General features: G+C 72.7%; 84 protein-coding genes, 1 tRNA gene and 2 pseudogenes. 38 read left to right on the top strand and 49 right to left on the bottom strand.

Annotation, left to right across the window (positions count from 1 at the left end):
* The first annotated feature begins 63 nt into the window (after positions 1–63).
* Both I3F58_RS12275 and I3F58_RS12270 read left to right on the top strand, forming a co-directional pair.
* Positions 64–1,656, top strand: coding sequence for a hypothetical protein (locus I3F58_RS12275; RefSeq protein ID WP_240108373.1), 1,593 nt, complete (start codon positions 64–66; stop codon positions 1,654–1,656).
* Positions 1,653–2,996 carry an AAA domain-containing protein gene (locus I3F58_RS12270; protein WP_240108372.1) on the top strand — a complete coding sequence of 448 codons (1,344 nt, stop codon included), beginning with the start codon at positions 1,653–1,655 and terminating at the stop codon, positions 2,994–2,996. Before I3F58_RS12275 ends, I3F58_RS12270 begins: the two co-directional genes overlap by 4 nt.
* Positions 2,997–3,187: 191 nt before the next feature.
* On the opposite strand, the gene I3F58_RS12265 is transcribed toward I3F58_RS12270, so the two are convergent.
* Complete coding sequence (locus tag I3F58_RS12265; protein WP_240108371.1) at positions 3,188–3,388, bottom strand: hypothetical protein; 201 nt, start codon at positions 3,386–3,388, stop codon at positions 3,188–3,190.
* Between the two features lie 61 nt (positions 3,389–3,449).
* Positions 3,450–4,664 carry a helix-turn-helix domain-containing protein gene (locus I3F58_RS12260; protein WP_240108370.1) on the bottom strand — a complete coding sequence of 405 codons (1,215 nt, stop codon included), beginning with the start codon at positions 4,662–4,664 and terminating at the stop codon, positions 3,450–3,452.
* Between the two features lie 71 nt (positions 4,665–4,735).
* Between I3F58_RS12260 and I3F58_RS12255 the strand changes: the two are divergent.
* A pseudogene (locus tag I3F58_RS12255) lies at positions 4,736–5,137 on the top strand (NUDIX domain-containing protein); the annotation flags it as partial.
* A gap of 159 nt (positions 5,138–5,296) precedes the next feature.
* Positions 5,297–6,118 carry a fused MFS/spermidine synthase gene (locus I3F58_RS12250; RefSeq protein ID WP_275678441.1) on the top strand — a complete coding sequence of 274 codons (822 nt, stop codon included), beginning with the start codon at positions 5,297–5,299 and terminating at the stop codon, positions 6,116–6,118.
* Here I3F58_RS12250 and I3F58_RS12245 read toward each other — a convergent pair whose 3' ends face one another.
* Positions 6,119–6,697, bottom strand: coding sequence for a hypothetical protein (locus I3F58_RS12245; protein ID WP_240108369.1), 579 nt, complete (start codon positions 6,695–6,697; stop codon positions 6,119–6,121). It lies immediately after the preceding gene.
* A gap of 86 nt (positions 6,698–6,783) precedes the next feature.
* Here I3F58_RS12245 and I3F58_RS12240 point away from each other — a divergent pair, with 86 nt between their 5' ends.
* The 4 genes from I3F58_RS12240 (at position 6,784) to I3F58_RS12225 (ending at position 11,991) form a co-directional block, all read left to right on the top strand.
* Positions 6,784–7,491: a response regulator transcription factor gene (locus I3F58_RS12240; protein WP_240108368.1), complete on the top strand. Its 708-nt coding sequence runs from the start codon at positions 6,784–6,786 to the stop codon at positions 7,489–7,491.
* Positions 7,488–8,903, top strand: a complete 1,416-nt coding sequence (locus I3F58_RS12235) for a HAMP domain-containing sensor histidine kinase (RefSeq protein WP_240108367.1) — start codon at positions 7,488–7,490, stop codon at positions 8,901–8,903. The genes I3F58_RS12240 and I3F58_RS12235 overlap by 4 nt, the downstream gene beginning before the upstream one ends.
* Positions 8,904–9,033: 130 nt before the next feature.
* Positions 9,034–10,503, top strand: a complete 1,470-nt coding sequence (locus I3F58_RS12230; protein WP_240108366.1) for a cellulose binding domain-containing protein — start codon at positions 9,034–9,036, stop codon at positions 10,501–10,503.
* Between the two features lie 441 nt (positions 10,504–10,944).
* Positions 10,945–11,991 (top strand): LacI family DNA-binding transcriptional regulator, encoded by a 1,047-nt coding sequence (locus I3F58_RS12225; RefSeq protein WP_240108365.1) that lies wholly within the window; start codon positions 10,945–10,947, stop codon positions 11,989–11,991.
* A gap of 168 nt (positions 11,992–12,159) precedes the next feature.
* Here the strand turns inward: I3F58_RS12225 and I3F58_RS12220 are convergent, their stop codons facing one another.
* On the bottom strand, positions 12,160–12,546 hold the full coding sequence (locus I3F58_RS12220) for a GNAT family N-acetyltransferase (RefSeq protein ID WP_308354995.1): 387 nt from the start codon (positions 12,544–12,546) through the stop codon (positions 12,160–12,162).
* A gap of 287 nt (positions 12,547–12,833) precedes the next feature.
* Between I3F58_RS12220 and I3F58_RS12215 the strand changes: the two genes are divergently transcribed.
* Complete coding sequence (locus I3F58_RS12215) at positions 12,834–13,634, top strand: response regulator transcription factor (RefSeq protein WP_240108364.1); 801 nt, start codon at positions 12,834–12,836, stop codon at positions 13,632–13,634.
* On the opposite strand, the gene I3F58_RS12210 is transcribed toward I3F58_RS12215, so the two are convergent.
* The 10 genes from I3F58_RS12210 to I3F58_RS12165 all read right to left on the bottom strand — a co-directional run bounded on the left by I3F58_RS12210 (position 13,623) and on the right by I3F58_RS12165 (position 24,025).
* Positions 13,623–14,783 (bottom strand): hydrolase, encoded by a 1,161-nt coding sequence (locus tag I3F58_RS12210; RefSeq protein WP_240108363.1) that lies wholly within the window; start codon positions 14,781–14,783, stop codon positions 13,623–13,625. The genes I3F58_RS12215 and I3F58_RS12210 overlap by 12 nt on opposite strands.
* A gap of 151 nt (positions 14,784–14,934) precedes the next feature.
* Positions 14,935–16,212 (bottom strand): DUF6365 family protein, encoded by a 1,278-nt coding sequence (locus tag I3F58_RS12205; protein ID WP_240108362.1) that lies wholly within the window; start codon positions 16,210–16,212, stop codon positions 14,935–14,937.
* A gap of 90 nt (positions 16,213–16,302) precedes the next feature.
* Positions 16,303–16,743, bottom strand: coding sequence for a nuclear transport factor 2 family protein (locus I3F58_RS12200; protein ID WP_240108361.1), 441 nt, complete (start codon positions 16,741–16,743; stop codon positions 16,303–16,305).
* 186 nt (positions 16,744–16,929) lie between these two features.
* Complete coding sequence (locus I3F58_RS12195; protein WP_240108360.1) at positions 16,930–18,156, bottom strand: ketosynthase chain-length factor; 1,227 nt, start codon at positions 18,154–18,156, stop codon at positions 16,930–16,932.
* Positions 18,156–19,421 carry a beta-ketoacyl synthase gene (locus I3F58_RS12190; protein ID WP_240108359.1) on the bottom strand — a complete coding sequence of 422 codons (1,266 nt, stop codon included), beginning with the start codon at positions 19,419–19,421 and terminating at the stop codon, positions 18,156–18,158. Before I3F58_RS12190 ends, I3F58_RS12195 begins: the two co-directional genes overlap by 1 nt.
* Before the next feature lie 88 nt (positions 19,422–19,509).
* Entirely contained in the window at positions 19,510–20,295 is a 786-nt protein-coding gene (gene fabG / locus I3F58_RS12185; RefSeq protein ID WP_240108358.1) for a 3-oxoacyl-ACP reductase FabG, read from the bottom strand.
* A 118-nt stretch (positions 20,296–20,413) separates the two neighbouring features.
* Positions 20,414–21,265 carry an AfsR/SARP family transcriptional regulator gene (locus tag I3F58_RS12180; RefSeq protein ID WP_240108357.1) on the bottom strand — a complete coding sequence of 284 codons (852 nt, stop codon included), beginning with the start codon at positions 21,263–21,265 and terminating at the stop codon, positions 20,414–20,416.
* A gap of 63 nt (positions 21,266–21,328) precedes the next feature.
* Complete coding sequence (locus tag I3F58_RS12175) at positions 21,329–22,252, bottom strand: MBL fold metallo-hydrolase (RefSeq protein ID WP_240108356.1); 924 nt, start codon at positions 22,250–22,252, stop codon at positions 21,329–21,331.
* Complete coding sequence (locus I3F58_RS12170) at positions 22,246–23,268, bottom strand: LLM class flavin-dependent oxidoreductase (protein ID WP_240108355.1); 1,023 nt, start codon at positions 23,266–23,268, stop codon at positions 22,246–22,248. Before I3F58_RS12170 ends, I3F58_RS12175 begins: the two co-directional genes overlap by 7 nt.
* Before the next feature lie 13 nt (positions 23,269–23,281).
* Positions 23,282–24,025: an SDR family NAD(P)-dependent oxidoreductase gene (locus I3F58_RS12165; protein WP_240108354.1), complete on the bottom strand. Its 744-nt coding sequence runs from the start codon at positions 24,023–24,025 to the stop codon at positions 23,282–23,284.
* A 521-nt stretch (positions 24,026–24,546) separates the two neighbouring features.
* Here I3F58_RS12165 and I3F58_RS12160 point away from each other — a divergent pair.
* The 3 genes from I3F58_RS12160 to I3F58_RS12150 all read left to right on the top strand — a co-directional run bounded on the left by I3F58_RS12160 (position 24,547) and on the right by I3F58_RS12150 (position 27,956).
* Complete coding sequence (locus I3F58_RS12160; RefSeq protein WP_240108353.1) at positions 24,547–25,734, top strand: MFS transporter; 1,188 nt, start codon at positions 24,547–24,549, stop codon at positions 25,732–25,734.
* Positions 25,735–25,823: 89 nt separating this feature from the next.
* The gene (locus I3F58_RS12155) at positions 25,824–26,987 is read left to right on the top strand and encodes a glycosyltransferase (RefSeq protein ID WP_240108352.1); all 1,164 of its coding nucleotides are present in this window, start codon (positions 25,824–25,826) and stop codon (positions 26,985–26,987) included.
* A gap of 57 nt (positions 26,988–27,044) precedes the next feature.
* Positions 27,045–27,956, top strand: coding sequence for an NADP-dependent oxidoreductase (locus tag I3F58_RS12150; RefSeq protein WP_240108351.1), 912 nt, complete (start codon positions 27,045–27,047; stop codon positions 27,954–27,956).
* Positions 27,957–28,062: 106 nt separating this feature from the next.
* Here the strand turns inward: I3F58_RS12150 and I3F58_RS12145 are convergent, their stop codons facing one another.
* A complete protein-coding gene (locus tag I3F58_RS12145; RefSeq protein ID WP_240108350.1) occupies positions 28,063–28,722 on the bottom strand; it encodes a DsbA family oxidoreductase in 660 nt (219 codons plus the stop codon).
* Positions 28,723–28,995: 273 nt separating this feature from the next.
* Here I3F58_RS12145 and I3F58_RS12140 point away from each other — a divergent pair, with 273 nt between their 5' ends.
* The 3 genes from I3F58_RS12140 (at position 28,996) to I3F58_RS12130 (ending at position 31,186) form a co-directional block, all read left to right on the top strand.
* Complete coding sequence (locus I3F58_RS12140; RefSeq protein WP_240108349.1) at positions 28,996–29,634, top strand: hypothetical protein; 639 nt, start codon at positions 28,996–28,998, stop codon at positions 29,632–29,634.
* 118 nt (positions 29,635–29,752) lie between these two features.
* Entirely contained in the window at positions 29,753–30,322 is a 570-nt protein-coding gene (locus I3F58_RS12135; protein ID WP_240108348.1) for an NADPH-dependent FMN reductase, read from the top strand.
* Positions 30,323–30,688: 366 nt separating this feature from the next.
* Positions 30,689–31,186, top strand: coding sequence for a GNAT family N-acetyltransferase (locus I3F58_RS12130; RefSeq protein ID WP_240108347.1), 498 nt, complete (start codon positions 30,689–30,691; stop codon positions 31,184–31,186).
* A gap of 281 nt (positions 31,187–31,467) precedes the next feature.
* Here the strand turns inward: I3F58_RS12130 and I3F58_RS12125 are convergent, their stop codons facing one another.
* The 5 genes from I3F58_RS12125 to I3F58_RS12105 form a co-directional block, all read right to left on the bottom strand.
* Positions 31,468–33,630, bottom strand: a complete 2,163-nt coding sequence (locus tag I3F58_RS12125) for a SpoIIE family protein phosphatase (RefSeq protein WP_240108346.1) — start codon at positions 33,628–33,630, stop codon at positions 31,468–31,470.
* Positions 33,631–34,412: 782 nt separating this feature from the next.
* Positions 34,413–34,485: transfer RNA gene (locus I3F58_RS12120), tRNA-His, on the bottom strand.
* Between the two features lie 106 nt (positions 34,486–34,591).
* Positions 34,592–35,194, bottom strand: a complete 603-nt coding sequence (orn, locus tag I3F58_RS12115; RefSeq protein ID WP_240108345.1) for an oligoribonuclease — start codon at positions 35,192–35,194, stop codon at positions 34,592–34,594.
* Positions 35,195–35,293: 99 nt separating this feature from the next.
* Complete coding sequence (locus tag I3F58_RS12110; RefSeq protein ID WP_240108344.1) at positions 35,294–36,508, bottom strand: helix-turn-helix domain-containing protein; 1,215 nt, start codon at positions 36,506–36,508, stop codon at positions 35,294–35,296.
* Between the two features lie 493 nt (positions 36,509–37,001).
* Complete coding sequence (locus I3F58_RS12105; protein WP_308354992.1) at positions 37,002–37,415, bottom strand: hypothetical protein; 414 nt, start codon at positions 37,413–37,415, stop codon at positions 37,002–37,004.
* A 392-nt stretch (positions 37,416–37,807) separates the two neighbouring features.
* Between I3F58_RS12105 and I3F58_RS12100 the strand changes: the two genes are divergently transcribed.
* From I3F58_RS12100 to I3F58_RS12080, 5 genes are all read left to right on the top strand, one after another.
* Positions 37,808–38,332 (top strand): universal stress protein, encoded by a 525-nt coding sequence (locus I3F58_RS12100; protein ID WP_240108343.1) that lies wholly within the window; start codon positions 37,808–37,810, stop codon positions 38,330–38,332.
* Positions 38,333–38,477: 145 nt separating this feature from the next.
* Positions 38,478–39,047 carry a GPR1/FUN34/YaaH family transporter gene (locus tag I3F58_RS12095; protein ID WP_240108342.1) on the top strand — a complete coding sequence of 190 codons (570 nt, stop codon included), beginning with the start codon at positions 38,478–38,480 and terminating at the stop codon, positions 39,045–39,047.
* A 127-nt stretch (positions 39,048–39,174) separates the two neighbouring features.
* Positions 39,175–40,500, top strand: coding sequence for an alpha/beta hydrolase (locus I3F58_RS12090; RefSeq protein WP_240108341.1), 1,326 nt, complete (start codon positions 39,175–39,177; stop codon positions 40,498–40,500).
* Between the two features lie 133 nt (positions 40,501–40,633).
* Positions 40,634–41,149, top strand: coding sequence for a DinB family protein (locus tag I3F58_RS12085; RefSeq protein ID WP_240108340.1), 516 nt, complete (start codon positions 40,634–40,636; stop codon positions 41,147–41,149).
* A 263-nt stretch (positions 41,150–41,412) separates the two neighbouring features.
* Positions 41,413–42,009, top strand: a complete 597-nt coding sequence (locus I3F58_RS12080) for a hypothetical protein (protein ID WP_240108339.1) — start codon at positions 41,413–41,415, stop codon at positions 42,007–42,009.
* Positions 42,010–42,057: 48 nt separating this feature from the next.
* Here the strand turns inward: I3F58_RS12080 and glmS are convergent, their stop codons facing one another.
* From glmS to I3F58_RS12055, 5 genes are all read right to left on the bottom strand, one after another.
* Positions 42,058–43,875, bottom strand: a complete 1,818-nt coding sequence (gene glmS, locus I3F58_RS12075) for a glutamine--fructose-6-phosphate transaminase (isomerizing) (protein WP_240108338.1) — start codon at positions 43,873–43,875, stop codon at positions 42,058–42,060.
* A gap of 55 nt (positions 43,876–43,930) precedes the next feature.
* Positions 43,931–44,206 carry a hypothetical protein gene (locus I3F58_RS12070; RefSeq protein WP_240108337.1) on the bottom strand — a complete coding sequence of 92 codons (276 nt, stop codon included), beginning with the start codon at positions 44,204–44,206 and terminating at the stop codon, positions 43,931–43,933.
* Between the two features lie 84 nt (positions 44,207–44,290).
* Positions 44,291–45,571, bottom strand: a complete 1,281-nt coding sequence (locus I3F58_RS12065) for a lysine N(6)-hydroxylase/L-ornithine N(5)-oxygenase family protein (RefSeq protein WP_240108336.1) — start codon at positions 45,569–45,571, stop codon at positions 44,291–44,293.
* Between the two features lie 24 nt (positions 45,572–45,595).
* The gene (locus I3F58_RS12060; protein ID WP_374207956.1) at positions 45,596–46,447 is read right to left on the bottom strand and encodes a siderophore-interacting protein; all 852 of its coding nucleotides are present in this window, start codon (positions 46,445–46,447) and stop codon (positions 45,596–45,598) included.
* A 5-nt stretch (positions 46,448–46,452) separates the two neighbouring features.
* Positions 46,453–47,502 (bottom strand): ABC transporter substrate-binding protein, encoded by a 1,050-nt coding sequence (locus I3F58_RS12055; RefSeq protein ID WP_240108335.1) that lies wholly within the window; start codon positions 47,500–47,502, stop codon positions 46,453–46,455.
* A gap of 132 nt (positions 47,503–47,634) precedes the next feature.
* On the opposite strand from I3F58_RS12055, the gene I3F58_RS12050 reads away from it, so the two are divergent.
* Positions 47,635–48,099, top strand: a complete 465-nt coding sequence (locus I3F58_RS12050; RefSeq protein ID WP_240108334.1) for a hypothetical protein — start codon at positions 47,635–47,637, stop codon at positions 48,097–48,099.
* Positions 48,100–48,305: 206 nt separating this feature from the next.
* Here I3F58_RS12050 and I3F58_RS12045 read toward each other — a convergent pair whose 3' ends face one another.
* The 4 genes from I3F58_RS12045 to I3F58_RS12030 are packed head-to-tail and all read right to left on the bottom strand — an operon-like array spanning position 48,306 to position 54,032.
* Positions 48,306–49,466: an acyl-CoA dehydrogenase family protein gene (locus tag I3F58_RS12045; protein WP_240108333.1), complete on the bottom strand. Its 1,161-nt coding sequence runs from the start codon at positions 49,464–49,466 to the stop codon at positions 48,306–48,308.
* Between the two features lie 5 nt (positions 49,467–49,471).
* Positions 49,472–50,410 (bottom strand): hydroxymethylglutaryl-CoA lyase, encoded by a 939-nt coding sequence (locus I3F58_RS12040; protein WP_240108332.1) that lies wholly within the window; start codon positions 50,408–50,410, stop codon positions 49,472–49,474.
* A complete protein-coding gene (locus I3F58_RS12035) occupies positions 50,407–52,392 on the bottom strand; it encodes a biotin carboxylase N-terminal domain-containing protein (protein ID WP_240108331.1) in 1,986 nt (661 codons plus the stop codon). Before I3F58_RS12035 ends, I3F58_RS12040 begins: the two co-directional genes overlap by 4 nt.
* 23 nt (positions 52,393–52,415) lie before the next feature.
* Positions 52,416–54,032, bottom strand: a complete 1,617-nt coding sequence (locus tag I3F58_RS12030; RefSeq protein ID WP_240108330.1) for a carboxyl transferase domain-containing protein — start codon at positions 54,030–54,032, stop codon at positions 52,416–52,418.
* A gap of 105 nt (positions 54,033–54,137) precedes the next feature.
* Here I3F58_RS12030 and I3F58_RS12025 point away from each other — a divergent pair, with 105 nt between their 5' ends.
* A complete protein-coding gene (locus tag I3F58_RS12025; RefSeq protein ID WP_240108329.1) occupies positions 54,138–54,758 on the top strand; it encodes a TetR/AcrR family transcriptional regulator in 621 nt (206 codons plus the stop codon).
* A gap of 37 nt (positions 54,759–54,795) precedes the next feature.
* Complete coding sequence (locus I3F58_RS12020; RefSeq protein ID WP_240108328.1) at positions 54,796–55,578, top strand: phosphatase; 783 nt, start codon at positions 54,796–54,798, stop codon at positions 55,576–55,578.
* Between the two features lie 442 nt (positions 55,579–56,020).
* Here the strand turns inward: I3F58_RS12020 and tesB are convergent, their stop codons facing one another.
* The 3 genes from tesB to I3F58_RS12005 all read right to left on the bottom strand — a co-directional run bounded on the left by tesB (position 56,021) and on the right by I3F58_RS12005 (position 59,633).
* Positions 56,021–56,899, bottom strand: a complete 879-nt coding sequence (gene tesB, locus I3F58_RS12015; RefSeq protein WP_240108327.1) for an acyl-CoA thioesterase II — start codon at positions 56,897–56,899, stop codon at positions 56,021–56,023.
* Between the two features lie 6 nt (positions 56,900–56,905).
* Positions 56,906–58,063, bottom strand: a complete 1,158-nt coding sequence (locus I3F58_RS12010) for an acyl-CoA dehydrogenase family protein (protein ID WP_240108326.1) — start codon at positions 58,061–58,063, stop codon at positions 56,906–56,908.
* A gap of 118 nt (positions 58,064–58,181) precedes the next feature.
* A complete protein-coding gene (locus I3F58_RS12005; protein ID WP_240108325.1) occupies positions 58,182–59,633 on the bottom strand; it encodes a PucR family transcriptional regulator in 1,452 nt (483 codons plus the stop codon).
* A gap of 81 nt (positions 59,634–59,714) precedes the next feature.
* On the opposite strand from I3F58_RS12005, the gene speB reads away from it, so the two are divergent.
* Together speB and I3F58_RS11995 are read left to right on the top strand one after the other, a co-directional pair.
* Positions 59,715–60,677, top strand: a complete 963-nt coding sequence (speB, locus tag I3F58_RS12000) for an agmatinase (RefSeq protein ID WP_240108324.1) — start codon at positions 59,715–59,717, stop codon at positions 60,675–60,677.
* Between the two features lie 141 nt (positions 60,678–60,818).
* On the top strand, positions 60,819–62,534 hold the full coding sequence (locus I3F58_RS11995) for a thiamine pyrophosphate-binding protein (protein ID WP_240108323.1): 1,716 nt from the start codon (positions 60,819–60,821) through the stop codon (positions 62,532–62,534).
* Between the two features lie 76 nt (positions 62,535–62,610).
* Here I3F58_RS11995 and I3F58_RS11990 read toward each other — a convergent pair whose 3' ends face one another.
* Both I3F58_RS11990 and I3F58_RS11985 read right to left on the bottom strand, forming a co-directional pair.
* Complete coding sequence (locus I3F58_RS11990) at positions 62,611–63,423, bottom strand: endonuclease I family protein (protein WP_240108322.1); 813 nt, start codon at positions 63,421–63,423, stop codon at positions 62,611–62,613.
* Positions 63,424–63,614: 191 nt separating this feature from the next.
* The gene (locus tag I3F58_RS11985; RefSeq protein ID WP_240108321.1) at positions 63,615–63,899 is read right to left on the bottom strand and encodes a helix-turn-helix domain-containing protein; all 285 of its coding nucleotides are present in this window, start codon (positions 63,897–63,899) and stop codon (positions 63,615–63,617) included.
* Between the two features lie 52 nt (positions 63,900–63,951).
* Between I3F58_RS11985 and map the strand changes: the two genes are divergently transcribed.
* The 5 genes from map (at position 63,952) to I3F58_RS11960 (ending at position 71,150) form a co-directional block, all read left to right on the top strand.
* Entirely contained in the window at positions 63,952–64,719 is a 768-nt protein-coding gene (gene map, locus I3F58_RS11980; RefSeq protein WP_240108320.1) for a type I methionyl aminopeptidase, read from the top strand.
* A 382-nt stretch (positions 64,720–65,101) separates the two neighbouring features.
* Complete coding sequence (locus tag I3F58_RS11975; RefSeq protein WP_374207955.1) at positions 65,102–68,734, top strand: ABC transporter ATP-binding protein; 3,633 nt, start codon at positions 65,102–65,104, stop codon at positions 68,732–68,734.
* A gap of 109 nt (positions 68,735–68,843) precedes the next feature.
* The gene (locus I3F58_RS11970; RefSeq protein ID WP_240108318.1) at positions 68,844–69,194 is read left to right on the top strand and encodes a hypothetical protein; all 351 of its coding nucleotides are present in this window, start codon (positions 68,844–68,846) and stop codon (positions 69,192–69,194) included.
* Between the two features lie 104 nt (positions 69,195–69,298).
* The gene (locus tag I3F58_RS11965) at positions 69,299–69,631 is read left to right on the top strand and encodes a hypothetical protein (RefSeq protein ID WP_275678436.1); all 333 of its coding nucleotides are present in this window, start codon (positions 69,299–69,301) and stop codon (positions 69,629–69,631) included.
* A gap of 97 nt (positions 69,632–69,728) precedes the next feature.
* On the top strand, positions 69,729–71,150 hold the full coding sequence (locus I3F58_RS11960; RefSeq protein ID WP_240108316.1) for a S28 family serine protease: 1,422 nt from the start codon (positions 69,729–69,731) through the stop codon (positions 71,148–71,150).
* 49 nt (positions 71,151–71,199) lie between these two features.
* On the opposite strand, the gene I3F58_RS11955 is transcribed toward I3F58_RS11960, so the two are convergent.
* A complete protein-coding gene (locus I3F58_RS11955) occupies positions 71,200–73,053 on the bottom strand; it encodes a glycoside hydrolase family 3 protein (protein ID WP_240108315.1) in 1,854 nt (617 codons plus the stop codon).
* A gap of 717 nt (positions 73,054–73,770) precedes the next feature.
* Between I3F58_RS11955 and I3F58_RS11950 the strand changes: the two genes are divergently transcribed.
* Together I3F58_RS11950 and I3F58_RS11945 are read left to right on the top strand one after the other, a co-directional pair.
* On the top strand, positions 73,771–74,556 hold the full coding sequence (locus I3F58_RS11950) for an SDR family NAD(P)-dependent oxidoreductase (protein WP_240108314.1): 786 nt from the start codon (positions 73,771–73,773) through the stop codon (positions 74,554–74,556).
* Positions 74,557–74,697: 141 nt separating this feature from the next.
* Positions 74,698–75,081, top strand: a complete 384-nt coding sequence (locus I3F58_RS11945) for a VOC family protein (RefSeq protein ID WP_240108313.1) — start codon at positions 74,698–74,700, stop codon at positions 75,079–75,081.
* A gap of 151 nt (positions 75,082–75,232) precedes the next feature.
* Here I3F58_RS11945 and I3F58_RS11940 read toward each other — a convergent pair whose 3' ends face one another.
* Entirely contained in the window at positions 75,233–75,418 is a 186-nt protein-coding gene (locus I3F58_RS11940; protein ID WP_240108312.1) for a hypothetical protein, read from the bottom strand.
* Between the two features lie 292 nt (positions 75,419–75,710).
* The gene (locus I3F58_RS11935; protein ID WP_240108311.1) at positions 75,711–76,739 is read right to left on the bottom strand and encodes a hypothetical protein; all 1,029 of its coding nucleotides are present in this window, start codon (positions 76,737–76,739) and stop codon (positions 75,711–75,713) included.
* 236 nt (positions 76,740–76,975) lie between these two features.
* Here I3F58_RS11935 and I3F58_RS11930 point away from each other — a divergent pair.
* A pseudogene (locus I3F58_RS11930) lies at positions 76,976–77,926 on the top strand (aminoglycoside phosphotransferase family protein).
* 439 nt (positions 77,927–78,365) lie between these two features.
* On the opposite strand, the gene I3F58_RS11925 reads toward I3F58_RS11930, so the two are convergent.
* Positions 78,366–78,782: an SH3 domain-containing protein gene (locus I3F58_RS11925; RefSeq protein ID WP_240108310.1), complete on the bottom strand. Its 417-nt coding sequence runs from the start codon at positions 78,780–78,782 to the stop codon at positions 78,366–78,368.
* A gap of 184 nt (positions 78,783–78,966) precedes the next feature.
* On the opposite strand from I3F58_RS11925, the gene I3F58_RS11920 reads away from it, so the two are divergent.
* Both I3F58_RS11920 and I3F58_RS11915 read left to right on the top strand, forming a co-directional pair.
* Complete coding sequence (locus tag I3F58_RS11920; protein ID WP_240108309.1) at positions 78,967–79,407, top strand: GNAT family N-acetyltransferase; 441 nt, start codon at positions 78,967–78,969, stop codon at positions 79,405–79,407.
* Between the two features lie 19 nt (positions 79,408–79,426).
* Positions 79,427–80,617, top strand: a complete 1,191-nt coding sequence (locus I3F58_RS11915; protein ID WP_240108308.1) for a hypothetical protein — start codon at positions 79,427–79,429, stop codon at positions 80,615–80,617.
* Here I3F58_RS11915 and I3F58_RS29625 read toward each other — a convergent pair.
* Complete coding sequence (locus I3F58_RS29625; RefSeq protein ID WP_308354990.1) at positions 80,547–81,590, bottom strand: helix-turn-helix domain-containing protein; 1,044 nt, start codon at positions 81,588–81,590, stop codon at positions 80,547–80,549. The two genes, I3F58_RS11915 and I3F58_RS29625, sit on opposite strands and share 71 nt — an antisense overlap.
* Before the next feature lie 248 nt (positions 81,591–81,838).
* On the opposite strand from I3F58_RS29625, the gene I3F58_RS11905 reads away from it, so the two are divergent.
* Genes I3F58_RS11905 through I3F58_RS11895 form a run of 3 tightly spaced genes read left to right on the top strand, consistent with a single transcriptional unit; the run spans position 81,839 to position 85,409 of the window.
* On the top strand, positions 81,839–82,978 hold the full coding sequence (locus tag I3F58_RS11905; RefSeq protein ID WP_240108307.1) for an alpha/beta hydrolase family protein: 1,140 nt from the start codon (positions 81,839–81,841) through the stop codon (positions 82,976–82,978).
* 14 nt (positions 82,979–82,992) lie between these two features.
* Positions 82,993–84,219 (top strand): DUF4185 domain-containing protein, encoded by a 1,227-nt coding sequence (locus tag I3F58_RS11900; protein WP_240108306.1) that lies wholly within the window; start codon positions 82,993–82,995, stop codon positions 84,217–84,219.
* Between the two features lie 35 nt (positions 84,220–84,254).
* Complete coding sequence (locus I3F58_RS11895) at positions 84,255–85,409, top strand: serine hydrolase (RefSeq protein ID WP_240108305.1); 1,155 nt, start codon at positions 84,255–84,257, stop codon at positions 85,407–85,409.
* Between the two features lie 193 nt (positions 85,410–85,602).
* Here the strand turns inward: I3F58_RS11895 and I3F58_RS11890 are convergent, their stop codons facing one another.
* The 10 genes from I3F58_RS11890 to I3F58_RS11845 form a co-directional block, all read right to left on the bottom strand.
* Entirely contained in the window at positions 85,603–85,851 is a 249-nt protein-coding gene (locus I3F58_RS11890; protein ID WP_240108304.1) for a LapA family protein, read from the bottom strand.
* Positions 85,852–85,898: 47 nt separating this feature from the next.
* Positions 85,899–87,005, bottom strand: coding sequence for an amidase (locus I3F58_RS11885; protein WP_240108375.1), 1,107 nt, complete (start codon positions 87,003–87,005; stop codon positions 85,899–85,901).
* Positions 87,006–87,035: 30 nt separating this feature from the next.
* Positions 87,036–87,959, bottom strand: coding sequence for a hypothetical protein (locus I3F58_RS11880; protein ID WP_240108303.1), 924 nt, complete (start codon positions 87,957–87,959; stop codon positions 87,036–87,038).
* 142 nt (positions 87,960–88,101) lie between these two features.
* Positions 88,102–88,602 (bottom strand): hypothetical protein, encoded by a 501-nt coding sequence (locus I3F58_RS11875; RefSeq protein WP_240108302.1) that lies wholly within the window; start codon positions 88,600–88,602, stop codon positions 88,102–88,104.
* Positions 88,603–88,660: 58 nt separating this feature from the next.
* The gene (locus I3F58_RS11870; protein ID WP_240108374.1) at positions 88,661–89,041 is read right to left on the bottom strand and encodes a DUF4913 domain-containing protein; all 381 of its coding nucleotides are present in this window, start codon (positions 89,039–89,041) and stop codon (positions 88,661–88,663) included.
* A gap of 443 nt (positions 89,042–89,484) precedes the next feature.
* Entirely contained in the window at positions 89,485–89,727 is a 243-nt protein-coding gene (locus tag I3F58_RS11865) for a hypothetical protein (RefSeq protein WP_240108301.1), read from the bottom strand.
* 13 nt (positions 89,728–89,740) lie between these two features.
* Positions 89,741–90,976 (bottom strand): WhiB family transcriptional regulator, encoded by a 1,236-nt coding sequence (locus I3F58_RS11860; protein ID WP_240108300.1) that lies wholly within the window; start codon positions 90,974–90,976, stop codon positions 89,741–89,743.
* Positions 90,977–91,202: 226 nt separating this feature from the next.
* Complete coding sequence (locus tag I3F58_RS11855; RefSeq protein WP_240108299.1) at positions 91,203–91,808, bottom strand: hypothetical protein; 606 nt, start codon at positions 91,806–91,808, stop codon at positions 91,203–91,205.
* A 20-nt stretch (positions 91,809–91,828) separates the two neighbouring features.
* Positions 91,829–94,171: a hypothetical protein gene (locus I3F58_RS11850; RefSeq protein WP_240108298.1), complete on the bottom strand. Its 2,343-nt coding sequence runs from the start codon at positions 94,169–94,171 to the stop codon at positions 91,829–91,831.
* Between the two features lie 124 nt (positions 94,172–94,295).
* Positions 94,296–94,856 (bottom strand): hypothetical protein, encoded by a 561-nt coding sequence (locus I3F58_RS11845; protein WP_240108297.1) that lies wholly within the window; start codon positions 94,854–94,856, stop codon positions 94,296–94,298.
* Positions 94,857–94,929: the final 73 nt, after the last annotated feature.

Genomic DNA, 94,929 nt, shown 5'->3' with positions numbered 1-94,929 from the left:
CCCCGCAGGCGCGGGCCGGGCGGCGGGCCGTCGGGGCCCGGCCGGGGCGGAGGAGGCCGGGGCATGTCGCTGATCTCGACGCTCGCGCGCCTGGAGGCCGTGGAGGCGGGGCGGGCGCGGCCGCTGGCCACGGTGCGGCACCGGCATGTGGCGGAGCGTCCCCTGGTTCTGGTGCCGCTGACGACGGCGGGCGAGGCGGGCGCGCCGCTCGGCGCCCTGGTGGGGACGGACCCGGAGGAGCCGCGGCTCCTCGCCGTACCGCAGCCGCGCGACCGTGACCTGCGGTTCACGTTCCTGGCGGAGCTGGCGGAGGCGGTGCTTCCGTACATCGACGCGTACACGGACAGGGTCGAGGAGGCCGAGCGGTCGGAGACCGACCCGGAGACCGGCAAGAAGGTGAAGGTCGCCGTCGACCTGTGCGCGGACGCGCCGCAGATCGTCGTGCCGAACCGGGCGGGTGTGGAGTACGTACGGCTCCTGGGACGGTCGACGCGGTTCCGGCGGACCGCCGAGCAGGACCCGGAGACCCCGTTCCCCGCTCCGCCGCGCGTGCCGCTGCTGGGCAGGTGGCTGACCCACTACGGGGAGCGGGCCCGGGTCCCGGGCGCGTCGCTGCTGGTCGCGGCGACGGACCTGCTGAACCGGCACTGGGCGACCGGCCAGTCCTCGCTGGAGGACCAGCACCTGGGCGCGCTCCTGGCGTGGGTCGACCCGCCGCTCGGAGAGGCGGGCGAGGCTGCGGCGCTGCGGGCGGAGCTGGGCCGGGACCGGGACGGGCAGCTGCTGTGCCCGCCCGCGGGTCCCGCGACGGACCCGGCGTTCGACAACCGGCTGCTGGCTCCGGCGATCGAGCGGTACGACCGGGCCCGCCAGGCGCTGGCCGCCGCCGAGGACGGGGAGGCGGCGGACCTGCGACTGGGCGAGCTGCACCGCGCGGAGGGCGAGATCCGCCGTCTGCTGCTGACCCAGATGAGGCCGACCTGGGACGCGGTCTGGCAGGCGCTCCGTCTCGTGGGGGACCTGCCGTCCGGTGCGCGGGTCGCGGACCGCTGGACGCGCGACCGCTGGTCGTTCACCGGGCACCGCGACCGCGTGCGTGCGGGCGAGCCCCCGCAGCCCCGCCGGGACGACGCGGTCACCGCCGCGCAGAAGCTGGCGGCGCGCGAGACCGCGCAGGCCCAGCTGGAGGCGCAGGAGGCCCTGGACGACCCGCTGGTGATGGCCGGGCGGCGGCTCGCGGGCGAGGCGTTCCTGGCGGAGGTGCTGGACGTGGAGATGACCTGGACGGAGACGAAGCGCCCGTCGCCGCGCCCCCTGCTGACCGTACGGACGGACGACGCGCCGCACCTGGGCGAGGGCGTGAAGGCGTACCGGTCGCTGGAAGGCAGGCCGCAGAGCGCGGAGTTCGTCCGGTACGAGGAAGAAGGCGGCGTGCTGGTACTTCGGGTGCTGGACCGGATGGGCCGTTCGCGGGAGCCGGCGGAGGGGTCCGTGCCGCAGAAGGGCGACCGGATCGCCTGGACGCTGTTCGAACACGACCAGCGGACGGGCCCGAAGCTGCCGGACCCGGAGGAGACCCCGTGGACCCACGGCGGTCCACCGCGCGCGGACGAGGCCGCGACCCCCGACCCGGTCACCCCGGAGGACTTCCTGTGACGGCGACGACGGCTTTCGACCCGGCGGCGGAGGCGGCCCGCGCCACGGCCCGGATCCTGGAGAGCACCCTGCACGGGGACGCCCGGGGCGTGGTCGTGGACTCCCCGCCCGGCGCGGGCAAGTCGACACTGGTGGTCCGCGCGGCCCTGGAGCTGGCGGCGGCCGGGCGCCCCCTGATGGTGGTGGCGCAGACGAACGCGCAGGTCGACGACCTGGTGCTGCGGCTCGCGGAGAAGCAGCCGGATCTGGAGGTGGGCCGCCTGCACTCCAGCGACAGCGACCCGTACGACAAGGCGCTCGACGCGCTGGACGCGGTACGGAAGTCGACGAAGGCGGCGGACCTGGCGGGCCTTCCGGTCGTGCTGTCGACGGCCAAGAAGTGGGCGTATGTGAAGGGCGCCGAGCCCTGGCGGCACGCGATCGTGGACGAGGCGTACCAGATGCGCTCGGACGCGCTGCTGGCGGTGGCGGGCCTGTTCGAGCGGGCGCTGTTCGTGGGCGACCCGGGGCAGCTGGACCCGTTCTCCGTGGTGACGGCCGACCAGTGGGCGGGCGTGTCCTACGACCCTTCGGCCAGCGCGGTGTCGACGCTGCTCGCCCACAACCCCGAGCTGCCGCAGCACCGGCTGCCGGTGTCGTGGCGGCTGCCCGCGTCGGCGGCGCGGCTGGTGTCGGACGCCTTCTACCCGTACACGCCGTTCCGCGCGGGTACCGGCCCTCAGGACCGGCGGCTGTCCTTCGGTGCCGCCTCCGACGGCTCGGCACCGGACCGGGTGCTGGACGAGGCGGCGGCCTCCGGCTGGGGCCTGCTGGAACTGCCGGCCCGCCGCACGCCCCGTACGGACCCCGAGGCGGTACACGCGTGTGCGCTGGTGGTGCGCAGGCTGCTGGACAGGGGAGCGGCTGCGGTGAGCGAGCGGTCGGAGCGGCCGGTGCCGCTGGGCCCAGACCGGGTGGCCGTCGGCACGGCACACCGCGACCAGGCGGCGGCGGTGCGGGCGGCGCTGCACGAACTGGGCGTCCCGCCCGGCGTGACCGTGGACACGGCGAACCGGCTGCAGGGCCGCGAGTACGACGTGACGGTCGTCCTGCATCCCCTGTCGGGCCGCCCGGACGCGACGGCCTTCCACCTGGAGACGGGCCGCCTGTGCGTGCTCGCCTCCCGGCACCGCCACGCGTGCGTCGTCGTCTGCCGCGAGGGCGTGACGGATCTGCTGGACGAACACCCCTCGACCGAGCCGGTCCAGCTGGGCGTGACCGTGAAGTTCCCGGACGGCTGGGAGGCGAACCACACGGTGCTGTCCCACCTGGAGGAACACCGGGTGCGATGGCGGCCGTGAGGCGCGCTACGCGTGCTTGCCGCACTTCGGGCACCGGCAGAGGGGCCAGGCCGAGGACAGCATCGGCGCCAGGTCCTCAGTGCTGCGGATGACCTTCTGAGGGCCCCACGTACGCCCGCTGTCCCGTGACACCCGCAGCGTCAGCAACGGCCGCCCGGTGTCCCCAGCGGTGCGCCCGCCGTCGCGGGGGATCACCGGTGCGCCTCCGGGTGCCGCCGCAGCAGGACGTTGCAGTCGGAGACCGTCGTGAAGTCGCCCCCGACACGGGCACGGTCCCGGACGGCGGCGAGTTCGGTGCAGCCGGGGCATCCTGCGACCGGGGTCGGTTCCAGGCCCAGTCGCAGCGGCAGTTCAACCGGGGGTGCGCTGTAGCGCGTGGGTTCCGTGGTCATACATGGATCGTGCTGCCGTACGACGGAGGGCTACAGGGACGGAACGTCCTAGTCTGGCGCGCTAATGGGCGCCCCCCAGGAACTCCGCGAGTTTGCGCAGTCCCGGCGGGCGCGTGGGGCCGTTCCACAGGTCGCTGACGATGGCAACCGCGAGCGTGTGGTGGCGCATCCAGCCCGGGGCGACGCGGCGCAGGCTCTGGAGGGCTCGTACGGCTCCGGGCGCGTCCCCCATGTCGGTGTGGGCGCGTGCCACGTCCAGCAGCAGCCAGGTGCGCCACGAGGGCGGGGTGTCCCTGCTGAGCCTTATGCCCTTGGCCAGCGCCAGGGCCTCCTCGGGGCGCTCGTGCTGGACCGCGAGCCGCACCCGCTCGATCCGTACCGACGACCGGCTGAACACCGACACCAGTCGGCCCTCGGCGGGCGGCGGCAGCGTGGCCAGACGGCCGGCGGCCTTCTCCGCCTCCACCATCATGACGTTGGCCGTCTCGTAGTCGTCGCTGCGCGCGTAGGAGGTGGCGGCGGACATCAGCAGACCGCCCCACACCCTGACCCCCTCCGCCGTCCCGGTGCACTCCCGTTCCACCCCGTCCGCGGCGTGTACGGCCAGGTTGCGGGCATCGTCCAGGCGGGCCTGCCGCTGGTACGCCCAGGCGACCGAGTTCGACACCATCGGGGCCAGCAGCGGGTCCGAGGACTGCCCGGCCGCCGCGTACGCGCGCTCCAGGGCCGACAGCGCGAGGTCGGTCTTGCCGAGGCGGATGGCGAGGTGCCCGCCCAGTTGCAGCGCCTTGCCGAGTGCGGCCTGCCCCGCCGCACGCTGCTCCGCGTCGCCCACCGCCGCGAGCAGACGGGCGTCGGTGATGATGCCGGGCAGCGCCTCCATGAGACGGCCGAAGCCCGCCGAGTGGTACAGCGTCCACCCGTCGGCCAGTTCGGCGCGCAGAAGGGGCAGGGACAGGTGTTCCACGCCCGTGGGCTCGGCAGGAGGTGCGAACAGCGGCGGCATGATCGCCCGTCGCACAGCGACCAGTTGAGGCGGTTCGGTCTCACCGCTGGACGGCACACCCGGCGGATCCCCCAGGAGGGCCGTCAGTTCCGCCCCGAGCCCCTTGGCCAGCGCGTGCAGGGTCGGCAGCCGGGCACTGTGCTTCCGGTGCTGCTCCAGCTTCCGGATCACGTCCACGGAGACGCCGGAGCGTTCGGCCAGTCCCTCCTGCGTGAGACCCGCAAGGCGCCGCAGCCTTCCCATGCGATCGCCAAGGTGCTCGGTAGCCATGCCCAAGACGCTACGCCCACGCCGACCACGGCGACAGCGACTTGACTGTGGCCCCGTGGAAGAGTGAGCGCATGGCCCGAACCGAGTACTACGACGACCCGAACGCCCCGGAGCCGAACAGCCTGGTCGTGGCGGCGTCCGCCGTGGTCACCTACGAGAGCGGCCGCATCCTCCTCCAGCGGCGTAGGGACAACGACCTGTGGGCACTGCCCGGTGGTGCGATGGACATGGGGGACTCCCTGCCGGGTACGGCCGTGCGGGAGGTCAAGGAGGAGACCGGGCTCGACGTCGAGATCACGGGGCTCGTCGGCACGTACACCGACCCGCGCCACATCATCGCGTACAGCGACGGTGAGGTACGTCGGCAGTTAAACGTCTGCTTCACCGCCCGCGTCGTCGATGGCAACCTGGCCATCTCGGAGGAGAGCACGGAACTCCGTTTCGTGGAGGCCGGGGAGCTCGACTCACTGCCCATGCACCACACCCAGCGGCTACGGATCCGCCACTTCCTGGAGCACCGCCCGACGCCCTATCTGGGCTGGGGTCGGAGCCCCCAGGTTCGGGAAGCCGCGGATAATGACCCCGTGGCAAAGGGCAAGCAGAAGCGCAGCCGGGGCGCGGGCCCGGAGACACTGGCCGCGACCGTCGACGGCGGGGTCGCGGAGCTGGTTCCTGACCGGGACCGGTCCAACGCCTGGACCCTGCTCATCGACCGCGCCCCGCAGTCGCACGTCGACCTCGACGACCCCACGCACCTGGACTTCGCCTACCAGCGCCGCCTCGGCCACGTCATCGACCTCGCCGCGCCCGCCGGGCGCCCCGTGCACGCCCTGCACCTCGGTGGCGGCGCGCTCACCCTCGCCCGGTACGTCGCCGCGACCCGCCCTCGCTCCACGCAGCAGGTGGTCGAGATCGACACCCCACTGGTGCAGTTCGTCCGCCAGGCCCTGCCCCTCGACCCCGGCGCCCGCATCCGCGTCCGCGGCGGCGACGCCCGCGCCGGGCTCGGCAAGCTGCCCGACGCCTGGGCCGACCTCGTCATCGCGGACGTGTTCACCGGCGCCCGCACCCCCGCCCACCTCACCAGCACCGAGTTCCTCACCGAGGTACGCCGCGTCCTGAAGCCCGGCGGGACGTACGCCGCGAACCTCACCGACGGCCCCCCGCTCGTCTTCCTGCGCGGTCAGATCGCCACCGCCGCCCCCGTCTTCCCCGAGCTGGCCCTCGCCGCCGACCCCGCCGTCCTGCGCGGCCGCCGCTTCGGCAACGCCGTCCTCGTCGGCTCCGACACCCCGCTCCCCGTGGCCGAACTGACCCGTCGGGTCGCCACCGACCCGCACCCCGGGCGGGTCGAACACGGCCGGGGGCTCACCGACTTCGCCGGCGGGGCGGCGCCCGTCACCGACGCGAACGCCGCGGACTCTCCCCTACCGCCGCCGTCGACGTTCGACTGACTAGGTGTCCCGCTCGTCGATCTCCACGCGCGGGGCCGTGTCGTGCCAGACGCAGAACACCGAGACCTCGCGGCCGGTCCGGGTGAACGTCACCCGGATCCAGGTCTCCTGGGTCCACACCTGCATCTGCCAGCCCGACGCGGGCGTGGCCGAGACCAGTTCCGCCGAGTCGTCCCTGATGTCGAAGGCGACCCGGCCGCCGTCCACGACGTAACTCTTGACCGAACCGGCGGGGGGCGGGGCGGACGGGGCGGGGGAGGGGGGTGCCGAAGGGGACGGGGACGTGCGGGGGCCGCCCGAACCTGAGCCCGCGCCCGGGCCCGGCGCCGACGTGGACGGCTCCGGAGAAGAGGGCGACGCGGAGAGCGACGGTACCGGCGTCCTCGGCCTCGGGCGCCACGTCGACGAAGCCACCGGCGCCGGGCTCTCCGTCACCCTCGCCAGCGGGACCGCCGCGGGGCGGTCGTACACCGTCCCGGCCATCACCGTGTGCACGCCCCACCACGACAGAGTGACCGCCGCGCCCGTGGCGAGCGACCACGCCAGGGCATGGACGAGTCCTCTGTGCATCCGGGCCATAGTGCACCACCGGTATCCCGTACACCAGCCGCCCCGGCGTCAACACCGGTCCCCCTCATTCCGCCTCATGGCGTACGGTGCCGCCCATGGCAAGTGTGCTCGTGGTCGAGGACGACCAGTTCGTGCGCTCCGCCCTGATCCGGCACCTGACCGAGGCCTCCCACACCGTACGGAGCGTCGGCACGGCCCTGGAGGCGCTGCGCGAGGTGGCCCATCTCCGCTTCGACGTCGTCATCCTGGACCTCGGTCTGCCCGATCTCGACGGGGCGGAGGCGCTCAAGATGCTGCGCGGCATCACCGACGTACCGGTGATCATCGCCACCGCCCGGGACGACGAGGCCGAGATCGTACGGCTCCTCAACGAGGGCGCCGACGACTACCTCACCAAGCCGTTCTCCGTGGAACACCTGTCGGCCCGCATCGCCGCCGTCCTGCGCCGGGCGCGAGCCGCCGGTTCGGCCGGGGAACTGCCGTACAGCACGGTGCTCCGGGTCGGCGGGCTCGCCATCGACCCGCTGCGCCGCCAGGCCGAACTCGACGCCAGACCGCTGGATCTGACTCGCCGTGAGTTCGATCTGCTCGCCTACCTCGCCGGCCGTCCCGGTGTCGTCGTGCCGCGCCGGGAGCTTCTCGCGGAGGTGTGGCAGCAGGCGTACGGCGACGACCAGACCATCGACGTCCATCTGTCCTGGCTGCGCCGCAAACTGGGCGAGACGGCCGCCAAGCCGCGCTATCTGCACACGCTGAGGGGTGTGGGTGTGAAGCTGGAGCCGCCTCAGGAGCCCCGCCCATGAGATGGGCGCTCGTCAAGGTCGCGCTGGCCGTCACCGTCATGGTCGTGCTCGCCTTCGCCGTGCCGCTGGGACTGGTCATCAAGGAACTGGCCCGCGACCGGGCCTTCGGCAACGCCGAGCGGCAGGCCGCCGCCATCGGCCCGACCCTCTCCATCACCACCGACCGCGCCGCCCTCGAACGGGCCGTCGCCTCCACCCAGTCGGGCGCCGACGGGCGCATGGCCGTCCACATCCCCGCGCCGCCGGGGCGGCCGGAGCCACTGGAGATCGGCACCGGGCGCGCCCCCGACGCAGACCTGGAGACCGTACGGCGCGTCCCGCGTGCCGCCATCACCGAAGTCGACGGCGGCTCCGTGCTGCTCCAGCCGACCGCTCTCGGCACCGGCCAGATCGCCATCGTCGAGGTGTACGTCCCCGAGGGCGAGCTGACCAACGGCCTCGCGACCGCGTGGCTGACCCTGGCCGCCGTCGCCGCCGCCCTGATCGTCGGCTCCGTCGCCGTGGCCGACCGGCTGGGCGTCCGGATGGTGCTGCCCGCCCAGCGCCTCGCCCGTGCCGCCCGCGACCTGGGCGACGGAAAGCTCGGCGCCCGGGTGCGGGAAGAGGGCCCCGCCGAACTCAGGTCCGCCGCCGTCGCGTTCAACTCCATGGCCGACCAGGTCGTCCAGCTCCTCGCCAACGAGCGCGAACTGGCCGCCGACCTCTCCCACCGCCTGCGCACCCCGCTCACCGTCCTGCGTCTCAACGCCGCCTCGCTCGGGGAGGGCCCGGCCGCCGACCAGACCCGTGCCGCCGTCGAGCAGCTCGAACGGGAGGTCGACACCATCATCCGGACGGCCCGCGAGGCGAAGCCCCAGACGCAGGCGGTGGGGCCGGGGTCCGGGTGCGACGTCTCGGAGGTCGTACGGGAGCGCATGGCGTTCTGGTCGGCGCTCGCGGAGGACGAGGACCGCAAGGTGCGGCTCGCCGGGGTCGACCGCCCGGTCCGCATCCCGGTGGCCCGCCCCGAACTCGTCGCCGCGCTCGACGCGTTGCTCGGCAACGTGTTCCGGCACACTCCGGAGGGCACCGCCTTCTCGGTGGACGTCCACAACGGCGAGGACGCCGTCATCGTGCTCGTCTCGGACGCCGGTCCCGGCATCGAGGACCCCGAGGCCGCCCTCACCCGGGGCAACGGCGGGGAGCGCACCGGCTCCACCGGCCTCGGCCTGGACATCGTGCGCCGCGTCGCGGAGTCCACGGGCGGGGACGTACGGCTCGGCCGCTCCGTGCTGGGCGGCACGGAGGTTCGGGTCTGGCTCGGCCTCGACGACGGGCGCCGGTCCGGTGGTACGGGTGTGGGGCGCCGCTCCGGCAGGGGCGCCCGCCGCGTGGGCCGCCGGGGGCGGCAGGTGGTGCGGGAGACTTCTTAACGGCTGCCGATGCGTTCCTTAAGGGCGCCCTAAGATCGACAACGGCCGTCCGGATGGGGCGGTTTGCCTGATTCCGGCGCGCTAGCGTCCTGCCTCACCACCCCCCACCCCACACGAGGCAGGCACACCCATGGGCACAGCAACGCACCGCCGCCGCGCGAGCGGCCGGGCCAAGGCGATCGGCGCGCTGGTCGCGGCGGCGGTCGCCGGAGGCGCGGCCTTCGCGTTCACCGGCACCGCTCAGGCCGCGGCTGTGAGCGCCGCGTACACCAGGGCCAGCTCCTGGGACGGCGGTTACACCGGTCAGTACGTAATCACCAACACGACCGGCGCCGCACGCTCCGGCTGGACCCTGGAGTTCGACCTCCCCGCCGGGACCCGGATCGCGTCCCTCTGGAACGGCGAGCACACGGTGGACGGCCGGCACGTCACCGTGAAGCCCGCGAACTGGAACAGGGAGCTGGCGCCGGGCGCGTCGGTGACGGTCGGCTTCGTCACGTCCGGCGGTGCGGGCGACCCGGCCGGGTGCCTGGTGAACCAGGTCAGGTGCTCCGCCGAGGGCGGCGCGACCCCGCGGCCGACCGGCCGCCCCACGGAGCCCACGCCCCCGAGCCCGACCGTGAGCGGGGCGCCGTCGCCCTCGCAGACCGTCACGGCCACCCCGACGCCGAGCGTGACGAAGCCCGCCCCGACCGGGACGCCGTCGGCGGGCGGGCGTTTCGCCCCGTACGTCGACACCTCCCTCTACCCCGCCTACGACCTGCTCGACACCGCTGCCAGGACCGGGGTGAAGGACTTCAACCTGGCCTTCGTCACGGCGGGCGGCGGCTGCGAGCCTCGCTGGGGCGGCGTCACCGACCTGGCGAGCGACAGGGTGGCCGCCCAGATCGGCGCCCTGCGCGCCGAGGGCGGCGACGTTCGGGTGTCGTTCGGCGGGGCCGCCGGACGCGAGCTGGCGCTCAACTGCGCGACACCCGAGGCGCTCACGGCCGCGTACGGGAGGGTCGTCGACCAGTACGAGCTGACCAGGGTCGACTTCGACATCGAGGGCGCCGCCCTCCCCGACACCGCCGCCAACTCACGCCGCGCCCAGGCCGTCGCCGCGCTCCAGAAGGCCCACCCCGGCCTGGACGTGTCCTTCACGCTTCCGGTGATGCCCGAGGGGCTCACCCAGGCGGGGGTCGACCTGCTGGCCGACGCCAAGCGGAACGGCGTCCGGATCGATGCCGTCAACATCATGGCGATGGACTACGGACCCGCCTACAGCGGTGACATGGGCACCTACGCGATCCAGGCTGCGACCGCGACGCAGGCGCAGATCAAGGGCGTGCTCGGACTGTCCGACGCGGACGCGTGGAAGGCCGTCGCGGTCACACCGATGATCGGTGTCAACGACGTCACGGTCGAGGTCTTCCGGGCGGACGACGCCAGCCGGCTCGTCGACTTCGCGAAGCGGAAGAACCTGGGGTGGCTGTCCATGTGGTCGTCCACCCGTGACAAGCAGTGCGCCGACGGGGCGGTGAACCGGGCCGACGCGACGTGCAGTTCGATCCTGCAGGAGCCGCTGGCGTTCACGCGGGCCTTCGCGGCGTACAGGTAGGCGCACAGGCAGGCCGGCCGGGGGCGAGCGGGCAGGCGCATTCCCGCCTCACCCGCTCCTCGGAGGCCGGAGCGGCTGAAGGCCGGCCCGCCTGCCGGCCGGCCTTCAGCCGCGACGCGGCGTCCGGGGGCGGGCCCCTCCGGCTCCGGGAAGGGACGCGCGCCGCCCGTCGGACGGTCCGGGGTGGAGCCCCCCGCCCCGCGTCGCCCGGCCGACTTCGCCGTCCGGACCCTGCTCCCGCAGCCCGGCGGCACCGCCCCGGACCGCCTCCCGTCCCCGCAGGTCCGCGCGAAGTGGTCCCCTCAGGCCCCAGGAGTTCCGCCGCGGCCGGCCCTCGCTCACGGGGGCCCCGGCCCGTCGCTCCGAGCGTTCTGGGAGCGCTCCCAGGGCAGGCGCCGAAGTTGTAGGTTGAACGGGAACAGGCCGGGGAGGCGATGCGGCATGGCGGTGAACGGACGGCAGACGAACGGGCGGCGCACAGGCAGGCCCACGCTGGAGGAGGTCGCCGCGCGCGCGGGGGTGGGCCGGGGCACGGTGTCCCGGGTCGTCAACGGCTCGCCCCGGGTGAGCGCCCGCGCCAAGGCCGCCGTCGTGCGGGCGGTCGCCGAGCTGGGGTACGTCCCGGACCGCGCCGCCCGTGCGCTGGCCGGAGCCCGGACGGACGCGGTGGCGCTGGTGATCCCGGAGACGGGGGCCCGGCTGTCCGCCGAGTCGTACCTCCTGGACCTGATCCGCGGCGTGAGCGCGGAACTGGCCGACTCCGACAAGCAGTTGCTGCTCACGCTGATCCGGTCGCAGCAGCAGCGGCAGCTCTTCGAACAGCAGCTGGCGGCGCAGCGGGTGGACGGTGTGCTGCTGGCCTTCGTCCACGCGGACGATCCGCTGCCGGAGGCGGTACGGGACCTGGGCATCCCGGTGATCCTGCACGGGCGCCGTTCGGAGGCGGAGCCGGTGGCGTACGTGGACTCGGACAACGTGGGCGCGGGCCGCTCGGCGGTGGACCACCTGGCGGGCCGTGGGCGGCGCGGTATCGCCACGATCGCGGGGCCGCAGGACATGTATGTGGCGCGCTGCCGCCTGGACGGCTACCGGCAGGGCCTGGCGGCGGCGGGGCTTCCGGCGGACGAGGATCTGATCGTGTCGGCCGACTCCACGGAGGAGGGCGGTCGCGCCGCGATGCGCACGCTGCTGGTGCGCCGCCCGGGCCTGGACGCGGTGTTCGCCGCGTCGGACGTGATGGCGGCGGGCGCGCGGTCCGCGCTGCGGGAGGCGGGGCGCCGGGTGCCGGAGGACGTGGCACTGGTCGGGGTGGACGACTCGGTGGTGGCCCGCCACATGGAGCCGCCGCTGACGAGCGTGCGGCAGCCGGTCGAGGAGATGGGCCGCGTCATGGCCCGGGCGCTGCTCCAGGAGATCGCGGCCACGACGCCCCAGGACCCGAGCCAACTGGTGCTGCCGACCTCACTGGTGGTCCGCGGGTCAAGCTGACCCGAACCGGAGCGCGCGCCCGCCCGCGCGACACGGCCGCCCGGCACGCCATCGGCGCGGCGCGGTTCGTGCGGCGCTGCTGAGCACCCGCCGGGCTGCAACCGCCCTTCCGCGGGGGCTGTGCGTCGGACAGGGAGGGCCGGGCCGGCGGTCAGTCGACGTGGGCGGCTAGGTCGCCGCCATGGCGCCACGGCAGGGCCGTTCCCGCCGGGCGAGAAGTGGATACCGGCGAGGTCGGGGCGACGGGGGCAGGCCCATCTCACCCGCCGGCTCGTCGTCGCTCGTCCCGCCCGTCGGCTCGAAGCCCGGTTCGCGGTAGAAGTCCTCGGGGCCGCCCTCGCCCTGCTGCCAGGTGACCGTGACGCGGGTGCCGCCGCGGCGGCGGATCTCGTCGCCGACCGCCTCCACGGCGAACCGGCCGTACCCCTTGCCCTGGTGGGCTTCCGTGATGTCGAGGCGCCACAGGCCGTCGCGCGGGCGGTCGTGGTGGCTGTTCTCGGTGAACGGCACGTCGAAGAAGGCCATGACGAAGCCGACCAGTGCGTCGCCGTCCATGATGACGCGGGGCCGGGCGATGTCCCGTGGACGTACGCCTCCGCGAGGGACGTGGCCACCGGCGAGGCGAACTTCTGCTGGTGGGAGGCCACTTGGACGGCGCATGCCTTCAGGAGGTTGTCCGGGGTGACCTTCTCCGGACGGGGGTGCTCTTCGGCACGGGCGGATCCCGGTGCGGCTGTCTCCTGCTGTCGCGGGGTTCTCCCGTGGTGCCGGACTGTTAAATGTTGACAAACCGACTGTGCGGTTTCATTCTTGCTCTATACGCCTGCTCCCAGGGGGGAACCATGAAGGGTGCGACCGACTTACTCCACCGGCCTGATCAGCCGCAGTCGACCTACTCGCTCAAGCGCCATCAGCAGGACGGGCCACGGTCGCGCGTCGTTCCGGTGCCGCCGCGGCGTGACGGTCCGCGGGTGCTCGTGGTGGACGGCGGCGGGGCGCGTGCCGCAGGATCCCTGGTGCAGGGGCTGCGCCGGCACGGCTACACCGCGGAGAGCGTGGCGACCGGCGCGGAGGCTCTCCGGGCGCACCGGGGAGCCGACCTGGTCCTGCTGGACCTCGACCTGCCCGATCTGGACGGCCTTGAAGTCTGCCGTGGCATCCGGGCCACCTGCCAGACACCTGTCATCGCTGTCTCCGCCCAGGACTCCGAACTCGACCGGGTCCTCTGTCTCCAGGCCGGCGCCGACGACTGCGTCACCAGGACGTGCGGATTCCGTGAGCTGACGGCCCGCATGGAGGCGATCCTGCGGCGCGCCAGGCCGCGGCAGCCGCGCGCCCGGGTCGTCACCCGCGGCCCGCTGCGTATCGACGCCGGGTCCAGAGAGGTGGTGCTGGACGGCCGCCCCGTCGAGATGACCCGCAAGGAGTTCGACCTGCTGTACCTGCTCGCGGCGCAGCCGGACAGAGTCGTCTCCCGCAGGCAGCTGATCTCCCAGGTGTGGGACGGCTCGGTGTCGCGGCCGGGGCGGACCATCGACACCCACGTCAGCAACGTGCGCGGCAAGCTCGGGTCGAGCGCCTGGATCGTCACGGTCCGCGGGGTCGGCTTCCGGCTGGGGCAGCCCCAGCCGTCACCCTCCTAGCACGGTGCGGGCGTGCAGCTGGGCCGCCGGGGAGAACTGCAGAGCGTTGTGCCCCGCGCCGCAGGTCACGTCGCGCCAGCGGCGCTGCAGCTCCTCCTGCTCGGCGTGCGCGCGCGTCCCCGCGCTCCGCAGCAGGCGGTCCACGGCCGTGGCGAGGATCTCGGCGGCGAGGGCGCAGTCCCGCACGGCGCGCGCCGTGCCGGCCTCGGTGACCGAGCCGGAGTCGGCCGCGCGGGCCACCCGGTCCAGCGCCAGGGCGGCCAGTTCGACCTCGCCGTCCGACCGCGCGAGGATCTGCTCGTACGTCCCCTGGTCGGTGGCACCGGACACCCCGGCGGGCGCGCCCGACAGCCTGGCTCCGGCCAGTTCCGTCCAGCGGCGCACCGCGCCCCTGGCCGTTCCGAGGAGCGGGGCCGTCAGGGACAGGCCGTTGACCGCCTTGAGCGGCAGCCGGTGGCACGGCGCCGCGGAGGCCTCGACGGGCCGGCCCGTCACCGCTGCGGCGAGCGGCACCGAGCGCTCCTGCGGGACCATGACTCCGTCCACCGCCGCGGTGTTGCTGCCCGTGCCCCGCATGCCCAGGGTGAACCAGGTGTCCTCGACCGCGACATCCGTCGTGGGCACGGCGAACAGCCGGATCTCCGTCCCGCCCGCCGTCTCCGTACGGGCCGCGAGCAGGACCCAGTGGGCGAAGCCGACGCCGCTGACGTAGGGCCAGCTGCCCGACACGGTCCAGCCGCCCGGCACCGGGGTGGCGGTCCCGGCCGGGATGAGCCCGGCGGCGACGACGGTCCCGGCGCCCTTCGCCCACACCTCCTCCTGCCCTGCCCGGGGCAGGAAGCCGGTCAGCCGGCCTGCGGCGGCCGTCACCGAGGCCACCCACGCGGCGGAGGCGCAGCCCTCGCCCAGGGCGGCGGTGGCCTGCGTGATCTCGGCGAAGCCGGCGTCGGCCGTGCGGGACGCGCCGCCCGGGCTCAGGGGGGAGAAGTGGCGGGTGAAGCCCGCGTCGACGATCGCGGCGATCACCTCGGGGTGCAGGTCGCGGCTGGTGTCCGCCGCGGCGGCGTGCCGGGCCACGAGGGGCACGGCCGCACGGGCGGCGGCGACCAGGGGCGATGTGGATGTTGTCTCTGCTGCGACGACGGTCACGGAGAACTCCTGCGTACGTATACGTATGGGTCAGGCTGGTCCGGGGGCGCCTCCCGGCCTGCCGGCTCGGGGGCGCTCTCTCGGGGTGGCTCCGGTGGTCCGGCCTCGCGGACGTCGCCGTGGCGGGCGGCACGGGCGGGGCCGCGAGGGGTCAGCCTCGTGCGCCCGCCCTCTCGGCGGCCGTCATGAAGACCTCCGCGGTCGGCGGCAGGCGGTCCAGCGCGTCCCGGAAGGCGGCCCGGCCCGCGGCCAGCGTGTCCCGGACCACCGGGTCGTACAGCACGGCCTCGACGCCCGCCACCACGGACTCCTCGTCGAACAGCTCGGTCCGCAGCGCGGTGTCCGTGAAAGGGTTGTCCTCCAGCAGCGGCCCGACGACGCCGGTCCACCGCAGCGGCCACATGTGGAACGGCGGGATCGGGCCCGGGTGGCTGGCCAGCCACGCGCGGACCTCGGGGGACAGGCCGCCGAACGCCTCCTCCAGTTCCCCGGCCCCGGTGCCCGTCGCGCCTGCGTCGATCGCGAAGCTGTTGAGGGTGAACAGGCCGGGAACGTCCGCCAGGATGGCCCGTTCGAGCGCGAAGGACGGCAGGAACAGGGACATCACGCCGTCCGACGCGCCGAGGAGATCGGTGTACTCGCGTGACGTGTACGTGGGCCGCCGCACGACCCGGTCGGCGGGCAGGCTCTCGAAGCCGTCGAAGACGGGCCCGACGAACAGGAACCGCGTCTCCTTCGGCAGCTTGGACAGGTAGTGGGCCACCAGCTCCGGCACCCGGCCGGCCAGCGCCCTCGTGGCCGGCCCGGCTCGGGTCTGCATCAGGTGCTGCCACGGCAGCGCCGGGATCGCCAGCAGGCGGTCGCCGTCGGCCACGCCCAGGGACCGCCGCACCTCGCGCCGGGCGTCACGGGACAGCGGCGTCACGGTGGGGTCGGCCCGGTAGGGCAGCGCGGGCCCGTCGGGGTCGGCGTGCGGGCGGACGCCCGGCACCGGCCACAGGTGGGCGGGCATGTCCAGGATGCGGTCGCTGACCTGCATCGTCCTGCCGAGGATCTCCACCTCGCGCCCGGTGCGCGTCAGGTCGTACAGGTCGATGGGGATGACCGGGACGCCGAAGTCCTCGACGTACCAGGGATCGGTGTCGTAACTGATCACATGGGTCATCCAGTGGGCGGTGTAGTCGCACAGCACGAGGGCGTCGGGGCGGAACTCCCGCACCACGTCCGCGACGTCGTCACGGACCCGGGATCCCAGCGCCGAGGTGACGGTGGTGTACGTGTGGGCCGTGTGCCGCAGCTGGTCCTCGTTGTAGGCGTCGATCACGAAGTGGCTCGTCACCCCGGCCGGCGCCAGCTGGTCGGCGAGGTCGACGCCCATCCTCGTCTCGTGCAGGGTGAGCGCGAGCGAGGACATGAAGAGCAGTCGCATGGGGTCTCTCCGGTCTGCGTCCGTCTCTATGTCTCTGCGAGAGCGGTGGTACGACGCCCGGGCCGGGCCCGGGCGTCGTCGTCCGCGTCCTCAGAGCTGGTCGTGGCTCACCGTGCGGGACTTCATCTGGAGGCCTTCAGGGCCGTCGACCAGGACGTCGTGGACGACGCAACTGGGCGCCAGGTCGGGCTTGCCGCCGGGGCGGGTCGTTACGACCAGGGCGTACACCGTGGAGCGGATGCTGCCGTCCTGCCGGGGCTCCAGGGCTATGTGGTTGAACCAGTGGCGCCGCTGGACGGGGTCGTTGTCGAAGCGCCGGTGGAACTCGATCAGCTCGTTGAGGATCGCCGGCCGGGTCACGGCCGGTTCGGCGCTCGGGGAGTGCTGGAACTCGCCGTCCTCGGTGAAGGTGGCGACGTAGTCCTCGAAGCGCCCGGCGTCCAGGTGCTGCATCTGGTGCGCGTAGAAGTGCTGGACCCGGGTGTAGAGCTCGGTGGACACCGCGGAGGCGGTGGGGGCGGCGATGGTCATGTCGGAAGCTCCGGTGATGAGTAGGAAGGGAGGAAAGCGAAGGGGCGGAGGGTGCGGCCGAACCCGGCCCAGCGGGCCGCCGCGCCACGCCCCAGCACCCCACGAGGCACACACGACCCCGCAGCTCACGCCGGCCCGCGGCCCGTGCGGTCCCGCAGTTCGCGCGGTTTGCGCAGCCCGTGCGGCTCAGCGGGGCGTCGCTGAGACCACGACCGCCGAGTTGAAGCCCCTGCGGCCGCGGGCCAGGACCAGTGCGTGGCGCACGGGGTGTTCGCGGGGCTCGTCGCGGACGAGGTCGATGCCGTAGTGGTCCGGTACGTCCGTCACCCCGGGGGTCGGCGGGATCACCCCGTCGCGGATCGCCAGCAGCGCGGTGGCGACGTCCAGCGGGCCACCCCCGCCGTACAGTCGGCCGGTGAGCGCCTTCGGCGCGGTGACCGGCACGGCCAGCGGGCCGAAGAGCTCCCGGATCGCGTCGGCCTCGGCCGCGTCGAGGTCCGGTATGCCGGCGCCGTCGGCGAAGACCACGTCGATGTCGCCGGGGGTCAGCCCGGCGTCCGCGAGAGCGGCGGCGGCGACCCGGCCCAAGGCGGGCGGGCGTCCCGATCCAGGCGCGGGGTCGAACCCGGCGGCGTGGCCGGCGAGTTCGCCGTAGATGCGCTCGGCGCCCCGGCGCAGGGCGCTGCCCTTGTCCTCGACGACGAGCAGCGCGCCGCCCTCGCCGGGCACATAGCCGGACGCCTGCGCGTCGAAGGGCAGGTACGCGCGGTCCGGGTCGGTGGCGGTGGTGACGAGGCCGCCGCTCAGCTGCGAGACGTAGCCCCAGGGGTCGAGCGCGGAGTCCACGCCGCCGGCGACCACGAGCTGCGTGCCGCGGCGGATGGTGCGGCGGGCGTGGCCCAGCGCGTCGAGGCCGGCGGCCTGCTCCGCGACCAGGGCGGCGCTCGGGCCGCGCATCTTGTGCCGGATGGAGATCTGGCCGGTGTTGACGGCGTAGAACCAGGCGAAGGACTCGTAGACGCTGACGTACCGCGGCCCCTGCTGCCACAGCTTGCGGAACTCCTGGTGGGTGAAGTCGAAGCCGCCGAGCGCGTTGGCGGTGACCACGCCCATGTCGTAGTCCTGGAAGTCGCCCACACCGACGCCGGCGTCGTCGACCGCCCAGTCGGCGGCGGCGAACGCGAGCTGCGTGGACCGGTCGGTCTGCGGCAGCAGCCGGCTCGGCAGGTGCTCCTCGGCGTCGAAGTCGTCGATCTGCCCGGCCAGCCGGGACGGGTAGCCTGAGGCGTCGAAGCGGGTCACCGGTCCGATGCCGCCGTGGCCGCCGAGGACGGACTTCCAGTAGGTGTCGATCCCGAGGCCGTTGGGAGCGGCGATCCCGAGGCCGGTAATCACTGCTGTGCGGGTGGTCATCAGTTCACTTCCTCCGGGGCGCGCAGAACCATGGCGCTCTGGAACCCTCCGAAACCGCTCCCGACGGTCAGCACGGTGTCCACACGCTGGTCGCGTGCCGTCAGGGGCACGTAGTCGAGGTCGCACTCGGGGTCGGGCTGGTGCAGGTTGGCTGTCGGCGGGACGACGTTGTACTTGATGGCGAGGGCACTGGCCGCGATCTCGACGGAGCCGATGGCGCCGAGGGAGTGCCCGACCATGGACTTGATGGAGCTGACCGGCACCTTGTACGCGTGTGTCCCCAGGCTGCGCTTGAACGCGGCGGTCTCGTGCCGGTCGTTCTGCTTGGTGCCGGAGCCGTGGGCGTTGACGTAGTCCACGGTCGTGGGGTCGATCTGGGACTCGTCCAGCGCGTGGCGGATGGCCTCGGCCATCTCGCGGCCGTCCTTCTTCAGACCGGTCATGTGGTACGCGTTGCAGCGCGTGGCGTAGCCGGTGATCTCGGCGTAGACGGGTGCGCCGCGGCGGCGGGCCGCCTCGTACTCCTCCAGGACGAACACGGCGGCGCCCTCGGCGAGGACGAAGCCGTCTCGGGTGGCGTCGAAGGGGCGGGAGGCGCGGGCCGCGTCGTCGTTGCGGGTGGTCGTCGCCCTGATGGCGTCGAAGCAGGCGACGACGATCGGGGAGACGGGGGTGTCGGCCGCCCCGGTGATCATCACGTCGGCGGAGCCCTCGCGGATGAGCTGTACGGCGTGGCCGACGGCGTCGAGCCCGGAGGTGCAGCCGTCGGACACCAGGGTCACGGGGCCCTCGGCACCGGCGGCCCAGGCGACTTCGGCGGGCATGGCGCCGGGGGTGAGGTAGTCGAACATGTGGGGGGAGAGGTACTCGGGGGAGACCACCCAGTCCCGGCCGCGGTCCGACATCACCTGGTACTCGTTCTCCAGGCTGGTCGCGGCGGCGACGGCGCTGCCGAGGCTGACGCCGATACGGTGCGGGTCCCGCCCGCTGAACTCCAGGCCGCTGTCGGCCACGGCCTCGCGGGTGCAGGCCACGGCGAACTGGGTGGAGCGGTCCATCCTGCGGATCTCGCGGGGGGTGAGTCCTTCGTCCTCGGGGTGGAAGTCGGCTTCGCCGGCCACCTGCGACCGGAAGGGCGAGGCGTCGAAGAAGGAGATACGGCGGGTGGCCGTGCGACCGGCGGTCAGCAGGTCCCAGAACTCCTTCTTGCCGGACCCGCCCGGCGCGCGCACGCCGATGCCGGTGATCACTACTCGCCTGCTCAAGGCTGGCTCCTGTCGTCTGTAGTCGGGCGCTCCTTGTTTCGGGGGCGTGTGCCGCCGGCGGCGGCCGGCCCCCGGAGCGCCGGGTGGGTCAGTAGTTGCCCAGCCCGCCGCACACGTTGAGGGCCTGGGCGGTGACCGCTGCGGCCGCGTCGCTGACGAGGTAGCCGACCATCGCGGCGACCTCCTCGACGTCGACGTACCGCCCGATCGGCACCCGGGTGGTGACCTTCTCGGCGGCCTGCTCCACCGTGATGCCGTACATGTCGGCGTAGTGGTGGCGGACCCGCTCGGCCATGGGGGTCTCGACGAAGCCGGGGCAGACGGCGTTGGCGGTGATGCCGGTCTTGGCGAGGTCGAGCCCGAGCGCCTTGGTGAAGCCGACGACGCCGTGCTTGGAGGCGGAATAGAGGGCGGCGGTGACCGCGCCCTGCTTGCCGGCCGTGGAGGCGATGTTGATGATGCGGCCCCAGCCCTTGTCGCGCATGCCGCCGGCCTTGAGGACCTCGCGCGTCACCAGGAAGACGCTGTTGAGGTTCGTGTTGATTACGTCGTACCACAGCTCGTCGGACATCTCCGCGACGTCGCCGCCGCCGTTGCGGCCGGCGTTGTTGACGAGGATGTCGGGCGCACCGAAGCGCTCCATCGCGGCGGCGACAAACCGCTCGACGTCGGCGCGGCTGGTGACGTCGCAGGTGGTGCCGTCCACGTCGAGGCCCTCGTCGCGGAGTTCCTTGACGGTACCGGCGACCCGCGCCGCGTCGCGGCCACAAAGGTAGACGCGGGCGCCGCCCTTGGCGAGGTTCCTGGCCACGGCCAGGCCGATGCCGCTCGTCGCTCCGGTCACCAGTGCGACCCGGCGGTCCTGTGTGCCCATTGCTGTGTCCTCCGTAACGGGAAGTCGGATGAAGGGGGTGATGAGGAAAGGGGGAAAGAGGAAGGGCGCGGGGATCCGGCGACCTGAGCCAGCGTCGCGCCGGGGCTTCAACGCCGAGTCAAGACGCGCTCAGGAGGCCGCGCGCTGCAGCACCGGGGCGCGGCCGGTGGGCGGGCAGCTGGGCGACGCGCGGGCCGGCGACGGCTCGGCGCTCCTGCCGGGTGCCGAGCAGTTCGAGGTAGAGGTCCTGGAGGTCGGCGGACGGTTCGACGCCCAGCTCCTCGCGGAGGATCCCGCGCAGGCTCTGGTACGCCTGCAGGGCTTCCGCGCGGCGGCCCGACCGGTGCAGGGCGTGGATGAGGTGGTGGTGGAACCACTCGTTGAGGGGGTGGGCGCTGACCAGTTCGCGGAGCTGGGGGATGGCCTCACGGTGCAGTCCCAGGCGCAGTTGTGCCTCGATGCGCAGCTCGTACGCGCGCAGCCGCAGTTCCTCCAGGTAGGCGACGCGACCCTGGAGGACGCGGCCGGCGTGGATGCTGCCCAGCGCCGGGCCCCGCCACAGGGCGAGGGCGGAGTGCAGCAGGTCCAGGGCGTGTGCCGGGTCGCCGTGCTCCAGCTCGCGGCGACCGTCGGACACCAGCCGCTCGAAGATCTTGATGTCGACCTGGTCCTCCCGGACGTCGAGCAGGTAGCCCTGGGCGTGGGTGGTGAGGATGGGCCGGTCGGCGGGGACCAGGCCTTCGTTCACGAACATCCGCCGGGCGTAGTAGATGTACGTCTGGAAGGTGGTCGTGGCGCGGCGGGGCGGGTTGTCGCCCCAGAGTTCCTGGATGAGGCAGTCGAAGCCGACGATCTCGCCCGGCCGGGTGAGGAGCACGGCCAGGGTCTGGCAGACCTTGGGCATGCCCGGCGAGTGGACCGCGCCGTTGTCGTCGACGATCTCGAATGAGCCGATGATGTTGAACTGCATGGCGGGGGGCTCCTCGGGGTCTCGCCCGGTCGGGGTTGTCCTCGGATGTGGCTCAGATGGGGCTCAGGCGTGGCACACGGGCAGCGATCCGTGGTACTGGACCATGTCCGAGAACATGCCGTTGATGTCGAGCGGCGCGCCCGGTGCGGCGCCGCGGGCCTCCGCGTAGGCGCGGTGCAGGTTGGGGACCAGCCGTTCGGAGTCGAGCAGGCCGTCCCATTCGCCGAGGTCGGCCTCGCGCGCCGTCTCCAGTGGGGTCAGTCCGGCGGCGAGACCCTTGTCGGCGGTGTCCCGCAGCCAGTGGAAGTAGCGCTCGGCGGTGTCCAGCAGCTCCGGTCCCGCCACCGGTCCGTGCCCAGCGACGATCACCTCGGGGCGCAGGGCCCGCATCTCGGCGACCGCCTTCAGGGACCCGCTGATCGAGCCCATGAGGCAGAACGGGGTGGCGCCGGACAACAGCAGGTCCCCGGCGAACAGCACGCGCTGCCGCGGCAGCCACACGGCGGTGTCGACGGCGGTGTGGGCCGGTCCCATGGGGACGAGCTCGACCGGTGTCGTACCGATGTGCAGGGTGAGCCGGCCGCGGAAGGTGACGGTGGGGAGGGCGACGGACACCTCGCCCCAGGAGACCTCCGGCCACAGCGTCGTCAGGTGGAGGCCGACGGCGTCCATCTCGGCGCGGGTCTCCTCATGGGCCACGACGACCGCGTGGTCCGTGAAGACGTGGTTGCCGAAGGTGTGGTCGCCGTGGGAGTGGGTGTTGACGACGAACCGGGGCGGCGTCGGGGAGACCGCGGCGACGGCCTTCTTCAGGGCGAGGGCCCGCGCCTGGGTGGCGGCGGTGTCCACGAGCAGGGAGCTGCCGTCGGACACCACGAAGCCGGCGTTGTTCAGGCACCAGCCGCCGTCGGGCTGCAGGTAGGCGTGGACGCCGTCTGCGACCTCGCGCAGGTGGGGCGCGTCGGCGGTGCTCCACCGCGTCACCATGACCGGGCCGCCTTCGCGCAGGTCTCCAGGATCCGCAGCCGGCCCTCGAGGGTGGTGGCGGCCGCGGAGACCATGATGCTGAGCGTCGTCACACCGGCCGCGGCGTACTCCTTCATGCGTTCGGCGATGCGTGCCCCGGGTCCGATGAGGCCGGTCATGTCGATGAACTCGGTGGGGACGGCGGCCTGCGCGGCGGCGCGGTCGCCGGCGGCCATGTGGGCCGTCATCCGCTCGACGTCGTCGGCGAAGCCGAGGCGCCGTGCGAGGGCGCAGTAGAAGTTGGTCTCGGTGTCGCCGATGCCCATCAGGTAGAAGTACTGGCCGCGCAGCTCGTCCGCGGCGTCCTCCAGCCGGTCGGCGACGGCTGTCGGCAGGGAGGGCATGACCTCGAAGCCGTCGAGTCCGAGCCCCCGGGCCGCCCGCCCCTTGGCGATCTCCGCCACCGCGTCCCGGATGCCGTCGGGTGAGGTGAACACGCCGATCCAGCCGTCCGCGATCTCGCCTGCGAGCTGGAGGTTGCGGGGGCCGACCGCTCCCAGGTAGACGGGCAGGTCGGCGCGGTGGCCCTCGGTGTAGAGGTGGATCGGGGCGGCGGCCCGGTCGGACGGCGGCAGGCGGAAGTGCTTGCCCTGATAGGTGACGGGGCCGCCGCGCAGGGCGGCGCGGACGATCTCGACGTACTCCCGGGTGCGCATGAGCGGCCGGTCGAAGGGCACGCCGTACCAGCCCTCGGAGACGTCCGGGTTGGACAGGCCGAGTCCGAGCCGGAAGCGGCCCGCGGTGAGCGCGTCGAGCGTGGCCGCGGTGAGCGCCGCGGAGGCCGGCGGGCGGGCGGGGATCTGCATGACGGCGGAGCCCAGGCCGATGCGGGAGGTCCGGCCCGCCAGCAGGCCCAGGACGCTCACGGCGTCGTTGCGGTAGCCCTCCGGCGCGAGCGCCAGGTCGTAGCCGAGCTCCTCGGCGGCCTCGGCGAGCGGTACGGCCTCCCGGGCGAGCAGGTTGACTGCGAGTTTCATCTCGGTGTGCCTCTCAGATCAGCGCGGCGCCGCCGTCGACCGGTATGACCGCGCCGGTCATGTGGGGGTTGCGGACCGCGGCCAGGACCGCCTCGGCGACGTCGGCGTCGGTGCCGACCCGGCGCAGCGGTGTCTCCTCCCGTACCTTCTCGGCGATCTTCTGGAAGAACGGGTTGTCACGGGTCCACGGGGTCTCCGTCAGCGCTGGGGCCACGGAGTTGACGCGGATGTGCGGGCCGAGTGCGGCGGCGAGCAGCCGGGTCATGTGGTCGAGCGCGGCCTTGCTGACCGCGTACGGGATCGAGCTGCCGACGGGGCGGTTGCCCGCGACGGACGAGATGGTGACGACGCTGCCCGCGCCGGACTCGGCCTTGGCCAGGTGGGGGGCGGCGGCCTGGATCACCTGCCAGGTGCCGATCACGTTGACCCCGAGGATCCTCTGCCACACCTCGGGAGTGACCGCGGCGATGTCGGCGTGCGGAATGACCTGGGTGACACCGGCGCTGTTGACGAGGACGTCGAGTCGGCCGTACCGCTCGATCACTGCGTCGACGAGCCGTACGGCGTCGGCCTCGTCCGAGACATCGGCCTGCACGTAGTGCGCGTCGGGCAGCTCGGCGGCGAGTTCCCGGCCCTTCTCGGGAGACCGCGATGAATTGATGACGAGACGCATTCCCTCCGCGGCGAGGCGTGCGGCGATGGCGGCGCCGATTCCGGAAGAGGACCCCGTCACCAGAGCGACTCGGTTTTCCGTCACGAATACTCCTCCAATTATCTGTCCGCAGCGCGCCGGGATGTTCGGTGAGCAGCCGGAACCAGGTGGCTGCTATGGCTCCTATGTGCCGGCATTTCTCTGGAGCGCCGGGGCTGTCGAAAGAGATGCAAGTGGAGCGCTCTGGGACGGTCAACCCGACTTGACCTCAACTTGTCCATGTCGGAGCCGAGTTGCGGAAGATTTGCAGTGCATTGGAGTTCCGCGCGCACCCGGGTCGCGGGCGGCGCGTTGACCGGGCGTTGAGCCGCCCTCGAGCGAGGTCCGCGAGGCTCGTGCCGGTTCGCTGCTCCCTCCGCGAGGCCGGGACGACACACCGTGACCCTGGTCACATCCAACAGTGTTGACCTCAAGTGCAGTTGAGCTTGAAGCATGGGTGCTGCCCGAGCGCCGCGTCCCGCGGGTGCACCGGCAGCACCCCTGCCCCGTCTTCCCTTCCGCCCTGCCTGGAGGTCGCGTTGGCCCCCCCTACGCTCTTCCCGAGTGACGGCCGTCGTCGCATGACCATGGCCGCCCTGTTACTCGCGTCCACCCTGACGGTGATGGCGGGTACGGTCCTCGCGCCCGTCGTGTCGGAGATCCGCACGGCGCTGGACGTCAGCGGCACCGCCGCCGGGCTGATCCTCACCGCGCACGGCCTCTCCCTCGCCGTCGTGAGCCCGGTCGTCGGCTGGACGATCGACCGCTGGGGGTTGCGCACCCCCATGTCCGCCGGGCTGATCCTGTACGGCGTCGCGGGCGGCGCCGGCCTGTTCACCGACTCGTACGGGATGCTGATCGCCAGCCGGTTCCTCTTCGGGATCGGCGCCGCCGCGGTGTTCACCGGGACGACCGTGGCACTGATGGCGCTGTTCCAGGGCCCCGAGCGGGACAAGATCGCGGGGTGGCGCTCCACCGCCATCGGACTCGGCGGTGTCGTCTGGCCGCTGCTGGCCGGCGGGCTGGCCGTGCTGTCCTGGCACGGCCCGTTCGCCGTCTACCTCATCGGCATCCCCGTCGGCATCGCCATGCTGATCACGATGCCGAACGTCCCGCCGGCCGCCCCCGGCAACCGCGGCGGCATCGTCACCCTGCTGCGCACGACACCCCGCCTTCTCGTCCTGTACGCCCTGTCCTTCCTGGCGTCCTTCCTGCTGTACGTGCTGATCGTCTTCCTGCCCCAGCGGTTCGACCAGCTCGGGATCGACGACCCGGTCACGATCGCGGTCATCACCGCCAGCGTGTCCCTCGCCGGCAGTGTCTCCGGATTCTTCTACGGCACGATGCGCGCGAACCTCGGCTACTCGGCGCTGCTGCGCATGGCTCTGGCCCTGTGGGGCCTCGGCTTCCTGGTGGGCGCCCTGGTGAGCCAGCCCGTCCTGCTCGCCCTGTCGGCCGTGCTGTTCGGCGCGGGCAGCGGCATCTCCGTACCGGCCCTGGCCATGCTGACCGGTGAGTCCTCGCCGGCCGCGATGCGGGGACAGGCGATGGCGCTGTCGGGCACCGCCAACTTCGCCGGCCAGTTCTCGGCGCCCGTTGTCATCGGCCCGCTGGTCGGCGCCACCTCGATCACCAGCGGCTTCCTGATGGCGGCGGCGCTCGCCGGACTCGTCCTGATCGCGCTCTTCTTCGTGCGCCTCCAGGGCGCGGCGCAGGAGCCCCAGGCCGCACAGGAGGCGCTCACGGTGCCGTCCGCGCCCAAGGCAGGAGCCTGAAGCCCGACGGCGACGCCGGGGCCCGTCTCCGGGCGCCTCTCGAACCAGTCTTGAGCCAGCCTCGAAATCCCCTGCGGAGGATCAGCGCCATGAGAATCCTCTTCGTCTGCGGCGGCACGTCCGGCGTGGTCTTCTCGATCATCCCGTTGGCCCAGGCCGCCCGAAACGCGGGCCACGAAGTGTTCATGGCCGGGCCCGAGGACGTCATGCCGCTCGTCACGCGCGCCGGCCTGCCCGGAGTCCCCGTGACCGCCACGTCCATGATGGACACCCTGCTCGACGACGACGGCAACCGCATCCCCATCCCCACGGACCTGCACGAGCGCTTCCTGTTCAACGGCCGCTGCTTCGGCCGCTACGCCGCCAACTGCATGGAGGGCCTCCTCCCCCTCGTGGACCGCTGGCGGCCCGACATCGTGGTGGGCGGTGTCTTCGCCTTCGCCGCCCCGCTGATCGCAGCCCACGTCGGCGTCCCGTACGTCAAACACGCCGTCGACATGGGCGAGCCCCGCACCATCGACCTCGCCGCGGCGGCGGAGCTCGGCTTCACGCTGGAGCGCCTCGGCCTGTACGACATGCCGCGCGCCGACCTGTTCGTCGACACCTGCCCGCCGAGCCTTCGGCTCTGGGACGCGCCTCCCGCCCAGCCGATGCGCTACGTCCCGTACACCACGCCGAAGCAGCTCGAACCGTGGATGTACGCCAAGGGGGACCGGCCCCGGGTCCTGGTGACCGCGGGCAGCCGCATCACCCCCGACTACTACTTCGACGTGCTGGCCGCGCTGGTGAAGAAGGTCCAGCACCTGGACGTCGAGCTGCTCGTCGGCGCGCCGGACGACATGGCCGCCAAGTTGGGGCCGCTCCCGGAGAACATCCGCGCGGGCTGGCTGCCGCTGGACGTGCTGGCCCCGACCTGCGACGTCGTCGTCAACCACGCCGGCGGGAACACGGTGCTCGGCAGCATGGCGCACGGCGTGCCCCAGGTCCTCATCCCGTACCTGCCCTACGTCGTGGACTACTCCACGCGGCTCACCGAGTTCGGCGCCTCGAAGATGATCCGGCCGGGGGACGACACCGCCGAGAACATCGCCGCCGCGGTGCAGGAGGTGCTGGGGACCTTCTCGTACCGCGAGCGAGCGGAGGCACTCCGCGAGGAGATGGCCGCGATGCCGAGCCCGGCGGAGGTCGTCCGCGTGCTGGAGCGGCGGGCCGAGCAGGGCCGGCTCGAACCGGCCGCGCCTGCCCGCCCGTGACCACCGGTTCCTTCTATCTCTCCCCTCTCTGTGTAAGAACGAACGAAAGGCACTCCCTTGAAGGCTGCAGCGATCAACTCCTTCGGCGGTCCCGAAGTGGTCGAACTGCTCGAGGTCGAGACCCCCGTCGCCGGTCCCGGACAGGTCCGGGTCCGGGTCAGGGCCGCCGGGATCCAGGCGTCCGACTGCGCCGTCCGGGGTGGCTGGGCGCCGCCGGGACAGACGCTGGAGTTCCCGCAGAAGATCGGTAACGAGTTCGCGGGCGTCGTCGACCAGGTCGGCGAGGGGGCCGAAGGGTTCCCGGTGGGCAGCGAGGTCCTGGGCTGGGCCCTGCTGGCCTGCCACGCCGAGTACCTGGTGGTCCCCACGGACCAGATCGTGAAGAAGCCCGCCGGCATGCCCTGGGACGTGGCCGGTGTGCTCTCCGCGTCCGGGCAGACCGCGCACACGGCCCTGGACCGGCTGAAGGTCGGTGAGGGCGACACCCTGCTGGTCCACGCCGCGGCCGGCGGCGTCGGCACTGTCGCGGTGCAGCTCGCCCGGGCCTACGGCGCGAAGGTCGTCGGCACGGCGAGCCCGCGCAACCACGAGTACCTTCGCTCGCTGGGCGCCACGCCCGTGGCGTACGGGGAGGGGCTCGTCGAGCGGGTCCGCGAGCTGGCGCCCCAGGGAGTCACTGCCATCCTCGACGGCGCCGGCGGCGAGGCCCTCGACGCCTCGGTGGCGCTGCTGGACAACCGGGATCGGATCGGCACCCTGGTGGGCTTCGAGCGGGTGGAGGAACTCGGCATCATGGCGCTCTTCAGCCAGCGGTCCACCGAGCGCCTCCAGGCACTCGTCGACCTCTACGCCGCGGGCAAGCTGCACATCGAGATCGCGCGGACCTTCCCGCTGGAGCGGGCCGCCGACGCGCACCGCGAGGTCGAGACCCGGCACGTTCGGGGCAAGCTGGCCATCGTCGTCGACTGAGCGCACCGCCGGGAGCGCGGGAACCGCCTGGTGCCCGGGACATGAGTCCCGGGCACCAGGCGGTTCAGTTCTTCCGTGGCCCTCGGCTGTCCGGGGCCGCCGGCGGTCAGCGGTCGGTGACGGCCGTGGCGGTGTGCCGCTCCCACTCCCGGTGCAGCATGGCGAGCATCGCGTCGGAGTCGACCATGCCGTGCACGGCCTCACGGCCGTCCACCACGAACGACGGCACCGACGTGACCTTGATGCCGCTCGCCCGGTCCTCGTCCCCGCGCACCCGGTCGGCGTACCTGTCGCCCGCCAGCACCTCGGCCACGTCGGCGGCCGGCAGACCCGCCTCGTCCGCCAGCCGCCGCAGGACGTCGTGGTCGGCGATGTTCAGCAGCTCCGAGTGGTACGCCCGCAGCAGCCGGTCCTTCATGGCGTGCACCAGCCCGTGGTCGAGCGCCAGGTACAGCAGCCGGTGGGCGTCGAAGGAGTTGACCGGGCGGTACTCGCGGGGCCGCAGCTCGATGCCCACGTCCTTCCCGAGGCCGCCGATCCACTGGAAGATCTCGTCGAGCTCCTCACGGGTGTGGCCGTCGCGGCGCATCATCTCCTCCAGCGAGTCGCCCGGCACGGACGGCTGCTTCGGCCGCAGTTCGAACGACCGCCACAGGGTCGTCACCTCGTCCGCGTGGGGGAAGCGAGCCAGGGCGTCCTCCCAGCGCCGCTTCCCGAGGTAGCACCAGGGGCAGACGATGTCGGACCAGATCTCCACAGTCAGCATGGAACGGATTCCCTTCTCGGAACAGCGGAAGCAGAAGCAGAAGCAGAGGCACTACGGGAATTCTGCAACCTCAACTGCAGTCGAGGTCAACGGAGTCAACGTCAACGCCCTTTCATGCGAGCGGATTTGGACACGGCCTTGAGTGTGGATTGAGTCCGGTGGCCGAAACTGAGGACGCAGGCCGGCGAGGGGTGAACGCTCCGAGCATGGCGGCGACCGATCGACCGACTTCCCGCCGGGTCCGGAAGGACCCATTCACTAGGAGACGTTCTCTTGCGTATCAAGCGCTCCGTGACGCGTGCCCTGGCCGTCACCGCCCTCGCTGCTTCCACCACGATGGCCATTCCGGCGAGCGCCCACGCGGCCACCGCCGCGTCGACCGTTCCGTACCTGTGCCCCGTCGAGTACGAGGGCCAGACGTACGTGCTGAACTACAGCCGCGACTTCGAGGTGATGGCCCCCGATACGGTCCGCCCCTACCAGATCTTCCCCATCACCTTCGACCCGGAGCCGATCAACCCGCGCACCGAGTTCAACACCAAGGCGTGGGACGTCAAGATGGTCTACAACCTCCCGGCGGGGACCCAGGTCGTGGGCTACAAGCTGGTCGGCGGCTCCAACCTCGGCGACTCCCAGCAGCGTGTGGAGTTCAGCCCGGGTCGCGTGACGCTCCACGCGAGCGGCCCCTTCACCGCCGGTGAGGACCACGACCTCCCGGACCTGAAGGTGTACCTGCGGGCCCCCGGCAGCGGTGTGCTGAACACCTCGGTCGGCGGCACCAGCCAGTCCGACCCGGGCTTCCGCTGGACCGCCGAGGACCCGACCACCTTCGAGGTCGGCGTCCTGCCGTGCTACCCGGACCCGGCCAAGCCGGTCGTCCTGTCCACGACCAAGGTCGGCTGGACCCGCTGACCCCACCGTGGCCCCGCGGGGCGTTGCGCCGGACTGCCCCGAGCCGGCGCACCGCCCCGCTGCCCCGGGCCCGGCTTGGGCCCGTGCCCGTGTCGTACCGCGCCAAGGAGGATCCCGCATGGCCAAGATCGCGCTCCTGTCCGGAAGCCTCCGGCGCGAGTCGGTCAACTCCGCCGCTCTCGCCACCGTCCGCCGGGTCGTGGAGCGGCACCGCGGCGGTCACGCGGCCTTCGTCGTACCGCTGCAGAGCTTCCCCCTCTTCAACGAGGACACCCCGGCACCCCGCGAGAGCGGCGCGCTCCGGCGGGCGCTGGACGACTGCGCGGCCGCGGACGCGCTGATCATCAGCAGCCCTGCCTACAACGGCTATCCCCCCGGTGTCCTCAAGAACGCGCTGGACTGGCTGTCGTGGGGCGGCCGCCGGGCTCCGCTCGCCGGGCTGCCCGCCGCGGTCCTCAGCGCCTCGCCCGGTCCGCAGGGCGGCGCGAACGTCCTGCCCCACCTGCGCCGGATTCTGCTCAACAGCGGGGCCGCGCCGATCGACCACGACGGTGTCGCCATCGGCGACGCGGTGCGACTGCGCACCCCCGAGGGGCTGTTCACCGACCCTGGCGTCGTCGCCCGCGTCGAGGACCTGGTGGACGCGGCCCTCATGGCCGCGGCCGACCGCGTACTCCAGCCGCTGTAGCCCGCCAGGCCCTCGGCGCCGTCCGGCCCCTGAAGGGCCGTGGACAGGGTGACCCCGATGTCGTCGCTCCAGGGCAGACCCCCAGCCACGCCAGGCAGCCGGACGTGGTGAAGAGCGTCACGTCGCCGGGGCACTCGCCGTTTTCGGCGTGCATCAGGGCCCGGGCGGCCACGACGGTGCCGAGGCCGAAGCAGGCGGTGCCGCGGCCGCACGTACAGCGTCCGTGGACGCGCGGACGGCGGACCTGCGCGCGGAGCGCCGTGTGCACCGGGCCGTCGCAGAGCGGGGCGCCGGGCGCACGGGTGACGGCTGCGGGGGGTCGCTCTGTCATGTCTGGACCGCACCCGCCCCGGTAGGGTCGGGTGCATGTCAGAGAGTTCCGTACGCCGCCCGCTTCGTCTGGAGAAGGTCACCGAGGAGAACGTCGCGGAGGCCTGCCGCATTCAGGTCGCGCCGGAGCAGGAGGCGTTCGTGACGCCGGTGGCCGAGTCCCTCGCCGAGGCGTACGTCCACCAGGACCTGGCCTGGCCCCGGGTCGTCATGGACGGGGACGAGACGGTCGGATTCGTGATGGCCTTCTTCGATGTCCGCTTCACCGAGGACGGCAGCATCCACGACCGTCCCCGCAGTGGGCTGTGGCGGCTCAACATCGCGGCCGGGAAACAGGGCCGCGGGTACGGGCGGTTCGCGGTGGAGGCCGTCATGGAGGAGCTTCGGCGCCGGGGCGGCACCCGGGTCACGGTCACCTGGAGGCAGGGCGAGAACGGGCCCGAGGAGTTCTACCGGAAGCTCGGCTTCGCGTTGACGGGCGAGACGAGCGGCCCCGACGTGGTGGGGGAGCGGGACCTGCCGCCGTCGGCGTAGGCGCCGCGCGGCGGGCCCACGGTCCCGCATTCCTCCCCACGCCTCCCGCGTCGACGCGGGAGGCTTCGGCAGCGGGCGGGCGTGCTTCTCTCGCGGGCCCGTCGTCACGGTCGGGCGAAGGACGTTCCCGTGGTGAGCAGGGGCGAAGAGACCACCCGGGTCCCTCCGCCCGCCGGGCGGCCCGCGCGGATCACGAAGGCCTCCCCGCCGCCCGCGCCCGTCCCGTCCGGGTGCCCACCGGACCCGGGGCGTGTCGGCCGGAAGGGGCCGCTCCGGCCGGTTCAGGGCCGCGCGTCAACGTCCTCGGAGAACCACGGACCGTCGGCACAGCGCAGCAGCAGCAAGGCGATGTCGTCCGTGTAGTGGGCGGTGGGCCGGGCGTGGTGCAGCAGGCTGTCGATGAGGAGGTCGAGGCTCTGCCCGTCGGGCGCGGCGAGATGGCGGGCGAGTTCGCGGGCGGTCTGGTCGATGTCGGTTCCGGGACGTTCCACCAGTCCGTCGGTGTAGAGGGCGAGCGTCGTTCCAGGGGTGAGAGGCAGGACGGCGGCGGGATAGGGGACGTCGGCGGGGATGCCGAGCAGGGGGCCCGGGTCGATCTCCATGAGGTGAGGCGGCAGCGGGGGGCGGTGAAGAAGGGGCGCCGGGTGGCCCGCGCTGGCCAGGACGGCCTCCTGCCGGGAGAGATCGATGTGTGCGTACAGGCAGGAGACGAGCAGGTCGGTCTCCAGGTCGGCCAGCACGCGGTTGGTGCGGGCCAGGACCTGGTCCGGCGGGCCGCCCGCGGCGGTGTGGATGGCGGTGCGTACCTGCCCCATGAGCGCGGCGGCTGCGACGTTGTGGCCCTGGACGTCGCCGATGACGGCCGCGGCGGTGCCGGCGTCCACGCGGATGATGTCGTAGAAGTCTCCGCCGATCTCCATCCCGTGGCTGGCGGGCAGGTAGCGGGCGGCGGTCTCCAGGCCCGGCAGGTCCGGCAGGCTGCGGGGCAGCAGGGCCTGCTGGAGGCCGCGCGCGAGATCGCGGGTGGCGTCGTACAGGCGGGCGCGGTCCAGGGCCTGGGCGATCAGCCCGGCGAGGGAGGTCAGGACGGCGCGCTCGTCGGCGCTGAAGACACGCGGCCGGTTGTAGGAGAGGACGCAGCAGCCGACGGGTCGGCCGGAGACGATGAGGGGGAGGAACGCCCAGGCCTTCTTGGCGCTGATCTTCGGAGCGGTCGGATAGTGGCGGGCCATCTCGTCGGGGCTGGCGAAGAAGGACGGTGTGCCGTCGGCGAGGACCTGCCCGGCGGGCGTGACGTCGGTGTCCAGGGGCAGGCCGTCGAGGCGTTCGATGGTCTGCTGGTCGTAGCCGTGGTGCCCGGTGATCCTCAGGCGGCCGGCGTCGGCGGCGGACAGCACCAGGCCGTCCGCGCCGAAGGCGGGCAGGACCTGGTGGGCGATGAGCTCGACCACATCGTGGACGTCCACCGCCTCGGTCAGGGCGGCGGCCAGGTGCACCAGCTGGTACAGCCGCCCGGCCTGCGCGGTGCCCGCGGAGACGGTACCGGTGAGCGGCGCCGCCCGGGCGGGTGCGGCGGTCCGGCTGCGCTCGGCGGCCGTGGTGCGGGTGATGCGGACGCTGATGCCGCCGGAGTCCGGGTACAGGTGGAACCGCAGCCAGGTGCCGGGCGGACGCAGAGCGGAGAAGGCGACCGGGTCACGGCTGATGACGGCGGTGCGGTAGTAGTCCTCGGCGATCGTGTCGTCCAGCCAGGGCAGGGACTGCCAGGGCCGGGTGCCCAGGAGCCGGCCGGCGTCGAGGCCGAGCAGCGACGCCGCGGTCGTGTTCAGGAAGGTGATCCGCCCCTCCAGGTCCAGGCTGACGGCTCCCTCGGGCAGGCGCTCGGCGTAGTCCACGGCGGCCTGCGGCGACTGCCCGGCGTGCGGGCGGGCCGCCGCGTCGGCCGGGACGAGGCGGGGCCGGTCGGGTGCGACGGCCGGAGCGGCGGTGTCGTCCAGGACCCGGGCGATACGCCGCGCGGCGGAGGTGATGTGGTCGCGTTCGCGAGGGGTGGCGTGGGAGGGGTGGCTGGCGGGCCACAGCAGGAGCAGCGCCCCTCGGCACCCGCCAGCACCCGGCAGCGGGGCGGCGGCGAGCGAGAACCGGTACGGCAGACTCGCCGCCGCACGCGGATAGGAGCGTGCCAGGTCGCCCTGGGACCCCACCCACACCAGCCGGTCCTCGCGCACCGCGTCGCTCACGGGGACCGGGTCGCTCAACGCGAGCCGCCGCCACGGCCACGCCACCTCCTCCGGAACCCCGCACATCACCGCCAGACCCAGCACGGGCGCGGCCTCGTCCAGCACGTACACGCCCCCGGCGGAGGCCCCGGTGCGCCTCACGGTGTCGACCAGCGCCTCGTCCAGCGGCGCGGTGTCGTCGGTGCGGTCGCCAGATCCGGACATCGCACCTCCTTACGGCTTATACATGGACGATACGCCCGAGGTGTCGTGTGGCGCGGCGGGAGCGATCGGTCGGCGGCGAGGCCCGTCAGGCAAGGAGTGAGGGGCGTCGAGGAGGCCCGGTGTGTGCCGCATGCCGGCGGTGGAGGTGCCCGGCCCGCGCGAGGACCCTCCGCGGACGGTCCCCAGCGGACCCGCCGCCCGCACCGCAGGCCACGGCCACCTCGCACAAGGCGGCGCCCACCGGTTTGCGGACCGTCATCGTGCCGTTCCGCCCGGGGGAGTCACCGGGCCATGGCGCGGGGCCGACGGCGGCAGCAGACGCCCGCGCGCTGTTCCGGGGCCGCCCCTCGCCGGCCCGGGCGAATATCCGTGCGCCGCACGCGTGGTACCACCTGCGCGGGCGAACAGGGCGGCACCGCCGTCTTGGCCGCCGAAGCGTTCCGCCGACCACATGTCCCCCAGGACACACATGCGTTCCTGGCCGGGACACGGCCGGTGCGGGTACGACTCCGGGCCGGGCGGCGGCATCACGGGGACCTCACGCAGCTCACGGCCGTGGAAGATGCGCCAGCGGTTCACCGCCTGCCGTAAGAGTGCCGGTACTCCCCTTGCGTGCAGGGGAGATGACGCGAGCGAGCACTGCGGCCACGCCCTCGCGCCGGTATCGAGAGGGCGTGCCGTGCGTCGGCCCCGGCCCCGATCGGCCGGGGCCGCGCTCACCGCACTGCTGCGCATACGACGAAGGCCCGGTCCGCTTTCACGGACCGGGCCTTCCCGATCAGGGTGAGTAACGGGACTCGAACCCGCGACATCCTGGACCACAACCAGGTGCTCTACCAGCTGAGCTATACCCACCGCGACCGGTCTCTTTCCCGACCGGCCGAGAAAAAGTGTACAGGGTCCGAGGGGGTGCTCGCGCACACGTTTCCCGGGGGTGGGGGAGAGGCAGGTCCGAGGGGTTCTACTGCGGGGGCAGGACGTGCCGCGCGGCGATGGTCTTCGCCGTGTCGGAGTCCGGGCCGGGCTGCGGGACGAAGACCGCCTCGCGGTAGTAGCGGAGTTCCGCGATGGACTCGCGGATGTCGGAGAGCGCCCGGTGGTTGCCGTTCTTCTCAGGGCTGTTGAAGTACGCCCTCGGGTACCAGCGGCGCGCCAGCTCCTTCACCGACGACACGTCCACGATCCGGTAGTGCAGGTACTTCTCCAGCGTGGGCATGTCACGCGAGAGAAAGCCGCGGTCCGTGCCCACCGAGTTCCCGCACAGCGGGGCCTTGCCGGGCTCCTTGACGTGCTCGCGCACATACGCCATGACCTGCGCCTCCGCGTCGGCCAGGGTGGTGCCGCCCGCGAGCTCGTCGAGGAGCCCGGAAGCGGTGTGCATGGCGCGCACCACGTCCGGCATCGTCTCCAGGGCCTGGTCCGGCGGGCGGATCACGATGTCCACACCTTCGCCGAGCACGTTCAGTTCCGAGTCGGTGACCAGTGCGGCCACCTCGATAAGTGCGTCGTCCTCCAGCGAGAGCCCGGTCATCTCGCAGTCGATCCACACCATGCGATCGTTCATGCGTCCACCTTAAGGGGCCCGTACGAAACAGGACCGCCGGGAAGGGGCGTGGTCGTGCTCCCCTTCCCGGCGGTCCCGCCGGTCATCGGCTGTGCTGCCCTACGGCGCGCTCCGCTGGCCCGGCAGCGTGGTCGCCGCCGCCCGGCCGGGCGGGAACGCGTCGCCGTGCGGCTTGCCCGGCTCGCCGCCGCCCAGCGCGGACGCGGCACCCGCGCCCGCCGGGGGGCGCCGCAGACCGGAGCCCGGGCCCTGGCCCTGTGCCGGCACCACCGGGTCGGACACCGGCGGCGCGCTGTCGGTCTGGGGCCGTCGTGCCCGGTAGGCCGCCCGGTACGCCGCGGGCGACGAGCCGAGCTGACGCCGGAAGTGCCCGCGCAGCGCAACCGGCGAGCGGAAGCCGCAGCGCCCCGCGACCTCGTCCACCGAGTAGTCGGACGTCTCCAGCAGCCGCTGCGCCTGGAGCACCCGCTGGGTGATCAGCCACTGGAGCGGCGCGCTGCCGGTCAGCGAGCGGAAGCGGCGGTCGAACGTCCGCCGCGACATGTAGGCACGCGCCGCCAGCGTCTCCACGTCGAACTGTTCGTGGAGGTGCTCCAGCGCCCACGCGACGACCTCGGCCAGCGGGTCGGCGCCGATCTCCTCCGGCAACGACCGGTCGAGGTAACGCTCCTGGCCTCCGGTGCGGCGTGGCGGGACGACGAGCCTGCGGGCCAGCGCCCCGGCCGCCTCCGCGCCGTGGTCGGTCCGCACGATGTGCAGACAGAGATCGATTCCGGCCGCCGTGCCCGCTGACGTCAGCACGTCCCCGTCGTCGACGAACAGCTCCCGCGGGTCCACATGGACCGACGGATAGCGCTTCGCCAGCGTCGGCGCGTACATCCAGTGCGTGGTCGCGGGCCGTCCGTCCAGTAAGCCGGCGGCGGCGAGCACGAAGGCGCCGGTGCACAGGCCGACGATACGGGCGCCTTCCTCGTGGGCGCGGCGCAGCGCGTCGAGCGCCTCGGCCGGTGGTGGCGAGGTGATCGACCGCCAGGCCGGCACGACGACGGTGCCCGCTCTGCTGATTGCCTCCAGGCCGTACGGCGCGGAGAGTTCCATTCCCCCGGTCGTGCGCAGCGGGCCGTCCTCGCCCGCGCAGACCAGCAGCCGATAGCGCGGCACCCCGGCGTCCTGGCGGTCGATCCCGAACACCGAGAGTGGGATGGAACTCTCGAAGATGGGGCCGCCGCTGAACAGCATGACGGCGACGACCTCGCGACGGCGGCGTCCGGACAGTTTCCGTCCGGTCTCCGGTGCGGCGGAGTCCTGGCTCATGACGCTAAGCCCCCCTCGGTGTTCGCGTCTCCTAGGTCCTGTCGCTCCTGCACGTTTCCCCTCGGTTTTGCACGAGACCCCGTTCTCCGATAGTCATGATCGAATCTACTGTGTCCCGGGGTGCCGGCGTGACAAGTTCCGCATCCGGGACTATGTCGACAAGGCAACTTGGCGCGAAGCATTCGATCACGAAGCGTTTCACCCGAGGCCCCCCGCAGGGAAGTGCGTCTGGCGCTCATGGCCCAACCACGTAGGGTGCGCGAGCCCTCTTCGGCCCTTTCCTTCCTGGTGGCAAGGGGGTTCGCAGGCCGTTCCCGCATGAAGGGGAAGGGTTACCGAAGTTGGCTGAAAATGTATGGGTGCGAGTGTGCGAACCCGTCAGCCGTCCGCGTCAGTGCCCGCGAAGTGCCGGGGTCTGCCGACGTGTCGGCCCCACGGATGTGTCATACCCGCGATTCGCCGGCCGCGGCGGTGGGTCCGCCTTCGCGATGCCTCAGTGCCCGCCCCGGTGTGCTCCCGATCCGGTGCGGGAGTGCCGGCCGCGGTGCGGAACGGGCACCGCCCCGCGCGCCGGGCCCGCGGAGGGCGCCGGGGGCGGGGGCGTCAGCGGTACGGGTGTCCGCTCGGCACGGCGCAGCAGCGTCCGGCAGGCGGCCGTCACCGCGGCGAGCCCCAGCGCGGTCGTGGCCGCGGCGCCGGCCGACGTGCCGTACACGAGCAGCACGGCCGGGACCAGGGCGCAGCTGAAGGCGGCCCAGCGGACCACCTCGCCCACCGTGTCGTGCGCGGGGCCCGGCGCGGCCGGAGTTGCCGCGGCGCGTGCGTACGGATGCGGGTGCTGGTTCGGCACGGTGGCCGTGACCGTGGGCGCGGTGGGGCTCGGGGCGGTGGCCTGGCTGGCGGACACGGGCGGCTCCCTGGGGCTGGCGCGGTGGTCGGGGGACCGCGCTGCCAACGACGCCCACGCGTCACGGTCACTGCCCGGGCCGCCCGGGCGGGTGACCCTGCGTGGCGCCGGGTGTGCGTCCGGTGCGCCGCCGGGGGCGGCCGTGCGGACGCCGTGAGGGCGGCTGTAAGGGGCAACCGGCGTTGCCATCCGCGGCGGGCTCGGGCATGCTCCCTGGAACGCCGCTCCGGAACGCCGTGTGCTCAGTGGCGTACTCCGGGCGACTCTGGGCACGAGAGGAGTGGCCCCGTACCCTTGGGGGTATGGGGTTGGGAAGATGATTCCCGGACACGGCTCCGTGCCGCCCGAAGTTGCCCGTACCTCCCCACAAGGACTTACCCGCCGAGATACCGATGGCCGGTCACGAACTCCCTGAACCCGCGGACCGCGCGAGGGGCGCCGATTCGGCGGTGGACCCCGTGGCGGCGGACGAGACGCGCCACCATCCCTGTGACCCCGCTTTCCAGCACGGCGTCGTCGTCGGCTTCGACGGCTCGACCTCCAGCGAGCGCGCGCTCGCGTACGCGATCGGCATGGCGCGCCGCTCCGGCTCCGGCCTGATCATCGTGCATGTGGCGAACCGGCTCCCCACCACCGTGTGGGCCGGCTGCGAACCGCCCGTCTTCGTCGACGTGCCGGATCACCGCACCGAGGTGCTCGGTCTGGAGCTGGCCTGCGCGGACCACCTCTCCGAGGTCCCCTGGATCCTCGTCGAGCGCGGTGGCGACATCTGCCACGAGCTGGAGGAGGTCGGCCGCGAGTACTCTGCCGACGCGATCGTGGTCGGCTCCACCCACGGCATCGTGGGGCGCATTTTCGGATCCGTCGCAGGGCGCCTCGCACGGCGGGCGCAACGCCCGGTCGTTGTCATTCCGTAACCGCCCGTTGTCCCTGGTGAGACCCCGTCAACTCGCCTTCCTCATTTTACGGTCGGGGCCCTTCCCGAGGTGGTTTGTGCGCTTGTGAAGGGTATATCTCCCTGGCTGGGAATCAGCGCACAACCGCACAGGAAGGGAGCCCGCCGTGGACAAGGACGTCTCTGCGGGAAGCAGCACCTCCACGCTCGGTCAGCTCGCGCTCGGACTGACCCTGCTCGCCTTCGGCCTCGGCAGCACCGGGGTCATCGCCAACGTCGGGGCCACCGACGCCTCCTCCCTCGCCACCTGGGTCGGCGGGGTCGCCCTCTTCGTCTGCGGCGTTCTCGCCCTGCGCGGCGGCGACACCCGCACCGGCACCGCCTACGCCGGTCTCGGCGCCTTCTGGTTCACCTGGGGCAGTGGCGCGGGCGCCCAGGTCTCGGCCGAGGCCATGGGCCTGTTCCTGCTGCTGTGGGCGCTGCTGGCGCTCACCCTGACCGCCGCGGCGAGCGGCGGCGGGCTGCTCGGGCAGGGCGTGTACGGGCTGCTGTTCCTGGCACTCCTGCTGCTGGCCGTCGCGTCGTTCGCGGACGTCTCCGCGCTCGGCAAGGCCGGCGGCTGGGTCGCGGCCGTGGCGGGCCTCGCGGCCTGGTACGGCGCGACGGCGGAGCTGGCCGGCTGGCCGACCCTCGCGGGACGCGGCGCGAGGGCCGACGCGGCGCCCGCGGCGGGCTGAGCCCCGGGGACTCCGCTCCCGGACCCCGTCAAGCCCCTGGGGGATGAGGGCGTCAGACCGTGGTCGCCCTGTGGTCGCGACCACGGTCTGATGCCTTCAGGCACAACTCGCTTCTAGCGTTGGGGACATGAAGACGTCACGCAGACCCCGCGTCCGCCGCCGCGCCGTCACTGCGGCCCTCGCGCTCTCCCTGGCCGTCACCGCCGCCGTCCCGGCCGCCGCGCACGCGGCACAGGACCCCGCCGGGACCTCGGCCCACATGGCCGTCACCGGCCTGGACCTGCCCGGGCCCACCGGGGCGTTCGCCGTCGGGCGGGACCGGCTCCACCTCGTCGACCGCACACGGCAGGATCCCTGGGTGCCGGATCAGCCCCGCGAACTGATGGTCGACCTCTCCTACCCGGCCCGTCAATCCTCGCGCGACCCCGCCTCGTACATGGACGCGGAGGAGGCACGGGAACTGCTGGCGGCCGTCGGGGTGCACGACCCCGAGAGGACCGCGCGGCTGGCCGCCACCCGGACCCACAGCGTGCCCGGGGCCGGGCCCCGGCGCGGACGGTATCCGCTGGTCGTCCTGTCGCCCGGCTTCGGCATGCCCCGCTACACGCTCACCACCCTCGCGGAGGACCTCGCGAGCCGCGGCCATGTCGTCGCCGCGGTCGACCACGCCTACGAGGGCGCCGGTGTGGCCTTCCCCGGCGGCCGCACCCTCACCTGCGTGGCCTGCGGCCTGGCGAAGACGGAGGAGGACTTGCGGAGGGCCACCGTCAACCGGGCGCACGACCTGTCCTTCGTCCTCGACCGGCTGACCGGGCCCCGCCCCGCCTGGCGGCACGGCCCCTCCCTCATCGACCGCAAGCGGATCGGCGCGGCCGGGCACTCCATCGGCGGGGCCGCCGCGGCCTCCGTCATGCGCCACGACGACCGGGTCGAGGCGGGTATCAACATGGACGGCGCCTTCGGCGACCCGGTGCCCGAAGGCGGCCTCGGCGGGCGGCCGTTCCTGATGCTCGGCACCCACGAGGGCAACGGCGGCGCCCACCTGCCCGGCGGCTGGGACGCGACCTGGGGCGCGGCCTGGTCGAACCTGGACGGCTGGAAGCGCTGGCTGACCGTGGCCGGAGCGAGCCACAGCACGTTCTCCGACGCGCCCCTGCTGTACGAGCAGCTCGGCATCCCGTCCAGGGGGCCGTCCGAGCCGGCCGCGGCCCGCTCCGTGGAGCTCACCCGCACCTACACCGCCGCGTTCTTCGGCCTCCACCTCCGGCACCGCCCCCAGCCGCTGCTGGACGGGCCCACGGCGGAGTACCCGGAGGTGCACTTCAACGAGCCGGGCGTGCAGCAGGCCCGCCCGGCGGATCAGGTGAGAGCCGGATCGCCGGACCGCCATGTGCGGCTTCGAGAACGGCCGCTCCTGCCGCCACGGCCTCGGGCCGCTCGACCCCGAGCATGATCCGCCGGACGCTGCCGAGACGTCCGGCGGTTCCGGCCGGGCCCTGCCCGAGCACAGCCGCCGCCGCGGAAAGTGACGGGGCTTCCGGTCAATTGAGTCGACACCCGTTCCGAGCTGCGGGAAACTCCCCGCGATGACTCAACGAACCGACACTCCTTCCGCATGGGACGAGCGTACGCAGCTGGCCACCTTCCTCGACTACGCGCGCGACACCGCCCGAGCCAAGTGTGAGGGCGTGACCGACGAAGACGCCCGCAAGGCCCCCCTCGCGAGTTCACCGCTGATGACTCTGTGCGGGCTGATCAGCCACCTGCGGTGGGTCGAGCACTACTGGTTCCAAGTGGTGTTCCTGGGCGAGGAGCCCGAGGGACCGCTCACCGAGGCGACCGACGACGACCCCGACCCGGAGATGCGGACGGCCGTCGACATCCCGTTGCCCCGGCTTCTCGCCGAGTACGAGGAACAGAGCGCCCGCTACCGCCGTCTGGTGTCCGACCACGAGCTGGACTCGACGGCCAGGCGTCCCATCAGCGACGGCCGCCATGTCGACCTCCGCTGGGTGATCCTCCACCTCATCGAGGAGACGTCCCGCCACAACGGTCACCTCGACATCGTGCGTGAGCTCGTCGACGGGCGGACCGGCGTCTGACGAGGCATGTCCTCCACGTCGCGGTCACCGTCGTGGCCGTACGGGTCGGTTCCGCGCACATGATCCGCGGGACCGGCCCCGGCGGCGGTTGGCCGGATCAGGCGCCCGGGTGGTCCGGGGCACTTGCCGGTGTCCCCGGCCGCTGCGAGCATGCGGCACGCGCTCTGCGGCGGCCGGGGCACGGGTCAGACCTCCGGCCGGCCCCCCACCCGTTGGTTCTGCCCGACGCCTGAAGGACGACCAACCAGAGGAGTGCCCCACCCATGCTGCGATCGAAGCTGCGCGCCCTGCTGCTCGGCGCCGGTGCCGCCGTTCTGACGACGGCCACCGCCCTCGCCCCGACCGCCACCGCCGCGGAGAGCGCACCCACGGCCGGAACCGGCACGACGTCCGCCTCCGCCGGTTTCTGGTCCTGCACCGTCCCGCCCGGCTACGTCTTCACCTCGGTCCGCTCCACTCTCGGCTGCTCCACGAGCGGCATCAGCTCCCAGTACTACGTCCAGCCGCCCGCCGACGGGCTGTGGGCGTGCAGAACGGCACCCGGTTTCACGCACACCGCCGTCCGCTCCACCCTCGGCTGCTCCAGGAGCGGCACCGCCGCCCAGTACCAGCTGCGCCGGCCTGCCGACGGCCTCTGGGCGTGCCGTCCGGCGCCGAAGGAGGGCTTCACCCACACCGCTGTGCGGCGCACCCTGGGCTGCTCCACGAGCGGTACCGCCGTCCAGTACAAGCTGGCCACCCCGAAGACCGGCCTGTGGGCCTGCACCGTCCCGACCGGATTCACCTACACCGGCACGCGGAGCACCCTGGGCTGCTCCACCTCGGGCACCAGCACCCAGTACCGGCTGCGCCAGTACTGAGAAGGGCGGGGGCCCGGCCTTCCGGCCGGGCCCCCGCCTCACAGGTGCCTACTCCACCGTCACGGACTTCGCCAGGTTCCGCGGCTTGTCGATGTCCCGGCCCAGCGCCAGGGCGGTGTGGTACGCGAACAGCTGGAGCGGGATGCCCATGAGGATCGGGTCGAGCTCGTCCTCGTTCTTCGGCACGACGATCGTGTGGTCGGCCTTCTCCTGCTCCTGGTGGGCGACCGCCAGGATCCGGCCGCTGCGGGCCTTGATCTCCTCCAGTGCGGCCCGGTTCTTCTCCAGCAGTTCGTCGTCCGGCACGATCGCGACGGTCGGCATGGCCGGCTCGATCAGTGCCAGCGGGCCGTGCTTCAGCTCGGACGCCGGGTACGCCTCGGCGTGGATGTACGAGATCTCCTTGAGCTTCAGGGAGGCCTCCAGCGCCACCGGGTAGCCGCGCACCCGGCCGATGAACATCATCGACCTGGCCTCGGCGTACTCGTGCGCCAGCTTCTCGATCTCGGCCTCGGACCGCAGGATCTCCGCGATCTGCTCCGGCAGCCTGCGCAGGCCCTCGATGATCCGCCGGCCCTCGGCCACCGACAGGTCCCGGATCCGGCCCAGGTGCAGCGCCAGCAGCGCGAAGGCCACGACCGTGTTGGTGAAGCACTTGGTGGACACCACGCACACCTCGGGCCCGGCGTGCACGTACACACCGCCGTCGGTCTCCCGGGCGATGGCCGAGCCGACCACGTTCACCACGCCCAGCACCCGCGCGCCCTTGCGCTTCAGCTCCTGCACGGCGGCGAGCACGTCGTACGTCTCACCGGACTGCGAGACGGCGATGTACAGGGTGTCGGGGTCCACGACCGGGTTGCGGTAGCGGAACTCGGAGGCCGGCTCGGAGTCGGCGGGGATCCGGGCCAGCGACTCGATCAGCCCGGCGCCGATCAGACCCGCGTGGTACGAGGTGCCGCAGCCGAGGATCTTCACCCGGCGGATGCCGCGCGCCTCGCGGGCGTCCAGGTTCAGCCCGCCCAGGTGCACGGTGGAGAACCGGTCGTCGATCCGGCCGCGCAGCACGCGGTCCACGGCGTCGACCTGCTCGGTGATCTCCTTGTGCATGTACGTGTCGTGGCCGCCCATGTCGTACGACTCGGCCTCCCACTCCACGGTGGTCGGCGTCGCGGTCGTGGTCGAGCCCTCGGTGGTGTACGTGCGGAAGTCGTCGGCCTTGAGGGTGGCCATCTCGCCGTCGTCGAGCGTGACGACCTGCCGGGTGTGGGCGACCAGCGCGGCGACGTCGGAGGCGACGAACATCTCCTTCTCGCCGATGCCGAGCACGACCGGCGAGCCGTTGCGGGCGACCACGATCCGGTCGGTGAAGTCGGCGTGCATGACGGCGATGCCGTAGGTGCCCTCGACCAGCTTCACCGCCTGGCGGACCTTCTCCTCCAGGGTGTCCGCCTGGGAGCGGGCGATCAGGTGGGTGAGGACCTCGGTGTCGGTCTCGGAGGCGAAGGCGACCCCGTCGGCCTCCAGCTTGGCGCGCAGCTCGGTGGCGTTGTCGATGATGCCGTTGTGGACGACGGCGACCCTGCCGTCCTCCGACAGGTGGGGGTGCGCGTTCTCGTCGCTGGGGGCGCCGTGCGTGGCCCAGCGGGTGTGGGCGATGCCGGTGGTGCCGGTGAAGCGCTTGGGGATCCGGGCCTCCAGGTCCCGGACCCGGCCCTTGGCCTTGACCATCTTCAGCCCGGCGGACTTCGGGCTGGTGATCACGACACCCGCGGAGTCGTATCCGCGGTACTCCAGCCGCTGGAGGCCCTCCAGCAGCAGCGGCGCGACATCACGCTTACCGATATAACCGACGATTCCGCACATAGAGTTGTGAACCCCTCCTGGTTTGCCGAGTGTGCCCGTGTGGTTCCCGACGCTGTCAGCCGTAGACCATCCGTCGCAGCTGGCGGAGCGAGAGCTCCGGCGCCGCGACGGCGCGGTGCGGCAGCTCGGCCGCGATCCGCTCGAAGATCTCGGCGTTCACGGCCCCCGCCGCCTTCAGCTCGCGGTGGCGGCGGCGGACGAACTCCTCGGTCGTCTCGTCGAAGTACGCCAGCACGTCGAGCACCACCCGGGCGGCCTCACCGCGCCGGAGCGCGGTGCTGCGCACCAGGTGGTCGATGAGGTCGTCATGCGACGGGCGGCGTTCGAGCACCTGTAGATATTGAGGGGTGAGCGGCGCTCCGCGCAAGAAATCTGCCCGATTGCGGGCAGGGACCCACAAGATCACGGGCTGAGGTCACACCGAGAAGTCCTGGAAGGCGATCGACTTCTCCACCGGGTAGTACGCGGTCCCCAGCAGCTCCCGGATGATGCAGGCGTTGCGGTACGCCCCCATGCCCAGGTCGGGCGAGGTGATCGAGTGGGTGTGCGTCCCGGCGTTCTGCAGGAAGATCCCCCGGCCCGTCGTGTCGATCGAGTAGTTCCGGGCGACGTCGAAGCGCCCGTGCCCGTCCCACCGGATGCGGTCGCGCACCGGCTCCAGGAAGTCCGGCACCCGGTACCGGTAGCCGGTGGCCAGGACCAGGCCCTCGGTGCGCAGCTCGAAGTCCTTGCCCTGTTCGTCCTGGCGCAGCCCCAGCGTGTAGGTACCGCTCACGGAGTCGTAGGAGGCGGAGTCAAGCGTCGAGTTGGTGAGCAGGCGGGTCGGCACCGGCCCGCCGGTCTCGACGCTCTTCTGGTAGAGCAGGTCGAAGATCGCGTCGATCAGATCCCCGTTGATGCCCTTGAACAGGCCCTTCTGTCCGGCCTCCAGCCGGTAGCGGGTTTCCTCGGGCAGGGCGTGGAAGTAGTCGACGTACTCCGGGGAGGTCATCTCCAGGGTGAGCTTGGTGTACTCCAGCGGGAAGAAGCGCGGGGAGCGGGTGACCCAGTTCAGCCGGTAGCCGTGGACGTCGATCGCGGACAGCAGGTCGTGGTAGATCTCGGCGGCGCTCTGCCCGCTGCCGACGATCGTGACGGAGCCCTTCGCCTTCAGGGCGTCCCGGTTCGGCAGGTAGCCGGACGTGTGGACGAGGTCGCCGCCCAGCCCCCGGCAGGGCTCCGGGACGTACGGCGGGGTGCCGGTGCCCAGGACGAGGTGCCGTGCCCGCAAGGTCTCGCCGCAGGCCGTGCCGACCTCGTACACCTCGGCCGCGGAGTCGTACCCGACCCGGGTCACCGTCGTGCCGAAGCGGACGCTGCCGAGCTGCGCCGCCGCCCACCGGCAGTAGTCCTCGTACTCGGCGCGCAGCGGATAGAAGTTCTCGCGGATGTAGAAGGAGTACAGCCGCCCCTTCTGCTTCAGGTAGTTCAGGAAGGAGTACGGGGAGGTCGGGTCGGCCAGGGTCACCAGGTCCGACATGAACGGCGTCTGGAGGTGCGCGCCCTCCAGGAACATGCCGGAGTGCCACTCGAAGTCCGGCTTGGCGTCCAGGAAGAGCGCGTCGAGTTCCCCGACCGGCTCGACGAGGCAGGCCAGGCCCAGGTTGAAGGGGCCCAGCCCGATACCGATCAGGTCGAGGTCTTGAGGCGTGGACAACGTGCCCTCCCGGTGACGGCCGTCCTAGGTCCCGTTCTCGTTCCCGCTCGCCGGGGCCTCGCGCAGGGCGTCCTCGCTCAGGCCCCTGCGCCAGTACCCGGTGAACGTCACCCGGCGGCGGTCCAGCCCGCGTTCGTTCACGAAGTGCCGCCGCAGCGTCTTGACCGTGCCCGACTCGCCGGCGATCCACACATAGGGCGCCGAGCCGGTGACCTCCGCCGCGCGGACGGCGTCCACGGCGGGCGGGGTGTGCCCGTCCCGTACGAGCCAGGTGATCGACGCGTCGGCGGCGGTGTGTGCCTCCAGCCGGTCGCCCGCCTGCGGGACCTCCAGCCAGACCTGGGCACGCAGCCCGGCGGGCAGCCGCTCCAGGATGGCCGAGGCGGCGGGCAGCGCCGTCTCGTCGGCCCAGAGCAGCAGCTCGTCGGCGTCGTCCGGGAGCCGGAAGCGCACGCCCGTGTTGTCGGCCACGGCCGGGCCGAGCACCGTGATCCGGTCGCCCTCCGCAGCCCGCAGCGCCCAGCGGCAGGCGGGCCCGCCGTCCTCGTGGACGGCGAAGTCGACGTCCAGCTCGGCCGGGTCGCGGCGCTGCTCCCGCACGGTGTACGAGCGCATCACCGCCCGGACGCCGTCCGGCATGGCCCGCCAGGCGCCCAGCACCCCGTGCAGGTCGTCGCCGTCGAGGGGCGGCAGCACGGGCTCCGGCTGCCCGGGGTGCGGCAGGAACAGCGACAGGCTCTGGTCGTAGCCGCCGGACACGAAGCCGCTCAGGTCCTCGTCGCCGGTGCCGCCGAGAGTGACCCGGACCAGCGAGGGGCCGAGCCTCCGGGTCCGCACGACCCGGAGGGGGAAGAAGCGGAACGGGAGGGAGGCCATGGAGGTCAGGCCACCTTCTCGGCCTTCTCCAGCGCCTCCGCCAGGGACTCCAGGATCGGGGCGCACTTGTCGTACGAGTAGATGGGCTCGGTGACGCGCGGGATGACCTGGCCGGCCCTGACGGCGGGCAGGCGGCCCCAGGTGGGCTTGGTGTCCAGCAGTTCCTTGGGCGGGACGGCCGAGGTGCGGTTGTCCATCATGATGATGTCGGCCTTGTACTTGTCGACGTTCTCCCAGCTCAGCAGCTCGTACCAGCCGGAGGCGTCCACCTTGTCGGGCTCGACCAGGTTGACGCCCAGCTCCTTGAAGTAGAGCGTGTCGGCGGGGCGGCCCGGGGCGGAGACGTAGAAGACGTCGGCGCCCTGGTAGGCGGAGCCGACGAGGACCCGGATCCCGGGCTTGGCCTTGGCGGCGGCGCGCAGCCGGGCCGCGGCCTTCTCGAACCGCTCCTTGCTGTCGGTGACCTTCTTGTCCTTGACGTCGGCACCGAGGCTCTCGGCCAGCTCGGCATGGCGCTGGATCACCCGGGGCATGGAGCGGTCGGCGGCCCACAGGGCGACGGTGTCCGCGATCTTGAGGATCTTGTCCTTGGACTTCTCCGGGACGTACCAGAGCTGGTCCTTCTCCCACATGTCGGTGATGAGGACGTCGGGCTCCAGCTTCAGGTACTCCTCGACGTTGAACTCGTCGTGGATGTTGCCGAGGATCTTGACCTTGTTCACGTCGAGGTCGCCGGCCTGGACGTCGGGCTTGCCGTCGGCGGTCCTGGTGGGGCCGAACACGCCCTTCACCTCCACGCCGAAGTCGTGCAGGGCGGCGGCCATGCCGGTGAACGCGACGATGTTCCTGGGCGTGGCACCGGCCTCGACGGTGATCCCGCGGTCGTCCTTGAACGCCCAGGCCTTGCCGTTGCCCTTGTCCGCCCCGTCCTTGCCGTCCTTGCCGCTGCTCCCGCCCCCGCAGGCGGCGAGCGCGGCTCCCAGACCGAGGGCGCCGCCGGCGGCGAGAAGACCGCGACGGGTGAGGTGGTGGCTGTCTCGGGCGCTGCGGGGCATGGCTGGATCGCTTTCGTACGGCCGGATTTCGGCCCTTGGGCAAGGTTGAAGATAGGTTAGCCTAACCTCAGATCTTGTTCGGGGGGCGGTGGTCACCGGTGAGGGGCGTTGATCACGCTGGGGTCCCGGGGCATGGAAGTCACCCTCCTCTTGGCCGCCTTCCTCCTGTTCACCGGCATAGGGGTGACCGGCCCCGTGCTGCTCGTGGTCTCCGCGAAGCTGCACAATGGTCTGATGTTCGCCCGGCCCATGGGTCTCACCGGGATGGCGGCCACCTCCGCCGCCGGGGCCGTCGTCTGGGCGTACGGCGCACTCGCCCCCATGCTCGACGTGCAGGAGACGTGTGAGTACTGGCACGGCGTGGAATTCGACGACGACTTCTGGTCGGCGCACCTGGAGGAGTCGCGAAGGCTGTTCCCGCTGCACAGCAGATGCAACGCCGGGTACGGCCTCGTCCCGTCGTGGGTGAACCCGACCGTCGTCTGTCCGGCGGCCCTCGCCTCGGGCTGTCTGATCGCGGCGCTGTACACCGGGCCGCGCGCACGCAGAGGCACGCGCCGGCCGGAGCCGGCGGCCCCTGTCGCCGGGGCGCACTGAACCGCGGAGTTCCGGAGAGCGGACGTGTGGCCCGGAAGCCGGTCCGCGTGCCGGCCGCGCCGCCGGTCCCGTGCCCCGGGAGCGGCCGGGAAGACGCGGGCCGCGCCGCCGTTCGGGTGGCGCCGGCACCGCTGCCGCAGCGGCGCACCAACCCCTGTGCTCCCGGCCCGGGAGCACAGGGGTTGGTGCGACGGCGGCCGTCCGCGTCAGGCCGGGAGGCCGAGTTCGCGGGCGATGAGCATGCGCTGGACCTCGCTGGTGCCCTCTCCGATCTCCAGGATCTTGGAGTCGCGCCACATGCGGGCCACCGGGTACTCGTTCATGAAGCCGTAGCCGCCGTGGATCTGGGTGGCCTCGCGGGCGTTGTCGACGGCCACCGTGGAGGAGTACAGCTTGGCCACCGCCGCCTCCTTCTTGAACGGTTCGCCGCTCACCAGGCGGGACGCCGCGTCGCGCCAGCCGATGCGGGCCATGTGGGCGCGCATCTCCATGTCGGCCAGCTTGAACTGGATGGCCTGGAACTCCCCGATGGCCTTCCCGAAGGCGTGACGTTCCTTCGCATAGGTGAGCGACTCGTCGACGCAGCCCTGGGCCAGGCCCGTCGCGAGCGCCGCGATCGCGATCCGGCCCTCGTCCAGGATGCGGAGGAACTGGGCGTAGCCCCGGCCCTCCTCGCCCAGGAGGTTGGCGGCCGGGACCCGCACGTCCTGGAAGGACAGCTCACGCGTGTCCGAGGCGTTCCAGCCGACCTTCGAGTACGGCTCCGCCACCGTGAAGCCCGGGGTGCCCGACGGGACGATGATCGAGGAGATCAGTGGGCGGCCGTCCTCCTTGCGGCCCGTCACCGCCGTGACCGTCACCAGACCGGTGATGTCCGTGCCCGAGTTGGTGATGAAGCACTTCGTGCCGTTGATCACCCACTCGTCGCCGTCCCGCACCGCCGTCGTGCGCGTCCCGCCCGCGTCCGAGCCGCAGTCCGGTTCGGTGAGGCCGAAGGCGCCGAGCAGCTCGCCGGAGCAGAGCCTCGGCAGCCACTCCCGCTTCTGTTCCTCCGTGCCGAAGCGGTAGACCGGCATCGCTCCCAGCGAGACCGCCGCTTCGAGGGTGATCGCCACCGACGAGTCGACCCTCGCCAGCTCCTCCAGTGCGATGCCGAGCGCCAGATAGTCGCCGCCCATGCCGCCGTACTCCTCGGGGAAGGGCAGGCCGAACAGGCCCATCCGCCCCATGTCCCGCACGATCTCGTACGGGAACTCGTGGCGCTCGTAGAAGTCGCCGATCTTCGGCGCCACCACGTCGTGCGCGAACTCCTCGACGGTACGGCGAAGTTCCTCGTGCTCGGCGGAGAGCCGGTGGTCCAGGGACATGGGAGTCACTCCTTGTGGGAGAGGGCACGGACGGTACGGGAGGGGCTGGGGCGGCCCAGCCGTTCGGCCAGCCACACGCTCGTGGCGGTGAGCCGGCCGAGGTCGACCCCGGTCTGGATGCCGAGGCCGTGGAGCATCCACACGAGGTCTTCGGTGGCGAGGTTGCCGGTGGCGGACCTCGCGTACGGGCAGCCGCCGAGCCCGCCGGCCGACGCGTCGACCGTGGTCACGCCGTGTTCCAGCGCCGCGTACGTGTTGGCCAGTGCCTGGCCGTAGGTGTCATGGAAGTGGACGGCCAGGGACGAGGCGGGAATGCCCGCGGCGCCGAGCGCGGCCAGCAGGGCCTTCACATGGCCCGGTGTCGCCACGCCGATCGTGTCGCCCAGGCTGAGTTCGTCGCAGCCCATGTCCGCCAGCCGGCGGCAGACCCCGACGACCTGCTCCACCGGGACCGGGCCCTGCCACGGGTCCCCGAAGCACATCGACAGGTAACCGCGGACGCTGACGCCCTCCGCCTTCGCCCGTGTCACCACCGGCTCGAACATCGCCAGGGACTCGTCCACCGTGCGGTTCAGGTTGGCCTTGGCGAAGGACTCCGTCGCGCTGGCGAACACCGCCACCTCCCGGGCCCCCAGCGCCAGCGCCCGGTCCAGACCGCGCTCGTTGGGGACGAGGACCGGCAGCCGCACGCCCAGCTCGCGCACCTGCGGGAACAGGGCCTCCGCGTCAGCCAGTTGGGGCACCCACTTGGGGTGCACGAAGCTCGTCGCCTCCACCGTGTCCAGGCCCGCATCCGCCAGGCGGCGGATGAACTCCGCCTTCACCTCGGTGGGGACGGTGCCCTGCTCGTTCTGGAGCCCGTCGCGCGGGCCCACCTCGTGGATCCGCACCCGGGCGGGAAGGCCGGGGGAGGGCACGGTCATGGGCAGTCCGGACGCGGTCATTCCCGGCCCTCCTCGTTCGCCCCGGTGTCCTCCGGAGCGTCCTGCGGCGCGTGCGGTTCCACGACCGCCAGCACCTGGTCCATGGCCACCGTCGTCCCCGGTGTGACGTCCAGCCCGACGACCGTGCCGTCGTGCGGCGCGGAGATGACGTGCTCCATCTTCATCGCCTCGACCACGACCAGCCCCTGCCCGGCCGTGACCTCGTCCCCGACCGCCACCTTCACCACCGTGACCGTTCCGGGCATCGGCGCCGTGAGCGAGTCGGCACCCGCGTACGCCGAACGGGTGAGGGACGCCTCGACCGGGTCGTGGTCCTGGACGTTCCAGCTGTCGCCGTCCCGGCCCAGCCAGCTCCCTGCGCGGTGGAAGGTGTGGGTCACGCCGTCGAGCGTGACGGTGACCGTGTCGGAGCTGACGTGGTGGGCCGTGCCCCGGAGCCGGTGGGCGACGGCCTCGAGCCCCGCGACCCGCAGGTGGTGGGCGACCGGGTGCGGCTCCCCGCCCATCCGCCAGCCGCTCGGCACCGCGAACGGGTCCGTCCAGCCTGTTGCCGCGTCCGGCCGGGGCCGCAGCCTCTCCTCCCGTACCGCTGCCGCCGCCTCGTACACCTCGGGCGGCACGTCTCCGCCGACCAGCCCGTCGGCCTCTCGCTCCACCAGACCGGTGTCCAGGTCCCCGGACACCACCGACGGGTGCGCGAGCAGCCGCCGCAGGAAGCCGGCGTTGGTCGGTACGCCCAGGGTGACCGTGTCCGCGAGCGCGGCCCGCAGCCGGCGCAGGGCGGTGGGGCGGTCGGGGCCGTGCACGATGACCTTCGACAGCATGGGGTCGTACAGGCTGGACACCTCGGTGCCCTCGCTCAGCCCCGAGTCCGTCCGCACACCGGCGCCCTGCGGCTCCCGCAGCGACAGGACCGTGCCGCCGGAGGGCAGGAAGCCGCGCGCCGGGTCCTCGGCGCAGATGCGGGCCTCGACGGCGTGCCCGGTGAGGGTGATGTCCTGCTGTGCGTACGGCAGTTCCTCGCCCGCCGCGACCCGCACCTGCCACTCCACCAGGTCCAGGCCGGTGATCAGCTCGGTCACCGGGTGCTCGACCTGGAGCCGGGTGTTCATCTCCATGAAGTAGTACGAGGAGGGGTCCCCGCCCGGGACGATGAACTCGACCGTGCCCGCGCCCCGGTAGCCGCAGGAGCGGGCCGCCTGGACGGCCGCCTCGCCCATGGCGGCGCGGGTCTCCTCGTCCAGGAGGACGCTCGGGGCCTCCTCGATGATCTTCTGGTGGCGCCGCTGGAGCGAGCACTCGCGCTCACCGAGGTGGATCACGTTGCCGTGGCCGTCGGCCAGGACCTGGATCTCGATGTGCCGGGGCCGGTCGATCCACCGCTCCACCAGCAGTGTGTCGTCACCGAAGGAGGCCCGGGCCTCACGCCGGGCGGCGGCGATCTCGTCCGGCAGCGCCGACTCCACGCGGGTGAGCCGCATGCCCTTGCCGCCGCCGCCCGCCGAGGGCTTCAGGAGCACGGGCATGCCGATCTCGCGTGCGGCGGCGGCCAGTTCGGCGTCGCTCAGCCCGCTGCCGGACGAGCCGGGCACGACGGGCACGCCGGCCGCCCGTACCGTCTCCTTGGCGCGGATCTTGTCGCCCATCAGGGCGATGGCCTCCGCCGGGGGCCCGATGAAGACCAGCCCCGCGTCGGCGCAGGCCCGCGCGAACGCGGCGTTCTCCGCGAGGAACCCGTACCCGGGGTGGACGGCCTGGGCGCCGGTCCTGGCGGCCGCGTCCAGGAGGAGGTCGGTGCGCAGGTAGCTCTCGGCGGCGGGGGGCGGGCCGATCCGTACGGCGGTGTCGGCCTCCCGGACGTGCCGGGCGCCGGCGTCCGCGTCGCTGAACACGGCGACCGACCGGATCCCCAGGGCGCGCAGGGTGCGGATGACCCGGACGGCGATCTCGCCCCGGTTGGCCACCAGAACGGTGTCGAACATGGTCGGCATGGTCGTCAGGTCCCTCACATCCGGAAGACGCCGAACTGGGGGTCACCCAGGGGCGCGTTGGCGCAGGCGGTCAGGGCCAGGCCCAGCACCTGCCGGGTCTCCATCGGGTCGATCACCCCGTCGTCCCAGAGGCGGGCGGTGGCGAAGTAGGCGCTGCCCTGGGTTTCGTACTGCTGACGGATCGGTGCCTTGAAGGTCTCTTCCTCGTCCGTCGGCCACTCCTCGCCGCGCGCTTCGAGCTGGTCGCGCTTGACGGTGGCGAGGACGGAGGCGGCCTGCTCGCCGCCCATGACGGAGATCTTGGCGTTGGGCCACATCCACAGGAAGCGGGGGCTGTAGGCCCGGCCGCACATGGAGTAGTTGCCGGCGCCGTACGAGCCGCCGACGACGACCGTCAGCTTCGGCACGCGTGTGCAGGCGACGGCGGTGACCATCTTGGCCCCGTGTTTGGCGATGCCGCCCGCCTCGTAGTCGCGGCCCACCATGAACCCGGAGATGTTCTGGAGGAACAGCAGCGGGATGCCGCGCTGGTCGCACAGCTCGATGAAGTGGGCGCCCTTCTGGGCGGACTCGGAGAACAGGATGCCGTTGTTGGCGACGACTCCCACCGGGTGGCCGTGGATCCGGGCGAAACCGGTGACGAGGGTCTGCCCGTACTCGGACTTGAACTCGGAGAAGCGCGAGCCGTCGACGATCCGGGCGATGACCTCGCGCACGTCGTACGGGGTGCGCGAGTCCACCGGCACGGCCCCGTACAGCCCGGCGGGGTCGGCCTTCGGCTCCTCGACGGGCTCGACGGACCAGGGGAGGGGCTGCCGCCCGGGGAGGGTGGCGACGATGTTCCGGACGATCCGCAGCGCGTGGGCGTCGTCCTCCGCGAGGTGGTCGGTGACGCCCGACGTGCGGGAGTGGACCTCGCCGCCGCCCAGCTCCTCCGCGGTGACGACCTCGCCGGTCGCGGCCTTCACCAGGGGCGGGCCCCCCAGGAAGATCGTGCCCTGGTTCCGTACGATCACGGCCTCGTCGCTCATGGCGGGCACATAGGCGCCACCGGCGGTGCAGGACCCGAGCACTGCGGCGATCTGCGGGATCCCGGCGCCCGACATGCGGGCCTGGTTGTAGAAGATCCGCCCGAAGTGCTCACGGTCGGGGAAGACCTCGTCCTGCATCGGCAGGAAGGCGCCGCCCGAGTCCACCAGGTACACGCAGGGCAGCCGGTTCTCCAGGGCCACCTCCTGCGCGCGCAGGTGCTTCTTGACCGTCATCGGGTAGTAGGTGCCGCCCTTGACGGTCGCGTCGTTGGCGACCACCACGACCTCGCGGCCGCTGACCCTGCCGATGCCCGCGATGACGCCGGCGGCGGGTGCCTGGTCGCCGTACAGCCCGTTCGCGGCGAGCGGGGCCAGCTCCAGGAACGGCGAGCCCGGGTCCAGAAGGCCGTCCACGCGGTCGCGCGGCAACAGCTTGCCGCGCGCGGTGTGCCGGGCGCGGGCGCGCTCCCCGCCGCCCAGCCGGGCGGCGGCCAGCCGGGCCCGCAGGTCGTCGGCCAGCTCCCGGTGGGCCGCCTCGTTGGCCTGCCAGGCCGGCGACGCGGGATCAGCCGCGCTCGTCAGCACAGGTGCCTGCTGCATCGTGTCGAGCCCCCTTGCCCGTACCACTGCTACAACTCGGTTAATGAGCGTTAACGTGTGCCTTCAGGTTAACGACCGCTAACCCCCTTGTCTAGAATCAGTCCCATGAGCACCAGGACCGACGCCCCGACCCGCCGGGAGCAGATCCTCAGGGAGGCCGCCCGCCTCTTCGCCGAGCGCGGTTTCCACGGAGTGGGCGTCGACGAGATAGGGGCGGCCGTCGGCATCAGCGGCCCCGGGCTCTACCGTCACTTCGCGGGCAAGGACGCGATGCTCGCGGAGCTGCTGGTCGGTATCAGCGAACGGCTGCTGGAGGGCGGGCGGCAGCGGGTCGCGGAGGCCGACGGCGACCCGGACGCCCTGCTGGCCGCCCTGATCGACGGACACATCGACTTCGCCCTCAACGACCGCTCCCTGATCACCCTGCACGACCGGGAGCTGGACCGCCTCCGGGACGCCGACCGCAAGCGGGTCCGACAGCTCCAGCGGCAGTATGTGGAGGTGTGGGTCGAGGTGGTCCGCGCGCTCTACCCGGAGCAGACGGAACAGCAGGCCAGGGCGGCCGTCCACGCGGTGTTCGGGCTGCTCAACTCGACCCCGCACCTGGGCTCCGCCTCCACGGCAGGCGACCCGTCGGCCCGCCACACCACCGAGGCCCTCCTGCGCCGTCTGGCGCACGGCGCCTTCGGTTCGCTGACCGGCGCGCCGGTCCACGCCGTGGAATGACGCGGACGCGGCGAGTGCCGGGCGGCACAATGGGGGAATGCCGATACCCAGCCGCCCCGCCCTCGTCGAGCACCTTGTCCGTACGCGTATCGCCGGGGACGTCGCCACACCGCGCGACAACAACCTGGCCCACTACCGGAGCCTCGCCAACGGTGAACGGCACTACTGGCTGGGCCTGGAACTGGGGGATCGGTGGTCCGACGAGCAGGACGTGCTCGCGGTCATGGCCGAGCGGTGCGGGGTCAACGACGACCCCGAGCACCGGGCCGGCCAGGACACCATCGACCCCGAACTGACCGTCGACGGGCTCGACCGGATGGCGGCACGCCTGCGGAAGGCCGCGGCCGGGCGGGAACGGGTGCTGTTCGCCACCGGGCACCCGGGCGCCCTGCTGGACGTCCACAGCCGGACGGCCGCCGCGCTGCGTGCCGTCGGGTGCGACATCGTGCGGATCCCCGGCGGGCTCACCGCCGACGAGGGGTATGTCGTCCAGTTCGCGGACGTCGCGGTCTTCGAGCGGGGCGCGAGCCTGTGGCACACGCACTCGCCCCAGCCGATGAACGCCGTGCTGGACGGGCTGCGGGCGCTGGACCAGGCGCTGCCCGACCTCGTGGTGGCCGATCACGGCTGGGCGGGGCGGGCGGCCCAGCGGGGGATCGACGCGGTGGGGTACGCGGACTGCAACGACCCCGCGCTGTTCCTCGCGGAGGCGGAGGGGACGCTCCAGGTCGCGGTGCCACTGGACGACCATGTCCTGGACCCGCGGTTCTATGAGCCGATGACGGCGTATCTGCTGGACGCGGCGGGGCTGACGGCGTAGGGGGCTCACCCCGCCCCTTCCCGGGCCCGGGGCCCCGCCCCGTCGCCGTTCCCGGGCTCCCGGCTCCCGCTCTCCGGCACCGAACGGCCCGGAGGAGGCGCCGGGCGGGTGATGCCGACGGCCGGGCCGGTCGTGCCCGCCCCGGTGCCGTACCCGGCGCGCGCGGATGCGGCACCGGGGCGGGCGCCGGTGCGCGGCATCGGCGGGTGCCGAGGAACCGGCGGGGCGGCTGTGCCCCGGCCCGGCCGGGAGCGTGGGAGCGGCTTGCCGGGCCCGGCGGTCCGGGTGCGGTCCGCCGGACACCGCCCGGTGTGTCCGGCGCCGGTGATACGCCGGTGGACCGGTCCGCCCGGCAGCCTGGGTTCCCTCACGCAGACCGGGCGTCCCGGCCTCTCGGCGCCCGGCCGGAACCGTCCGGGGGCCTTCAGGCGCAGCGCGCCGGCTAGGCGCGCGGGACCCGCACCACGCCCTCCTGGATGACCGAGATCGCCAGGCGGCCGTCCCGGGTGTAGATGCGGGCCTGGCCCAGGCCGCGGCCACCCGAGGAGGACGGGGACTCCTGGTCGTACAGCAGCCACTCGTCGGCCCGGAACGGGCGGTGGAACCACATCGCGTGGTCCAGGGACGCGCCCACCACGTCACCGACCGCCCAGCCGCCCCGGCCGTGCGCGAGCAGCACCGAGTCGAGCAGGGTCATGTCGGAGACGTACGTCGCGAGGCAGATGTGCAGGAGGGGGTCGTCGCTCGCCAGCTTGCCGTTCGCGCGGAACCACACCTGCGAGCGCGGCTCCCGCGGCTCGCCGGCCGTCGCGTACGGCGGCTGCGCCACGTACCGCAGGTCCACCGCCTCCCGTGCCTTCAGCAGGCGCTCCGCGATGCTCGGGTGCGCCAGGCGGTGGGCGTAGCGGGGGAGGGCCTCCTCCGCGGTCGGCAGGGTCTCCGGGTCGGGGGCGGGCGGCATCTCCGCCTGGTGCTCCAGGCCCTCCTCGTACGTCTGGAAGGACGCCGACAGGTGGAAGATCGGCTGGCCGTGCTGGACCGCCACCACCCGGCGGGTCGTGAACGACCGGCCGTCGCGGATGCGGTCCACGGTGTAGACGATCGGTGCGCCGGGGTCGCCCATGCGCAGGAAGTACGAGTGGAGCGAGTGCGCGGTGCGGTCGGCGGGGACCGTGCGGCCGGCCGCGACCAGCGCCTGGGCCGCGACCTGGCCGCCGAAGACCCGGGGCACGATGGCCGACCGGGACCGGCCGCGGAAGATGTTCTCCTCGACCCGCTCCAGGTCGAGCAGGTCGAGGAGGTCGTCGAGCGCCTGGGTCACGGGGACTTACAGGCCCATCGACTTGGCGATGATCGACTTCATGATCTCGCTGGTGCCGCCGTAGATGCGGTTCACGCGGTTGTCCGCGTACAGGCGGGCGATCGGGTACTCGTTCATGTAGCCGTAGCCGCCGTGCAGCTGGAGGCAGCGGTCGATCACGCGGTGGGCGACCTCGGTGCAGAACAGCTTGGCGGAGGCGGCCTCGGCCGGGGTCAGCTCGCCCGCGTCCAGCGCCTCCAGCGCGCGGTCCGCGACGGCCTCGGCGGCGTCGACCTCGGCCTGGCAGGCGGCCAGCTCGAACTTGGTGTTCTGGAAGTGCGCGACCGGCTTGCCGAAGACCGTGCGCTCCTGCACGTACTGCTGGGCGAACCGGACCGCCGCCTTGGCCTGAGCGTACGCGCCGAAGGCGATGCCCCAGCGCTCGGAGGCCAGGTTGTGACCGAGGTAGGAGAAGCCCTTGCCCTCCTCGCCCAGCAGGTCCTCGACCGGGACCTTCACGTCGACGAACGCCAGCTCGGCGGTGTCGGAGGTGCGCAGGCCCAGCTTGTCCAGCTTGCGGCCGATCGAGTAGCCCTCGGACTTGGTGTCCACCGCGAACAGGGAGATGCCGAAGCGGCGGTCCTCGGCGGACGGGGCGGAGGTCCGGGCGCACACGATCACGCGGTCGGCGTGGACGCCGCCGGTGATGAAGGTCTTGGCGCCGTTGAGGACGTAGTGCGTGCCGTCCTCGCTCAGCTTGGCGGTGGTCTTCATGCCCGCGACGTCGGAGCCGGTGCCCGGCTCGGTCATCGCCAGCGCCCACATCTCCTCGCCGGAGACGAACTTGGGCAGGTACCGCTTCTTCTGCTCGTCGGTGGCGAGCATCTTGATGTACGGGAGGGCCAGCAGCACATGCACGCCGGAGCCGCCGAACTGGACGCCCGCGCGGGAGGTCTCCTCGTACAGGACGGCCTCGAACTTGTGCGTGTCCAGGCCCGCGCCGCCGAACTCCTCGGGGACGTTGATGCCGAAGATGCCCAGCTCGCCGAGCTTGTAGTAGAAGTCGCGGGGCGCCTGACCCGCGGCGAACCACTCGTCGTATACGGGCACGACCTCGGTCTCGACGAAGGCCCGCAGGGTCTCCCGGAAGGCCTCGTGGTCCTCGTTGAATACGGTACGGCGCACGGTGCGGCCCTCCACTCGACGATGATGCGACTAAGCGCTTGCTCATAACGAAGTTACTCGCGGGTCATCGACTCTGTCCAGAGTCGTTCAGATCACAACCGTCAGCGTGACCGGACGTTCACCGCCACCGCAACGCGAACCACAGCTCCATCCGGACCTCCACGTCGTCCAGGTCCGCGTCCAGCAGCGCCGCGCACCGCGCGATCCGCTGGCGCACCGTGTTGCGGTGGACGCCCAGGGCGGCGGCGGTGCGGTCCCAGCTGCCGTGCAGGGACAGCCAGGCGTGCAGGGTCTCCGCCAGGGCGGGCGCGCCGGACAGCGGTGCCAGCAGGGCGCCGGCGTGCGCGGCGGCCTCGCCCTCGTCCACCAGGGCGGCGAACCCGCTCGGGTGGTGGCGGGACAGGGGGGCGCGGGCCGCCTCGGCGCGGCGGAGGGCGCGGGCGGCCTGGGCGTCCGCCGCGCGGAGGTCTCCGGGGGCGGCCGGGGCGCTCACTCCGAGGGTCCAGCCGGGATGCGGGCCCACCTCGCGGGCGGCGGGGAGCAGCACCCGGACGGTGCCGTCCTCGCGGACGTCCACCAGCGGACTGCCCAGGGCCGGGGGCGGGGCCTGGGAGGCGGTGCCCGGGGCGGCGCCGGGGCCCCGGGCGTGCACCACGGTCCAGGGCGCCTCGCCCAGGAGCGGAGCCACGTCCGACGGGCCGGCGCCCAGCAGGAGCCGTACGAGTGCGGCCGAGCGGGTCGCCTCGTCGGCGGCCTGGTGGGGGGCGGTCAGGAGGGACAGCAGCACCATCGCGGTCTCCGCGATCCGCTGGTCCGACTCCTCCCTGCGGGCCATCGCCAGGCCCAGCGTCAGCCCCGGCGCGCCCGTCCCCAGGCTGTACGCGGCCAGCCGCACTCCGCCCGGGCCCGTGTCGGCCGCGGACGACGGACGCCGGCCGGTGCCGGCCACCAGCCGGACCAGGCGCTCCAGGGCGGCGCCCTCCTCGGGGGTGAGGCCCCGGCCGTCCGCCGCGTACTCGGTGCCGTCCGGCGCGTACAGCGCGGCCCGGCCGCTCAGGTGCCCGGCCAGGGCGTGCAGCACCGCCGGTACGGGGTCGGGGCGGGCCGCGGCCGTGGCCAGGGCGCGCTGGGCGTCCGTCGCCCGGCGCAGTCCTTGGTGCCGGGCCTCGGACATCAGGGCCCACACCGCGCGGGCCACCGCCGAGAACGGCGTCCGCGGCGGCACCTCCAGCAGCGGCAGCCCGTGCCGGACGCAGGCCTCGGCCAGCGGCTCCGGCACCGTGTCGTACACCGGGGTCACCCCGAACCCGAGCGCCGCCGCCCCCGCCTCCGCGACCCGCGCCGCGAACCGCCCCGGGTCGGTCCGCGCCAGCTGCACGCCCGCCGTCAACAGCAGCTCCCCGCCCAGCAGGTACGGGAACGGGTCGGCCATCTCGGACGTGTGCACCCAGTGCAGCTCGGTCTCCGGATCACCCGCGACCAGCCGCAGACCCAGTTCCTCCCGCGCCAGCAGCGCGCCCAGCCGCACGGGCGGCGCGAAAGGGGCGGTGGGTGACGCGGGGCCTGGCATGGACGTTTCCTCTACTCGGAGCCGTACAGATGGAAGAAACGTACACTTCTGTCCGCCCTTGCGCTCGCGTACCTTCGTCCCATGAGCACCGACACCCCCCGCGGCCCCATCGACTCCTCCCGCGTCCCGCGCTACGCCGGTCCCGCGACCTTCGCCCGGCTGCCGCGCCTGGACGAGGTCGGTACCGCGGACGTCGCCGTGATCGGAGTGCCGTTCGACTCCGGTGTCTCGTACCGTCCCGGTGCCCGCTTCGGCGGCAACGCCATCCGTGAGGCCTCCCGCCTGCTGCGCCCCTACAACCCCGCGCAGGACGCCTCGCCCTTCGCGCTGGCCCAGGTCGCGGACGGCGGCGACATCGCCGTGAACCCGTTCAACATCAACGAGGCCGTCGAGACGGTCGAGGCCGCCGCGGACGACCTGCTCGGCACCGGCGCCCGGCTCATGACCCTGGGCGGCGACCACACCATCGCCCTCCCGCTGCTGCGCTCCGTCTCGAAGAAGCACGGCCCCGTCGCCCTGCTGCACTTCGACGCCCACCTGGACACCTGGGACACCTACTTCGGTGCCGAGTACACGCACGGCACGCCGTTCCGCCGGGCCGTCGAGGAGGGCATCCTCGACACGTCCGCGCTCTCGCACGTCGGCACCCGCGGCCCGCTGTACGGCAAGCAGGACCTGACGGACGACGAGAAGATGGGCTTCGGCATCGTCACCTCGGCGGACGTGTACCGGCGCGGCGCCGACGAGGTGGCCGACCAGCTCCGCCAGCGGATCGGTGACCGTCCGCTGTACATCTCCATCGACATCGACTGCCTCGACCCGGCCCACGCCCCCGGCACCGGCACGCCCGAGGCCGGCGGCATGACCTCCCGCGAGCTGCTGGAGATCCTGCGGGGGCTGGCCTCCTGCAACCTGGTCTCGGCGGACGTGGTGGAGGTCGCCCCCGCGTACGACCACGCCGAGATCACGTCGGTCGCCGCGTCCCACACGGCGTACGAGCTGACGACGATCATGAGCCGCCAGATCGCGGCGGCCCGCGCGTAGCCGACGCCGCCGGGACCGCCTGAGGGCCGTCGTTCCGCCGGACGGAGGCCCCCGGTGGGCGGAGCCGAGAGCCGGGGGAGGACGGGCGCAGGCGGACCCGGCCCCGGGACCGCATCCGCAACCCTGCCGAGACGGACGCCCATGACCCACGCACACGACCTGCCGCCGCGCTCCACCGGTGCGGCGGCCGCCGCACCGCATCCGCCCGCCACCCCCCAGGGCGGCGCCTCCCGCCGCTTGACGGCCGGGAGGCTCGGCGGCGACCTCGTCGTGGAGACGCTCCGCGGGCTCGGCGCGACCACCGTCTTCGGCCTGCCGGGCCAGCACGCGCTCGGCATGTTCGACGCCCTGCGCCGCTCCGACCTCACGTACATAGGGCTGCGTGTCGAGAACAACGCGGGCTTCGCCGCCGACGCCTACGGCCGGGTCACGGGTGAGGCGGCCCCGCTCCTCCTCTCCACCGGCCCGGGCGCGCTGACCTCCCTGCCCGCCCTCCAGGAGGCCGCCGCCGCCAGTGCCCCGGTCGTCGCGATCAGCGCGCAGGTCCCGGTGGCCGGGCTCGGCGGGGGCCGTCGCGGCTACCTGCACGAACTGCGGGACCAGCAGGCGTCGTTCCGCGACATCGTGAAGTCCGTGCACCCGGTCAGGAGTGCTTCCCAGATCCCGTCCGCGATCGCCGCGGCCTGGCGGTCGGCGCTGACGCCCCCGCACGGCCCCGTGTGGGTGGAGATCCCGCAGGACGTCCTGACGGCCCCGACGACGCTGCCGCCCGTCACGGCCCCCGACGCCACCCCGGACCCGCTCCCGCCCCGCCCGGAGCTGACGGCGCTGGCGGCGCACCTGCTGACGCAGGCGGAGCGCCCCGCGGTCGTCGCGGGGGGCGGAGTGGTCCGCGCGGACGCCTCCGGCAAGCTCCGGGCCCTGGCCGAGCGCCTCTCGGCCCCGGTCGTCACGACCTTCGGAGGCAAGGGTGCGTTCCCGTGGGAGCATCCGCTGTCGCTCCAGTCGTGGCTGGAGGACCGGCACATGACGGACTTCCTGGAGGACGCGGACATCCTGCTGGTGGTGGGCTCGGGTCTGGGCGAACTGTCCTCGAACTACCACACGTTCGCGCCGCGCGGCCGGGTGATCCAGATCGAGGCGGACCTCGGGAAACTGGAGTCGAACCACCCGGCGCTGGGCATCCACGCGGACGCGCGCCCGGCACTGCAGGCGCTGCTGGAGAGGGTGGGGGAGCGCACGGACCCGGATGCGGCGGACCGCGTACGGGAGGTCCTGGCCAGGATCCGGTCCCGGATCGAGGCACAGGACCTGACGACGGAACAGGACCTGCTGCGGTCCATCCGCCGGGCGCTTCCCGCGGACTCCCCCGGTTTCTGGGACATGACGATCCTGTCGTACTGGGCCTGGTCGGCCTTCGACCCCCGCCGCCCCGGCACCATGCACTCGGCGCAGGGCGCGGGCGGCCTCGGCTACGCGTACCCGGCGGCGCTGGGCGCGGCGGTGGCGGACCGCACCCGCCCGGTCCTGGCCGTGTCGGGCGACGGCGGCGCCCTGTACTCGATCGCGGAACTCGCGACCGCGAAGCAGCACGCCCTGCCGGTGACCTGGCTGATCGTCGACGACGGCGGTTACGGCATCCTGCGCGAGTACATGACGGAGGCGTACGGCCGCCCGACGGGCACGGACCTGGCGGGCCCGGACTTCGTGGCGCTGGCGGAGTCGTTCGGTGTGCGCGCGACGCGGACGACCCCGGAGGGGCTGGAGCGGGACCTGGGGCAGGCCCTGTCGTCGGGGGTCCCGTCGGTGGTGGTGCTGAAGGCGAACCCGCGCATGTTCGCGGCGACGCACGTCTAGGCGCACCCGGCGGGCGCGCCTGCGCCCTGGCCCTCCCGCCGCACACCGATGCGGCGGGAGGGGGAGGGGCGGGTGCCTACCAGATCGCCTCCACCCACTCCGGGTGGTCGATGAACGGGTTCCGGTTGTACTGGTACTGCTGGTGGATCACGTCGTTGCGGCGCTTCTCGAACGCGTCCGGCGGGTCCTCCTGGTGCCACTGCTTCAGCACGGAGAGCCGCCCGTGGTACGGCGCGCTGCCGTTGTCGACCGAGTTGTTCGGCTCCAGGTCGGGCCAGTAGTCGTCACCCTCGTAGCGCACGGCCATGTACAGGATCATGCGGGCGACATCGCCCTTCACGGCGTCCCGCGGCTCGAACGAGTCAGCGTCCGTGTAGTTGCCGGGGGCGCCGTTCACCGGGCTGCCGCCCCGGTCGAAGTCCTTGTTGCCGCGGATGCTGTTGACCTGCACGTCGGTGGGCCGCAGGTGGTGCAGGTCGGTGCCGGGTCCGGTGCTGGTCCCGAAGCCGCCGTGGGACTTGGCCCAGACGTGCTCCCGGTTCCAGTCCCCGACACCGCCGCCGTTGAGGTTCTTGCTGCGGGAGGTGCCGCTGTAGAGCAGGACGACCTTGGCGGGGTCGGCCGGGTCCTCGTCCGTCTCCTTGAGGGCGTTCCAGACGGCGGAGTACGAGATCCTGCGCTGGTCGCTGATGATCGTGTGCAGCGCGTCCTTGAGCGCGGCACCGGACTTGCCGGACGCGTAGGCGTAGTACGTCTCGTCGTACGAGGCGGTCGCGGCGCTGGCGCCGGCGGTGCCGGGCACGGTGCACCCGACGAGCACCGCGGCGGCCAGCAGCGGCAGCTTCCAGCGGCGTCCGGCCCGTAGGGAGGTGGTCGGCGCAGAGGGCATGGGGGAGCCCCTTCCGGGGGTGATTCTCGCGCGAACGGTGGGGTCGTCTACGCGAGTTGACGGTTGCGGCAAGGGGAGAGTCGCACGGGACCGGTCACCGGAGTGTGAACGGTACGCGTCAATTCGGTGTCGTTGTCATGCGCGTGCCCAAGCTGTCCGCCGTGGGCCGTGCGGTGCCGCTTCCGCGGTAGCTAGGCCGCTGCCGGGCCCGCCGTGTCCCCGGCGGGCTCCCCCGCCGCCGCGCACCGGGTGAGGAGTGCGTCCAGGGACAGGTCCAGCTCCGTGGCCAGCGCCGCCACCGTGAAGAAGGCGGGGGTGGGTGCCCGGCCGGTCTCGATCTTGCGCAGCGTCTCCGTGGACAGTCCCGCGCCGGCGGCGACCTCGGCCATGCTGCGGCTGCCCCGGGCCTGGCGGAGCAGCCGGCCCAGCCGCTCGCCGCGTTCGCGCTCTTCGGGGGTGAGGGGGGTGCGGACCATGGCGGGCAGTCTACCGCGGTGCCCAATTTTTATACCGGTATAGTAATTGGTCATGGTGGAACTGAAGACCGACGCGTCCCTGGATGCGATGCGAGAGGCGGGCCGCGTCGTGGCCCGCGCCCTGACGGCGGCACGGGAGGCGGCCCGTGTCGGCGTGTCCCTGCTGGAGCTGGACCGGGTGGCCCGCGAGGTGCTGCGGGAGGCGGGCGCGGGGTCGCCGTTCCTCGGCTACCGGCCCGAGTTCGCCCCCGTCCCGTTTCCCGGGGTGCTGTGCGCCTCCGTGAACGACGCGATCGTGCACGGCATCCCCACCCGCTACCGGCTGCGCGACGGCGACCTCGTCTCCCTCGACTTCGGGGCCCGCCTGGACGGCTGGGTCGGCGACAGCGCGATCAGCTTCACCGTCGGCAGGCCGCGCCCCGAGGACGTACGGCTGGCCGAGACCGCCGGTGAGGCACTGGACGCGGGCATCGCCGCGGCCGTCGTCGGCAACCGCGTCGGTGACATCGCGCACGCCATCGGCACCGTGTGCCGCGCCGCCGGCTACGGCATCCCGGAGGGCTTCGGCGGGCACGGTGTGGGCCGCCGGATGCACGAGGACCCGGAGGTGCCGAACGAGGGCCGGCCCGGCCGTGGCATGCGGCTCCGGCACGGCATGGTGCTGGCGATCGAGCCGATGCTCATAGGCGGCGGCTCGGACGGCTTCCACGTGGACCGCGACGGCTGGACGCTGCGCACCGACGACGGCAGCCGTGCGGCCCACGCCGAACACACGGTCGCCGTGACGGACGCCGGCCCCCGTGTCCTGACGGCGCTCTAGCCTCCTCACGGTCCCGCACGGACCGGTCGGTCCGGGGGATCCGGCCGTGGTCACCCCCTCCGCCTCGTGGCGCGGGCCGCCGCGGCCCGGCCGGCACGGTGGAGGACGCACGGCCCGCGGCGGATGAGCGGAGCCGTCGGCCGTGGGCCTAGGACGAAAGTCGGGACCTCGGCCGGGCAGGGGCGGGGCGGGATGAAAACCCGCCCCGTCCCTGTTGCAGCCTTGCGGTAGGGAAGCGGAGAAACGGGAGGTCGCAGACGTGGCGTCGGCGGTGGGGGAACGGCAACAGGAACCCGGTGAAGGGTGGGCGCGGCGGCTGTGGGGGTACTGCCGGAGACATCCCGTCGACGTGTGGCTCGCGCTCGGGTCCTCACTCGGCGGTATGGCGCTCATGGCGCTCGTGCCGCTCATCACCAAGATCGTCATCGACGATGTGATCGGGGCGGGCGAGCAGTCCCTCGGCCTGTGGATATCGCTGCTCGTCGCCGCAGCGGTGGCCGTGTACGTGCTGACCTTCGTCCGCCGGTACTACGGAGGGCGCCTCGCGCTCGACGTGCAGCACGACCTGCGGGCCGAGATGTACGCGTCCGTGTCGCGGCTCGACGGGCGGCGGCAGGACGAGCTGTCCACCGGGCAGGTCGTCGGGCGGGCCACCAGCGACCTCCAGCTCATCCAGGGTCTGCTCTTCATGCTCCCGATGACCATCGGGAACTTCCTGCTGTTCTTCATCTCGCTGGGTGTGATGGCCTGGCTCTCCCTGCCGCTGACCCTCGTCGTCCTCGCCGTGGCCCCCGCCCTCTGGTTCATCGCCAGGCGGAGCCGTACCCGGCTCCACCCGGCCACCTGGTACGCCCAGGCCCAGGCCGGGCAGGTCGCCGGAGTCGTCGACGGGGCCGTCACCGGCGTGCGGGTCGTCAAGGGGTTCGGGCAGGAGGACCAGGAGACCGGCAAACTGCGCGACGCGAGCCGGACCCTGTTCGCCGGGCGGCTGCGGACCATCCGGCTCAACTCCCGCTACACCCCCGCTCTCCAGGCCGTGCCCGCGCTCGGGCAGGTCGCCATGCTCGCGCTCGGCGGCTGGCTCGCCACCCGGGGGCAGATCACCCTCGGTACGTTCGTGGCCTTCTCCGCCTACCTCGCGCAGCTCGTCGGGCCCGTGCGGATGCTCGCGATGGTCCTCACGGTCGGCCAGCAGGCCCGGGCCGGCGTCGAGCGCGTGCTGGATCTGATCGACACCGAGCCCTTCATCGAGGACGGCCGGAAGGAGCTTCCCGGCGATGCTCCCGCGCGAGTCGAGTTCGACGACGTCTCCTTCTCCTACGAAGGCGGGTCCCGGGCCGTCCTCGACGGGTTCTCGCTGGTCATCGAGCCAGGAGAGACCGTGGCCGTCGTCGGGTCCTCCGGCAGCGGCAAGTCCACCGTCTCGCTGCTGCTGCCGCGCTTCTACGACGTGACCGGCGGTGCCGTCCGGGTCGGCGGGCACGACGTGCGGGACCTGACCCTCGCCTCGCTGCGCGGTGCCATCGGGCTGGTACCGGAGGACAGCTTCCTGTTCTCCGACACCGTCCGCGCCAACATCGCGTACGGACGCCCCGGGGCCGCCCGGGAGGAGATCGAGGCCGCCGCCCGGGCCGCGCAGGCCGACCGGTTCATCGACGAGCTCCCCGACGGGTACGACACCACCGTCGGGGAGCACGGACTCACCCTCTCCGGCGGTCAGCGGCAGCGCATCGCGCTCGCCCGCGCCATCCTCGCGGACCCCCGGCTGCTCCTCCTCGACGACGCCACCTCGGCCGTCGACGCGCGCGTGGAGCACGAGATCCACGAGGCACTGCGGTCCGTGATGGCCGGGCGCACCACCCTGCTCATCGCCCATCGCCGGTCCACCCTGGGCCTGGCCGACCGGATCGCCGTGCTCGACGGCGGGCGGCTGGCCGACATCGGTACGCACGAGGAACTCCAGGCGCGGTCCGCCCTCTACCGGCGCCTCCTCACCGACCCCGACGAACTGGGCGGCGTCTCCCCCGGCCACCTGCCCCAGGCCGCGCCCCGCGAGGACGGGGACGAGGACGAGGACGACCGGGCCGTACGGGCCGAACTCGACGCCGCGTTCGACGTCGAGCGCGGCATCACCCCCGCCCTCTGGGAGCGCGAGGCCGCCGAGGCCGGCGAGGACACCACCCCGGGCGCCACGCCCGAACTGCTGGCCCAGGTGGCCGCCCTGCCCCCGGCCACCGACACCCCGGACGTGGACGAGGCGCGGGCGACCCGGCCGGAGGAGTCGTACGGGCTGCGGCGGCTGCTGCGCGGATTCGGGCTGCCACTGCTCGCCAGCCTGCTGCTGGTCGCCGTCGACGCGGGCATGGGCCTGCTGCTGCCCGTACTGATCCGGCACGGCATCGACGAGGGCGTCACCCGTCTCGCCCTCGGCGCCGTGTGGGCCGCGTCCGCGCTGGCCCTGCTGAGCGTCGTCGTCCAGTGGGCGGCCCAGACCGGCGAGATCCGGATGACCGGGCGGACCGGCGAGCGCGTGCTGTACTCCCTGCGCCTCAAGATCTTCGCCCAGCTCCAGCGCCTCGGGCTCGACTACTACGAGCGGGAGCTGACCGGACGGATCATGACCCGGATGACGACGGACGTCGACGCGCTGTCGACCTTCCTCCAGACCGGGCTGGTCACGGCCTTCGTGGCGGTCGTCACCTTCTTCGGGATCATGGTCGCGCTCGTCGTCATCGACGTGCAGCTCGCGCTCGTCGTGTTCGCGACGCTGCCGGTGCTGATCATCGGCACGTTCTTCTTCCGGCGCGCGAGCGTCAAGGCGTACGAGCTGGCGCGTGAGCGCATCAGCGTCGTCAACGCCGACCTCCAGGAGTCCGTCGCCGGGCTGCGGATCGTGCAGGCGTTCCGCGGCGAGCGGTCGGGCGGCGCCCGGTTCGTGGAGCGCAGCCTCTCCTACCGGGCGGCGCGGGTGCGAGGCCAGTGGCTGATCTCGGTGTACTTCCCGTTCGTCCAGCTCCTGTCCTCGCTCGCGGCGGCGGCGGTGCTGGTGGTGGGCGCGGGCCGGATCGAGGCCGGGACGCTGACAGCGGGCGCGCTCGTCGCGTACCTCCTCTACATCGACCTGTTCTTCGCGCCCGTGCAGCAGCTCTCGCAGGTCTTCGACGGCTACCAGCAGGCGTCCGTCTCGCTGCGGCGGATGCAGGAACTGCTGCGGGAGCCGACCTCGACGGCCCCGGCGGCCGAGCCGGAGCCGGTGAACGCGCTGAAGGGCGCGATCGCCTTCGACGGTGTCTCGTTCGCGTACGGGGACGACGAGGAGGCGCTCAGCGGCGTCGACCTGCGGATCCCGGCCGGGCAGACCGTCGCGTTCGTCGGGGAGACCGGCGCCGGGAAGTCGACGCTGGTCAAGCTGGTCGCGCGGTTCTACGACCCGACGGCCGGGCGGGTCACCGTCGACGGCAGCGACCTGCGGGACCTGGACCTCACCGCCTACCGGCACCGGCTCGGCGTCGTCCCCCAGGAGGCGTACCTCTTCCCCGGCACGGTCCGGGACGCCATCGCCTACGGGCGGCCCGGCGCGACGGACGCCGAGGTGGAGGCGGCGGCGCGGGCCGTCGGGGCGCACGACATGATCGCGACCCTGGAGGGCGGCTACCTGCACGAGGTGGCCGAACGGGGACGCAACCTGTCGGCGGGCCAGCGGCAGCTGATCGCCCTGGCGCGGGCCGAGCTGGTGGACCCGGACGTGCTGCTGCTCGACGAGGCCACGGCCGCGCTGGACCTGGCGACCGAAGCGCAGGTCAACCAGGCGACCGACCGGCTGGCCGGGCGGCGTACGACCCTGGTCGTCGCGCACCGCCTCTCCACCGCCGCCCGCGCGGACCGGGTGGTCGTCATGGACCACGGGCGCGTGGCGGAGGACGGCACCCACGACGAGCTGCTGGCGCTGGGCGGGCGGTACGCCGAGCTGTGGCGCACGTTCATCGGCGAGGGCGAGCCGGAGCGGGTCGCCTGAGTGCGGGGCCGATGAGTACGGGGGCTGAGTACGGGGCGGCCGGGCGGGGACGCGGGATCTGAGTAGCCGCACCGATGCCCCGGGCGCCGCCGCCGGATGGGATGGGGGCATGACCACGACATCCCCGTCCGCGCCCCGGACCGCGCCCCGGCTGCGGCCCGTGCCCGTGTCCCCGTTCCGGAGCGTTCCGGCGCGGACCGCACGCCTCCGGTCGCCGCGCGCCGCGCTCGCGCCGCTGCCCGCGCGGACTCTCGCCTGGGCGGTGCGGCTCTCCGCCGAGGTCGACAGCCGGTGCGTCTCGCGCGGCGGGGACTACTGCGCGGGCTGGCCCGACTGGTGGGTGATCACCAGTCTGGTCACGGCGGCCGTGGCGACCCCCGGGCCGTCGGCACTGATCCGGTGCCGATCCGGAGCGCAACCCTCCAGCAGTTCCCCGCGTCGTACGCACGTACGGGCATGAGGCGAGGGGGAGATCCGGTGGTCACCGAGACGGCATACGGCGTCAGAGCGCGGGCGCGGCGGCGGGCCGCACGGGTCCTCGCGGTGCTGGCCGCCGCGGTGGCCATGAGCCTCGCCGCCCCCGCCGTACCGTCCGCCGACGCCGCCGCGCTCGCGGGCTGCGGCGGCCGGCTCGCCAAGACCGTCACGTTCGGCGGCGGCGAGCTGCGCGTCTACAAGAGCCGCCGGTACGCCTGCGCCGTCACCGTCGCCGCCAGGCCCGGCGCCCGCCGCGCCATGGCGGTGACCCTCCAGCCGCGGGGCGGCCGGGCCGTCACCGACAAGGGACGGTTCACGATCCAGGCCGGGCCGGTGACCGTCCACGCCCTGAACCGCTGCGTCCGCGCGACCGGTTCCATCGCGGGCAGGAGTGCGCGCACGGGCTGGATCCTGTGCTGACCCGGCCTGCCGCCGAACGAGCAACTGCCCCTGGCGGCACTCCTGTTCGCCCCACTAGGTTCACCCCGACCGCAGTGAACCCAGTGAGAGGGCACGCATGCGCACAACGCTCAGATGGCTGCTGTCTCTCGTGGTGCTCATAGGCACCGTGAGCGCGGCCGGCACGGCCACCGCCGACGCCCCCGCCGACGTGGACATCAAGGACCGCGTCCTCGCCATCCCCGGCATGAGCTTCATCGAGGAGAAGCCCTACGACGGCTACCGCTTCCTCGTCCTGAGCTACACCCAGCCCGTCGACCACCGCCGCCCCCGTCGCGGGACGTTCCAGCAACGCCTCACCCTGCTGCACAAGGACACCACACGCCCCACCGTCTTCTTCACCAGCGGCTACCACGTCAGCACCAGCCCCCGCCGCGCCGAACCGACCCGGATCATCGACGGCAACCAGGTCTCCCTCGAATACCGCTACTTCACCCCCTCCCGCCCCCAGCCCGCCGACTGGTCCAAGCTGGACATCCGGCAGGCCGCCGCCGACCAGCACCGCCTCTTCACAGCTCTGAAGAAGATCTACGACCGCAAGTGGATCGCCACCGGCGGCTCCAAGGGCGGCATGACCGCCACCTACTACGAGCGGTTCTACCCGCGGGACATGGACGGCGTCGTCGCGTACGTCGCGCCCAACGACGTCGTGGAGCGCGAGGACTCCGCGTACGACCGGTTCTTCGAGACGGTCGGCACCGCCGAGTGCCGTGAGAAGCTGGCCTCCTACCAGCGCGAGGCCCTCGTCCGCCGCGAACCGCTGCTGAAGAAGTACGAGGAGTGGGCGAAGACCGAGGGCGCCACCTTCACCACCGTCGGCAGCGCCGACCGCGCCTTCGAAGCCGTCGTCCTCGACTTCGCCTGGGCCTTCTGGCAGTACGGGGACGAGGAGCTGTGCACCCGCTTCCAGGACCCCGCCACCGCCACCGACGACCGGGTGTACGAGGTCGTCGACACGGTCTCCGGCTTCTCCTTCTACACCGACCAGGGCCTGGAGCCGTACACGCCGTACTACTACCAGGCGGCCACCGAACTCGGCTCGCCCGCCCTCCGCACCCCCGCCCACCTCAAGGGCCTGAGCCGGTACGGCTACCAGCCCGCGCGGGCATACGTCCCGGACGGCATCGCCATCCGGTTCAAACCGTGGGTGATGCGGGACGTCGACCACTGGGTGCGCAGCCACGCGCAGCGCATGCTGTTCGTCAACGGCGAGTACGACCCGTGGAGCGCCGAGCCGTTCCGCGTCGACCGCGGTGCCCGGGACAGCTACGTCCTCACCGCGCCCCGCGCCAACCACGGCGCCGCCATCGCCCGTCTGAGCGACGACGACCGGGCCCTGGCCACCGCCAAGGTCCTGGAATGGGCCGGTGTCGCCCCGGCCGCCGTCCAGGCCGACCCGGACCGGGCCCGGCCGCTGGCGCGCTTCGACGCGCGCCTCGACAAGCAGGACGTGCGACGTGAGCTGACGCTCCGTCCGTGACGGCGACGCGGACCCGGCGCGCGGGGGGACGTCCCCCCGCGCGCCGCCCTCAGTACGACAGCCCGTGGCCGACCGGATGGAGCGTCCCGCCCCCGGCATCCTCCACCGGCACCGGAAGCCGCCCGCGCGGCGGCACCCGCCCCGCGATCACCCGCGCCGCGGCCCGCAGCTCGACGTCGGTCCAGGAGTACGTCGCCAACGCCGCCCGAACGCCGTCGAGGTGGGCGATGTCGTACGGGTTGCGCAGCGCGACCGCCACCACCGGTACCCCGGTCGCGGCCAGCCGGGCCACCAGCGTCCGCTGAGGGTCCTCGCCGCCGGGCGCCGACGTGCCCGGACCGGACCCGGCCGTGGGATCGGCGGGTGCCCCCGCGCCCGTCACGTTGTACGTGCCGACCACCACCGCGTCCCGCCCCTCCGCCGCGGCCACCGCCTCCCCGATCAGCGCCGTGTCCGGGGCGAGCCCCGTCGGCAGGGCGGTCACCGAGAAGCCCAGCTCCCGCAGCGCCTCCGCCAGCACGGCCGTCGGCGGGCCGGTCGTCCCGGTGGGGGACGCGGGATCGGCGCCGGTCACCAGCACGTCCCGGTGGGTGAGGCGGCTCAGCGGCAGCAGGTCCCCGTCGTTCAGCAGCAGGGTCGTCGTGGCGTCCGCGATCCGGTCGGCGGCGTTCCGGTGCGCCCGGCACCCGACGACCCGGTCCACGCCCTCCCGCGTGACGTACGGCCGCCGCAGCAGCCCCAGCCGCTCCTTCAGCCGCAGGATCCGCAGCACGGACACGTCAAGCCGCGCCTCGCTCAGCTCGCCGTCTCGTACGGCCTCCAGCACGGCCGTCCGGGCGAGCCTCAGGTCCGGCGGGTTGAGGAGCTGGTCGCAGCCCGCCTTCAGGGCGAGGACCGGCACCCGCGCGTCGCCGTACCGGGTCCGTACGCCCTTCATGCCGAGCGAGTCCGTCACGACGACCCCGTCATGGCCGAGCCGTTCCCGCAGGACGCCCGTCAGGACGGGCCGGGACAGGGTCGCCGGATCCCCGGCCGGGTCCAGGGACGGGACGACGACATGGGCCGTCATGACCGCGTCGGTCCCGGCGGCGACGGCGGCGCGGAACGGCGGCTCGTCCAGCGTCCGCCACTCGCCCGGGGAGTGGGCGATGGACGGCAGGTGGGTGTGGCTGTCGGCGGTGGTGTCGCCGTGCCCGGGGAAGTGTTTGGCGGTCGCCGCGACACCCGCGTCCTGGTAGCCGCGTACCTGAGCGGCGACCAGGCGGGCCACCGCCTCCGGATCGGCGCCGAAGGAGCGGACCCCGATGACGGGGTTGGCGGCGTTGACGTTGACGTCCGCCACGGGGGCGTAGTTCTGGCGGATGCCGAGCGCGGCCAGCTCGGTCCCGGCGAGCCGCGCGGCCCGCCGGGCCAGTGCGGGGGACCCGGCGGCACCCAGGGCCATGGCGCCGGGCAGCAGCGTGGCGGGCGCGCCGACCCGGGCGACGATGCCGTGCTCCTGGTCGGTGGCGATCAGCAGCGGCACACCCGCCCCCCGGGTGAGGGCGGCGCGCTGGAGCCCGTTGGACAGGTCCGCGATCTGGTGCGGGTCACGGGTGTTGTGTGCCCAGCGGAAGTAGACGACACCGCCGACGTGGTACGCCGCAACCGCCTCGGCGGCGGTACGGACCCCCAGCTCCCGCAGATTGGCGGCGGCGTCGGCCTCGTCGGGGGCGGTGGCGGAGTGCCCGTACACACGCGTGACGAAGAGCTGGCCGACCTTCTCCTCCAGGCTCATCCCGGCGACCAGCTCCGCGGGCCGGGCGCGGGACGCGGCGGCGGCGGGGGCGTGGGACGCGGCGGCGAGGGCGGCGGCCCCGGCGACGACCGTACGGCGGGAGGGGACGGCGCGAGTGTGCTCCACGGGCCCAGCGAAGGCCAAAGCCGCGCCCGGTGCAAGGAAGCGCGCACGGCACGCCCCGCACGCCCACCCGCAGCCCGCCGCCGGTGCCTGTGGGAGGGGTCCACCGGCGGCGGGGCGCTGCCGGCCGCGCGGGCGGCGGGAGAGACCTCGGCGGCCCGCGGGAGGAGCGGGCACCGGCACCGCGCCGCGGTGACCCGTCGGCAGCACACGGTTGTGACGCACGCCGTCCCGGCCGGGTTCCGGCGGGCCGTCGAGCCGCGGGTGTGCACCCCCGGACGGCACCCGCGAGGTGATGGACCGTGCCGTTACCGTCCGCCGTTCTGCTCGCGCCGGCCGCACGGCGGCGCGCTGGAGGCGCGGATCATGGAGTACGGGCGCTCGGCCTGACGCCGTGCCGGACTGCGAGAGGCTGCAGGGGCGCGACCACGTCCGCAGCTTCGGCCTCACCAGCGGGATCCCGGGCGAATCCGTTCCCGGGGAGCTGGACGGGACCCGGACCGGGGAACCGTACGGGGTACGGCTCCCGGCGCCCCCAGGGCCGCGTCGTGCGCGTTCCTGGGCGATGTGGCCGAGCCTCGGCGGGCTGTCGGCACTAACCAGGGTGGGCCGTCCCGGTCCAGGAGTTGCCGGTCCTGCCGGGAGAGCCGTCCGGAACGGGGCCGACGACGGACGGAGGCGGCCGAGCCGCGGTCGCGGGGCGCGTGAGAGGCTGCGGCCATGACCAGCGGATCGCAGAGCTATCTGGCCGAACTCTTCTCGCTGGAAGCGAGGACCGCGGTGGTGACCGGCGGCAGTTCCGGCATCGGCCGGGGGATCGCGGAGGCGCTGGCCCGGGCGGGCGCGCGGGTCGTGGTGGTCGCACGGCGGGAGGCCGAACTGGCCGCCACCGTCGACGCCCTCCAGGCACGCGGATGCAGGGCCGCCCGGGTGCGGGGCGACCTCGGCACCCGGGACGGGGTCCGCGCCGCCGCGGAGGAGGCCGCCGCGGTCTTCGGTGAGCCCGACATCCTCGTCAACTCCGCGGGCGTCAACCTGCGCCCGCCCATGGGCGAGCTGGGCGAGGACGTGTGGGACGCCACCATGTCGGTGAACCTGGAGGCGCCGTTCCTGCTGGGGCAGCGCTTCGGGCCCGGCATGGCAGAGCGGGGCTTCGGGCGGATCATCCACATCAGCTCCCAGCAGGCGCACCGCGCTTTCGTGCGGAGCGGGGCCTACGGGGTGTCCAAGGGGGCCCTGGAGTCGCTGGCCCGCTCCCAGGCCGAGGAGTGGTCCCCGTACGGCGTCACCGTCAACACCCTGGTGCCGGGCTTCGTGATGACCCCGCTCAACGCGCGGCTGTCCGCCGACCCCGAGCGCGTCGCCGCCCTGGCCGCCCGCACCCTGGTCGGCCGCAACGGGCTCGCCGGGGACTTCGCGGGCGCGGCCGTGTTCCTGGCGAGCCGCGCGGCCGGGTACGTCACGGGGCAGGCGCTGCACGTGGACGGCGGGTTCTCCGTGCACTGAGCAGTGTCTCGATGCCAACCCCCGGTGCGCGAAGGGGTGGTGAGCCGTTGTCGGATGCAGGTGCGAGGATGGACGTGCGGCCCGGGCCGGGAGGCGACCGGGGCGAGGACACAGGCACGTTCCGAGTGGTGGGAGGCGGCAGTGGCCAAGGAGATCCAGGTGACGTACGACTGCGCCGATCCGGGTGCACAGGCGGCGTTCTGGGCCCAAGTGCTGGGCTATCGCGTTCAGTTGCCGTCCGAGGGCGACGGCTGGGCGGCCATCGCGGATCCGGACGGCGAGGGGCCGCGGGTGTACTTCCAGAGGGTCCCGGAGGGAAAGACGGCGGTGAAGAACCGCCTCCACCTGGATGTGCGCTCAGCGCCCGGCCTGACCGGGGACGCGCGGATGGCCGTGCTGGAGGAGGAGGCCGCCAGGCTGGAGGGGCTGGGCGCGAAGCGTCTGTACCGGCTCGACTCCGACGGCGTGAACGAGGGGATCATCACGATGACCGACCCCGAGGGGAACGAGTTCTGCCTGGACTGAGGGCGGTGTGACAGACCGGGGGCGCAGGAGCGGAAGTGAACGTTCCGCCCTGATGTCCCTGCCGGTGGCGAACGCCTCGTGCGTGGTGGACGGCGACATCGCGAGGGCGGTGTTCAGCTCGTCGTGAGGTCCGGGGCGGGCAGCGTGCTGCTCAGCACCCGTACGCGGCGTGGCCGACGGCCGAGCCCAGCGAACCGCACCCGCCGGACGCGGGTCTGATCAGGTACGGCTCGCCCATGGGCTGTACCGCGTTCACGGCGTCGTTCGTCATCGCGCCCGCACGTGCCGGCATGCCCGGCGGGGCACGGGAGCCCTTGAGGTACTGGAATCCGTCCACCAGGACCTTGTTCCGGTAGACGACGTGGTCGCCCTGTCCGGCCGCCGCCGTGTCCGCCGCCGTCCTCGCGGCGGCGGCTCCGGGGCGGGCAGGGCACTTGAGGTGCCGACCAGCAGAACTCCGGCGAGAAGAAGTGGAGTCCCGGCCCTGGCTCCGAGGGTGCGACGCGTGAATATCGCGTTCATCCGCCTTCCGCGGGGAACGGTTCGCGTGTTCCTGCCCGTCGGTCCACGGAGGGACACATCCCGGCGCCGCGCTGTGACTCACGGGCGGGGCGGAGGGGCGTGGCGGGTCACTGGTTCCTGAGCCGGACGCCGTACCGGGAGCGCAGCCGGGCGATCTCCCACCAGGCCACGGCCGTCACCGACGCCGGCCCGCCGAGCAGGGCGGCGATCTGCACCGGCGGAGGGCCCGGCGGCAGCCCGCCGATGGCCAGGTTGATCGCCGAGAACTCCCACACCAGCACGCCCGTCAGCAGCGCCGGGAGCGTCGGGTGCACCAGCGTCGTGTTGAACGCGCTCCGCACCGCCCGCGCCGACGCGAACAGCACGAACAGCAGCGGCCACAGCGGCACCGTCATCACCAGGGCCCGCACCGGCAGCCACGCGTAGCCGGGCGGGAGCCGGTCGAGGAGCCGGGCGCAGCCCCAGAACAGCAGCGGCGTCGCGGTGAACGCCGCGAAGTACCACAGCACCGACCGCACCGCGGGCCGCACTCCGCGCCGCATCCACGGCCGCGCGTGCGGCGGCGCCAGCCGGAACAGCACCAGCACCACGACCGGCGCGCTGAGCAGCAGCAGCCACGGGCCGAACACCACCCGCATCACGAACTGCTGCCAGGCCTGGTCCCAGTCCTCCCCGGACCCGTACACGACGAGGATCGCGGAGGAGGCCACCGCCGCCGCCCACGCCCTGGCCTTCTGCATCCGCGCCACGTCCGGGTCGGTGACCGCGCGCTGGTCGGTCGGGAACACCCGGCGGGCCCGCGTACGCGCCGACCGCGCCAGCGGGTAGCCGACCAGCAGCAGCACCGCGGGCCACATGCACAGCAGCAGCGGCACCCACAGACAGCCGTGCATGCGCCGCAGCAGCTCCCGGAGCGTCGGCCAGTCGTCGCTCCGGAACCGGTCCATGAGCGTGGGCGGCCCCGCGTACGGATAGCCGTGGTACGGCCCGTACGCGCCGTACGGGTACGGCTGCGGGGGCCGCGGACCCGGGATGTACGGGGGCTGGGGCGGTGGCGGCGGTGGTATCGGCTGACCGTACGGCCCCTGCCCGTACGGATTCCCGCCGTAGGGATGCTGCTGTCCCCCGAACGACACTCTGAAGTCCTCCTGCTGGACGGGTGGATGACTGATGCCGGGTCGAACTCCCGTCGGATCATGACAGGTCGCGCGAGAGGGCGCCGCCGGGGGCGGAGAACGGGAGTGCGCGGGGTGCCCGAGTCCAATGCTGAGGACATGCCGTGACGCCCGCCCGATCGCTCCCGCGCACCTCCCGTGCCTCCTTCGTCCCCCACCTCACCGTGATCGACTTCAGGATGAAGGAGCCCATCCGCATGCCCTCGACACCGGCTGTCGACGTCCCCGCCGCCTTCGCCGCCTCCTACGGCGCGCACGGCCCCGAAGAACGCGCCTGGCTCGCCGCACTGCCCCGCCTGGGCGCCCGGTTCCTGGACCGCTGGGACCTGCGCCCTGACGGACCCGCAGCGTACGGCACGGCCTCCCCTGGTCCTGCCCGTGCTCCGGGCCGACGGCACTCCCGCCGCCCTGAAACTCCAGCGCCGGCGCGAGGAGACGGCGAGCGCGGCGGCGAGTCTGTGCGCCTGGGACGGAAACGGTGCGGTCCGGCTGCTGGCCCACGACGACGAGACCGCCACCCACCTGCTCGAACGCCGGGACCCGGCACGTCCGTTGTCGTCGCTGCCGGACCGGCGGGCGGCCCTGCGGGTCCTCACCGGACTGCTGGCCCGGCTGTCCGCCGTGCCCGCGCCGCCGGGCCTGCGGTCCCTGTCGGAGGTGGCGGCGGCGATGCTGGACGAGGCTCCCCGGGCCGTGCGGGCCCTGCACGACCCCGCCGGACGGCGGCTGCTGCGGGCCTGCGCGTCCGCCGTGGCGGAGCTGCTGGACGAGCCGGGAGACCGGCTGCTCCACTGGGACCTGCACCACGACAATGTCCTCGCCGGGGAGCGCGAGCCCTGGCTGGCGATCGCCCCCGAGCCGCTGTCCGGTGACCCGGGCTTCGAACTGCTGCCCGCGCTGCGGGACTTCTGGGGCGACGCGGCGGCGACGGGTGACGCGGAGCGGGCGGTGCTCCACCGCTTCGGCCTCCTGGCGGAGGCGCTCTCCCCGGACCGGTGCCGGGCTGCCGGCCGGACACCGGGCCGGGTCCTCCAGGACGCCCTGTGGGTGTCGAGGACGGGGAGCAGGCTCTGGACCCGGTCCAGGTGACGGTCGCGAGGGCGCTGCTGGGGCGGGAGCTGAACCGGGCCCCGGGCCCCGGGAGGTGACGGCGTGGGCGGCGGCCACGGGCCGGATGCCCGGCGAAGACCGCCCGTGCGGCTGGGAAACGGTGAGGCGGGTGCCCTCGGAGCCGCGGCCGCTCTTGGTGCGGCAGACGGAGGTCCGGGCGTGCCGGGAGACCCGCACGGCGACGCCGTGCTGCCCGTCGCGGCCGAGCCGACCGCGAACGCCGCCACGCACGGCCGCGTACCCGGCGGGCAGTCCGAGCCGGGGCTCGTACGGACCGGTGCCGGTCACCGCAGGGGCGGGGTTGTCGGGCGCTCCCGGGCCGCCCGGGACGGCCCGACGCGCCGCCGGACGCGGAGCGTGTCCTCGTGGACGGCGTGGTGTTCCGGTGGGGCGTGGCCCCGCGGGCCGGGGGCCGGGCGAGACGGTGTGGGTCACGGTCGACTGTCCCGCACCGCCCGGCCCCGGAGCGGCCGCCCGTCAGTCCATGCAGTGCGGGATCTTGTCGAAGTTCTTGACCCAGCGGGCCGAGACGAGACCGTGGTGGCCGTGGCGGTGCTGCTTCTTGACGACGTACCAGATCTTGTTGCCCTTCACCCTCTCACCCCGCACCTTGCACTTGATCTTGACGATGTCGCCCTTGTGGAAGTGCCCGATGATCCTGGAGTGGGTGTTGGCCTCCTTGCGGATGTTCAGGGTCCTGGCGATCACCTTGCCGTGGAGCTTCCGGTGCTTGGGGCGCGCGGCCATGGTCTCGTCCGCGGCGTCCGCCGGCTGTACGGCCGGCTCCGGCGCCGGGGGCGTCGCCAGCGCGACGGGAGCCTGAACGGCGCCGAGCAGGCCGAGCGCGACCGCGCTGGTGGTGAGTCCGAGGACGGTCCTGGCGTTCCTTCTCATGGGGGTCCCTTTCTCGTACGGGGGGGGTGCGGGGGAGGGCGCGGGGCGCGGCGTCCTCCCCCGCAGGCCACAAGAGCCGATGGCGAGCCCGGCCGGGGGCCGCCGCGCGAGCCGGTTCGTCCGGCTGGTGCAGCCGGTCCACCCGGACGCTCCAGTGCAGCCGTGCAGGCAGTAGGGTGCGGATATGGATAACGACCCTTACGAACTGTGTGTCGGTGTGCCGTCCGTGGACGTGTTCCGGCGGCTCCGCACCGACGCCGGGCTGTCCGACAAGGACCCGGAAGCCGCGGCGCGGGCGCTGCCGAACACCTGGCACGGGGTCGTGCTCCACCACGAGGGTGAGCCGGTCGGCATGGGCCGGATCATCGGGGACGGCGGCACCGCGTTCCAGATCGTCGACATCTGCGTCCATCCCGCGCACCAGGGGAAGGGCCTCGGGAAGCGGATCATGGCGGCGCTCACGGAGGAGCTGGAGCGCCGTGCGCCCGCGACCGCGTACGTGTCGCTGATCGCGGACGGTCCGGCGCGCCACCTGTACGAGAAGTTCGGGTTCGCGGACACGGCCACGCACGACTCGATCGGCATGTACCGCGTGATGGGGGGCACCCCCGGTCTGTTTGAATGATTCTCGTCAACTCGTCTGTATGGGGGATGCCGTGGGGCGACGACTGGTCAAGGCAGGTGTGGCGGCGGGGGCCGCGCTGATGCTCGCCGCGTGCAGCGGCGGTGGCGCCGGGGGCGGGGCGGCGGACGAGAGCGTGGCGCCCGCGGCGACGAAGGGCGCCGACAAGGACCCGAAGCACGCACCCCTCGCCCAGCCCGGGACCGTCACGGTCATGTACTGCTACGACGCCCCCGGCTTCCAGACGCTCATCCTGCGCTCGTACGCGGTGAAGGACGGCACCCTGGTCGCCGAGCGCGCCACCCGCCTGGCGGAGGGCTTCAGGGTGACGACGGGCTGCGACGGCAACAGCACCGGCGGCATCCCCGTACGGCTCGGTTTCAACAAGGACCTCACCCAGGTCGCAGGCGTCGCCTTCCCCGACCACAAACGCCTCTCCAGCGGCCGGGCCGCGGTCGCCGACCTCGGCACCGGAAACGAGATCGCGCCGCCCGACCCGGACGCCTTCAGCAAGCCCCCGTCCACGTCCGTGGCGGTCTTCCATCCGGTCACCGGGCGTCTCTGGTACGACCACCGCGCCACCGAGCACGTCCGGTCCGAAGACCCCGTCTACTCGCGCGACCCCGGGAAGGGCGCCGCGACGGAGAAGAAGGTCGACTTCGCCGAGATCCCCGACCTGCTCCGCGAGGACGCAGACACAGCCGCCGCGGTGCTCGCCCTGGACAGGGTCGACGCGTTGGCCGCGCCCGGCGCGGACGGTGTCTTCGCGACCTCACGCTTCGCCTCGCCCCTCGCCCTTGAGCGGCTGCGGCGCGACGGCACATCCGGTCCGCAGTCCCTCCTGGAGGAGATCGTCAGCGACGACCTGGACGTCATGCTGGACGAGGAGCGCCCCGAATGCGATCCGATCCTCTGGCGCGACGCCACCACCCTCGTCTGCGACTTCCAGCAGATCACCTTCTCGGCCGACTACGAGAGGGCCGAGAAGACCGTGGACCTCATCCCGGACAGCAACAGGGAGAACGCCTCCCCGGTTCCGTCCCCCGACGGGCAGGCCCTCGCCTTCCTCTCCAAGGGCGAGTCCGGCGGGTGGGCCCTGTTCCGCACCGACCTGGCCGAGCCCGGCGCCCAGCCGGTGAAGATCACCGACCTGGACACCCCGCCTCCCGCGGAGTGGATCCGGCCCGAGGCGTCCCTGGTGCGCTGGAACTGACACACCCGTACCGCTCCAGCCCCGCCCGCACCCGGTCCAGGTACGGCTGGAGAGACCGGAGTTCGGCGGGGTCCTGGCGCTGCACGACCCAGGTCGACGCGCGGTAGGACGCGGCCAGGTTGAGCGACGGGTCGCCGGGGACGCCTTCCACCAGGGGCGCGATGGCGCAGAGCATGCGGCCGACGGCCGGGATGGAGTCCTCGGGGCTGAACGGCGGTACCGGGACGGTCGCCTGACGGTCCGGCGGCAGGTAGTAGCGCAGCACGCGGGGCGTCCAGCGGGCGATGCCGTACTCGTCCTCGGCCGGGTCGCTCAGGTCCGGGTCGAACCCGCTCTCCGCGTCGAGGATCGCGGCGATGAGCGCGGGGGTGACCTCCGGGACGTCGCACCGGGTGCCCGCCTCGATGATGAGCGGGCGGTAGCGGTCGGGGACGCCGCTGCCGGGGCGTAACCACCGGGCGTCGTTCCGGGACCGTGACTCCTGCCGCTCGTGGCCGGCCTTCCGCGCGGCCACATCTCCCGGCACCAGCGCCGCGAGGGACACCACGGCCGCGGCGACCGCGAGGAGCCGCACGGCCTGCTGCCCGGCCTCCCGCCGGGCCGCCCGGACCGGGACCTCCGGGGCGGGCGGGGGCGCGGGTGCGGCAGCGTCCCCCGAGGCGGCCGGTCCGTCCCCCTCAGGTTCGCCGTCACCCACCGCGTCCGCCATCAGCGCCCGGTGCGTGTCGAGCCGTCGCCGCTCCCACTCCTCCGGGTCGCCCCCGCAGGCCGTCACGAACGCGGCCAGCACCGCCGCGCTCGGCAGCCGCTGCCCCGATGCGGCGGCGGCCAGCGTCGACGCCGAGTAGTGGGCGTGCGCCGCGAGCCGGCGGTAGGGCGGGCTGCCCGCCTCGCGCCGCAGCTCCCGCAGCCCGTGCGCGAACGCGGCCAGCGGCCCCTGCCCGGGGTCGAGCGGCTGTTCCTGGCGTCCCACCTCTGGCTCCTCCCTCGTCGGTCCCCACGGCTTTGTCCGGCCGTTGTCCGGGCTTTGTCCATCCAGGTCAGCGGGGCGCGACACCCGGCTCGGGACCCGCTTGACTGGCGTCCGCCGGAGCGCGTCCCGCCATCGCCATCCGTAGGTTCATCCAACCCGCCGTCCCCAGCCGCGACACCCGATTCCGCCCCATCACCCCTGCCCTGTGCGGCACTTCACAGACCGTCCAGCCGAAGGGACACCCACGCATGCCCACATCCCGGTTCGGCGCCGGCGTCCGCGCCCGGTTCCGCGCGGCCCTCGCGGCCACGGCCGCCGCCGTGGCCATGACCGGGGCGGCCCCAGCCACGGCCCAAAGCGCCCCCTCGACCCCCTCCACCTCCTCCTCCGTCCCCGAGTTCACCGACAGCCACGGCCTGACCCAGGTCCCGGGCGCCACCGAGGTCCACTCGCCCACCGACTTCACACTCACCGTCACCACCGCCCAGCTGTCCGGCCCGCACAAGATCCGGATCCTCCTCCCTCGCGGCTACGCCGCCGAGCCCGGACGCCGCTGGCCCGTCACGTACTTCCTGCACGGAGGCGGCGGCACCGCCGACGACGCGGCAGCGGTCCCCGCCCTCCGCTCCGACGCGATGATCACCGTCGCCCCGGACGGCGGCCTCAAGGGCTGGTACGCCGACTGGCTCCTGCAGAACACCGCCGAGGGCGCCGCCAACTGGGAGACCTTCCACCTCACCCAGGTGGTCCCGTTCATCGACGCCAACCTCCGCACGCTCCCCGACCGCGCCCACCGGGCCGTCGTCGGCCTGTCCATGGGCGGTTTCGGCTCCCTCCACTACGCCGAGGCCCGTCCCGACCTGTTCGGCCACGCCGCCGCACTGTCCGGCGGCATCGACTTCGGCATGTGGCAGATCCGCGCGACGGTGCTCGCGACGGAGCTGAACCTGCCCGGCGCATGGTGCGCGGCGAGCAGCTCCTCCGGTTCGTCCGGCTCCGGTCCAGGCTCCGGACGGTGCCCCGACTACGGCCCGTACGTCGACAGCGACGCCGTCTTCGGCTCCCCGTACCCGGTGCTCGACGCAGACCGCGTCTGGAGGGCGGTGGACCCGGCGGCCCCCGCCAACCTCGCCAGGCTGTCCCGCACCGCCATCACCCTCTACACCGGCGACAACGACCTCATCGACGCGCACACCGCCGTCGCCTCCAGGACCGTCAAGACCCGTCTGGACGGACTCGGCATCCCCAGCCGCCTCGTCGACTACGGCAACGGCGCCTCTCTCGCGCCGAGTTGCAACGGCGGCCACAACTACGGCTGCTGGGCCCCCGCCCTGGCGGACTACGTCCCGCGCCTGGAGACCGCCTTCACCGCCGCCCACCGACCCTGAGGACATCTGCCGCCATGACCGATCCCGTACGTCCGGACCACTCCGACGATCACGGGCCCCGCCCGGCCCTCACCCGCCGGTCCCTGCTCCGCGCGGGCGCCGGACTCACGCTCGCCACCGGCACCCTCGGCGCCCTGGCCACCGCCACGCCCGCCCACGCAGCCGCCGCTCGCGCCCTCGGCCAGACCGGCACCCCCCTGTGCGAACAGCCCGGCGACTCCGCGAGCGCGCAGGGCCTCGGGTCCGGGGACCTCGCCATCCCGTACCACCGGGTGCACGACAACACCTGGGGTTACGTCTTCGGCGACGCCTGGGCCGGCCGCGCCCAGCAGGACCCCTACCTCGGCTCCCCGGTCATGCTGAACCAGGACCGCTTCGACGCCTCGGGCGCCACGCCCATCTCCTTCACCTGGGCGATGCCCACCGGGGGCGCGGCCCGCCAGCTGTTCGACTACCGGCACGACCACGACAACGGACACGGCTCCGAGGTGAGCCGTATCCCCAACGACTGCATCGAGTTCGGCGGACGCACCTACATCCAGTACACGTCCGTGGCCGACTGGGACCCGCCCGCCGGCTACGACGGTTCGCTGATGTCCGGTGTCGCCTACTCCGACGACTACGGCGTGACCTGGCGGGACTACCCCTACCACTGGGCCGGGGACACCCAGGGCGCCAACCAGAACATGTACGGCATGTGGTCGTTCGCGGGCATCGACCCGGACGGCTGGCTGTACATCTTCTCGAAGCGCTGGAACGGCACCCACCGCAACACCGCCGACCACGGCGCCATCCAGCTCTTCCGCATCCGGCCGCAGGACTTCCGCGCCGGGAACTTCGGCGCCCAGCAGAACTGGGCCTTCCTGGACAACCGCTGGCAGTGGACCCAGGCCGCCCCGCCGTCCCCGGTCCTCACCGGCAACCACATCGGGGAGTTCTCGGTGAAGCGGATCGGCGGCACGTACTGCATGAGCTACTTCGACACCACCGACTACTCGATCCGCACCCGGACCGCGCCCCGCCCGGACGCCACCTGGACCGGGCCGCGGACCCAGATCGTCGGAAACGCCGCCTGGCCGCCGGACCACTGGGGAAAGCCCCAGCTCCCCACGCTCTACGGCGGATACATCCACCCCGGCAGCGCGAGCGCCACCTCCCTGACGCTGATCGTGTCCCAGTGGAACGGCCAGGTGCACCAGGCCCCCTACCGGGTCCTCCAGTACGACGGCGTCAACCCGTGACGAGCCGAGACGACACCACCAGAGGAGCACCGACCATGCCCGGGAACCGTGTCCGCAGAAGTACCGCCGCCATCGGCGCCCTGTGCGGCGCCCTGCTCGCCGTGACGACGACGGCCCACGCGCAGACGACGGCCGACCACCCCGCCACGTCGGCGGCCCTCAGGACCTTCCAGTCCGCCGCGGGCCCAGGGGCCGCCGTCCACGCCGGTGACGGCGCAGCAGCCTGGACCCTCTCCGCCGGCACGGGCACCATCAACACGAACAGGCCGATCCGGTCCGACGAGCACTTCCGCGCCGGCAGCCAGACCAAGACCTTCACGGCGGCGACCGTGCTCCAGCTGGTCGACGAGGGCAAGGTCTCCCTGAACGAACCCATCGACACCTACCTGCCCGGCGTCGTCACGGGCAACGGCTACGACGGCACCCGCATCACCCTGCGCCACCTGCTCCAGCACACCAGCGGGATCGCCGCGTACGACCCGCTGGCCTCCATCGCGCTGGCCGAGCCGGACGGCACCTACCACCCGGCCACACTGGTACGGGAGGGCCTGAAGCGCGCGCCGGTCTCGGCGCCCGGCGGCGGCTTCAGGTACTCGAACACGAACTACCTGATCCTCGGCATGCTGATCGAGAAGATCACGGGCCTGCCGGTCCACCAGGCGGTCACCACCAGGATCATCGAGCCGCTGGACCTCACCCGGACCACGTTCCCGGCCCCGGGCGACCGTGCCCTGCCCGCCCCCGCCGTCAACGGCTACCACGGAACCCGCATCGGCCCGTTCTTCTTCTGGAGCCCGGTGATCTCGTACGACCCGTCCCTCTTCGGCAGCTCCGGCGCCGTGATCTCCACCCTGGAGGACATCACGTCCTTCTACCAGGCGCTCCTCGCTGGCAGGGTCGTCTCGCCCGCGTCCCTGGCCGAGATGCAGAACACCGGGCAGCCCGGCTCGCCCAGTGCGGCCATCGGCTACGGCCTGGGCATCTTCAAGGCCGACCTGTCCTGCGGAGGTACGGCCTGGGGCCACAACGGCGCGGTCCCCGGCTACCACTCCCAGACCCTGGTCACCCCCGACGGCCGCCACGCCTCCGCCGCCACCAACGCCTACCTGGCCACCAACCCGCCCCAGGCCCAACTGGCCGCACTCCTGGACACGGCCCTGTGCGAGGGCCGTGAGGGCCGACAGCCGTAGCTCGTCGCCGGTGCCCCGGAAAGCCGCGGAAAATTACCCCCCGGAGTCGTGCAACCCTTCGCGCGTGACACGTGTCGTATAGGTCGGCGGAGCCTCCGGTGGGGGACCCGGGGGGGATCCGGGAGGTTCCGCCAAGGAGGGGAGCACGGGGCCCGGCCACTTCAGGCCGGGCCCCTTTCCCGTCCGGATCCCGTCAGCGCTGGCCGCGGCGGTGGGCGATGAGGAGGCCGATGCCCAGGCCCACGGCCAGTGTGACGGTCAGCACCGCCCACAGGGGCAGGGTCACGGTGGGGACCCACAGCTTGAGTTCGACCGAGTCGGTGTTCGCGGCGATGAACCAGACCGCCAGCGCCGTGAGCAGCACGATCCCGATCGTCCGCAGGCGAATGTCGCGGCCCTTGACGTGCAGTGATGACGGACGCCGATCGGATGACTGAGCCATACGGCCAGTATCGGCCGCTCCCCGGCCGCTGTCCTGTCGGACACGACTCAGCCCAGGGCTTCGAAGGCGCGGGCGACGGTGAGCAGCAGGGCCTCCTCGCCGTGCCGCGCCACGACCTGGAGCCCCACCGGACAGCCGTCGGGCCCGAACCCGGCGGGAAGGCTGAGTGCGGGATGGCCGCTCAGGTTGAATGCCCAGGTCAGCGCGGTCGAGTACCGTTCACCCGGCCCGTCGTGACCGTGTGGCGGGTTGGGCCTGGCGGGCGTCAGCAGCAGGTCCGCGCGCCGGAAGACCCCGTCCAGCCGTCGGCTGAGGGCGCGCCGAAGCCGCTGAGCGGCCGCCCGGTCGTCGGCCGTGGCCCCCGGCGACCGCAGCGCGAGCCACGCGGGCGCGGGATCGTCCAGCCGCAGGGAGGACGGCAGCAGCCGCGCGACGTCGGCGTCCACGAGCCGCAGGGCGGCCGCGTGCGCGAGGGCCAGGGGCCCGGGGTCCACGTCGGCGAAGCCGAGGCCGGGCGACCACACGGCGGTGAGCCCTTCCCGGGGCGCACCGGCAGCCCCTTCACCGGAGACCACCCGCCAATACGCCTCCGCGTCCGCCGCGCACCGGACGAGCACACCGGGCGCCGCCAGTCCGGTCTGCGAGGCGTTCGTCACCTTCAGTCCGATCACGCCGCACCAGGCCGCCGGGATCCGTACCGACCCGGCGCCGTCACTGCCGGTCGCCAGCGGCACCAGTCCGGCCGCCACCGCCGCCGCGGAGCCCGCCGAGGACCCGCCTGGCGTACGGTCGGCTCGCCACGGGTTGACGGTACGCCCGTACCGCCCGAGCTCCCAGGTCTGCCAGGCGGTCCCACCCCCGGGGACGGCCGTGGCCCCCACGGGCACAGCCCCGGCGGCCACCAACGTCCGCGCCCCGTGCATCCCGTGCCGCCCCTTGACCGCGATCGGCACCCCGGCCAGCGGCAGCGCCTCCCCGCCCGCGACCCGCGCGTCCACCTCGCCGGCCCGCCGCAGCGCGTCCTCCTCCCACACCTCCGCGAAGGCGCAGAGCGTCCGATCGATCCGCCCGATCCGCTCCAGCGCCCCGGCGACCGCGTCCACGGCCGTGACCTCGTGCGCCCGCACGGCCGCGGCGATCTCACCGGCCCGCATCGTCACCGTCCGAGGGCGGGGCGAAGTCCCTCAGCGGGACGGGCCCTGGAGCTTGGGCGGCTGGGGGATCTGCGGGCGCGCCGGGGTGACGGCAGGGCCTTGCTGCGTGTTCCCGGTGGTCTGGCTGCCCTGGTTGGCGGTTCCGGTACCGGCCCGGCCGCGTGAGGTCAGGGCGGCTGCCTTGGCGAGGGGGGGGGAGGTGCTTTGGGCGGTGGCCTGGGTTTTTTGTTGAGCTTGTGTGGTGTTCTGGATCTGGGCTGTGGTCGTGCCCTGTTGCGGCACGGTCGGCCCGGCGGCCTGCTTGGCGTTCTGGTCCTTGAGGTCGGCCTCCATCTTGCGGACTTCCTGGACCCGTTCGGTGGCAACCTTAGGGTTCAGAACGACGTGGATCTTCTGTTCGCCGACCACCTCGTTCCCCGGAGGGACGACGACGTTCTGATAGCGCTCGTTCTGGAGCAGGTCGGAGGCCTGGTGGTACTGCTTGGCCCGATCCGGGTCTCCGGCCGATATCTGCTCGAAGTGACCTGAGCGCGCGAGTTCGTACAGCTCGTGGTTGTCGGTCTTGACTTGGAAGCTGTCCGGTGTGTGGAACTGGAGCTCGAACTTCTGGCCGCTCTCCTGGTGCTGCCAGGTAGTGTTGATCCCTTGGTAGACCGGGTCCTGCCAGGTGTTCTTCTCCGTCCCCGGCATGGGCTCGTATCCCAGGTCCTTGAGACGCGCGTAGGTCTCCTGGGTGGCCTGTGTGTAGTTTCCCGGCTCGAAGGTGAGCGTATAGCGGTTGAGGTCGTTGATCCTGCCGAGGACCCTGTCGACGTCCGCCCCATGAGCCACCTCCACGGCCACCTTGCGGCGCAGCCAGTCGAGCCCTTTGAGGGAGTGGTCGACCTCCTCGATGCCACGCGTCTTGTTGTCGCCTACGAGGCCGCTGCCGCGCTCCGCGCTCTGGTCCCGCAAGCGGCGCATGGTGTCGTCCAGACCCGGGCGCGCCTCTGCGGCGCGGTTCCACACGTCCCGTACACGCTGGTCCTGCTCGGGGGCGAGGGACAGAACAGATGAGCCTCCGGGCCCTGCCCTTTCCACCCGCGTTCCGTGTCGCTCACAGATCCGTCGCCCCTGTGACCCCACGCAGTTCACGGAGCAGACGTTCCGCCTCATCCACGGTGATCTCCTCCAGGTGACGGTCGGTACGGGAGTGGGTGAACTCGTAGACGACCGGGTCCGGTGCCCACTTGTTCCCGACGACGAACGCCTCGTCCATCACGCGTTCAGGGCTGCTCCGGCGACGCACCACTGTCACCGGCGTGACCCCTTCGCGGTACTCCGCCTCGTCGAGGTACAGCGCCCAGTACTGGACCCAGCCCTGCCGGTCCGCCTCCAACTGCGCCGCGTGTTCCGCCGAGACAGGCTCCATGCTGCTCGCCATGGGAGGACTCTTCACCCTCTCGTTCTCGCCTGTGGGGTGCCATCCCCAGTCGAGCAGCGAGAGGTACTCCCAGGCTTCGCTGCCACGGCGACGCCACAGCCCGTCCACGCGGGGCGGGTTGTAGCCGTGGTGCATCTCGGTGTAGTACTCGTACGCGTTTCCCTGCTTGGTCATCGCGGTTCCTCCTAGTGCGGTGTTCTGATTTTTCTGCCAGCGTCCCACGCGAGAGCGGTCAGCTGTCGTACGCCTCCACCACCGGCGCCGCCTTCGGGCGGGGGGCGCCTTGTTTGCAGCCGGCGAAGGGGCCTGCGGGGGAGCGGAGTTCGGTGAGGACGGGGCCTAGGTGGTCGCGGTGCCAGACGGCGGGGCCCGAGGTGCCGGCCGACGGGTCGGTGTACTCCTGCCAGGCCAGCCAGAGGGCGTGCAGGCGGGCCACCGCCTCCAGGTGTTCCCACCAGCGGGGGCACCAGGGGTGGGAGGACGAGACCTCGCGGCCGTACACGGGGAGCAGGAGGTCGGAGACCCAGACGGCGAGGTTGCGTATCTCCTCGGCGTAGTCGGGGCCGTCCAGGTAGAGGATGAAGGGGGAGCCGGGGGGCTTCGTGGGGGGCAACGGACTGCCTTCTCTGTCCTGCTGGTCAACGAGCCGACAGCCTGGGCGGGGATCCGGCCGTACGAGAACTCCCGCAGCGGACGATCCACTCGAGACGGTCTGTGTGCCCAGGCCGTTCCAGCCGCAGTCCGTGTCCACCCCGGTCGTGACGGACCGGGCCAGCTCGTCGCGCTGCTCGTCGGCGGTCCTCGGGCCATAGGTCAGACAGCGCGTCGCGTACGCCGTCCCGACGCTGGGAGCCGCCCACCGGACCGGCTGGGCCCTCGTCCACTCCCTGTGGGTGCGCGAGGACCCGAAGGCGCGGCTCATCATGGGCGCGGTGGTGGTGGCGCTGCTGCTTCTCGGCATCACCCTGACCTGATCGGGATACGGTCGAGCAGATGTGTCGAACCGTCAGGGGCCTGGTGGGCGGCCTTCGGGTCGCGCGTCCTGTGGCCGGACGGTCAGTCCAGGGCCTCTGCGGTGCCGTCGAGGTGGACGAGCAGGCGGATCGTTCCGCCGTACCGGTCGTCCGTGACAACCGCGGGGGCCGGGGTGCCGAACTGCTGGGCCCGCTGCTGGAGGATCGAGATGACGACGTCCTGGATGTCGCCGTAGGGCGGTGCTGTGACGGGTACACCGTCGATCAGGCCGGCGTTGGGCGAGAAGACGCGGACCTCGGCGGGTGGGGGTGCGGTGGACTGCAAGGCTTGGGTCCCTTCAGGAGTGTGTGGCCAAGGCACTGGTGGACTGAGTGACCACGGTGTACGTGCCACGGGAAACCCGTTGCAGTCGACCCGACTTGACCATGGCGGAGAGCACGTTGCTGACCGACTTCCCCGACTCCCGGAACATGTCCGGCGGCAGCGCGAGCAGCACGTCCCGGGCGGTGAAGGGGCCGGGGAAGCGGGCGACGGCCCCCTCCACGGCACGCCGCAGGCTCGTCGCCGCTGGCAGGGTGCCGAGCGCGCCCACCATGCTCGCGGAGCCGCCGGCCACGGGGAGCCGGTGGCCGGGGACCGCGCGGGTCGGACGTGCCGAATCCGCTGTGGAGCCGTACACCTCGATGTGCCCGGCGAGGTCGCGTAGGGCGGTGTGGACGGCCGCCAGCTCAGTACGATGCGGAACGGCCGGTTCCTTGGTGGTGAGCAGCATCGAAGTGATCGCCTCTACACGGCTGATCGACTCCGCGAGGCGCCTCAGCAGCGGCTCCAGGATGTCCTGGCGCAGTGCCGTCAGTGGGTCACTGGTAGCCAGCTCGACGCTGACCGTGCCGGTGAGCCCGGAGTCCGCAGCCCGGTACGGGGCGTCGTCCCCCGACTCCGTACGCCAGGCCTCTATGCACCTGCGTGCCTCCCGGCATGCGTCGATCAGCGCGGGTGTCAGACCGGCGGCGTGCGCGTGCACCAGCATCCCGGCGAGCTGCTCCGTCGCTTCCAGAAGGGGGAGAACGGCGCGCACCAGCGGCGTCAGAACGGCCTTCTGTATGGCACGAGCGGGATCGTCGAGGGGAAAACTGATCCGTTTGTCGTCTGCGCCTGCCGGGGCGGCCATTGATTCCTCTGATGCTTCGTGTGTCTCGTGGGGTGGAACGGGATGGAGGCCGGTCCCGGGTCGGCCGGGCCTGAGTCCGCGCTCGTGCACAGAGGCGTACGCGTCGAGTACGGTACGAAGTCCGACGGTCTGGTGCCGGGCGTGCACGGGGACGACGAGGTACCCCTGCTCGTCGCCGACCCCGAGCCGCTGGCGGATGAGGCGCCGTTCCTGCTCGGTGGTCGCGGCGGCGAAACCGCCGGGGTCGGAGTGGAGGACCGAGTCCCGCAGGCACTCCTGGCGGACCGGGCAGGATGTGCAGAGCTGGCGTGCGGCGAGCACGAGAGCCTGGTGGCGCCGGGTCTGAAGGGGCAGACCCGTGGTGCCGGCAGGCGGGTTCTCCAGCAGCGGATGGCGGAACACATCAGGCCTGCGGCGGCAGGGCAGTGGTGTGGCAGCCGTGCCGACCGTGCCTCCCGGATTGGCTGAAGGCAGCGATGCGGGTAGCGCCTTACGGACAGTTGCGACCATGTCTGTGCCCCCCGTGGCAACTTTTGACTCGCGGGGACTCTAGAGCAGGGCGATTGGCGACCGCAAAGGCGTTCCACAAACCTGTGCCGCTGCTGTCCGAAACCTTCATGAGTGTCCATCAACTCACCGGCTTCCGGACACGGCGCGCTACGCGCCCGACCACGCGCCGCGCCGCCGTGATCCCACCGCCGCGTGCCATCAGCACAGCCACCACACCTGCGAAGCCGAGTGGGACGGAGACGGCGGGGACGACCGTGCCGACGCCGGACGCCACGACCAGCACGACGTCGGCGAGCACCACGGTCACCCCGCGCCGCCCCGGATGCTCCCTGGGCATCCAGGCGCCGAGCAGCGCCATCCCGGCGAGCGCCCAGTACCCGAACAGGGCCTGCCCGCTCAGCCACCCGGCCGGGACGCCACGGGCGATGTCGGCGACGGCGGCCATGTAGCCGACGACGGCAGCGGTCACGAGCGTCGACGCCAGAGCCAGCAGCAACTGGCCGCGCCGTCGCAGCAGGAACACCAGCAGGCCCAGCAGCACCAGGGCGCCGACGGTGATGAACGACGCCATGCTGGCGGACGCGAGCACGAACAGCGTGTACGCGCCTGCCAGCCCGAAGACGATCCGGGGCAGCAGCCGGACCGCCCAGGTGTCGCCCTTGTCCTGCCGGACGAGCCGCCGCAGGGCGGCCCCGGGCGGCGGTGCCTTGCGGGGAGATGTCATCAGGAACGTTTCCTACCTGCTTACCGCTGGATGCGACCGTCGTTACGTGGCGCGGGTGGCTGCTGGGGCTGCTGGGGTGCCTGGGGCTGCTGCGGCAGCCGTGGCGGCTGCGCGGGCTGCGGCGACTGCGACCCCGGTGCGGGCTGGCGGGGCGCCCGTGAGGGAGGCTGCTGTGGGGGCTTCGCGGGCTGCTGTGGCAGGGGCTGCGGTGCGGGCGTCCGTGTCTGGGGCTGCGGTGTCGAGGACGTGGCCGACTGCTGTGACGCGCCCGAACCGGTCCCGGTGGCGCCGCCCGTCGGCGCGCTGACCCGACGGCCACGGTGCGGCTGCGGTTGCTGCTGCCCCTCCTCGGGAGTGGGTGGCTGCGCGTCGTTGTACATCCTCTGCTGCTCGGCCTTCGCCTGGTATTCGCTCTTGTTCCGCTGGCGCCAGGACTTGTTGGTCGGCAGCCATCCGCCCTTCTGGAGGCGGCCCTTGTTCAGCCAGCTGTCCGTGCCTCTGGCGATCCGGACCCCGGTCCCAGCGGCGGCTTTGCCAGCGACCCGTCCGCCGAATTTCGTGGTGCCGACCGCTGTACGAGCAGTGGTGCCTACCGCACCGGGCGCGTAGGCGAGGGCCTTCCCACCGGCGACACCCGGCATGTCGCCCACGCCGAGCGCGTCCTCGGCACCCGCGATCTTCGGGCTGAAGTTCCCGGCGATCAGCTTCTTGAGCATCATCACGACGGCGACGGCGACCAGGATGAGCATCAGCAGTTGTGTGCCCAGGGCGATGTCGGCGGGAAGGATCATCTGGTATAGCACGAGCAGGACGGTGAGGATCACGCCGAAACCCGCTCGGAGCACGAAGCTGTGGATGAACGTCTCAAGCCAGCCCTTGAGGATCTTCTGCTGGGACGGATGGATACCGATGGCTGCGACCAGGGGCAGCAGGATGATCAGAATGAGCGTGACGGCATGCCACAGTAGTGTCAGGGCGCTGAGCACGATGACCATGATGCCGACGATGAGAGCCGCGAGCAGCGAGTAGAAGGCGATGCCGACACGGGTACCGGCACCCCTTCCGGCCCACTCGTTGAAGGCGACGGGGTAGTTGGTCTTGTCGGGCTCGTCCTCGCCGACGGCGATGTCCTGCCGAATGTCCTCCCACGCCTCGTCAATCTTATTGAACCAATCCGGATCCTCCTTTTCATACTTTCCGGGGTTGAAGAATTCGATATTGTTCACCGACTGTGATGCGACCTGCCGGGCGCGGAGGTCCTCGCAGCGGGCGCCCTTGCCGTAGTGGCACTCCGTGCCCTCGCTGGCAGGTATGCAGGCCCCCTTCTCGACGCGGCCGCCACCCTCCCTGAAGATGCAGTTGGCGCCTACGTCGCCGAACTGCCCCATGGCCCAGGGGCGGAAGGCCAGCGTGTCGTACATCGCGCAACTGGAGCTACGAAGGCCCCGGTTGGGAGCCTTCTTCGGCAGGTCGCAGGGTGGCTGCATCTCTCCGGTCACGCCGCTGAGTGCGGCTTCCGAGAGGGCCGCGTTGAACTTGGCGATTCCGCTGTCCGCCTCGTTGATGACCTTGCCGAAGTTCCCGCCGGTCAGCAGGGCCACGACTGCGACGGTCGAGAGGGCTGCCCAGCCGACACCCGCCCAGATCTCACGCATCTGACCAGCACGCCACTTGGTGAACACCCAGAGACCGGTGAGGAGGATCATGATCGGGACGGCTGGTATGAAGACGTGGGACTTCAGCGTTTCCACGACGTTGTTCCGCCCCTCATACAAGCCGCTGAGAGGGCTCGGGTTGGAAGCCTGCTCCTTGATGGAGATGGATACCCGGGTCAGTATCTTCGTGATGTTGAAGATGATGTCGGCGACATTGTTGTTCACCCAGTCCATGACCGAGCACTTGTCGGCGCCACTGCCGCGGGCACCATTCTCCTCAGAAGCATCCCCCTTGCCTTTGAAGGTCATGGACCAGTCAAGCCCGCGCAGGGCGTTGAGCTCGTACATCGTGTACTTCTCGGGGTGGTCCGCGTCCATGGGGGCGGCGCCGCTCACCATGCCCCTGGAATCGCTCAGGCTTTGGGCCCGCTTGTCCTCGTTCTCCTCCCACTGGGAAACAGCCGGGAAGATGGATTCGGCATGAACGCCGGGCTGGTCCAGTTGATAGTTGTCGTCACCCGTTATCTTGCACGACAGGTCGTCGAGACCGGGCAACGCATAGGCCTTGCCCGGTACGGCCATGGTCAGGGCCAGCAGGGTGAACACCAGGAACAGGCAGGTCCTGGCGGCCCGCCCGACGCCGCGGATCCGGCCGCCCGGCGACGAGGCATGGGTGATGCTTCCGCGAGGGACGGCGCTACGGCGCACGGGCATCGGTTTCCTTCCGGAGTTCCGTGACGGGGCGAAGAAGAGAGATGTGCAGAGATCAGCCGAGGGCGGTCTGTCGGGACGATGTCATCTGCCGACGAGGCAGTGAGTTTCGTTCAGGGCGTCAATTGAGGTTGTAATCCGTCATGAAACACCCGTCCACGAGGCCCTCGTCCACCTTGAACCCGCTGGGAATCTCCTCCCGGACCTTCGGGTCGCAGACCTGCATGCGTATGCCGGCGTTGATCAGTGCCTGAACGGAGGCATCGCTCACGGGGGAGACAGAGAAGCCGTTGCCGATCATGATGTCGGCGCTCGTGCGCGGCGCGGACGACGGCAGGTCCTTCGTGCGCTCCTCGGCCAACTTCCTGGCGTGCGTTTCCTGGAACTTCCTCATGTCCGAGATGACCTGAACGGTGACCTGGCTGCCGCCGCTGTCACGACAGATGGCACGCTCCTTGACGGCCCACTCCGGGTCGGAGTCCGACGCCTCCTTCATCTTCAGGTCGATGCACCCTACGTGCTCGTTGAGGAACGCCTGGACCGACGCCATGTCCTTCCCTTCCGGCAGCCCGGCCAGCGGGCCGTCGTCACCGCCGCCACCGTCGCTGCCGCCGCAGCCCGTCAGGGTCGTGAGGGCGGCCAGGACGGCCGCGCCGGAGGCGAGAGTCTTGGGCAGGCGCATGGGGTTCTCCGTAAGTTGTTAGGCGGCCCGGGAGGGCCGGATGTGGCTGATGGGGTCTTGCCAGTCGTGGCTC

Source organism: Streptomyces sp. MUM 203J, assembly GCF_022414595.1.
Lineage (GTDB): Bacteria > Actinomycetota > Actinomycetes > Streptomycetales > Streptomycetaceae > Streptomyces.
Note: the sequence above shows the minus strand (reverse complement) of the source record. Positions and strands in the feature narration are given on the sequence as shown.

What these genes read in the sequence shown, in the direction of transcription:
- I3F58_RS12275 (WP_240108373.1), top strand. Translation starts at nt 64, where the DNA reads ATGTCGCTGATCTCGACGCTCGCGCGCCTGGAGGCCGTGGAGGCGGGG.
- I3F58_RS12265 (WP_240108371.1), bottom strand. Translation starts at nt 3,388, where the DNA reads ATGACCACGGAACCCACGCGCTACAGCGCACCCCCGGTTGAACTGCCG.
- I3F58_RS12260 (WP_240108370.1), bottom strand. Translation starts at nt 4,664, where the DNA reads ATGGCTACCGAGCACCTTGGCGATCGCATGGGAAGGCTGCGGCGCCTT.
- I3F58_RS12245 (WP_240108369.1), bottom strand. Translation starts at nt 6,697, where the DNA reads ATGGCCCGGATGCACAGAGGACTCGTCCATGCCCTGGCGTGGTCGCTC.
- I3F58_RS12240 (WP_240108368.1), top strand. Translation starts at nt 6,784, where the DNA reads ATGGCAAGTGTGCTCGTGGTCGAGGACGACCAGTTCGTGCGCTCCGCC.
- I3F58_RS12235 (WP_240108367.1), top strand. Translation starts at nt 7,488, where the DNA reads ATGAGATGGGCGCTCGTCAAGGTCGCGCTGGCCGTCACCGTCATGGTC.
- I3F58_RS12230 (WP_240108366.1), top strand. Translation starts at nt 9,034, where the DNA reads ATGGGCACAGCAACGCACCGCCGCCGCGCGAGCGGCCGGGCCAAGGCG.
- I3F58_RS12225 (WP_240108365.1), top strand. Translation starts at nt 10,945, where the DNA reads ATGGCGGTGAACGGACGGCAGACGAACGGGCGGCGCACAGGCAGGCCC.
- I3F58_RS12220 (WP_308354995.1), bottom strand. Translation starts at nt 12,546, where the DNA reads ATGGACGGCGACGCACTGGTCGGCTTCGTCATGGCCTTCTTCGACGTG.
- I3F58_RS12215 (WP_240108364.1), top strand. Translation starts at nt 12,834, where the DNA reads ATGAAGGGTGCGACCGACTTACTCCACCGGCCTGATCAGCCGCAGTCG.
- I3F58_RS12205 (WP_240108362.1), bottom strand. Translation starts at nt 16,212, where the DNA reads ATGCGACTGCTCTTCATGTCCTCGCTCGCGCTCACCCTGCACGAGACG.
- I3F58_RS12200 (WP_240108361.1), bottom strand. Translation starts at nt 16,743, where the DNA reads ATGACCATCGCCGCCCCCACCGCCTCCGCGGTGTCCACCGAGCTCTAC.
- I3F58_RS12195 (WP_240108360.1), bottom strand. Translation starts at nt 18,156, where the DNA reads ATGACCACCCGCACAGCAGTGATTACCGGCCTCGGGATCGCCGCTCCC.
- fabG (WP_240108358.1), bottom strand. Translation starts at nt 20,295, where the DNA reads ATGGGCACACAGGACCGCCGGGTCGCACTGGTGACCGGAGCGACGAGC.
- I3F58_RS12180 (WP_240108357.1), bottom strand. Translation starts at nt 21,265, where the DNA reads ATGCAGTTCAACATCATCGGCTCATTCGAGATCGTCGACGACAACGGC.
- I3F58_RS12175 (WP_240108356.1), bottom strand. Translation starts at nt 22,252, where the DNA reads ATGGTGACGCGGTGGAGCACCGCCGACGCGCCCCACCTGCGCGAGGTC.
- I3F58_RS12170 (WP_240108355.1), bottom strand. Translation starts at nt 23,268, where the DNA reads ATGAAACTCGCAGTCAACCTGCTCGCCCGGGAGGCCGTACCGCTCGCC.
- I3F58_RS12160 (WP_240108353.1), top strand. Translation starts at nt 24,547, where the DNA reads ATGGCCGCCCTGTTACTCGCGTCCACCCTGACGGTGATGGCGGGTACG.
- I3F58_RS12155 (WP_240108352.1), top strand. Translation starts at nt 25,824, where the DNA reads ATGAGAATCCTCTTCGTCTGCGGCGGCACGTCCGGCGTGGTCTTCTCG.
- I3F58_RS12145 (WP_240108350.1), bottom strand. Translation starts at nt 28,722, where the DNA reads ATGCTGACTGTGGAGATCTGGTCCGACATCGTCTGCCCCTGGTGCTAC.
- I3F58_RS12135 (WP_240108348.1), top strand. Translation starts at nt 29,753, where the DNA reads ATGGCCAAGATCGCGCTCCTGTCCGGAAGCCTCCGGCGCGAGTCGGTC.
- I3F58_RS12130 (WP_240108347.1), top strand. Translation starts at nt 30,689, where the DNA reads ATGTCAGAGAGTTCCGTACGCCGCCCGCTTCGTCTGGAGAAGGTCACC.
- I3F58_RS12125 (WP_240108346.1), bottom strand. Translation starts at nt 33,630, where the DNA reads ATGTCCGGATCTGGCGACCGCACCGACGACACCGCGCCGCTGGACGAG.
- orn (WP_240108345.1), bottom strand. Translation starts at nt 35,194, where the DNA reads ATGAACGATCGCATGGTGTGGATCGACTGCGAGATGACCGGGCTCTCG.
- I3F58_RS12110 (WP_240108344.1), bottom strand. Translation starts at nt 36,508, where the DNA reads ATGAGCCAGGACTCCGCCGCACCGGAGACCGGACGGAAACTGTCCGGA.
- I3F58_RS12100 (WP_240108343.1), top strand. Translation starts at nt 37,808, where the DNA reads ATGGCCGGTCACGAACTCCCTGAACCCGCGGACCGCGCGAGGGGCGCC.
- I3F58_RS12090 (WP_240108341.1), top strand. Translation starts at nt 39,175, where the DNA reads ATGAAGACGTCACGCAGACCCCGCGTCCGCCGCCGCGCCGTCACTGCG.
- I3F58_RS12085 (WP_240108340.1), top strand. Translation starts at nt 40,634, where the DNA reads ATGACTCAACGAACCGACACTCCTTCCGCATGGGACGAGCGTACGCAG.
- I3F58_RS12080 (WP_240108339.1), top strand. Translation starts at nt 41,413, where the DNA reads ATGCTGCGATCGAAGCTGCGCGCCCTGCTGCTCGGCGCCGGTGCCGCC.
- glmS (WP_240108338.1), bottom strand. Translation starts at nt 43,875, where the DNA reads ATGTGCGGAATCGTCGGTTATATCGGTAAGCGTGATGTCGCGCCGCTG.
- I3F58_RS12060 (WP_374207956.1), bottom strand. Translation starts at nt 46,447, where the DNA reads ATGGCCTCCCTCCCGTTCCGCTTCTTCCCCCTCCGGGTCGTGCGGACC.
- I3F58_RS12055 (WP_240108335.1), bottom strand. Translation starts at nt 47,502, where the DNA reads ATGCCCCGCAGCGCCCGAGACAGCCACCACCTCACCCGTCGCGGTCTT.
- I3F58_RS12050 (WP_240108334.1), top strand. Translation starts at nt 47,635, where the DNA reads ATGGAAGTCACCCTCCTCTTGGCCGCCTTCCTCCTGTTCACCGGCATA.
- I3F58_RS12045 (WP_240108333.1), bottom strand. Translation starts at nt 49,466, where the DNA reads ATGTCCCTGGACCACCGGCTCTCCGCCGAGCACGAGGAACTTCGCCGT.
- I3F58_RS12040 (WP_240108332.1), bottom strand. Translation starts at nt 50,410, where the DNA reads ATGACCGCGTCCGGACTGCCCATGACCGTGCCCTCCCCCGGCCTTCCC.
- I3F58_RS12035 (WP_240108331.1), bottom strand. Translation starts at nt 52,392, where the DNA reads ATGTTCGACACCGTTCTGGTGGCCAACCGGGGCGAGATCGCCGTCCGG.
- I3F58_RS12030 (WP_240108330.1), bottom strand. Translation starts at nt 54,032, where the DNA reads ATGCAGCAGGCACCTGTGCTGACGAGCGCGGCTGATCCCGCGTCGCCG.
- I3F58_RS12025 (WP_240108329.1), top strand. Translation starts at nt 54,138, where the DNA reads ATGAGCACCAGGACCGACGCCCCGACCCGCCGGGAGCAGATCCTCAGG.
- I3F58_RS12020 (WP_240108328.1), top strand. Translation starts at nt 54,796, where the DNA reads ATGCCGATACCCAGCCGCCCCGCCCTCGTCGAGCACCTTGTCCGTACG.
- I3F58_RS12005 (WP_240108325.1), bottom strand. Translation starts at nt 59,633, where the DNA reads ATGCCAGGCCCCGCGTCACCCACCGCCCCTTTCGCGCCGCCCGTGCGG.
- speB (WP_240108324.1), top strand. Translation starts at nt 59,715, where the DNA reads ATGAGCACCGACACCCCCCGCGGCCCCATCGACTCCTCCCGCGTCCCG.
- I3F58_RS11995 (WP_240108323.1), top strand. Translation starts at nt 60,819, where the DNA reads ATGACCCACGCACACGACCTGCCGCCGCGCTCCACCGGTGCGGCGGCC.
- I3F58_RS11990 (WP_240108322.1), bottom strand. Translation starts at nt 63,423, where the DNA reads ATGCCCTCTGCGCCGACCACCTCCCTACGGGCCGGACGCCGCTGGAAG.
- I3F58_RS11985 (WP_240108321.1), bottom strand. Translation starts at nt 63,899, where the DNA reads ATGGTCCGCACCCCCCTCACCCCCGAAGAGCGCGAACGCGGCGAGCGG.
- map (WP_240108320.1), top strand. Translation starts at nt 63,952, where the DNA reads ATGGTGGAACTGAAGACCGACGCGTCCCTGGATGCGATGCGAGAGGCG.
- I3F58_RS11975 (WP_374207955.1), top strand. Translation starts at nt 65,102, where the DNA reads ATGGCGCTCATGGCGCTCGTGCCGCTCATCACCAAGATCGTCATCGAC.
- I3F58_RS11970 (WP_240108318.1), top strand. Translation starts at nt 68,844, where the DNA reads ATGACCACGACATCCCCGTCCGCGCCCCGGACCGCGCCCCGGCTGCGG.
- I3F58_RS11965 (WP_275678436.1), top strand. Translation starts at nt 69,299, where the DNA reads ATGAGCCTCGCCGCCCCCGCCGTACCGTCCGCCGACGCCGCCGCGCTC.
- I3F58_RS11960 (WP_240108316.1), top strand. Translation starts at nt 69,729, where the DNA reads ATGCGCACAACGCTCAGATGGCTGCTGTCTCTCGTGGTGCTCATAGGC.
- I3F58_RS11950 (WP_240108314.1), top strand. Translation starts at nt 73,771, where the DNA reads ATGACCAGCGGATCGCAGAGCTATCTGGCCGAACTCTTCTCGCTGGAA.
- I3F58_RS11925 (WP_240108310.1), bottom strand. Translation starts at nt 78,782, where the DNA reads ATGAGAAGGAACGCCAGGACCGTCCTCGGACTCACCACCAGCGCGGTC.
- I3F58_RS11920 (WP_240108309.1), top strand. Translation starts at nt 78,967, where the DNA reads ATGGATAACGACCCTTACGAACTGTGTGTCGGTGTGCCGTCCGTGGAC.
- I3F58_RS11915 (WP_240108308.1), top strand. Translation starts at nt 79,427, where the DNA reads ATGGGGGATGCCGTGGGGCGACGACTGGTCAAGGCAGGTGTGGCGGCG.
- I3F58_RS11905 (WP_240108307.1), top strand. Translation starts at nt 81,839, where the DNA reads ATGCCCACATCCCGGTTCGGCGCCGGCGTCCGCGCCCGGTTCCGCGCG.
- I3F58_RS11900 (WP_240108306.1), top strand. Translation starts at nt 82,993, where the DNA reads ATGACCGATCCCGTACGTCCGGACCACTCCGACGATCACGGGCCCCGC.
- I3F58_RS11895 (WP_240108305.1), top strand. Translation starts at nt 84,255, where the DNA reads ATGCCCGGGAACCGTGTCCGCAGAAGTACCGCCGCCATCGGCGCCCTG.
- I3F58_RS11890 (WP_240108304.1), bottom strand. Translation starts at nt 85,851, where the DNA reads ATGGCTCAGTCATCCGATCGGCGTCCGTCATCACTGCACGTCAAGGGC.
- I3F58_RS11885 (WP_240108375.1), bottom strand. Translation starts at nt 87,005, where the DNA reads ATGCGGGCCGGTGAGATCGCCGCGGCCGTGCGGGCGCACGAGGTCACG.
- I3F58_RS11875 (WP_240108302.1), bottom strand. Translation starts at nt 88,602, where the DNA reads ATGACCAAGCAGGGAAACGCGTACGAGTACTACACCGAGATGCACCAC.
- I3F58_RS11855 (WP_240108299.1), bottom strand. Translation starts at nt 91,808, where the DNA reads ATGACATCTCCCCGCAAGGCACCGCCGCCCGGGGCCGCCCTGCGGCGG.
- I3F58_RS11845 (WP_240108297.1), bottom strand. Translation starts at nt 94,856, where the DNA reads ATGCGCCTGCCCAAGACTCTCGCCTCCGGCGCGGCCGTCCTGGCCGCC.